The organism is Kocuria sp. UCD-OTCP, assembly GCF_000349605.1.
Taxonomy (GTDB): domain Bacteria; phylum Actinomycetota; class Actinomycetes; order Actinomycetales; family Micrococcaceae; genus Kocuria; species Kocuria rosea.
In genome coordinates, this window is the sequence record NZ_AOSQ01000018.1 from 112,960 (window position 1) to 202,732 (window position 89,773).

General features: G+C 73.7%; 83 protein-coding genes, 3 pseudogenes and 2 riboswitches (1 of these 88 cut by a window edge). Of the genes and pseudogenes, 46 read left to right on the top strand and 40 right to left on the bottom strand.

Features of this window, described 5'->3' with window-relative positions:
• The 11 genes and pseudogenes from modA to H488_RS37895 all read left to right on the top strand — a co-directional run.
• Positions 1 to 154, top strand: partial view of a molybdate ABC transporter substrate-binding protein gene (gene modA, locus H488_RS25820; RefSeq protein WP_017833045.1) — the end only. 605 nt of this gene lie to the left of the window's left edge; 154 of the gene's 759 nt are visible here — the last part of the coding sequence; the start codon falls outside the window, past its left edge; the stop codon is at positions 152 to 154.
• Positions 151 to 957 carry an ABC transporter permease gene (locus tag H488_RS25825; RefSeq protein WP_017833046.1) on the top strand — a complete coding sequence of 269 codons (807 nt, stop codon included), beginning with the start codon at positions 151 to 153 and terminating at the stop codon, positions 955 to 957. Before modA ends, H488_RS25825 begins: the two co-directional genes overlap by 4 nt.
• A 29-nt stretch (positions 958 to 986) precedes the next feature.
• On the top strand, positions 987 to 1,625 hold the full coding sequence (locus tag H488_RS25830; protein WP_237740430.1) for a sulfate/molybdate ABC transporter ATP-binding protein: 639 nt from the start codon (positions 987 to 989) through the stop codon (positions 1,623 to 1,625).
• Between the two features lie 124 nt (positions 1,626 to 1,749).
• On the top strand, positions 1,750 to 2,958 hold the full coding sequence (locus H488_RS25835; RefSeq protein WP_017833048.1) for an acyl-CoA dehydrogenase family protein: 1,209 nt from the start codon (positions 1,750 to 1,752) through the stop codon (positions 2,956 to 2,958).
• 65 nt (positions 2,959 to 3,023) lie between these two features.
• Positions 3,024 to 3,782 carry an SDR family NAD(P)-dependent oxidoreductase gene (locus H488_RS25840; RefSeq protein ID WP_017833049.1) on the top strand — a complete coding sequence of 253 codons (759 nt, stop codon included), beginning with the start codon at positions 3,024 to 3,026 and terminating at the stop codon, positions 3,780 to 3,782.
• A gap of 25 nt (positions 3,783 to 3,807) precedes the next feature.
• Positions 3,808 to 4,389 carry an orotate phosphoribosyltransferase gene (pyrE, locus tag H488_RS25845; protein WP_017833050.1) on the top strand — a complete coding sequence of 194 codons (582 nt, stop codon included), beginning with the start codon at positions 3,808 to 3,810 and terminating at the stop codon, positions 4,387 to 4,389.
• Entirely contained in the window at positions 4,382 to 5,035 is a 654-nt protein-coding gene (locus H488_RS25850; protein WP_017833051.1) for a TrmH family RNA methyltransferase, read from the top strand. The genes pyrE and H488_RS25850 overlap by 8 nt, the downstream gene beginning before the upstream one ends.
• A gap of 98 nt (positions 5,036 to 5,133) precedes the next feature.
• Positions 5,134 to 6,156 (top strand): class II fructose-bisphosphate aldolase, encoded by a 1,023-nt coding sequence (gene fbaA / locus H488_RS25855; protein WP_017833052.1) that lies wholly within the window; start codon positions 5,134 to 5,136, stop codon positions 6,154 to 6,156.
• A 120-nt stretch (positions 6,157 to 6,276) separates the two neighbouring features.
• Positions 6,277 to 6,696, top strand: a complete 420-nt coding sequence (locus H488_RS25860; RefSeq protein ID WP_017833053.1) for a DUF3151 domain-containing protein — start codon at positions 6,277 to 6,279, stop codon at positions 6,694 to 6,696.
• A gap of 278 nt (positions 6,697 to 6,974) precedes the next feature.
• Positions 6,975 to 7,385: pseudogene (locus tag H488_RS37890) on the top strand (Asp/Glu/hydantoin racemase); the annotation flags it as partial.
• Between the two features lie 25 nt (positions 7,386 to 7,410).
• Positions 7,411 to 7,569 carry a hypothetical protein gene (locus H488_RS37895; RefSeq protein WP_237740431.1) on the top strand — a complete coding sequence of 53 codons (159 nt, stop codon included), beginning with the start codon at positions 7,411 to 7,413 and terminating at the stop codon, positions 7,567 to 7,569.
• An 11-nt stretch (positions 7,570 to 7,580) separates the two neighbouring features.
• On the opposite strand, the gene H488_RS25865 is transcribed toward H488_RS37895, so the two are convergent.
• Complete coding sequence (locus tag H488_RS25865) at positions 7,581 to 8,291, bottom strand: maleate cis-trans isomerase family protein (RefSeq protein ID WP_017833056.1); 711 nt, start codon at positions 8,289 to 8,291, stop codon at positions 7,581 to 7,583.
• A gap of 91 nt (positions 8,292 to 8,382) precedes the next feature.
• Here H488_RS25865 and H488_RS25870 point away from each other — a divergent pair, with 91 nt between their 5' ends.
• From H488_RS25870 to H488_RS25880, 3 genes are all read left to right on the top strand, one after another.
• Positions 8,383 to 9,828, top strand: coding sequence for an amidase (locus H488_RS25870; protein WP_017833057.1), 1,446 nt, complete (start codon positions 8,383 to 8,385; stop codon positions 9,826 to 9,828).
• Positions 9,825 to 10,328, top strand: a complete 504-nt coding sequence (locus H488_RS25875; protein WP_017833058.1) for a DUF3830 family protein — start codon at positions 9,825 to 9,827, stop codon at positions 10,326 to 10,328. Before H488_RS25870 ends, H488_RS25875 begins: the two co-directional genes overlap by 4 nt.
• Positions 10,329 to 10,408: 80 nt before the next feature.
• Positions 10,409 to 11,071 (top strand): GntR family transcriptional regulator, encoded by a 663-nt coding sequence (locus H488_RS25880; protein WP_043738845.1) that lies wholly within the window; start codon positions 10,409 to 10,411, stop codon positions 11,069 to 11,071.
• A 31-nt stretch (positions 11,072 to 11,102) separates the two neighbouring features.
• On the opposite strand, the gene H488_RS25885 is transcribed toward H488_RS25880, so the two are convergent.
• Positions 11,103 to 11,840 carry a trimeric intracellular cation channel family protein gene (locus H488_RS25885; protein WP_017833060.1) on the bottom strand — a complete coding sequence of 246 codons (738 nt, stop codon included), beginning with the start codon at positions 11,838 to 11,840 and terminating at the stop codon, positions 11,103 to 11,105.
• Between the two features lie 340 nt (positions 11,841 to 12,180).
• Between H488_RS25885 and H488_RS38405 the strand changes: the two are divergent.
• A pseudogene (locus H488_RS38405) lies at positions 12,181 to 12,932 on the top strand (AI-2E family transporter).
• 22 nt (positions 12,933 to 12,954) lie between these two features.
• On the opposite strand, the gene H488_RS25895 reads toward H488_RS38405, so the two are convergent.
• The 3 genes from H488_RS25895 to H488_RS25905 are packed head-to-tail and all read right to left on the bottom strand — an operon-like array spanning position 12,955 to position 17,537.
• Positions 12,955 to 14,205, bottom strand: a complete 1,251-nt coding sequence (locus H488_RS25895; protein WP_051063743.1) for a phospholipase D-like domain-containing protein — start codon at positions 14,203 to 14,205, stop codon at positions 12,955 to 12,957.
• A 42-nt stretch (positions 14,206 to 14,247) separates the two neighbouring features.
• Positions 14,248 to 14,721: an SHOCT domain-containing protein gene (locus H488_RS38345; protein WP_017833062.1), complete on the bottom strand. Its 474-nt coding sequence runs from the start codon at positions 14,719 to 14,721 to the stop codon at positions 14,248 to 14,250.
• The gene (locus H488_RS25905) at positions 14,718 to 17,537 is read right to left on the bottom strand and encodes a LuxR C-terminal-related transcriptional regulator (protein ID WP_150110330.1); all 2,820 of its coding nucleotides are present in this window, start codon (positions 17,535 to 17,537) and stop codon (positions 14,718 to 14,720) included. Before H488_RS25905 ends, H488_RS38345 begins: the two co-directional genes overlap by 4 nt.
• Before the next feature lie 152 nt (positions 17,538 to 17,689).
• Here H488_RS25905 and H488_RS25910 point away from each other — a divergent pair, with 152 nt between their 5' ends.
• Entirely contained in the window at positions 17,690 to 18,088 is a 399-nt protein-coding gene (locus H488_RS25910) for a phage holin family protein (RefSeq protein WP_017833064.1), read from the top strand.
• A 44-nt stretch (positions 18,089 to 18,132) separates the two neighbouring features.
• A complete protein-coding gene (locus tag H488_RS25915) occupies positions 18,133 to 19,848 on the top strand; it encodes an alpha/beta-hydrolase family protein (protein WP_017833065.1) in 1,716 nt (571 codons plus the stop codon).
• 59 nt (positions 19,849 to 19,907) lie between these two features.
• Here the strand turns inward: H488_RS25915 and H488_RS25920 are convergent, their stop codons facing one another.
• From H488_RS25920 to H488_RS25935, 4 genes are all read right to left on the bottom strand, one after another.
• Positions 19,908 to 21,203 carry an aminotransferase-like domain-containing protein gene (locus tag H488_RS25920; RefSeq protein ID WP_017833066.1) on the bottom strand — a complete coding sequence of 432 codons (1,296 nt, stop codon included), beginning with the start codon at positions 21,201 to 21,203 and terminating at the stop codon, positions 19,908 to 19,910.
• 4 nt (positions 21,204 to 21,207) lie between these two features.
• Positions 21,208 to 22,422, bottom strand: a complete 1,215-nt coding sequence (locus tag H488_RS25925; RefSeq protein ID WP_017833067.1) for a M24 family metallopeptidase — start codon at positions 22,420 to 22,422, stop codon at positions 21,208 to 21,210.
• The gene (locus H488_RS25930; protein WP_285842286.1) at positions 22,412 to 23,875 is read right to left on the bottom strand and encodes an NAD-dependent succinate-semialdehyde dehydrogenase; all 1,464 of its coding nucleotides are present in this window, start codon (positions 23,873 to 23,875) and stop codon (positions 22,412 to 22,414) included. Before H488_RS25930 ends, H488_RS25925 begins: the two co-directional genes overlap by 11 nt.
• A gap of 148 nt (positions 23,876 to 24,023) precedes the next feature.
• On the bottom strand, positions 24,024 to 25,295 hold the full coding sequence (locus tag H488_RS25935) for an aspartate aminotransferase family protein (RefSeq protein ID WP_017833069.1): 1,272 nt from the start codon (positions 25,293 to 25,295) through the stop codon (positions 24,024 to 24,026).
• A 64-nt stretch (positions 25,296 to 25,359) separates the two neighbouring features.
• Between H488_RS25935 and H488_RS25940 the strand changes: the two genes are divergently transcribed.
• Positions 25,360 to 26,361: a D-2-hydroxyacid dehydrogenase gene (locus H488_RS25940; protein WP_017833070.1), complete on the top strand. Its 1,002-nt coding sequence runs from the start codon at positions 25,360 to 25,362 to the stop codon at positions 26,359 to 26,361.
• A 75-nt stretch (positions 26,362 to 26,436) separates the two neighbouring features.
• A complete protein-coding gene (gene ald, locus H488_RS25945) occupies positions 26,437 to 27,531 on the top strand; it encodes an alanine dehydrogenase (RefSeq protein WP_031282815.1) in 1,095 nt (364 codons plus the stop codon).
• 25 nt (positions 27,532 to 27,556) lie between these two features.
• Here the strand turns inward: ald and H488_RS25950 are convergent, their stop codons facing one another.
• Positions 27,557 to 28,057, bottom strand: a complete 501-nt coding sequence (locus tag H488_RS25950; RefSeq protein WP_017833072.1) for a MarR family winged helix-turn-helix transcriptional regulator — start codon at positions 28,055 to 28,057, stop codon at positions 27,557 to 27,559.
• Positions 28,058 to 28,130: 73 nt separating this feature from the next.
• Between H488_RS25950 and H488_RS25955 the strand changes: the two genes are divergently transcribed.
• Positions 28,131 to 30,065 carry an ABC transporter ATP-binding protein gene (locus H488_RS25955; RefSeq protein WP_017833073.1) on the top strand — a complete coding sequence of 645 codons (1,935 nt, stop codon included), beginning with the start codon at positions 28,131 to 28,133 and terminating at the stop codon, positions 30,063 to 30,065.
• Positions 30,066 to 30,220: 155 nt separating this feature from the next.
• On the opposite strand, the gene metE is transcribed toward H488_RS25955, so the two are convergent.
• Entirely contained in the window at positions 30,221 to 32,626 is a 2,406-nt protein-coding gene (gene metE, locus H488_RS25960) for a 5-methyltetrahydropteroyltriglutamate--homocysteine S-methyltransferase (RefSeq protein WP_017833074.1), read from the bottom strand.
• A 56-nt stretch (positions 32,627 to 32,682) separates the two neighbouring features.
• A complete protein-coding gene (locus tag H488_RS25965) occupies positions 32,683 to 33,609 on the bottom strand; it encodes a methylenetetrahydrofolate reductase (RefSeq protein ID WP_017833075.1) in 927 nt (308 codons plus the stop codon).
• Positions 33,610 to 33,679: 70 nt separating this feature from the next.
• A riboswitch (SAM riboswitch) is annotated at positions 33,680 to 33,786 on the bottom strand.
• A 265-nt stretch (positions 33,787 to 34,051) separates the two neighbouring features.
• On the opposite strand from H488_RS25965, the gene H488_RS25970 reads away from it, so the two are divergent.
• Genes H488_RS25970 through H488_RS25980 form a run of 3 tightly spaced genes read left to right on the top strand, consistent with a single transcriptional unit; the run spans position 34,052 to position 35,325 of the window.
• Positions 34,052 to 34,405, top strand: a complete 354-nt coding sequence (locus H488_RS25970) for an ArsR/SmtB family transcription factor (protein WP_017833076.1) — start codon at positions 34,052 to 34,054, stop codon at positions 34,403 to 34,405.
• Positions 34,406 to 34,408: 3 nt separating this feature from the next.
• Positions 34,409 to 34,906, top strand: a complete 498-nt coding sequence (locus H488_RS25975) for an SRPBCC family protein (protein ID WP_017833077.1) — start codon at positions 34,409 to 34,411, stop codon at positions 34,904 to 34,906.
• A gap of 2 nt (positions 34,907 to 34,908) precedes the next feature.
• Entirely contained in the window at positions 34,909 to 35,325 is a 417-nt protein-coding gene (locus H488_RS25980) for a VOC family protein (protein ID WP_017833078.1), read from the top strand.
• Between the two features lie 82 nt (positions 35,326 to 35,407).
• Here H488_RS25980 and H488_RS25985 read toward each other — a convergent pair whose 3' ends face one another.
• Positions 35,408 to 36,817, bottom strand: coding sequence for an amino acid permease (locus tag H488_RS25985; RefSeq protein WP_017833079.1), 1,410 nt, complete (start codon positions 36,815 to 36,817; stop codon positions 35,408 to 35,410).
• A 235-nt stretch (positions 36,818 to 37,052) separates the two neighbouring features.
• Here H488_RS25985 and H488_RS25990 point away from each other — a divergent pair, with 235 nt between their 5' ends.
• Positions 37,053 to 38,339, top strand: a complete 1,287-nt coding sequence (locus H488_RS25990) for an adenylosuccinate synthase (RefSeq protein WP_031282833.1) — start codon at positions 37,053 to 37,055, stop codon at positions 38,337 to 38,339.
• Between the two features lie 92 nt (positions 38,340 to 38,431).
• On the opposite strand, the gene H488_RS25995 is transcribed toward H488_RS25990, so the two are convergent.
• A complete protein-coding gene (locus H488_RS25995; RefSeq protein WP_017833081.1) occupies positions 38,432 to 38,800 on the bottom strand; it encodes a DUF202 domain-containing protein in 369 nt (122 codons plus the stop codon).
• A gap of 1 nt (position 38,801) precedes the next feature.
• Positions 38,802 to 39,188: a YidH family protein gene (locus tag H488_RS26000; RefSeq protein ID WP_017833082.1), complete on the bottom strand. Its 387-nt coding sequence runs from the start codon at positions 39,186 to 39,188 to the stop codon at positions 38,802 to 38,804.
• Positions 39,189 to 39,352: 164 nt separating this feature from the next.
• Between H488_RS26000 and H488_RS26005 the strand changes: the two genes are divergently transcribed.
• Complete coding sequence (locus H488_RS26005) at positions 39,353 to 40,159, top strand: carbon-nitrogen hydrolase family protein (protein ID WP_017833083.1); 807 nt, start codon at positions 39,353 to 39,355, stop codon at positions 40,157 to 40,159.
• A 73-nt stretch (positions 40,160 to 40,232) separates the two neighbouring features.
• Positions 40,233 to 40,589: a hypothetical protein gene (locus H488_RS0118295; protein WP_017833084.1), complete on the top strand. Its 357-nt coding sequence runs from the start codon at positions 40,233 to 40,235 to the stop codon at positions 40,587 to 40,589.
• Between the two features lie 31 nt (positions 40,590 to 40,620).
• On the opposite strand, the gene H488_RS26010 is transcribed toward H488_RS0118295, so the two are convergent.
• From H488_RS26010 to paaA, 7 genes are all read right to left on the bottom strand, one after another.
• Positions 40,621 to 42,603 (bottom strand): M13 family metallopeptidase, encoded by a 1,983-nt coding sequence (locus H488_RS26010; protein ID WP_109221907.1) that lies wholly within the window; start codon positions 42,601 to 42,603, stop codon positions 40,621 to 40,623.
• A 125-nt stretch (positions 42,604 to 42,728) separates the two neighbouring features.
• Positions 42,729 to 43,505 carry an enoyl-CoA hydratase/isomerase family protein gene (locus H488_RS26015; RefSeq protein ID WP_017833086.1) on the bottom strand — a complete coding sequence of 259 codons (777 nt, stop codon included), beginning with the start codon at positions 43,503 to 43,505 and terminating at the stop codon, positions 42,729 to 42,731.
• Between the two features lie 87 nt (positions 43,506 to 43,592).
• Entirely contained in the window at positions 43,593 to 44,753 is a 1,161-nt protein-coding gene (gene paaE, locus H488_RS26020; protein ID WP_017833087.1) for a 1,2-phenylacetyl-CoA epoxidase subunit PaaE, read from the bottom strand.
• Positions 44,753 to 45,298 carry a 1,2-phenylacetyl-CoA epoxidase subunit PaaD gene (paaD, locus tag H488_RS26025; protein ID WP_017833088.1) on the bottom strand — a complete coding sequence of 182 codons (546 nt, stop codon included), beginning with the start codon at positions 45,296 to 45,298 and terminating at the stop codon, positions 44,753 to 44,755. The genes paaE and paaD overlap by 1 nt, the downstream gene beginning before the upstream one ends.
• 7 nt (positions 45,299 to 45,305) lie before the next feature.
• Complete coding sequence (gene paaC, locus H488_RS26030) at positions 45,306 to 46,133, bottom strand: 1,2-phenylacetyl-CoA epoxidase subunit PaaC (RefSeq protein WP_017833089.1); 828 nt, start codon at positions 46,131 to 46,133, stop codon at positions 45,306 to 45,308.
• Positions 46,130 to 46,447 (bottom strand): 1,2-phenylacetyl-CoA epoxidase subunit PaaB, encoded by a 318-nt coding sequence (gene paaB / locus H488_RS26035; RefSeq protein ID WP_017833090.1) that lies wholly within the window; start codon positions 46,445 to 46,447, stop codon positions 46,130 to 46,132. The genes paaC and paaB overlap by 4 nt, the downstream gene beginning before the upstream one ends.
• Positions 46,448 to 46,449: 2 nt before the next feature.
• Positions 46,450 to 47,466 carry a 1,2-phenylacetyl-CoA epoxidase subunit PaaA gene (gene paaA, locus H488_RS26040; RefSeq protein ID WP_017833091.1) on the bottom strand — a complete coding sequence of 339 codons (1,017 nt, stop codon included), beginning with the start codon at positions 47,464 to 47,466 and terminating at the stop codon, positions 46,450 to 46,452.
• Positions 47,467 to 47,679: 213 nt separating this feature from the next.
• Here paaA and H488_RS26045 point away from each other — a divergent pair.
• The 3 genes and pseudogenes from H488_RS26045 to H488_RS26055 all read left to right on the top strand — a co-directional run.
• Positions 47,680 to 48,075, top strand: a pseudogene (locus tag H488_RS26045) (hotdog fold thioesterase); the annotation flags it as partial.
• A gap of 121 nt (positions 48,076 to 48,196) precedes the next feature.
• The gene (locus tag H488_RS26050; RefSeq protein ID WP_017833093.1) at positions 48,197 to 49,540 is read left to right on the top strand and encodes a phenylacetate--CoA ligase family protein; all 1,344 of its coding nucleotides are present in this window, start codon (positions 48,197 to 48,199) and stop codon (positions 49,538 to 49,540) included.
• A gap of 145 nt (positions 49,541 to 49,685) precedes the next feature.
• Positions 49,686 to 50,309 (top strand): TetR/AcrR family transcriptional regulator, encoded by a 624-nt coding sequence (locus H488_RS26055; protein ID WP_017833094.1) that lies wholly within the window; start codon positions 49,686 to 49,688, stop codon positions 50,307 to 50,309.
• A 145-nt stretch (positions 50,310 to 50,454) separates the two neighbouring features.
• Here H488_RS26055 and paaZ read toward each other — a convergent pair whose 3' ends face one another.
• Positions 50,455 to 52,599, bottom strand: coding sequence for a phenylacetic acid degradation bifunctional protein PaaZ (gene paaZ, locus H488_RS26060; protein WP_051063744.1), 2,145 nt, complete (start codon positions 52,597 to 52,599; stop codon positions 50,455 to 50,457).
• Between the two features lie 103 nt (positions 52,600 to 52,702).
• Here paaZ and H488_RS26065 point away from each other — a divergent pair, with 103 nt between their 5' ends.
• Positions 52,703 to 53,140, top strand: coding sequence for a PaaI family thioesterase (locus tag H488_RS26065; RefSeq protein WP_017833096.1), 438 nt, complete (start codon positions 52,703 to 52,705; stop codon positions 53,138 to 53,140).
• A gap of 59 nt (positions 53,141 to 53,199) precedes the next feature.
• Here the strand turns inward: H488_RS26065 and H488_RS26070 are convergent, their stop codons facing one another.
• The 4 genes from H488_RS26070 to H488_RS26085 all read right to left on the bottom strand — a co-directional run bounded on the left by H488_RS26070 (position 53,200) and on the right by H488_RS26085 (position 56,865).
• Positions 53,200 to 53,910, bottom strand: a complete 711-nt coding sequence (locus H488_RS26070; protein ID WP_017833097.1) for a tyrosine-protein phosphatase — start codon at positions 53,908 to 53,910, stop codon at positions 53,200 to 53,202.
• A gap of 78 nt (positions 53,911 to 53,988) precedes the next feature.
• Entirely contained in the window at positions 53,989 to 54,858 is an 870-nt protein-coding gene (locus tag H488_RS26075) for a 3-hydroxyacyl-CoA dehydrogenase family protein (RefSeq protein ID WP_017833098.1), read from the bottom strand.
• A gap of 13 nt (positions 54,859 to 54,871) precedes the next feature.
• The gene (locus H488_RS26080; RefSeq protein ID WP_017833099.1) at positions 54,872 to 55,657 is read right to left on the bottom strand and encodes an enoyl-CoA hydratase/isomerase family protein; all 786 of its coding nucleotides are present in this window, start codon (positions 55,655 to 55,657) and stop codon (positions 54,872 to 54,874) included.
• Positions 55,657 to 56,865 (bottom strand): thiolase family protein, encoded by a 1,209-nt coding sequence (locus H488_RS26085; protein ID WP_017833100.1) that lies wholly within the window; start codon positions 56,863 to 56,865, stop codon positions 55,657 to 55,659. The genes H488_RS26080 and H488_RS26085 overlap by 1 nt, the downstream gene beginning before the upstream one ends.
• Positions 56,866 to 57,094: 229 nt before the next feature.
• Here H488_RS26085 and H488_RS26090 point away from each other — a divergent pair, with 229 nt between their 5' ends.
• The 3 genes from H488_RS26090 to H488_RS26100 all read left to right on the top strand — a co-directional run bounded on the left by H488_RS26090 (position 57,095) and on the right by H488_RS26100 (position 60,275).
• On the top strand, positions 57,095 to 58,063 hold the full coding sequence (locus H488_RS26090) for an MBL fold metallo-hydrolase (protein ID WP_017833101.1): 969 nt from the start codon (positions 57,095 to 57,097) through the stop codon (positions 58,061 to 58,063).
• A gap of 43 nt (positions 58,064 to 58,106) precedes the next feature.
• Positions 58,107 to 59,816 (top strand): FAD-dependent monooxygenase, encoded by a 1,710-nt coding sequence (locus H488_RS26095; RefSeq protein WP_017833102.1) that lies wholly within the window; start codon positions 58,107 to 58,109, stop codon positions 59,814 to 59,816.
• A gap of 78 nt (positions 59,817 to 59,894) precedes the next feature.
• Positions 59,895 to 60,275 (top strand): DUF1622 domain-containing protein, encoded by a 381-nt coding sequence (locus H488_RS26100; RefSeq protein WP_017833103.1) that lies wholly within the window; start codon positions 59,895 to 59,897, stop codon positions 60,273 to 60,275.
• 24 nt (positions 60,276 to 60,299) lie between these two features.
• Here the strand turns inward: H488_RS26100 and H488_RS26105 are convergent, their stop codons facing one another.
• Together H488_RS26105 and H488_RS26110 are read right to left on the bottom strand one after the other, a co-directional pair.
• Positions 60,300 to 60,572 carry a hypothetical protein gene (locus H488_RS26105; RefSeq protein WP_052132991.1) on the bottom strand — a complete coding sequence of 91 codons (273 nt, stop codon included), beginning with the start codon at positions 60,570 to 60,572 and terminating at the stop codon, positions 60,300 to 60,302.
• A gap of 103 nt (positions 60,573 to 60,675) precedes the next feature.
• Positions 60,676 to 61,989: a condensation domain-containing protein gene (locus H488_RS26110; protein ID WP_017833105.1), complete on the bottom strand. Its 1,314-nt coding sequence runs from the start codon at positions 61,987 to 61,989 to the stop codon at positions 60,676 to 60,678.
• An 86-nt stretch (positions 61,990 to 62,075) separates the two neighbouring features.
• On the opposite strand from H488_RS26110, the gene H488_RS26115 reads away from it, so the two are divergent.
• Positions 62,076 to 62,879 carry an alpha/beta fold hydrolase gene (locus tag H488_RS26115; protein WP_031282842.1) on the top strand — a complete coding sequence of 268 codons (804 nt, stop codon included), beginning with the start codon at positions 62,076 to 62,078 and terminating at the stop codon, positions 62,877 to 62,879.
• A 60-nt stretch (positions 62,880 to 62,939) separates the two neighbouring features.
• On the opposite strand, the gene H488_RS26120 is transcribed toward H488_RS26115, so the two are convergent.
• The 4 genes from H488_RS26120 to H488_RS26135 form a co-directional block, all read right to left on the bottom strand.
• A complete protein-coding gene (locus H488_RS26120) occupies positions 62,940 to 64,604 on the bottom strand; it encodes a thiamine pyrophosphate-binding protein (RefSeq protein ID WP_017833107.1) in 1,665 nt (554 codons plus the stop codon).
• A gap of 171 nt (positions 64,605 to 64,775) precedes the next feature.
• Positions 64,776 to 66,185, bottom strand: a complete 1,410-nt coding sequence (locus tag H488_RS26125; protein ID WP_017833108.1) for an MFS transporter — start codon at positions 66,183 to 66,185, stop codon at positions 64,776 to 64,778.
• A 246-nt stretch (positions 66,186 to 66,431) separates the two neighbouring features.
• Positions 66,432 to 67,649: a cobalamin-independent methionine synthase II family protein gene (locus H488_RS26130; RefSeq protein WP_017833109.1), complete on the bottom strand. Its 1,218-nt coding sequence runs from the start codon at positions 67,647 to 67,649 to the stop codon at positions 66,432 to 66,434.
• A 40-nt stretch (positions 67,650 to 67,689) separates the two neighbouring features.
• A complete protein-coding gene (locus H488_RS26135) occupies positions 67,690 to 68,892 on the bottom strand; it encodes a cobalamin-independent methionine synthase II family protein (protein WP_017833110.1) in 1,203 nt (400 codons plus the stop codon).
• 13 nt (positions 68,893 to 68,905) lie between these two features.
• Positions 68,906 to 69,009, bottom strand: a riboswitch (SAM riboswitch).
• A 192-nt stretch (positions 69,010 to 69,201) separates the two neighbouring features.
• Here H488_RS26135 and H488_RS26140 point away from each other — a divergent pair.
• Positions 69,202 to 69,966, top strand: a complete 765-nt coding sequence (locus H488_RS26140) for a 3-hydroxybutyrate dehydrogenase (RefSeq protein WP_017833111.1) — start codon at positions 69,202 to 69,204, stop codon at positions 69,964 to 69,966.
• Positions 69,967 to 69,982: 16 nt separating this feature from the next.
• Here the strand turns inward: H488_RS26140 and H488_RS26145 are convergent, their stop codons facing one another.
• A complete protein-coding gene (locus tag H488_RS26145) occupies positions 69,983 to 70,762 on the bottom strand; it encodes an IclR family transcriptional regulator (protein WP_017833112.1) in 780 nt (259 codons plus the stop codon).
• Positions 70,763 to 70,904: 142 nt separating this feature from the next.
• On the opposite strand from H488_RS26145, the gene H488_RS26150 reads away from it, so the two are divergent.
• Genes H488_RS26150 through H488_RS26160 form a run of 3 tightly spaced genes read left to right on the top strand, consistent with a single transcriptional unit; the run spans position 70,905 to position 73,527 of the window.
• Complete coding sequence (locus H488_RS26150) at positions 70,905 to 71,642, top strand: CoA transferase subunit A (protein WP_017833113.1); 738 nt, start codon at positions 70,905 to 70,907, stop codon at positions 71,640 to 71,642.
• On the top strand, positions 71,639 to 72,340 hold the full coding sequence (locus tag H488_RS26155) for a CoA transferase subunit B (RefSeq protein ID WP_017833114.1): 702 nt from the start codon (positions 71,639 to 71,641) through the stop codon (positions 72,338 to 72,340). The genes H488_RS26150 and H488_RS26155 overlap by 4 nt, the downstream gene beginning before the upstream one ends.
• Positions 72,337 to 73,527, top strand: coding sequence for an acetyl-CoA C-acetyltransferase (locus H488_RS26160; RefSeq protein WP_017833115.1), 1,191 nt, complete (start codon positions 72,337 to 72,339; stop codon positions 73,525 to 73,527). Before H488_RS26155 ends, H488_RS26160 begins: the two co-directional genes overlap by 4 nt.
• A 124-nt stretch (positions 73,528 to 73,651) precedes the next feature.
• Here the strand turns inward: H488_RS26160 and H488_RS26165 are convergent, their stop codons facing one another.
• The gene (locus H488_RS26165) at positions 73,652 to 74,251 is read right to left on the bottom strand and encodes a MarR family winged helix-turn-helix transcriptional regulator (RefSeq protein WP_017833116.1); all 600 of its coding nucleotides are present in this window, start codon (positions 74,249 to 74,251) and stop codon (positions 73,652 to 73,654) included.
• A gap of 97 nt (positions 74,252 to 74,348) precedes the next feature.
• On the opposite strand from H488_RS26165, the gene H488_RS26170 reads away from it, so the two are divergent.
• The 4 genes from H488_RS26170 (at position 74,349) to H488_RS26185 (ending at position 79,233) form a co-directional block, all read left to right on the top strand.
• Positions 74,349 to 75,575, top strand: a complete 1,227-nt coding sequence (locus tag H488_RS26170) for a homogentisate 1,2-dioxygenase (protein WP_017833117.1) — start codon at positions 74,349 to 74,351, stop codon at positions 75,573 to 75,575.
• A complete protein-coding gene (locus H488_RS26175) occupies positions 75,572 to 76,444 on the top strand; it encodes a hypothetical protein (protein ID WP_109221905.1) in 873 nt (290 codons plus the stop codon). The genes H488_RS26170 and H488_RS26175 overlap by 4 nt, the downstream gene beginning before the upstream one ends.
• A gap of 85 nt (positions 76,445 to 76,529) precedes the next feature.
• On the top strand, positions 76,530 to 77,750 hold the full coding sequence (gene fahA, locus H488_RS26180; protein WP_017833119.1) for a fumarylacetoacetase: 1,221 nt from the start codon (positions 76,530 to 76,532) through the stop codon (positions 77,748 to 77,750).
• A 115-nt stretch (positions 77,751 to 77,865) separates the two neighbouring features.
• Positions 77,866 to 79,233, top strand: a complete 1,368-nt coding sequence (locus H488_RS26185; RefSeq protein ID WP_017833120.1) for a short-chain fatty acid transporter — start codon at positions 77,866 to 77,868, stop codon at positions 79,231 to 79,233.
• A gap of 69 nt (positions 79,234 to 79,302) precedes the next feature.
• On the opposite strand, the gene H488_RS26190 is transcribed toward H488_RS26185, so the two are convergent.
• Together H488_RS26190 and H488_RS26195 are read right to left on the bottom strand one after the other, a co-directional pair.
• Positions 79,303 to 79,596, bottom strand: coding sequence for a hypothetical protein (locus tag H488_RS26190; protein WP_017833121.1), 294 nt, complete (start codon positions 79,594 to 79,596; stop codon positions 79,303 to 79,305).
• 213 nt (positions 79,597 to 79,809) lie between these two features.
• Positions 79,810 to 81,336 carry a gluconokinase gene (locus H488_RS26195; protein WP_017833122.1) on the bottom strand — a complete coding sequence of 509 codons (1,527 nt, stop codon included), beginning with the start codon at positions 81,334 to 81,336 and terminating at the stop codon, positions 79,810 to 79,812.
• Between the two features lie 217 nt (positions 81,337 to 81,553).
• Between H488_RS26195 and ilvD the strand changes: the two genes are divergently transcribed.
• The 3 genes from ilvD to H488_RS26210 all read left to right on the top strand — a co-directional run bounded on the left by ilvD (position 81,554) and on the right by H488_RS26210 (position 85,621).
• Entirely contained in the window at positions 81,554 to 83,386 is a 1,833-nt protein-coding gene (gene ilvD / locus H488_RS26200) for a dihydroxy-acid dehydratase (protein ID WP_017833123.1), read from the top strand.
• A 157-nt stretch (positions 83,387 to 83,543) separates the two neighbouring features.
• Positions 83,544 to 85,028, top strand: a complete 1,485-nt coding sequence (locus H488_RS26205) for an alanine/glycine:cation symporter family protein (RefSeq protein WP_017833124.1) — start codon at positions 83,544 to 83,546, stop codon at positions 85,026 to 85,028.
• Positions 85,029 to 85,099: 71 nt separating this feature from the next.
• Entirely contained in the window at positions 85,100 to 85,621 is a 522-nt protein-coding gene (locus H488_RS26210) for an OsmC family protein (protein WP_017833125.1), read from the top strand.
• Positions 85,622 to 85,687: 66 nt separating this feature from the next.
• Here the strand turns inward: H488_RS26210 and H488_RS26215 are convergent, their stop codons facing one another.
• Both H488_RS26215 and H488_RS26220 read right to left on the bottom strand, forming a co-directional pair.
• Entirely contained in the window at positions 85,688 to 86,182 is a 495-nt protein-coding gene (locus H488_RS26215) for a CoA-binding protein (RefSeq protein ID WP_017833126.1), read from the bottom strand.
• The gene (locus tag H488_RS26220; protein WP_017833127.1) at positions 86,179 to 87,591 is read right to left on the bottom strand and encodes an O-acetylhomoserine aminocarboxypropyltransferase/cysteine synthase family protein; all 1,413 of its coding nucleotides are present in this window, start codon (positions 87,589 to 87,591) and stop codon (positions 86,179 to 86,181) included. The genes H488_RS26215 and H488_RS26220 overlap by 4 nt, the downstream gene beginning before the upstream one ends.
• 333 nt (positions 87,592 to 87,924) lie before the next feature.
• Here H488_RS26220 and H488_RS26225 point away from each other — a divergent pair, with 333 nt between their 5' ends.
• Positions 87,925 to 88,992, top strand: coding sequence for a tartrate dehydrogenase (locus H488_RS26225; protein ID WP_017833128.1), 1,068 nt, complete (start codon positions 87,925 to 87,927; stop codon positions 88,990 to 88,992).
• Between the two features lie 70 nt (positions 88,993 to 89,062).
• Here H488_RS26225 and H488_RS26230 read toward each other — a convergent pair.
• The coding region (locus H488_RS26230; protein WP_017833129.1) for an SLC13 family permease at positions 89,063 to 89,773 on the bottom strand (711 nt) is incomplete at its 5' end.

An 89,773-nucleotide genomic window follows, 5' to 3' on the forward strand; every position in this document is an offset into this window, starting at 1 on the left:
CGAGGTCCCGCAGGCGGCGCAGGCCGTCACCCGTTCCCCCGTCGCCGCGCTCGCGGACTCCGACGAGCCGGAGCTCGCCCGGCAGTTCACCGAGCTCGTCGCCGGCGACCGCGGCCGGGAGGTCCTGGCCGGGGCGGGGTTCGGGGCGCCGTGACCCGGCGTCTTCCCCGCGGGTTCAGCACCGTCCCCGGCTGGGTGTGGATCCCGGCGGCCCTGGGCGCCCTGGTGGTGGTCCTGCCGGTCCTCGGGATGCTCGCCCGGGTGGACGGGGGCGGCTTCCTCGGGCTGATCACCTCCGAGTCCTCCCGCACCGCGCTGTGGCTGAGCCTGCGCACCGCGACCGTCTCCACCGCGCTGTGCGTGCTCCTGGGCACCCCGCTGGCCCTGGTGCTGGCCCGCGCCCGGCTGCCCGGGGCGCGGCTGCTGCGGGCACTGGTGCTGCTGCCGCTCGTGCTGCCGCCCGTGGTCGGCGGGATCGCCCTGCTCCACACCTTCGGGCGCCACGGGCTCGTGGGGCGCCACCTCGAGCTGGCGGGGATCAGCATCGCCTTCACCACCGTGGCCGTGGTGCTCGCCCAGACGTTCGTGGCGCTGCCGTTCCTCGTGGTCAGCCTCGAGGGGGCGCTGCGCAGCGCGGCGGCGGGCTACGAGGAGGTCGCGGCCACGCTCGGCGCCCGGCCCACCACCGTGCTGCGCCGGGTCACCCTCCCGCTGGTGCTGCCGGGACTGGCCTCCGGCGCGGTGCTCTCCTTCGCCCGCTGCCTGGGCGAGTTCGGCGCCACCCTGACCTTCGCCGGCAGCCTGCAGGGGACCACCCGGACCCTGCCCCTGGAGATCTACCTGCTGCGGGAGACGGACCCGGACGCCGCCGTCGCCCTCTCGCTCGTGCTCGTGGTCGTGGCGGTCCTCGTCGTGGGGCTCTCCGCCCCCGTGCGCCGGACGGCGGGCCGGCGGTGACCGGGACGGCGACGACGGAGGGGCTGTCCGTGACCGCCCGGCTGGCCGCCCGGGACGTGGACCTCTCGCTGAGCGTCCCCCCGGGGGCCACCGTGGCGGTGACCGGCCACAACGGCGCGGGGAAGTCCACTCTCTTCGCCGTCCTCGCCGGGCTGCTCGTGCCGGACACCGGCCGGTGCACCCTCGAGGGGACCGTGCTCTTCGACCTCGACGCCACCGGGCGCGGGCGCTGGGTGCCCCCGCACGAGCGCGGCATCGCGCTCATGGCGCAGGAGCCGCTGCTGTTCCCGCACCTGAGCGTGCTCGAGAACGTGGCCTTCGGCCCGCGCAGCCGCGGGGCGGGCCGCGCCCGGTCGCGGGCCGCCGCCCGGCACTGGCTCGCCGAGGTGGGCGCCGAGCAGTTCGCCGACCGCCGCCCGGCCCAGCTCTCCGGCGGCCAGGCGCAGCGCGTGGCGATCGCCCGGGCCCTCGCGGCCGAGCCGCGGCTGCTGCTGCTGGACGAGCCGTTCTCCGCCCTGGACGCGGCCGCCCGGCCCCTCGTCCGCGAACTCCTCGTCCGGGTCCTGGCGGGGCGCACGGCCCTGGTCATCAGCCACGACCCCGGGGACGCCGCCGCCCTCGCCGAGCACGTCGTGGTGCTCGAGCACGGCCGGGTCGCGGCGGGCTGAGCACCGCGCCGGAGCGCTCCGGCGCCTCCCCGGTCCGCGCAGTACGATCGGGACCACCACCGTTTTCGTATGACCCGGCTCACACGACCCACCCCGTCGTGACGGGCCGACGAGAGGACCACCCATGACTCCCGTCCTGCGCGGCGAATCCCCGTCCGTGGAGCAGCACCCCGGCATCCCCTTCCCGGACGCCGACCTCTTCTGCTTCGCCGCCCTGCTCCCCCCGGAGGAGCGCGCCCGGCTGGCCGACCTGCACACCTTCCTCCAGGAGCAGGTCCGCCCCGTGGTCACGCCCTACTGGAACCGCGAGGAGTTCCCGTCCCACCTGCTCCCGGCGCTGGCCGCCCACGGGCTGGGGGAGCTCGAGCTCTCCGGGGCGAGCCGGCTGTTCCGGGGCCTGGCCTACGCCGAGGTCGCCCGGGCCGACGTGTCGCTGAGCGCCCTCGTGGGGATCCACAACGAGCTCATCGTCGACCTGATCGCCGCGCTGGGCTCGGAGGAGCAGAAGAACCGCTGGCTGCCCGACCTGCGCCGCTTCCGGGCTCTCGGCGCCTTCGCCCTCACCGAGCCCGAGCACGGCTCCGACATCGCCGGCGGCCTGGCCACCACCGCGACCCGGGACGGGGACGAGTGGGTGCTCACCGGGACCAAGCGCTGGATCGGCGCCGGCACGATCGCCGACGTCGCGATCGTCTGGGCCCGGGACACCGCCGACGGGAAGGTCAAGGGCTTCCTCGTGGAGACCGACCGGCCCGGCTGGTCCGCCACGAAGATCGAGCACAAGATCGGGCTGCGGATCATGCAGAACGCCGACATCGTCCTGGACGAGGTCCGGATCCCGGCGACCAACGCCCTGCCCGGGGCGCAGGACTTCGCCGCGGCCAACGTGATGCTGCGCAACTCCCGCGCCTGGGTGGGCTGGCAGAGCGCCGGGGTCCAGCTCGCGATCTTCGACGTCGCCCGCGACTACGCCCTGACCCGGCGGCAGTTCGGCCGCCCGCTCGCGAAGTTCCAGCTCGTCCAGGAGCCCCTCGCCCGGATCCTCGGCAACGCCACGGCCGCCCTGGGCCTCATGGCCCAGATCGCCCGGCTCCAGGAGGACGGGGGCTTCGACATGCCCCACGCCGCGCTGGCCAAGGCCACCACCACGTCCCTGGCCCGCGAGTCCGCGGCCCTGGGCCGGAACCTGCTCGGCGGCAACGGCGTGGTCACCGACCACGAGATGGCCAAGCTCTTCAACGACGTCGAGATCCTCTACACCTACGAGGGCACCTACGAGATCAACGCCCTCATCGTGGGCCGCGCCGTCACCGGCGTCTCCGCGTTCGTCTGAGCCGGGTCCCCGCACCACCGTCCGCCCCCCACCGCCCCGAGCAGCCCCTTCCGAAAGGACCCCGCATGGACGTCACCGACACCTCCGCCCTCGTCACCGGCGCCGCCTCGGGCCTCGGCGCGGCCACCGCCGCGATGCTCGCCGGGCGCGGCGTGCGGGTCTTCGGCGTGGACCTCCCGGCCGCGCTCGAGAACGCCCCCGACGTCCCCGGCGTCACCCGCGTGCCCGCCGACGTCACCGACCGGGAGCAGGTGCGCGGGGCCGTGGCGGCCGCGGCCGGCGCCGGGCCCCTGCGCACCGTGGTCAACTGCGCCGGCATCGGCCCCTCGGCCCGGGTGCTGGGGAAGAAGGGGGTGCACGACCTCGACCTGTTCGAGACCGTGCTGCGCGTGAACCTCCTCGGCACCTTCACGGTCCTCGCCCTGGCCGCGGAGCGGATCGCCGCCACCGACCCCGTCGACGACGACGGCCAGCGCGGGCTGGTCGTCAACACGGCCTCCGTCGCCGCGTTCGAGGGGCAGGTGGGGCAGGCCGCCTACGCGGCGTCGAAGGGCGGGGTGCACAGCCTGGGCATCACCGCGGCCCGGGACCTCGCGAGCGCCGGCATCCGGGTGAACACCATCGCCCCCGGCGTGATCGAGACGCCCATGCTCGCGGCGGTGGGCGAGGAGTTCCGGGCCGCGCTCGCGGCGGGTGTGCCGTTCCCGCGCCGGCTCGGCCGGCCCGGGGAGTTCGCCCAGCTCGTGGCGGCGTTCCTCGACAACGACTACCTCAACGGCACCACCGTCCGGATGGACGGGGCGCTGCGCATGGCGCCCCGCTGAGAGACCGCCCCATAGACTGGGGCCCATGACCACCGACTTCTCGCCCGTCGACCTCGCGACGGCCCGCGACCGCCTCCGCCAGCTGATCATCGACCTCGCCGTGGTGCGGGGCCGGGTCACGCTCGCCAGCGGCATCGAGGCCGACTACTACGTGGACCTGCGCCGCGTGACCCTCCACCACGAGGCGTCCCGCTACGTGGGCCAGGTGATGCTGGCGCTGCTCGACGAGGCCGGGATCTCCTGCGCCGCCGTGGGCGGGCTGACCATGGGGGCGGACCCCGTGGGCCACGCGATCATGCGCACGGCGGGGGACCAGGGCCGGGCCGTCGACACGTTCGTGGTCCGCAAGGCCCAGAAGAGCTACGGGATGGGCCGCCAGGTCGAGGGCCCCCCGGTGCAGGGCCGCGACGTCGTCGTCGTGGAGGACACCTCCACGACCGGTGGGTCCGCGCTCACCGCGGTGGAGGCCCTGCAGCGGGCCGGCGCCAACGTGGTGGCCGTGGCGATCATCGTGGACCGGCGGACCGGCGCCAAGGAGCGCATCGAGGAGACGGCGGGTGTGCCGTGCCTCTACGCCTTCACGAAGGACGAGCTCGGGCTTGACTGACCCCGCCGACGAGAACGGCACCGCGGGACCGGCGGCCGCGGTGGGCGTCGGCCCCTGGGCGGGCCCGTGGCCCGAGGGGGAACAGTGGGACCCGGAGCTGCTCGAGCACGGGGACCGGCGCAACGTCGTGGACGCCTACCGGTACTGGACGATGGACGCGATCGTGGCCGATCTGGACACCCGCCGGCACGGGTTCCACGTGGCGGTCGAGAACTGGCAGCACGACCTGAACATCGGCTCGGTGGTGCGCACCGCCAACGCGTTCCTCGCCCGGGAGGTGCACATCATCGGCAGACGGCGCTGGAACCGCAGGGGCGCGATGGTCACCGACCGGTACCAGCACCTGCGCCACCACGCGAGCGTCGAGGAGTTCGCCGCCTGGGCGGACGCCGAGGGCCTGCCCGTGATCGGGATCGACAACTTCCCCGACTCGCAGCGGCTCGAGACCTATGACCTGCCCGAGCGCTGCGTGCTGGTGCTCGGCCAGGAGGGGCCGGGGCTGAGCCCCGAGATGCACGCCGCGGCCGGGGCCACCCTGTCGATCGCCCAGTTCGGCTCGACCCGCTCCATCAACGCCTCCGCGGCGGCCGCGGTGGCGATGCACGCCTGGATCCGGCGCCACGTCTTCGGCCAGCCGGTCGCCTGACGGGCGACCCGCCGCGTCCACCCGCCGTCCCCCGTCGTCCCGCGGCGCGGCTTTGGCTAGAGTGGGAGCCAGGCCACACCCGAACCGAAGGAGCCAGCATGCCCATCGCAACCCCTGATGTCTACGCCGAGATGATCGACCGGGCCAAGGAGAAGGGTTTCGCCTACCCGGCGATCAACGTCACCTCCTCCCAGACCCTCAACGCCGCCATCCGCGGCTTCGCCGAGGCCGGCTCGGACGGCATCATCCAGGCCTCCACCGGCGGCGCCGCCTACTGGTCCGGGGCCTCCGTCAAGGACATGGTCAACGGCTCGCTCGCGATGGCCGCCTTCGCCCGCGAGGTCGCGAAGAACTACGACGTCAACATCGCCCTGCACACCGACCACTGCCCGCAGGACAAGCTCGAGGGCTTCGTGCTGCCGCTGCTGGAGGCCTCGGAGAAGGCCGTGGCCCGCGGCGAGGACCCGATCTTCCAGTCCCACATGTGGGACGGCTCCGCCATCGAGCTCGACGAGAACCTCCGGATCGCCCAGGACCTGCTGGCCCGCACGAACAAGGCCAAGATCATCCTGGAGGTCGAGATCGGCGCGGTCGGCGGCGAGGAGGACGGCGTCGAGAACGAGATCAACGAGAAGCTGTACTCCACCGTCGAGGACGGTCTCGCCACGGTCGAGGCCCTCGGCGCCGGCGAGAACGGCCGCTACCTCACCGCCCTGACCTTCGGCAACGTGCACGGCGTGTACAAGCCCGGCGGGGTCAAGCTGCGCCCCGAGCTGCTGCAGCAGATCCAGGCGGAGGTCGGCAAGAAGCTCGGCCAGGACCGCCCGTTCGACCTCGTCTTCCACGGCGGCTCCGGCTCCTCCGCGCGGGAGATCGCCGACGCCGTCTCCTACGGCGTGGTCAAGATGAACGTGGACACCGACACCCAGTACGCCTTCACCCGCCCCATCGCCGGGTTCATGTTCGCCAACTACGACGGCGTCCTGAAGATCGACGGCGAGGTCGGCAACAAGAAGAAGTACGACCCGCGCGTGTGGGGGGCCCTGGCCGAGGAGTCCATGGCCGCCCGCGTGGTCGAGGCCTGCCAGAACCTCGGCTCCGCCGGGACCTCCGTCAAGTAGCCGCCCCTCCGCGGCCGCGGAGCACGACGGCGGCGTCCTGCCCGAGCGGGGCGCCGCCGTCGTTCCCGCGCCCGTCCTGCACGCCCCGCAGTCCCGCGCATCGAAAGGACCCCGTCCCTCATGAGCCTCACCGGCAAGAACCTGCTCGGCGGCCCCGAGCCCACCTACCTCACCGAGGACCCGGGCCTGGTCGAGCGCATCGAGGCGGGCGACGAGGCGGAGGACCTCGCCGCGCGCTTCCCGAAGGCCTCCCTCGCGTGGGCCATGTGCGCCGAGGACGCCCTCGCCGAGGGCCGCGTCCTCGAGGGCTACGCCTTCGCCCGCGTGGGCTACCACCGCGGCCTCGATGCCCTGCGCGGCCACGGGTGGAAGGGCCACGGGCCCGTCCCGTTCTCCCACGAGCCCAACCGCGGCTTCCTGCGGGCGCTCGCGGCCCTGGGCCGGGCCGCCGCGGCCATCGGCGAGTTCGACGAGGCCGAGCGGATCCAGAAGTTCCTCAACGACTCGGATCCCACCGCCGCGGAGCAGCTGCAGCGCTGACCCGGCGGTCGCCAGGGCCCGGGGGACGTCGGAGGACGGCTCCCGGGCCCTCGTCGTGTCCGGTCACGACCGTTGTCGGCCGGCCGGAGCGGTGCCAGCATGGAGGCATGGCCGCCCCGCAGACGCCCGTCCCGGAGGGCCCCGGCGTCCAGCGCGTGCTCGGCGTGGTGAATCCCTACGACATGGCCCTCGACCGGGAGATGTGGCGGTGGATGCCCGCGACGACGTCCCTCGCGGTGGCGCGCACGCCGTACCACCCCCTGGTCGTGGACGAGCTCATGGCCGCGCGGATCGGCGACGACGCCGAGATCAGGGCGGCGGCCCGCTCCCTGGCGGCCGTGGGCCCGGAGGCCGTGGTCTACGCCTGCACGTCCGGCAGCTTCGTGCACGGCCGGCGGGGGGCCCGGCGGATCTCCCGGACGATCGCCGAGGAGACCGGTGTCCCGGCCCTCACCACCTCCGAGGCGCTGCTCGAGGCGCTCGACGCCCTGGGCACGACCGCCCTCGCGATCGCCACCCCCTACGTCGAGCGGCTCACGCAGCGGCTGGAGGACTTCCTCGCGGAGGACGGCAGGGACGTCGTCGCCTGCGCGGGCCTGGGGCTGGACCGGCTCATCTGGCACGTCCCCTACGCCGTGACGGCGGACCTCGTCCGCCGGGCGGACCGGCAGGAGGCCCGGGCCGTCTTCGTGGCCTGCACCAACCTGCCCACCTATGACCTCATCGCGCCCCTCGAGCAAGGAGCTGGGCAAGCCGGTGCTGACCGCCAACCAGGTCACGCTGTGGGCGGGCCTGCGCCGGCTGGGTCTGACCCCGGAGGGCCCGGGGCAGCGCCTGTGCGCCCTGCCGTCCCGCGAGGCCGAGCTGCGCTGAGCCGGCCGGGGTCACGCCCGGAAGAGGGCGCCGAGCCGGTCGGTGCGGGCGGGGTGCCCGGCCAGCCGCAGCCCGTGCCACGCCGTCACCTGGTTCGCGGTCAGCACGGGCAGCCCGAGCGCCCGCTCGAGCTCCGGCAGGGCGGCCACCGTGTGCAGGGCCGTGTCCGGGACGAGCAGGCACTCGGCGCCCCGGACGTCCGCGGCACGCGCGGCCCTGAGCAGCCACTCGGCGTCGAGGCGCCCGGCGTCCTCGCCGCTGGGGACGCCGTGGGCGGACAGCGCCGTGACCGTGATGCCGTCCCCCGCCAGGAAGGCCGTGAAGCGGGCCGCGACGTCCGCCGGGTAGGTCGCCGCCACCGCCACCCGGCGGGCCCCCAGGTGCCGGACCGCCGCCGAGAACGCCCAGGACGTCGAGGAGGCGGGAGCGCCGCCGGCCTCGGCCACCCAGCGGGCCTGGACGAGCGCGCCCTCCCGGCCGTGCACGAAGCTGCCCGACGTGCAGGCCCACAGCACGGCGTCCGGGGCGTGGGTGCGCGCCCGCCGGGCGGCGGGCTCCAGGTGCCGGCGGGCGCCGAGGTCGAGCAGCGCCCCGACGTCGTGCGCGGTGCCGCCCTCCCAGGTGTGCACCACGGGGAAGGCGGCGTCCGGCACGAGGCGCTCCAGCACCGCGTAGTCGTCCTCCGCGCTGTGCCCGGGATAGAGCATGACCACGGTGTGCACGTCGGGGCGCCTCCTCCTGGGAGGGTTGGACGAGATCGGTGAAAAGCTTACAGTTTGATTGTCGACAATCGTAGCGCCCGGAGGGAGTCCCGTGCAGGACGTGCTGGAGCTGTCCGCGCTGCAGCTGTCGGCGGCCTACGCCGTGGGCGAGCTGTCGCCGGTCGAGGTCGTCGAGGCGACGCTGCGCGCCATCGAGGCCGTGGACCCGGTCCTCAACGCCTTCTGCCTCGTGGAGGGCGACGAGGCGCTGCGCGGCGCCCGGGACTCGCAGGAGCGCTGGGCCCGCGGGGAGGGGCGCGGGCCGCTGGACGGGGTGCCCACCACGGTCAAGGACCTGCTCCTGGCCCGCGGCCGGCCCACCCTGCGCGGCTCCCTGCTCGTCGACGACGCCGGGCCGTGGGACGAGGACGCCCCGTCGGTGGCCCGGCTCAAGGAGGCCGGCGCGGTGCTCGTCGGCAGGACGACCACCCCGGAGTTCGGCTGGAAGGGCGTCACGGACAGCCCCCGCACCGGTGTCACGGTCAACCCCTGGGACACCGCCCGGACCCCCGGCGGCTCCTCGGGCGGCTCGGCCGCCGCGGTGGCGGCCCGGCTCGGCGCCCTGTCGGTGGGCACCGACGGCGGGGGGTCCGTCCGCATCCCGGCCTCCTTCTGCGGGATCGTGGGGCTCAAGCCCACCTACGGGCTGGTGCCCCTGTACCCGGCGAGCCCCTTCGGCACGCTGGCCCACGCCGGGCCGCTGACCCGCACCGTGGCCGACGCCGCCGCGATGCTCGACGCCCTGTCCGGGTACGACCCCCGGGACTGGTCCGCGCTGCCCACCCCCACCGGGAGCTTCCTCGGCCGGCTGGCCGGCCCGGAGCGGGCGGCCGGCCTGCGGGTGGCCTTCAGCCCGGACCTCGGCTACGGCGCCAACGACCCCGGGGTGGAACGCTCCGTGCGGGCGGCCGTCGGGGTGCTGGCCGAGCTCGGCGCGGTGGTCGAGGAGGTGGAGCTGGGCCAGGAGGACCCCGTGTGGGCCTACCACGTGCTCTGGTTCAGCGGCGCGGCGGCCGTGGTGGCCGGATGCGGGGCGGGCGCGCTCGAACGGATCGACCCCTCCCTGCGTGCCGCACTCGAGCGGCACCACGGCTTCACCGCCCAGGACTACCTCGACGCCACGGCCTGCCGCATGGCCTGGGGCCGCCGGATGGGACTGCTGCACGAGCGCTACGACGTCCTCGTGACGCCCACCCTGCCCCGGACGGCCTTCGAGGCCGGCACGGACGTCCCGGCCGGGTCCCCGAGCCAGGACTGGACCAGCTGGACGCCCTACTCCTACCCCTTCAACCTCACCCAGCAGCCCGCGGTCACCGTCCCGTGCGGACTCTCCGCGGAGGGGCTGCCCGTCGGCCTGCAGATCGTGGGCCCGCGCCACGGCGACCAGCGGGTGCTCGACGCCGCGGCCGCCTATGAGGCCGCGGCCGGCCACGGCGCCCTCCGCCCACCGGCCGCGGCCCGGTCCTCCGCCGCGGTGCCGGTGCGGAGCACCCCGTGACCCGCTACCTCACCGTCGGCCTGGAGCGGCGCGCCGTCACCGCCCGCGCCCGGCTCCTGGACCGCGAGGCGCCCCGGACCGCCGAAGCCGTCTGGCGGGCGCTGCCCCTCGCCGGCCAGGTCTTCCACGGGAAGTTCGCCCGCAACGAGATCTACGCCCTGGTCCCGGCGTTCGCGCCCGAGGAACCGGGGCCCGAGAACCAGACCGTGACGCCCATCCCGGGGGACCTCTGCTACTTCAGCTTCGACGGGGTGCTCGAGAACCCCGCCTACGGCTACGACGCCTCCTCCGGGACCTCCGAGCACCGCCTGCTCATCGACCTCGCCGTCTTCTACGGCCGGAACAACCTGCTGCTCAATGGAGACGTTGGGTGGGTGCCGGGCAACGTCTTCGCCACGATCGAGGACGGCCTCGACGAGCTGGCCGCCGCGTGCCAGGACGTGTGGATGGGCGGGGCCCGGGGCGAGACCCTGCGGTTCGCCCGCGCGGAGGAGCCCTGAGCCGGCCGGCACGGCGCGAACTAGGATGGATCCTCGGCCCGGGCGCCCCGCCCCGGGCCGGACGAGAGATGGAGAGCAGCATGGCAGCCCGGTCGGCCCTTCCCCCCGTGGTCCAGGAGTCGACCCCTGCGCTCATCGCCAGGATCCTGCGGGAGGCCATCGCCGACGGCCGCTTCCCGCCCGGGAGCCAGCTCGTGGAGCAGGAGCTGGCCAGGGAGCTCAACGTGAGCCGGGGACCCCTGCGCGAGGCCATGCAGCGGCTCACGCAGGAGGGCCTGCTCGTGGGCCACCGCAACCGCGGGCTGTTCGTGATGGAGCTGACCGAGGACGCGGTCCGGGACATGTACCTCGCCCGGGAGGCCGTGGAGTGCGCGGCCGTGCGCCGGATCGTGGCCACGGGCACCGGGCCCTGGGCCGCCGAGGCGCTGGCCGTGCCGCTGGCCGAGATGCGGGCCGCCGCCCCGGAGCCGAACGGGCGCGCGATGTCGGAGGCGGACCTGCACTTCCACGAGCTGCTCGTGGAGCTCGCCGGCAGCCCCCGGCTGCTCGGCATGCACCGGACGCTGCTCACCCAGATCCGGATGTCCCTGACCGGCATGCAGGGGACCTACGGGTCCGCCGACGCCCGCCTCCGGGAGCACACCGAGATCGCGGAGGCGCTCGACGCGCAGGACGCGGACCGTGCGGACACGCTGCTGCGGGCCCACATGCAGGACGGACTCGAGCGGGTCCTGGGCGCCTGACCGGGCCGCGCCCCTGCCCGCGCGCGGGGCGTCAGGACGCGCCGGGCTCCTCGCCGCGGCCGGGGCCGCCGGGCCGGCGCGGACGCCACATCGGGCGGGGCCAGTCCCTGCGGGGCAGGCGCACGTTCCACTCGCCCGCCCCGGGCAGCCGCCACCCCCGGCGCCGGGCCACCACGGTGACCGTGGCGGCGGTGAGGATCGCCGCGGCCATGCCCCAGTTGGGGTAGCCCAGGCCGTGCAGCACCGCCATCTCGGCGCTGCCGATCACTGCCCCGGTCGCGTAGAGGGTGTTGCCGCCGAAGATCATCGGCACCCGCCCCACCGCGATGTCGCGGATCATCCCGCCGCCCACGGCGGTGATCACCCCGATCATGACGGCCGGCAGCCAGGTCAGTCCCACGTCGAGGGCCTTGCCCGTGCCCGTCGCCGCCCAGCAGCCCAGGGCCAGGGCGTCGGCCACCACCAGCACGCGGTTGGTCCACTTCCCCCGGAACTGCAGGAAGAACGCGATGGTGGCGCCGGCGATCGCCGTGATCAGGTACGCGGGGTTGGTCAGGGCCACGGGGAAACCGACCTGCAGGAGGGTGTCGCGCAGCAGTCCCCCGCCGAGCGCGGAGACGACGGCCAGGAACGCGAAGCCGACGGGGTCCATCTTCAGCTGGCGCGCCACCACCCCGCCCAGGACGCCGTTGGTCAGCACGCCGAGCAGGTCGACGGCGTCGAAGGCCGCGCTCGGGTCGAGATCCTCCACGGCCACCACGACCACCACCGCCTCTCCCGCGTCACGCCGACGCCCGAGGGTAGCACCGTCTCCCGCGCCCCTGCTGGCCACCGCGGCGGCGTTCCTGGGCATCCTCGCTCTGGTGGGCGGGGTGGTGACGGGCATCGTGCTCGCGGTCCGCAGCGAGTGGGACAACCTCTCGGCCTCGGCCGTGGAGGGGTGGGAGGAGCTGCAGTGCGTGATCATGTCCGGGCCCCTGCCCGTGGACACCGCCTCCCTGGACGCGCTGCTCCAGCGGGCCACCGACTTCCTCACGTCCAGCGCGTTCGCCGGGGGAGCCATCAGCGGGCTCACGGCCGCCACCGAGTTCCTCGCCGGCGTGGTGCTCATGACCGTCGTCCTGTTCTTCTTCCTGAAGGACGGCGCGAAGATGTGGAACTTCACGCTGCGCTGGTTCCACGGCGGGACCCGGGCGCGGCTCGCCGAGTCCGGGGACCGGGCGGTCCAGGTGCTCGGCGGCTACGTGCGCGGCACCGCGGTCGCCGCCGTCGACGCGGTGTTCATCGGGGTGCCCCTGGCCCTGCTCGGGTGCCCTTGGCGCTGCCGCTGGCCGTCATCGTGTTCATCGGCGGGTTCGTCCCGATCGTCGGCGCCACGGCCGCGGGGATCCTGGCCGCCCTGGTCGCGCTCGTGACCAACGGCCCGTGGACCGCCCTGATCGTGGCCGGCGTCGTCGTCGTCGTCAACCAGATCGAGGGCGACCTCCTCCAACCCGTGGTGATGGGCCGGACCCTGAGCCTGCACGCGATCGTCGTGCTGCTGGTCCTCACGGTGGGCACCATCGTCGGCGGGATCTTCGGGGCCATCCTCGCCGTGCCGATCACCGCGGTGGCCTGGGCCGTGATCCAGGTGTGGAGCGACCGGTACCAGGCGGGGGAGGACCCGGTGCTGGGACCGGACCCGCTCGACCCCCAGGACACCGCCCGGTCCAAGGCGAGCATGGCGGAGCGGTGGAAGTACCAGCGGATGCGCTACCAGCACCGCCCCGGCGGCCGGCTCGGGGCCACGGGGCACGACGCCCGCGGGCGGCCGCACGACGGGCCCGCCCCGGCCGGGGACGAGCCGGACGCGCAGGCCTGAGCGGCCCCGGAGGGCCACGGCGTCACAGGAAGGGGCGCAGCGGCACCAGGACGGTCTCGGCGAACCAGGCCGCGGGGGACCGCTCGTCCCACCGGCCCGCGGTCAGCTCCCGGCAGTTCTCGCTGTCGGCGGCGAAGACCGCCTCCATGTCCGCGGCGACGTCCCGGTCGTGGATCTCGAGGTTCGTCTCGTAGTTGAAGCCCAGGCTCAGCCGGTCGATGTTGGCGGTGCCGACGATCGACCACTGCCCGTCGATCGTCGCGGTCTTGGCGTGGATCATGGCGTGGCGGTAGAGCAGCACGGTGATGTCCGCGGCCAGCAGGGTCGAGTAGAAGCCGCGGGAGAGCCAGTCGGCGAGCACGTGGTTGGAGTCCTCGGGCAGGATGACGCGCACGTCCACGCCCCGCCGGGACGCCTCGATCAGGGCGGAGAGGATCTGCTGGTCGGGGATGAAGTAGGCGGTGGTCAGGTAGATGTGGTCCGTGGCCCGGTGGATCGCGTCGAGGTAGACGCTGCGGATCGGGTACACGAGGCTGGCCGGGATGTTGTTGATCGCGCGCACCCGCGAGTCCCAGGAGCCGGGGTTCACGTGCGGGAGCTTCGGCCGCCGCGCCGAGGGGTGGTTCCACACCGCGGCGAAGGAGTGGCCCAGCTCGAAGGCGGCGGGGCCGGTGAGCCGCACGTGGGTGTCCCGCCACTGCGTGGCGTAGAGCGAGCCGAGGTTGTAGCCGCCCACGAACCCGACCTCGTCGTCGACCACCAGCAGCTTGCGGTGGGTCAGCCCGGTCGCCTGCAGGGGGCTCAGCAGCAGGCGCGGGCGCAGGACGGGGAACCGGAAGACGTGCACGTCCGGGTGGAAGCGGTAGAAGCCGCGGGGCACCACGAGGTTGCCGAAGCCGTCGTACATGACGTGCACCTCGACACCGCGGGCGGCGGCGTCGTTGACGGCGTCCAGGAACTCGCGCCCGACCTCGTCGTCCTTCCAGATGAAGGTCTCCAGCAGCACCCGGTGCCGGGCGCCGCGGATCGCGGCGAGCATGTCCCGGTAGAGGTCCTCGCCGTAGGTGTAGATCGTGGTGCCGGTCTCCGCGACCGTGTGCTCGAACGTGCCCGGGCGGGGGAACCCGGAGCGCCTCGAGCGGCTCCGGCGCTTGATCGCGTCGGTGGCCACCAGGGTGGCCACCACCGCCGCCTGCACGGCCACCATGCCCAGGGCGGAGCGGACGGCGAACGAACGGAGCAGGCGGGGCCCGGAGGAACGAGGAATTCTCATCCGCGAAGCCTACCCGGGCGCCGCCGGCGGTGCGGGGCGGCCTCAGACCGTCCGCGCCGCCGCCCGGCCCGCGGCGTCGTCCTCCGCACCGTCCTCCGCGCCGCCACCCGTCGACGACGACGGTGCTGCGGTCGTGCCGCCGGCGGTCGGCCCGTCCGCGCCCGGGGAGCCGTCGCCCAGGAGCCGGGCCTTCTCGGCCTCGAACTCCCCGGCGGTCAGCGCGCCGCGGTCCCGGAGGTCCGCCAGGAGCGTCAGCTGGTGGGCACGGCCCCCGTCACCCGGCCCCGGACGCGACCGGGCCGCCGCGAGGCGCTGCTCCTCGGCGGCGCCGACGGACCGGGTGAGGAGATAGACCAGCGGTCCCACGAACGGCAGTAGGACGATCACGAGCGCCCACAGCACCTTCGTCCCGCCCCTGATGTCCTCACGGCGGGTGATGTCGACCAGCGCCACGCCCCAGAGCAGGGCCAGCGGCGTCCAGATCACCAGCAGCCACAGAAACTCCCAGAAGTTCATGAGGTCCTCCCCGGTCCGGCGGGGCTCTCGGCGTCCCCGGGTTCACCTCCAGGGTCCCGCTTCGCCGCGGGCCGGGCCTCACCCGGCGCGGGTGATCCGGGGGACCCGTCGAGGGTCGTGTGCTCCAGGAGGCCGAGCGTCCGGGCGCGGAGCACGGCCTCCCGCCGGGTGCTGACGCCGAGCTTGCGGTACAGGGACTTCAGGTGCGCCTTGACGGTGTTCACCGACAGGTACAGCTCGGCGCCGACCTCCGTGTTGCTCATCATCGTCGGCAGCAGCAGGAGCACGCTGCGCTCGCGGCTGGTCAGCGACTCCAGCACGGCCGGTGCGCGGGTGGGGGTGCTGCCGCCGAGGAGGTCCAGGACGGTCCCGACGAACTCTCGGTGCGTGCCCACGGCCCGCCGGTGCAGCTCCAGCAGTCTCCTGACCCGCTGCCCGTCCACGAGCAGGAAGGGGCGCACGATGTGCTCGGGGGCCGCCACGGCCAGACAACGCCCGAGGCAGGCGTGGGCCTGCACCTCGTCGCGGAGCCGGTCGTGGGCGAGGGCCGCCAGCAACCAGGCCTCGACGGCGGGTCCTCCGTCCACCTCGGTCTCCCGGAACAGGTGCTGCAGCTGCCGCAGGCACTGCGCGGGGTCGTTGGTCTCCAGCAGGGCCCGGGCCCGCAGGACGATCCGGTGCCCGTGGGGCCGCCCCCGGGACGGGGCGGTGACGGGCGGGTCGCCGAGCAGCGCCGGGACGGCGGCGGGCCGTCCCTCCGCCAGGAGGATCTCGGCCCGGACCAGCTCGCACCACTGGGCGAGGAAGTCCGGCATCGCCCAGTCCTGCGTGCTCCCGCGCAGTCGCCCCAGGAGGTGCCGGGCCGCGGTCACGTCCCCCTTCGAGAGCTCGAGCCGCACGCCCACCAGGGCCAGGCCGGTCTCCGCGTAGCGGTCCGGCACCCGGCCCACGCACGCCCTCCCGCGGTCGAGGGCGGCGGCGCAGGCCCCGACGTCGTGCTCCAGGAGCCGGATCACCGCCTCCGCCAGGAACGCCGTGGCCGTCAGCGGGAGGAAGGTCCAGCCGGACTCCTCCGCGACGGCCAGTGCGACGTCCACCTCGCGGCGAGCCTCCCGCAGCCGGCCGCGCATCGCCTTCAGGGCGGCGAGGTTCCCGTGCAGGTGCAGCGCGAGCACCGGGGTCATGGCGGAGCGGTCCGCGAGAGCTGCCACCGTCCGGGTGAGGGTGGTCTCGGCGGCGCCGAGCTCACCGGTCCACAGGAGGCCCATGGCCAGCACCGTGGCGGTGGCGATGCGGTACACGGGGGCGGCCGGGAGCTCCTCGGGGAGCACCTCGTCCAGCTGCCGGATCGCGGTCCTGGAACGGCGGACCTGCTCGGTGGCGTCCGCGTGCATCCACGCCAGAACGGCGTCGAGCGTGGAGAGCACCACCGTGGTCAGCCGGGCGTCCTGCGCGGACAGCCGGAGCAGCAGCTCGCGGGCGCGCGCGGCGTGGGAGGCGACCCCCACCGGGTCGTAGGCGGCGTAGCGCACGGCGGCGACCGCGGCGGCCACCTCGCAGTCCCGGGCGACCAGCTCGTCCGGCACGCCGCTGAGCAGCGCGACGACGGCCGCGCGGTCCGTGCCCAGGACCTCCGCGCCGGCGCTGCGCAGGACGAACCGGGCCAGCGCCGGCCAGTCCTGCGCCGCGCGCAGGTGCCGGGCCGCTTCGAGCAGCTCCCTGTGGGCCGCGAACCAGCCCGCGGCGCGCCGGTGCAGGACGGCCTGCCGCGCGGGGTCCTCCGCCCTGAGCCGGTGGCGCAGCAGGTCGGCGAAGAGGTGGTGGTAGCGGTACCACTTCCGCCGGTCGTCGAGGGCGACCACGAAGAGGTTCTCGTGCTCGAGCCTGGCCAGCAGCCGCTGGCCGTCGCTGCGGCCCGTCAGGGTGTCGGCGAGCTCGCCCGAGACGCGCCGGACCACGCAGGTGTCGAGCAGGAACCGGGTCAGCGCGGGCTCCTGCTGCGCGAGGACCTCCTCGGTGAAGTAGTCGGCGGGACCGCGCTGGTCCCCGGCCAGTCCGCGGACGGCCGCGCCCACGTCCTCGGCGCCCTCGAGGGCCAGCGCGGCGAGACGGAGCCCTGCCGCCCAGCCCTCCGTCCTCGTCAGCAGCACGGCCAGCTGCGGCGGTGTGGGGGCGACCTCTTGGGCGGCGAGGAGCTCCAGGGCCTCCGCGGGGTCGAAGCGGAGGTCGTCGGCGCGGAGCTCCGTCAGCCGGCCGCTCAGCCGCAGCCGCTGCAGCGGCAGGTCCGGGTCGCTGCGGGTGGCGATCACCGGGCGGAGGGCGCCGAGGTCCTTCCGGGCCGCCGCGGCCAGGGTCTCCTCGGCGGGCGAGCCCGCGATGCGGTGCAGGTCGTCGAGCACGAGCACCCGCGGCGCCGGGAGCAGCCCGCAGGCCTCCACCAGGAGGTCGACGAAGCGGGGGTCGTGGGTCGGCGGGGCGCGCAGACCGGCCAGGGCGCTCCCGGGGCCGACGTCGGACGCGGCCTGCAGGGACGCCAGGACGCGGGCCCAGAGCTGCTGGGGGTCCCGGTCCTCGGGCTCCACCGACAGCCAGGCCACGGGCGGGCGGCGCGGTGCGGCCCACCCCGACAGGAGCAGCGTCTTGCCCGCCCCCGCCGGGGCGGAGACGACCACGGTGCCGGCGGCCACCCCGGCGTCGAGCATCCGCTCGAGACGCGGGCGGCGCACCGTCCTGGCGGGCACCCGGGGGATCGAGGAGCGCGTGGCGGACAGCGGTTCCGGCGGCGGTGGACGAGCCCCGCTCCGTTCGCCCGTCATGCTTGGAGGCTACTCCAGGAGCCCGGATGCCGGAATTGTGTCCGGCCGGCCCGCCGCATCACCCGTCGCGGGTGATGCGGGGCCCGGCCGTGGGCGCGACAGTGGGAGCACCGTCCGGCAGGCAGCGGGGCGCAGCAGGACAGGAGACAGCCATGGTCGTGTCGCTTCTCGTGCGGTGGGCGGTGCTGGCGGGGGCGGTCGAGCTCACCGCGTGGTTGCTCCCGGGGTTCTCCATCGAGGGCGGTCTGCTCTCCCACCTGGTGGTGGCGCTGTTCATCGGCCTCTGCAACGTGCTCGTGCCGCTCGTCACCGCCCGGCTGCCCCAGCCGGGGTCGGTGGTGCTGCTGGCGCTGCTCACCCTGGCGGTGAACGCGGTGCTCATCTGGGTCTTCTCCGCCCTGACGAGCCTGCTGGCCGTCTCCGGGCTGCTCGTCGCCGCGCTGGCGGCGCTGCTCATCTCGGTCTTCGCCGCCGTGCTGTCCCTGGTGGCCGATCGGCTCCTGGCCGCGCGCGCCCAGCGCACCGGTCCGGCCCCCGCCACTCGCGGGTGAGGCGCCCCGCAGGCGCCGGGAGGGGCGGCGACTACGCTCGTGCCATGGACCCCGGTTCCAGCGCCCCCGCCGTGGCGCGCTCGATCGGCCTCGTGCTCGGGCTCGGCCTCTCCGTGGCGGCGGTGACGCCCTCCCTGCTGCCGCGGCCGCCCGTCTTCCAGGGCTTTCTCGCCGGGGTCGGTTTCACGCTCGGCCACGGCCTGGGGGTCCTGCTCGTGGGGCTCGTGCTCCGGGCCGCTGCCGCCCGCCGCACCGGCGGACTCCCACCGGCCCGGGGCTCCGGGCGCGACTCCCGCCGGACCGCCGTGCGGGAGTGGGCGGCGGCCGCCGCCCTCGTGGTCCTGGGCTCGCTGGCCCTGTCCGCCCTGGTGGTCGAGTGGCAGAACGACGTCCGCGCGAACGTGGACATGCCCCCTCGGGCCGCCGCCGGGCTGGGCCCGTTCCTGCTGTCCTGGGCGCTGACCTCCGCGGCGGGACTGGGGCTCCTGGGCGCGCTGGGCGCCGTGCGGCGGCGCGCCCGCGACCTCGCCCGCCGTCGCGGCGCCGGCGCGGGCGCGGCCTCGGCCGTCTCCGTGGCCGCCGCGGGCACGGCCGTCCTCCTGGCCGTCCTGCTCGTGGTGCTCGGCGTGCTGGCCGCGGCGGACCGGGTCTACGCGGCACGGGACGCGACGACCCCCGAGGGCGTCGTCGAGCCCGGCTCCCGGTGGCGCTCGGCGGGCGGGGACTCGCCGGTGCGCTGGGAGGCGCTCGGCATGCAGGGCCGCGCCTTCGTCGGCGGCGGGCCCACCCCGGCGCAGATCGAGGAGGTGACGGGCCGTCCCGCGGCGGAGCCGGTGCGGGTCTACGTGGGTCTGGACCAGGCCGAGACGGCCGAGGAGCGCGCCGCCCTGGCCGTGGACGAGCTGCGCCGCACCGGCGGCTTCGAGCGGGAGGTGCTGGTGGTGGCCGCGCCCACCGGGTCGGGCTGGCTCGAGCGCCAGTCCGTGGACACCGTGGAGTACCTCAACGCGGGGCGCACGGCGATCGTGGCCACGCAGTACTCCTACCAGCCCAGCTGGGTCTCCTTCCTCTTCGCCCCGGAGCTGCCCCGCGCCTCGAGCCGGGCGCTGTTCGACGCCGTGCACGCCGAGTGGGCGCGGATGCCGGCGGGGGACCGCCCCCGGCTGGTGGTGTACGGGCTGAGCCTCGGCGCCTCCGGGATGCAGTCCGTGTTCGCCGACGTCCCGGAGATGACCCGCCGCACGGACGGCGCCGTGTTCACCGGCCCGCCGAACAACGCCCAGCCCTGGCGGAGCCTGCAGGAGGGCCGCGACCCCGGCAGCCCCGTGTGGCAGCCGGTCCTGGACCAGGGCCGGACCGTGCGCTGGCTCTCCGTCCCGGGGGACTTCGACGCCGTGCCCGGGCCGTGGGAGCGCCCGCGGATCGCCTACCTCCAGCACGCCACGGACCCCATCACCTGGCTGGACCCCGCCGTGATCTGGCAGCGGCCGGAGTGGCTGGCGGGATCGCAGGCCGAGGGCGGGCGCGCCGCGGACGTGAGCGACGCGATGGTGTGGATCCCGCTCCTGACCTACCTCCAGCTGGCCGTGGACATGGTCCTGGGCGAGGCCGTCCCGGCCGGCCACGGGCACAACTACGGGGACGTCGCCGTGGACGCGTGGGCCGCCGTCCTGCCGGACCACGGCCTGGACGGGCCGGCCCTGGACCGCGTCCGGGAGGTCATCGCCGCCTACCCCTACGAGGACGCCGGGGCGGACTGAGGCCGGCGGCCGGGCGGGGCGCGGTCGTCCCTGCCGCCGGGTCCCGGGCCGGCCCGGTGCTACCGCCCCGTCAGCTCCGCCCGGGCGAGGTCCAGGGCCCGGGCCAGGCGCTGCACGCCCACCTCCGTGCGCTCCGGGCTCGTGGAGGCGAAGCACAGCCGGAAGGCGTCCTGGAACCGGCCCGAGGGGGACAGCGCGGGACCGGGGATGAAGGCGACCCCCTCGGCGAGGGCGATCTCGAACAGCCGGGGCGTGGCCACGGCCGCGTCGTCGCCCTGCAGGGTCACCCACAGGAAGAAGCCGCCCTCGGGGTCGGTCGTGACCACCCGGGAGCCCAGGTGACGGGCGATCGAGGCGTCCATGGCCTGTTTGCGCCGCCGGTACTCCGTGCGCAGGCCGGCCAGGTGGTCGTCGTAGCCGCCCTGGCGCACGAACCGCTCCACGATGTGCTGACCGGGGACGTTCGTGCAGGTGTCCATGGCCTGCTTGCCTGCGATCAGCAGCCTCCGCAGCCGAGGGTCGGCGTCCACCCACCCCACGCGCAGCCCCGGGGCGAGGACCTTGGAGAAGGTCCGCACCGAGAACACGAGCGGGTCGTCCGGGCTGATCTCCCGGAACCCGGGGACGTCCTCGCCGGCGAAGCGCAGGCCCCCGTACGGGTCGTCGTCGATGATCATGGAGCCCCACCGGTGCGCGAGGTCCAGGAGGCGCCGCCGGCGCGGCTCGCTCAGCGTGGTGCCGGAGGGGTTCTGGAAGTTCGGGATCGTGTAGACCGCCCGCGGGGTGCGCCCGGTCTCGGCGACCAGCGTCTCCAGCGCGTCCACGTCCATGCCGTCCTCGTCGACGGGGACCTCGAGCAGGTCCGCGCCGTAGCTGAGGGCGGTGCCGGAGCCGTTCGTGTAGGTGGGGGACTCGACCACCACGAGGTCGCCAGGGTCCACGAAGAGCTTGAACGCGAGGTCGAGGCCCTGCATGCCGCCGGAGGTGATGACGAGCCGTTCGGGCCGGGTCGGCTCCGGGGTCGTGGAGTGGTGGGCCACGACGGTCTCGAGCAGACCGGGCTCGCCCTCCGTGGCCCCGTACGTGAACGAGCCGGCGCCGAGGACCTCGGCGGCGATCCGCCGGAACTGCTCCGTGGGGATCACCTCGGCGGCCGGGGCGCCCATCGCGAAGCGGACGATGTCGTGGGTCTGGGCGGCGAGCAGGGACGTCGAGGAGTCGATGACCGACCCCACGAGCCCGTCCGCCCGGCGGGCCAGGGGCAGCAGGCCCCGGGCGGGGTCGCCGCCCACCCCCGCGGTGGGGGTGGTGCGCAGGCCGGCCACGGTGGTGAGGGAGGCGGCGGTGGTGGTCATGGGATCACTTCCTGATGAGGGCTCGGGGGAAGGAGGTCAGGGCCTCCGTCCCGGTGGCGGTGATGCGGATCGACTCGGAGACCTCGTAGCCGTACCCGGTCATCCACATGCCGCAGATGAGGTGGAACGTCATGTTCTCGGCGAGCACGCTCTCGTCCTCCGAGCGGATGCTGATGGTGCGCTCGCCCCAGTCGGGGGGATAGCCGATGCCCACGGAGTAGCCGAGCCGGCTGGGCTTCTCGAGCCCGAACTCCGCGAGCGCCCAGTTCCAGGTGCTCGCGAGCTCGCGCACCGGGACGCCCGCGGCGGTGACGTCGAGCACGGCCTCGAGCCCCGAGGCCACGGCCTCCTCGAGCAGGCCCAGCTCGGCCGTGGGCGGGCCGAGCATCACCGTGCGGGCCAGCGGCACGTGGTAGCGCCGGTGCACCCCGGCGAGCTCCACCACCACGGCGTCGCCCTCCCGCAGCACCCGGTCCGACCACGTGAGGTGCGGGGTGTCGGCGGAGGCCCCGGTGGGGAGCATCGGGACCATGGCCGGGAAGTCCCCCCACGCGTCGTCGACCCCCTCGACCTGGGCCCGGGCCACCTGCGCCGCGACGAGGTGCTGCGGGACCCCGGGCTCGATCGTGTCGATCGCGGCCTGCATCGCGGCCGTCGTGACGCGGGCGGCCGTGCGCAGGTACTGGATCTCCGCCGGGGACTTCACGGCGCGCACCCAGTTCACGAGGTCGAAGGCGTCCACGAGGGTCCACTCCGGGAGGGCGTTGACGAGCGAGCGGTAGCCCTTGGGGGAGAAGAAGTGGGAGTCCATCTCCAGGCCCACGCACCCCCGGGCGGCCGGGGCGACCCGGCCGCGGCGGCGCAGGGCGAAGGCCACCCAGTCGAAGGGGTGCAGGTGCGGGCGGTGCACGTAGCGCTCGGGGTAGCCGACGATCTGCCCGGGGTCCAGTCGGGCCGTGCGGAACGCGCCGTTGGCGTCCATCTCCCGCAGGAACAGCAGCAGCTCGCCCTCCGCCGGCACGAACAGCAGCTGCGGGGTGTAGAAGGACCAGGCGTCGTAGCCCGTCAGGTAGAACAGGTTCGCGGGGTCGGTCACCAGCAGCGCGCCCAGGCCCTGCTCCGCCATCCGCCCCCGCACCGCGCGCAGCCGGGCGGCGTACTCCGCGTCGGGGAACAGCGCGGGGCGGACGTCCGGACCGGCCACGGTGTCATCGGCCACGGGGCACCGCCGTGTACTTCGTCTCGAGGAACTCCTCGATCCCCGTGCGGCCGCCCTCGCGCCCGAGGCCCGAGGCCTTGACCCCGCCGAAGGGCGCCGCCGGGTTGGAGACCAGCCCCGTGTTGATCCCGACCATGCCGACCTCGAGGGCCTCGCTGACGCGGAAGCTGCGGTCCACGTCGCGGGTGAAGAGGTAGCCCACGAGCCCCCACGGGGTGTCGTTGGCCCACCCGAGCACCTGCTCCTCCGAGTCGAACGCCACCACGGGCGCCACCGGCCCGAAGATCTCCTGGGACATGAGCGCGGCCTCGGGGCTGACCCCGGACAGCACGGTGGGGGCGTAGAACCAGCCCCGGCCCCCGGCCCGGCGTCCCCCGCACAGCACGGACGCCCCCCGGGCCAGGGCGTCGTCCACGAGCTCCTCCACCTTGGCCAGAGCCTTCTCCTCGACGAGGGGGCCCACCTGGGTGCCCTGGGCCACGCCGTGGCCCACGGTGAGGGAGCCCATGCGCTCCGCGAGGCGTGCGGAGAACTCCCCGGCCACGGAGCGGTGGACGAACAGGCGGTTGGCCGCGGTGCAGGCCTCGCCCATGTTGCGCATCTTCGCGGTCATCGCGGCCTCGACCGCCACGTCGAGGTCGGCGTCCTCGAACACGATGAAGGGGGCGTTGCCGCCCAGCTCCATGGACGAGCGCATGACGTGCTGGGCCGCCTGCTCGAGCAGCCGCACCCCCACCTCGGTGGAGCCGGTGAAGGAGATCTTGCGGGCGATCCCCGAGGACATCCAGGGCCCGACCACCGAGGAGGCCCTCGAGGTGCACACGACGTTGAGCACCCCCGCCGGCAGTCCGGCCTCCACCAGGACGTCCACGAGGGCCAGGGAGGACAGCGGCGTGAGGTTCGCGGGCTTGAAGACCATCGTGCAGCCGGCCGCGACGGCCGGGCCGATCTTGCGGGTGCCCATGGCCAGCGGGAAGTTCCACGGGGTGACCAGCACGCAGGGTCCCACCGGCTCCTTGGAGACCAGGATCCGGGTCCTCCCGTCCCCCGAGAGGGTCATGTCCCCGCCGATCCGCACGGCCTCTTCGGAGAACCAGCGGAAGAACTCGGCGGCGTAGGCGACCTCCCCGCGGGCCTCGGCGAGGGGCTTGCCCATCTCCGTGGACATCACCAGCGCGAGCTCGTCCCGGCGGGCCATGATGAGGTCGTGGGAGCGGCGCAGGATCTCGCCGCGCTCGCGGGGCGCGGTCCGCGCCCAGTCCTTCTGGGCCCGCCCCGCGGCCTCGATCGCCCGGACGGCGTCCTCCGGGCCGCCGTCCGCCACCGTGGCGACGACCTCCTCGGTGGCCGGGTCCACCACGTCGAAGCGGCGCCCGGAGGCGGCCTCGGTCCACTCGCCTTCGACGAAGACCCCGGTGCTGACCCCGGCGACGGCCTCCCGGGACCGGCGCAGGACGTCCTCGGAGGCGGTGATGGGGGCGGTGGTGGGGGCGGCGGAGTCGGTCACGGGGTGTCCTTCCGGTCGGGATCTGCGCGGGGTGCGGCGCGGGGTCCGAGGCGGGATCCGGTGCGTCCGGGCGCGGTGCGGGACGGGGCGGGGCTCATGCGGTCGCCGCCGCCCCGGCGAGGACCTCGGCCAGGGCGGCCTCGAAGCGCTCGAGGCCCGTGCGGATCTCCTGCTCGGAGACCACCAGCGCGGGGATCAGCCGGACCACGTTGCCGGCCGGCCCGCAGGTCAGGGTGAGCAGCCCGTGGCCGGTGGTGGCCTGCTGCACGGCGAGCGCGGCGGCGGCGTCCGGGGAGCCGTCCTCCTGTGCGAACTCGACGCCCTGCATCAGCCCGCGGCCGCGGACGTCGCTGATCCCGGGGTAGCGCTGCTGCAGGGGCCGCAGCCCCGCCTGCAGCTGGTCCCCGCCGACCCGCGCGTTCTCCACCAGGTGCTCGTCGCGGACCACGTCCAGGGTGGCGCAGGCCGCCGCGGCGGCCACGGCGTTGCCGCCGTAGGTCCCGCCCTGCGAGCCGGGCCAGCCCCGCTCCATCAGCGCGGTCGGCGCCGCGATCGCGGAGATCGGGAAGCCCGAGGCGAGGCCCTTCGCGGTGATCAGCACGTCCGGTACCACGTCCGCGAACTGGTGGCCCCAGAACCGCCCGGTCCGCCCCACCCCGGCCTGCACCTCGTCCAGCACCAGCAGGATCCCGTGCCGGTCCGCCCGCTCCCGCAGCCCCTCGAGGAAGGCCGGCGGGGTGGGCAGGTAGCCGCCGTCGCCGAGCACGGGCTCGATCAGGAGGGCCGCGGTGTCCTCGGGCGCCGTCCTGGTCACCAGGAGGTAGTCCAGCTCCCGCAGGGCGAAGTCGACCGCCGTCCGCTCGTCCCACCCGTAGCGGTGGGCGTAGGGGAACGGGGCCATGTGCACCCCGCCCATGAGCGGGGAGAAGCCGGCGGAGAACCGGGTGCCCGCTGTGGTGAGGGTCGCCGCGGCCACCGTGCGGCCGTGGAAGCCGCCCTGGAAGACCACCACGTTGGGCCGGCCCGTGGCCATCCGGGCCAGCCGCACCGCGGCCTCGACCGCCTCGGAGCCGGAGTTGGCGTAGAACACGGAGTCCAGGCCCGGCGGCAGGACCTCGCCCAGCTTCTCGGTGAGCTCGAGCAGCGGGGGGTGCAGCACGGTCGTGTACTGGGCGTGGATGACCCGGCCGACCTGCTCGCGGGCCGCCTCGACCACCCGGGGGTGGCAGTGGCCCGTGCTGGTCACCCCGATCCCGGTGGTGAAGTCCAGGTACTCGCGCCCGTCCGTGCCGGAGATCCAGCAGCCCCGGGCGGAGTCGACGACGACCGGGGTCGCCTGCTTCAGGAGCGGACTCAGTGAGGTCATGGCCCATCATGGGAACAGCCCGTGCAGATTGTCAACAATCGGACCGCCCCCGTAGGGTGGCCCCATGAGCACCGTGCGCGAGCCGCCCCGAGTCGTCGTGCTGACCGCCGAGGGCACGCCACCGCCCGGCAACGAGGACGCCCTCCGGGCCCTCGCCGACGTCACGGTGGTGACGCGCGAAGGCCTCGCCGACGCCCTCGCGGGGACCGGCGGGCGGCGCCCGGCGGAGGTGCTGCTGCTGTGGGACTTCTTCTCGGACGCGCTCGCCGGCGCGTGGGACGCCGCGACGGGGCTGCGCTGGGTGCACGTCGCGGCCGCCGGGGTGGACGCCGTGCTGTTCCCGGCGCTGCGCTCCTCGGCGGTGCTGGTGACCAACGCGCACGGCGTCTTCGACCGGCCCATCGCCGAGTTCGTCCTCGCCGCGGTCCTGGCCCAGGACAAGCAGCTGCACCGGAGCGCGCGGCTGCAGCGCGAGCACCGGTGGGTGCACCGCGAGCTGCGGCGCACCCAGGGCTCCACGGCCCTCGTCGTGGGCACCGGGGGGATCGGCCGCGCCACCGCCCGCCTGCTGCGGGCGGTGGGGGTGGAGGTCCGCGGCGCCGGGCGCACGGCGCGGGCGGAGGACCCGGACTTCGGGACCGTCGTCCCCGCCGCCGAGCTGGCCGAGCACGCCGGGTGGGCGGACCACGTGGTGCTGGCCGCCCCGCTGACCGGGCGGACGCACGGGATCGTGGGCCCCCGGGTGCTCGCGGCGATGTCCCCGCACGCCCACCTCGTGAACGTGGGCCGGGGCGCGCTGGTGGACGAGGACGCGCTGCTGGAGGCCCTCCGGGCGGGGCGTCCGGCCGCCGCGACCCTGGACGTCTTCGACACGGAGCCCCTTCCGCGGGACCACCCCTTCTGGGCGATGGACAATGTGCACGTGTCCGCGCACATGTGCGGGGACGTGGAGGGGTGGCGGGACGAGCTCGCCGCCCAGTTCGAGGACAACCTCCGGCGCTGGACGGCCGGGGAGCGGCTGGTCGACCAGGTGGACAAGGACGCCGGCTACGTCCGCTCCCGGTGAGGGGGCGGCGGGACCGCCGGTGACGGCGCCGCGGGTCCCGTGCCGGCGGGCCACGACGAGAGGAGAGCACGGACCATGCGCGTAGCAGTTCCCAGAGAGATCAAGCCGGCCGAGCGGCGGGTGGGCCTCGTGCCCGCCGGGGTGACCCAGCTCGTGCGGGACGGCCACGAGGTGCTCGTGGAGACCGGCGCGGGGGAGGGCTCCGGGTTCGACGACGACGCCTACACCGCCGCGGGGGCCGAGGTGGTCGACCGGTCCGCCGTGTGGGAGCGGGCGGAGCTGCTGGTCAAGGTGAAGGAGCCGGTGGCCGAGGAGTACGGGTTCCTGCGCCCCGACCTCACGCTCTTCGCGTACCTGCACCTGGCCGCCGACCGCCCGCTCACCGAGGCGCTGCTGGAGGCCGGCACCACCGCCGTGGCCTTCGAGACCGTCCGCGCCGGCCGGACCCTGCCCCTGCTCCAGCCGATGTCCGAGATCGCGGGCCGGCTCGCCGCGCAGTCCGCCGCCCACCACCTGCAGTCCAACGCCGGCGGCCCCGGGCTCCTGATGGGCGGGGTCCCCGGCGTCGCCGCGGCCAAGGTCGTGGTGGTCGGCGGCGGGGTCGTGGGCACGCAGGCCGCCCTGATGGCCTCGGGGCTGATGGCCGACGTCACGGTCCTCGACGCCAACGGCGTGCGGATCCGCGAGCTCACCGACCTGCTCGGGCACCGGGCCCGCGTGCTGATGAGCGACGAGCACGTGCTCGAGGAGGAGATCTCCGGGGCGGACGTGGTGATCGGGGCGGTGCTCGTCCCGGGGGCGGCGGCGCCCAAGCTCGTGCGCCGCGAGCACCTCGCGGTGCTGCACGACCACGCCCTGCTCGTGGACGTCGCCATCGACCAGGGCGGGTGCTTCGAGACCTCCCACCCGACCACCTACGACGACCCGACGTTCGAGGTGGACGGCATCACCCACTACTGCGTGGCGAACATGCCCGGCGCGGTGCCGCGCACCGCGACCCGGGCCCTCGGCAACGCCACCACGCCCTATCTGCGGCGCCTGGCCCGCGGCCCGGAGCAGGCCCTGGCCGCCGATCCGGAGTTCGCGGCCGGGCTCAACACGGCCGCCGGCAGGATCCGGCACGCCGGGGTGGCGGAGGCCTTCGCGGACCTGCCCGCGCAGCTGGACTGAGTCCCGGCGGACGTCCCGCCGGGGCTCACTCCGGCGCCGGGCCGTCCGCCGTGAGCAGGCGGAGCAGCCGCTCCAGCTCGACCCGGTCCTCCGGGGCCAGCCGCGAGAAGTACTCCTCGGACTCCCGGCGCCGGTCCTCCCGGACCCGCTCGCGCAGGCCGGTGCCCCGGGGCGTCAGCGCCACCAGTGTGGCCCGCCGGTCGGACGGGTCCGGGACCCGTTCCACGAGCCCCTTCTGCTCGAGCAGGTCCACCACCTCCGTGGCGGACCGCGGGGCGATGCGCAGGGCCTCGGCGAGGTCCTTCACCCGCAGGCTGGCGGACCCGCCGCCGTGGCGGCAGGTCCCGCCCGGACCGTGCCGGTGCCCCGGCTCACCGGCACATCCGGCGAGGGCGTCGAGCGCCCGGAACTGGTGCGGGGTCAGTCCGAAGGGGGCCAGCTGCTCGGCCCACCGGCGGCGCAGCCGGCGGAAGACGGCGTGCAGCAGGTCCCCCAGGCGGGCCGGATCCGGAGCGTCGTAGGGCATGGCGTCATCCTATCCCCATTGCGGGTTACCTCATAGAGAGGTAACCTCCTTGATAGTTCCCGAGGAGGATCCCATGGCGACGACCCAGCACCCCGCGCGCGTCCGCACCCCGGCGCACGACGGCGGAGGCACCCCGGCCGACAGCCCGGGCGTCCTGCCCGGCGCCGGCCCCGGAGGCGGCGGGGGCGGAGGTCGGCCTGCGCGCCGGAACCCCGCGGACCGGACGCAGCTCGCCCGGCACCCCGTCAGCCCGCGCCGGATCGCGGCGCTGTTCGCCCCGCACCGGGGCACGATCGCGCTCGTCGTCGTGCTCATCACCGCGTCCTCGGTCGTCAACCTCGCCCAGCCGTTCCTGGTCCGCGGCGTGATCGACGACGCCCTGCCGAGCGGCGACACCCGCCTGCTGGTGGTGCTGACCGCCTCGATGGTCGGGGTCGCGGCGCTCACCTCCGTGATCGGCGTGGTCCAGACCTGGATGGCCACCGCCATGGGCCAGCAGGTGATGCACGCGCTGCGCGTGCAGCTCTTCACCCACCTGCAGGCCCAGTCCCTGGGGTTCTTCACCCGGACCCGGGGCGGGGAGGTGCAGTCGCGGCTCACGCACGACATCGCGGGGATGCAGTCCGTGGTCACCAGCTCCGCCACGGGCGTGGCGTCCAACCTCACCACCGCCGTGGCGACGGCCGTGGCCATGGTGGCGCTGTCCCCGGCGATGAGCCTCGTCTCCCTGGTGGTGCTGCCGCCGGCGATCTGGCTCTCCCGCCGCGTGGCCCTGATCCGCCGGGACGTCACCGACGAGCGCCAGCGGGAGCTCGCCGCGCTCCACACCCAGGTGGAGGAGGGGCTGTCCGTCTCGGGGGTCCGCCTGGCCAAGACCCTGGGCACCACCGCGCGGGACGCGGAGCGCTTCACCGAGCGCTCCGACCGGCTCGTGGGCCTGGAGCTGCGCAGCCAGCTGGCCGGGCGCTGGCGGATGGCCACCATGCAGATCGTCTTCGCCGCCATCCCCGCCGTGATCTACCTGGCCGCCGGCTTCCCGGCCACCAGCGGCGGCATGACCATCGGCACCCTCGTGGCGTTCACCGCTCTGCAGGGGACCATCTTCCGGCCCGTCATGGGTCTGCTGAACATCGGCGTGCAGTGGGTGTCCGCGCTGGCCTTCTTCAGCAGGATCTTCGAGTACCTCGACCTCGAGCCGCAGATCGTCCCGCCCGCCGCGCCCGTCCGGCTGGACCCGGCCGCCGTGCGCGGCGAGGTCCGGTTCGAGGGCGTGCGCCACGCCTACGACGACGGGGCCGACGTCCTGCACGAGCTCGACCTGGTGCTGCCGGCGGGCACCACCACGGCGGTGGTCGGACCCACCGGCTCGGGCAAGAGCACCCTCGGCTCCCTGCTGCCGCGGCTCAACGACGTCGCCCGCGGCAGGGTGACGATCGACGGCGTCGACGTGCGGGAGATCGATCCGGCGGACCTCGCCCGGATTGTGGGCGTCGTCTCCCAGGAGACCTACCTGGTGCACGCCACGGTGCGCGCGAACCTGCTGCTGGCCGATCCGGACGCCTCCGACGCCGAGCTGTGGGCCGCCCTGGGCGCCGCGCGCGTCGCCGACACCGTCGCCGGGCTGCCGGATGGGCTGGACACCGTGGTCGGTGCGCGCGGCCACCGCTTCTCCGGCGGGGAGCAGCAGCGCCTGGCCATCGCCCGGACCGTGCTGCGCAACCCGCCCGTGCTGGTCCTCGACGAGGCCACCAGCGCGCTGGACAACACCACCGAGGCGCAGGTCCAGGAGGCCCTCGACCGGCTGGCCGCCGGCCGCACGACCCTGACCATCGCGCACCGGCTCTCCACGGTCGAGAACGCCGACCAGGTCGTGGTGCTCGAGGGCGGACGCATCGTCGAGCGGGGCGCGCCGCGGGAGCTGCGCGCGGCCGGCGGCCCGTTCGCCCGGCTGGCCGCCCGGACCGGCCCGGCCGGCGGCGCCGGCCCGCGCCCCGGCGCCGCCTCCTGACCCGCGGGAGCCCGCGTGACCACGGACGTCCGTGGTCACGCGGGCTCCCGCGGGTCGGCCGGTGCGCCCGGGGTCAGCCGCGCGTGCCGTGCTGGNCGTGACCACGGACGTCCGTGGTCACGCGGGCTCCCGCGGGTCGGCCGGTGCGCCCGGGGTCAGCCGCGCGTGCCGTGCTGGACGATCAGCGGCCGGCCGGCGGGCTGCGCCACCCGCTCGCGCGCCGTCCGGGCCGCGGCCACGAGGTGCTCCAGCGACGCCCTCGTCTCCTCGTAGCCGCGGGTCTTCAGGCCGCAGTCCGGGTTGACCCACAGGGTCCGCGCCGGGACGTGCTCGAGGGCCCGCTCGAGCAGCTGCTCGATCTCCTCCCGGGAGGGCACGCGCGGGGAGTGGATGTCCCACACGCCCGGCCCGATGCCCCGGGAGAAGCCGGCGGCCTCGAGGTCGGTCAGCACCTCCATCCGGGACCGGGCCGCCTCGATGCTCGTGACGTCGGCGTCCAGGCCGTCGATCGCCCCCACCACCTCGCCGAACTCCGAGTAGCACAGGTGGGTGTGGATCTGGGTCTCGTCCCGCACCCCCGAGGTGGCCAGGCGGAACGCGTCCACCGACCAGCCGAGGTAGACGGGCTGGTCCGCGCGGCGCAGCGGCAGCAGCTCCCGCAGCGCCGGCTCGTCCACCTGGATGATCCCGATCCCGGCGGCCTCGAGGTCCGCGACCTCGTCCCGCAGCGCGAGCGCCACCTGGTTCGCCGTCTCGCCGAGCGGCTGGTCGTCGCGCACGAAGGACCACGCGAGGATCGTCACCGGGCCCGTCAGCATGCCCTTGATCGGCTTGTCGGTGAGGGACTGGGCGTGGCCGATCCACGGCACCGTGAACGCCTCGCCGCGCAGGCCCGGACCCTCCCGGCTGACGTCGCCCCACAGGATCGACGGGCGGGTGCAGCGGGAGCCATAGGACTGGACCCAGCCGTGGACGGTGGTCGCGAAGCCGTCGAGGTGCTCGGCGAAGTACTGGACCATGTCGTTGCGCTCCGGCTCGCCGTGCACCAGCACGTCCAGGCCCAGCTCCTCCTGCAGCCGCACGACCCGCTCGATCTCCTCCCGCAGGAAGGCGTCGTACTGCGCGTCTGTCAGGGCGCCGGCGCGGTGCCGGGCGCGGGTGGCGCGGACCTCCGCGGTCTGGGGGAAGGATCCGATCGTGGTGGTGGGCAGCGGGGGCAGGGGCCCGGACGCCGTGAAGGACCGGCCGTCCTGGGCGCTCCGGCGGACCTCCGCGGCCGACCGTCCGATGTCCGCGGCGGTCAGCGACCCGGCGCGCTCGCGCACGGCCGCGTCCCGGACCCCCGCGGCGTCCTGCCGGGTGCGGCGGGCCTCGGCGGCCTCGGCCAGCTCCGGCGCGACCGCCTCCGTCCCGGCGGCGAGACCGCGGGCCAGGGTGACGATCTCGCCGACCTTCTGGTCGGCGAAGGCGAGCCAGCTCCGCAGCTGCGGGTCCAGCCGGGTCTCCTCGGCCACGTCGTGCGGGACGTGGAACAGGGACGTGGAGGAGGCCACGGACACCTGGGCGCCCCCGCGGGCCAGCTCCGCGAGCTGGTCGAGCCGGCCGGCCAGGTCGGCCCGCCACACGTTGTGCCCGTCCACGGCGCCGGCCACGAGCACGGCGGAGTCCTCGCCCCGGAAGAACTCCAGCTCCTCGGCGGTGGGGGCGGCGCCCTTGACGAGGTCCAGGTGCAGGGCCTCCACCCCGGAGCAGGCCAGCGGGTGCAGCAGCGGCCCGGGGGAGCCGTAGGACGTGGTGACGAACAGCTGCGGGCGCCCGGTCACGGCGGTCAGGCCCGTGTAGGCGTCCCACACGGACGCGGCGAGCTGCTCGCCGGTGACGTCCTGGTCCGCCACGAGGGCCGGCTCCTCCAGCTGCACCCAGTCCGCGCCGGCGGCGGCGAGCTCCTGGAGCAGCCGCGCGTACACGGGCAGCAGCTCGGGGAGCCGCTGCAGCGGGTCGAAGCCCGCGGGGGCGTCGTCGTCGGCCTTGGCGAGGAGGAGGAAGGACACCGGGCCCACGAGGACCGGGCGGACGGTGAAGCCGTGCGCGGCGGCGCGGCGGACGTCGGCCACGAGCCGGTCGGCGGTGGCGCGGAGCGGGGTCTCCGGGCCGATCTCGGGCACGAGGTAGTGGTAGTTGGTGTCGAACCACTTGGTCAGCTCGAGGGGAGCGCGCCCGGCGTCGCCGCGGGCCAGCACGAAGCTCGCGTCGAGGCCGAGCCGGCCCTCGGCGTCGGCGAGATCGGCGAAGCGGGCCGGCACCGCCCCGAGGGCCACGGTGGTGTCCAGGACCTGGTCGTAGAGGGGGAACGCCGCGGGCAGGGACGAGTCCCGGGCGCCGAGGCCCAGCTCCACGAGCCGGCGGTGGGTCGCCAGCTGCAGGTCGGCGGCCGCAGACTCGAGCTCCTCGCGGGTCGAGCGCCCGGCCCAGTAGGCCTCCAGGGCCTTCTTCAGCTCGCGGCGGCGGCCGATCCGGGGGTAGCCGGTGATGGTGGCGGCGGGGAACGGGACAGTGGTCATGGTGGTCTCCTGAAGGGGTGTCGAGGGGTCGTGCGGAACGGTGGGTGGGCGCGTGCTCAGGCGGGGAGCAGAAGGTCCTCGAGCGCGACGGGCACGTGCGGGACGCGCGGGAGGTCCACGTGCTCCAGCAGGTCGAGCGCGGCCCCGTGCTCGTTGAAGGTGTAGAGGTGCAGCCCGGGGGCGCCGGCGTCCAGGGCGGCGCGGGCCAGCCGCGCCGCGAAGGCCACGCCGGCGCGGTGCCGCTCGGCAGGACCGGGCGCGTCCTCCAGCGCGGCGGCCAGGCCCGGGTGGGGCGCCAGGCCCGCCAGCCGGCACAGCGTCCGGAGCCGCCGCGGGTCGGTGACCGGCATGATCCCCGGGACGATCGGGATCGTCACCCCGGCCGCCCGCGCCGCCGCGACCAGGCGCTCGTAGCGCTGCGGGCGGAAGTAGACCTGCGTGATCGCGAAGTCCGCCCCGGAGCGCTGCTTGGCCAGCAGCACCTCGACGTCGTGCCGGAAGGACGGCGACTCCGGGTGCCGGGTCGGGTAGGCGGCCACGCCCACGGCGAGCCGGCCGGCCGCCAGGGCCGCGGTGTGGCGCTGCTCGACCTCGCGCACGAGCTCCACGAGCTCGCCGGCGTGCCGCAGCTCGCCCGGCTCGGCCCCCGGGTCGAGGTCGCCGCGCAGGGCCAGGACGCCCCGGACGCCGCGGCGGACCAGTGCGGCCACGGTCTGCTCCAGCTCGGCCCGAGTGCTGCCGACGCACGTCAGGTGGGCCAGGGGCCGCAGGCTCGTGCGCGCCAGGAGGTGGTCGAGCAGGGCGAGCGAGCTGTCCCGGCGCTGCTCGTCCCCGCTGTACGTCACCGAGACGTGGTCGGGACGGGTGGGCTCGAGCTCCTCGATGGTCCGCAGCAGCGTGTCGGCGCTCGCCGCGCTGCGCGGCGGATAGAGCTCGTAGGACAGGGACGGCGGCGCCGGCCGGGCGGTCGGGCGTGGTGTCACGTTCTTCCTCCAAGGGTCACCCCGAGGGAGGGCAGCAGCCGTCCCGGAGTGGACCCGGGAGGCTGCGACAGCTCCATCGGTCCTGGCGGGAGCACCGTTCCGTGCACCCCGTGGCGGGGGCGCGGATGGTTGCTGCGGCGTCGACGAGCCAGGTCTCTCGGCCGCTCTGGATAGATGCAGGACCCATTCCAACGGCTGCCCCGCTGCGCTGCCAAGTGCGGGCGCCCAGAAGACGCCGGTGCGCCGACTGTGACGACCGCGGCGTCACAGGACGCAACACCGACGCGCGACGACGCACCGGCGACGACGCACCGGCGGCGAGGCCCATGAGGAGCGCAGGTCCGGGGTCGTCACGATCCGGTCTCGGGTCTTGCCGGGCCGGGGCGGGCGGCCTAGTCTTTGACAACCAACAGGTTGATCAAGGAATCAGTTGACAAACACCGTGGATCCCGGCGACGACGAGCTCGACAGGGCCTTCCTGGCCCTGGCCGACCCGGTCCGCCGCCGCATCGTCGCCCGGCTCAGCCGCGGCCCGGCCACGGTCACCGAACTGGCGGAACCCTTCGCGATCTCCCTCCAGGCGGTCTCGAAGCACATCCAGGTCCTCGAGCAGGCGCAGCTCGTCACGCGCACCCGTGACGCCCAGCGCCGGCCCGTCCACCTGGACCCCGCACGGCTCGAGGCGCTCACCGCGTGGATCGACCGGTACCGGCTGGTCCGGGAGGAGCAGTTCCGCCGCCTCGACGCCGTGCTCGACACCCGAGCCGCGGACCGCGGCGAGCACACCCAGGACTGAACCATGGGACACGCCCTGCACCTGACCGTCCCCGACGGCCTGCCCTTCATCGACTTCGAGCGCGAGTTCGACCACCCCGTGGCCGACGTCTTCCGCGCCCACGCCGACCCCGAGCTGTTCCGGCAGTGGATCGGGCCGCGCGGGCTGCGGACCCGGATCGACGGCTTCGAGTTCCGCCCCGGCGGCGCCTACCGGTTCGTCCAGCGCGGCGAGGACAGCACCGAGGAGTACGCCTTCCGCGGCGTCTTCCACACGGTGCGCGAGAACGAGCTCGTGGTCCAGACCTTCGAGTACGAGGGCTGGCCCGACGCCGTGGACCTGGAGTACCTGCATTTCGAGGACCTGGGCGACGGCCGGTGCCGGCTGCGCGGGCACACCGTCCACGCGTCCCAGGAGGCCCGCGACGGGATGGTCGGATCCGGCATGGAGAAGGGCGTGGCCGAGGGCTACGAGCGGCTCGAGGAGCTGCTGGGCGGGCGGACCGCGCAGGGCGGGGCCTGACCGTGGACTGGACGCTCGAGGTGGTGCTGGTGCCGGTGCGCGACGTCGACCGGGCCGTGGAGTTCTACCGGGACCAGGTCGGCTTCCACCTCGACCACCACACCACCACCGAGCAGATGGACATCGCCCAGCTGACCCCGCCCGGGTCCGGCTGCTCGATCGTGGTGGGCAACCTCCCCGCCCACCGGGAGATGGCCCCCGGGTCCCTGCGCGGGCTCCAGCTGGTGGTCGCGGACGCCCGGGCGGCCCGCGAGGAGCTGCTGTCCCGGGGTGTGGAGGTGAGCGGGATCACGGTGCTCGACGAGCGGGACGGCGGCACCGTCTTCGGCTTCAGCGACCCCGACGGCAACTCGTGGGCGGTCCAGGAGCTGCGGGTCCGCGCCGAGCGCCCGCTGATCCCGCCGGAGCACCGCCTCTGACACCGTCACCGGCGCCGGCGACGGCCGCGCACCGCGGCATGTCCTGTGCCCGTGGCCCCGGCGGGGCCGCGGCTCCGCCGGATCAGTCCTGCGGGGCGTGCTCGGCCCGGCGGCCGAGCACCTTCGAGGCCAGGGCGATGAGCGCCACCAGCCCGGCCGTGAGCAGGAGCTGGCCCCGCACGGCGCCGTCGAGCAGCCCGAGCAGGACGATCCCGGCGAGGAGCGCCAGCGCCAGGTACGACAGCCACGGGAAGGCCCACATCCGCAGGGGCAGCTCGGTGCCGTCCCGGTCCGCGCGGCGGCGCAGGACGATCTGCGAGACCAGCGCGAGCCCCCAGACGACCAGGCAGGTCGCGCCCACGGTGTTGAGCATCCACAGCAGCACGGTCTCGGGCCACAGGTAGTTGAGCACCACGGCGGCGAAGCCGAAGAGCACGGAGACGACCACCGCGCTCCGGGGGACCCCGCGGTCGGAGACGTCGGCGAAGGCCCGCGGCGCCGAGCCGCGGCGGGCCAGCGACCAGAGCATCCGGGACGCGCCGTAGATGTTCGCGTTGAGGGCCGAGAGCAGCGCCAGGATGATGACCACGGCCATCAGCACGTCCGCGCCGGGCACCCCGGCGGTCTCCAGCACGGCCACGAACGGGCTGACCGAGAGCTGCTCGTCGTTCCACGGCAGCACCAGGACCATGACGGTCACGGCGCCCACGTAGAAGACGAGGATCCGGACCAGGATGGTGCGCACGGCGCGGGCCACGTTGCGCTGCGGGTCCTCGGTCTCCGCGGCGGCGATGGTCACGAGCTCCGTGCCGCCGAACGCGAAGACCACCACGAGCAGCGCGGCGGCCACCCCGGTCGGGCCGTGGGGCAGGAAGCCGCCGTGGGCGGTGAGGTTCGCGAGCCCCGGGGAGGGCTCCTCGGTCAGGCCCAGGAGCACGGCGATCCCGACCGCGAGGAAGGCCAGCACCGCGAGCACCTTCATCAGCGCGAACCAGAACTCGGTCTCCCCGAGCGTGCGCACCCGCACCAGGTTGATCGCCGTGAACACCACCATGAACAGCAGCGCCAGCACCCACTGCTCGGCCACCGGCCACAGCTCCGCGAGCAGCTGGGCCGCGGCCGTGGCCTCCGCCGCGACCACCACCACGATCTGCGCCCACCACAGCCAGCCGAGGGTGCGTCCCACGGTGCGGCCCATGGCCTTCTCGGCGTAGGTGGAGAACGCGCCGGGGGACGGATCCGCGGCGGCCATCTCGCCCAGCGCCCGCATCACGAGCACGAGCAGCACGCACGCCACCAGGAAGGACAGCAGCACCGCCGGCCCGGCGGTGCGGATCGCGGCGCCCGTGCCGATGAACAGGCCGGTGCCGATCGCGCTGCCCAGGGCCATCATCACGAGGTGCCGGGCCTTGAGGTGGGTGCCCGGGGCGGCCGCGGGCGCGGAGGACGGGGACCCGCCCGGGGTCCACGTGGAAGGGGAACTCATGAGCATCGAGGGTATCGGACCGCGGTGGCCGCCGGACGGGGCGGCGGATGCCGGTCCCGGGTCACGGCCCGCTAGACTTGCACGGTACGAGCCCCTGGGTCTCTTCCTGCCGGCGTCGCGCCGTCCCGGTCGCGCGGGTGGGAGCGGGCCGACGCAGGGGCGTTGTCGTGCCCGGCCGGTGCGCGCCTCCGCCGGGGCCCGCGGGAGAAGTCCCGTTCCATCCAGGCAGGAGAGTCGTTCAATGCCAGCAATCGTGATCGTCGGCGCCCAGTGGGGCGACGAGGGCAAGGGCAAGGCCACCGACCTGCTGGGAGGCCGCGTGGACTACGTGGTCAAGCCCAACGGCGGCAACAACGCGGGGCACACCGTGGTGGTGGGCGGCGACAAGTTCGAGCTCAAGCTCCTGCCGGCGGGCATCCTGAGCCCCAACGCCGTCCCCGTGATCGGCAACGGCGTCGTCGTCAATCCCCAGGCCCTCTTCGAGGAGATCGACGGCCTCGAGGCGCGCGGGGCGGACACCTCCCGGCTGCGCGTCTCCGCGAACGCCCACCTGGTGGCCCCGTACCACCAGACGATGGACCAGGTCTCGGAGCGCTTCCTCGGCAAGCGGGCGATCGGCACCACGGGCCGCGGCATCGGACCCGCCTACATGGACAAGGTCGGCCGGCTCGGCATCCGCGTCCAGGACGTCCTGGACGAGTCGATCCTGCGGCAGAAGATCGAGGGCGCGCTGCGGCAGAAGAACGAGCTGCTGGTGAAGCTCTACAACCGCCGGGACATCGACGTCGAGGAGGTCGTGCAGTACTTCCTGGGCTACGCCGACCGGCTCGCCCCGATGATCGTGGACTCGACCTACCTGCTCAACCAGGCCCTCGACGAGGACAAGGTGGTGCTCATGGAGGGCGGCCAGGCGACCTTCCTCGACGTCGACCACGGCACCTACCCGTTCGTGACGTCCTCCAACCCCACCGCGGGCGGCGCGTCCGTGGGCTCGGGCATCGGGCCGACCCGCATCACCCGGGCGATCGGCATCATCAAGGCCTACACCACCCGCGTGGGCGCCGGGCCGTTCCCCACCGAGCTCTTCGACGAGATGGGCGAGCAGCTGCGCACCACCGGCGGCGAGTTCGGCGTCAACACGGGCCGTCCCCGCCGCACCGGCTGGTACGACGCCGTGATGGCCCGCCACGCCTCCCGGATCAACGGCTTCACCGACTACTTCCTCACCAAGCTCGACGTCCTCACCGGCATCGAGCAGATCCCGGTGTGCGTGGCCTACGACGTCGACGGCGTCCGGCACGACGAGATGCCGATGACCCAGACCGAGTTCCACCACGCGAAGCCGATCTTCGAGCACTTCGCCGGGTGGGAGGAGAACATCACCGGCTGCCGCACCCTGGAGGACCTGCCGGCGAACGCCCGGGCCTACGTCGAGGCGCTCGAGTCGATGAGCGGCACCCGGATGTCCGCGATCGGCGTGGGCCCGGACCGCGACGACACCATCGTGGTGCGCGACCTCATCAACTGATCCCTCCTCTCCTCCGCGAGGTTGCACGCGTCGGCGACCTCGAGCGCCCGGTCGCCGGCACGTGCGACCTCGCGGGCAGGGCAGGGAAACGCTCAGACGAGGACCAGGACCACCCAGATGCCGAGGGCGCCGAGGGCGAGCATCGCGGCCGAGGTCGCCAGCACGGCCCCGACCTCCGGCTCCGTGCCCTCCTCGACGATGCCGCGGGCGCTGCGGACGTAGCGGGGGCGCTGCGTGACGTAGATCGCCGCCGCCGTGAGGACCGCCAGGCCGAACAGCACCAGCACGAACGGCCCGTGGTGCGGCAGCCAGCGCAGGAAGATCGCGGAGACCACCACGAAGGACATCAGGGTCCGGCCCCAGGCCATCGTGGTGCGCTCCGGCTGCAGCCCGGGGTCCCCGTGCGGCGGCCGCGGGGGGGCCGGGGGCCCCGGAGGGCGGCGGAGCTGCGGGCGGGGCATCTCAGCCCTGCAGGACGACGACGACGAGCACTCCCGCCGCGATCGCCCCGCCCGCCGCGAGCACCGGTGCGATCAGGGGCAGGGGCAGCGGGGCCTGGCGCCGCATGCTCCGCTCCACCCCGATCCAGCGGAACGTGGCGCCCGCGCTGAGGAGCATGCTCAGCACCAGCAGCACGATCGCGAGGAACTTCCGCACGCCGTCGTCGAACAGGTCCGCGGTGAACGCCTCGATGGCGATCCCGCCGGCCAGGAACGCGAGCGCGGTGCGGATCCAGGCGAGGAACGTGCGCTCGTTGGCCAGCGTGAACCGGGGGTCGGGGGCGGTCCCGCCGCCGAGCACGCGCTCGGACAGCCGGCGTCGCCCCGGGGTCTCGGACTGCTCGCCCATCGCCTGCCCTTCGCTCGCACGGTCGTGTCGGCCCCATCCTGCCACGGGCCGTGCCGCGAGCTGTGCCACGGGCGGGGGCACAGGCCGGGGCACGGGCCGGTCGCGGATGCACCGGTCGCGGATACAGTGGGAGCTCCAGCCGCGACCCGCCGAGGAGGACACCCGTGAAGATCGCCGTCGGACAGTTCGCACCCACCGCCGACACGGCCGAGAACCTGCGGACCATGCGCCGGCTCACCGAGCAGGCCGCGGCCGGCGGGGCGCAGCTGGTGGTGTTCCCGGAGGAGGCCATGTTCTCCGAGCGGCTCCTCGGGGAGGACTTCGAGGAGCTGGTGCTGCGCGGCTGGTCCGGGTTCGTCCAGCAGCTGTCCTTCCTGGCCGCGCAGACCGGCGTCGCCGTGATCGCGGGCGGCTACGAGGGCTCCGCCGACGGGCGCCCCTACAACACGCTCGTGGCCGTGGACGCGCAGGGCGTGATCCTCGGCACGTACCGCAAGCTCCACCTCTACGACGCCTTCAGCCACCGGGAGTCCGACCGGATCCGCCCGGGGGACAAGGGCGTCACGGTGGTGCGGATCGGGGAGCTCGCGGTCGGCATGATCACCTGCTACGACCTGCGCTTCCCCGAGATCTGCCGCGCCGTGGTCGACGCCGGGGCGGAGCTGCTCACCGTGCCCGCGGCCTGGTTCGCCGGCGAGCACAAGGTGGACCACTGGCAGGCACTGCTCAAGGCCCGCGCGATCGAGAACACCGTCTGGGTCGCGGCCGCGGACACCTGCTCCGAGCACACGGTGGGCCGCTCCGCGGTGCTCGACCCGCTCGGCGTGGTGGTCGCCGAGGCGGGGGAGGACGAGACCGTGCTGACCGCCGACGTCATGCGCGAGCGCATCGCCGAGGTGCGCGAGACCGTGCCCGTGCTCGCGAACCGCCGGTTCGGCCCGGCGGAGCTGCTGCCCTCCGACGAGGGCTGAGGCGACCGCCGACCGACCGATTGAACCGACCGACCGGTCTGACCGACTGCACCGACGACCCCTGGAGGACCCCGTGGACGACGACCGCTCCGATGCCCCGCCGCGCCCGGACGGCCCCGGCGGGTCCGGGCACGCCGGCGGCGGCCCGACGACCCCGTGGGGCCCACCGCCGCCGTGGCAGGCGGAGCGCTTCGCCGTGGGCCGCAGCCACGCCGACACCGCGCTGATCCTCGGCATCCTGAGCGTGGTGGTGCTGCCCCTGCTGGGCCCCTTCGCGATCTGGCAGGCGCGGGAGGCCGAGAAGCTCGGCACCCCCGCCGTTCCCGGGCGGGTGCTCGGCTGGGTCGGCACCGTCCTGCTCGGCGTCCTGGTGCTGTTCCTCGTCCTGTGGCTGGTCGCCGTCGTGTTCCTGGTCAGCTCCGGCGGCTGAGCCGGGGGCTGGGACGGATCCCGGCCCCCGGTCACCAGATGCGCACGCGCTCCACCTCGGGCAGCCACAGCGCGTCCGTCTCCCGCACCCCGAACGCCTCGTAGAAGGCGGGGACGTTGCGGACCGTCTGGTTCGCCCGGAACTCGTTGGGGGAGTGCGGGTCGGTGGCGATGCGGTGGCGCAGCGCCTCGTCGCGGGACTTCTGCTGCCACACGTAGGCCCAGGACAGGAAGAGGCGCTGCTCGGGGCTGTAGCCGTCGATCAGCTCCCCGGGGCCGAAGGCGCTGCCGGTCTCCCGGGACATCCGCCACGCCTGGTGGGCGATCGTGAGCCCGCCCAGGTCCCCGATGTTCTCCCCGAGGGTGAGCTCGCCGTTGACGTGCGTGCCCTCCTCCGCGAGCTGCTCCGGGACCAGGCGGTCGTACTGGCGCACCAGCTCCGCCGTGCGCTCCTCGAAGGCCTGCCGGTCGGCGTCGGTCCACCAGTTGCGCAGCCGGCCGTCGCCGTCGCAGGTCGAGCCCTTGTCGTCGAAGCCGTGGCCGATCTCGTGGCCGATCACGGAGCCGATCGCGCCGTAGTTCACGGCGTCGTCGGCGTCCTCGTCGAAGAACGGGGGCTGCAGGATCGCGGCCGGGAAGACGATCTCGTTGCGCAGCGGGTGGTAGTAGGCGTTGACCGTCTGCGGGGTCATGAGCCACTCGTGCTTCTCCACCGGCTGGCCCGCCTTGCGGACGAGCTCGGCGAGCCGGAACTCCGTGGTGCGGATCCGGTTGCCCACCAGGTCCTCGGGGTCGATCCGCAGGGAGGAGTAGTCCTTCCACTTCTCGGGGTAGCCGATCTTCGGGGTGAACTGGGAGAGCTTCTTCAGCGCCTCCTGGCGGGTCTCCTCGGTCATCCAGTCCAGGCCCGTGATCGAGACGCGGTAGGCCTCCAGGAGGTTGGCCACGAGTTCGTCCATCCGCTCCTTGGCGGTGGGGGAGAAGTGCGCGGCGACGTAGAGCTCGCCCACGGCCTCGCCGAGGACCCCGTTGACGAGCTCGACCCCGCGCTTCCAGCGGTCCTTGAGCCGCGGGGTCCCCGAGAGCACGGTGCCGTAGAAGGCGAAGTCCTCCTCGACGAACGCGGACGACAGGTAGGAGGCGCGCGCGGAGACCAGGTGCCAGCGGGCCCAGGACCGCCAGGCCGGCAGCAGCTCGTCGACGAGCAGCTCCTCGACCCCGGTGAAGAAGCTCGGCTGGGCGTTGACCACGGTGCGCAGCGCCGTCCCGGGCAGCTCCGCGCCCTCGGCCAGGAGCCGCCAGTCGAGGACCGCGGTGGAGGCCGCGAGCTCCTCGAAGCCCATGGGGTTGTACATCTTGGTGAGGTCGCGGACCGTGACCTTGTCCCAGTGGTGGGCGGCGATCCGCGTCTCGAGGTCCACCACGGCGCGGGCCTGCTCCTCGGCGTCCTCCACCCCGGCCAGGGACAGCATGGTCCGCACGTGCTCCAGGTACTTCCCGCGGATCGCGGCGTGCTGGTCGTCCCGGTAGTACTCCTCGTCGGGCAGGCCCAGCCCCGACTGCCCCACGAACACGAGCTGGCGCTCGGGGTCGCCCGGGTCGGCGTCGACGTCCACGCCGACCAGGCCGCCCGCACCGCGGCGGATCATCCGGCCCAGGTGGCGCACCAGGCCGGGGACGTCCGCCACGGCGTCCACCTCCGCGAGGTCCGGGGCGAGGGGGGAGGCGCCGAGCGCCTCGATCCGCTCCTCGTCCATGAAGGACGCGTAGAGGTTCGCGATCTTGGACTCCACGGCCTCCGGGTCCCCGGCGCGGGCCCGGGTGATGAGCTCGCGCACGGCGGCCTCCGCCTGGTCCCGCAGCTCGATGAACGCGCCCACGGACGGCTTGTCGTCGGGGATCTCGGTCCGGCGCTGCCAGGTGCCGTTGACGTGGCGGTAGAGGTCGTCCTGGGGGCGGACGGAGCGGTCGAAGCCGGAGAGGTCGAACACCGAAGAGGTCACCGTGGATGTCATGCCCACCACGTTAACCGGCTCCCGGCGGAGCGGGCGGGCTGTTCCCCGACCGCTTAACCCGGTTCGTCCCGGGTCCGGCCCGCGTGCGCCCCGGGGCCCGGACCCGGCGGGACCGTCCTCCCGGGTCAGGACCGGCCGCCGGTGAACCGCGGCGGGCGCTTCTGCTGGAACGCGGCGAAGCCCTCGGCGTAGTCGGCGCTGCGGCACAGCTCGCCCTGCACCCGGTTCTCGTTCTCGACGGACTCCCACAGCCCCAGGCGCTCGTCGCGGATCTGGGCCACGAGCTCGCGGGAGGCGAGGAACGCGCCGGTCGCGCCCTCGGCCACGGCCGCCGCCTTGGCCCGGGTGAGCTCGAGCAGCTCGTCGGCGGGCACCGAACGGCTGAACAGCCCGGAGCGCACGGCCTCCTGGCCGCTCATCAGCTCGGCCGTGTAGATGAGGTCCAGGGTCCGGTGGGCGCCGAGCCGCTCGGTGAACAGGGCGTGCCCGCCCGAGTCGAGGGTCGCGCCCAGGTTCGCGAAGGGGGAGCCGATCTTGGCGCTGTCCGCGACGTAGACCACGTCCGTGGCGATCGCCAGGCCGAGCCCCACGCCCAGGCACGCGCCCTGCACGGCGGCGAACGTCGGGGCGGGGAACCGGGTCATGGCGCGCAGCAGCGGGGTGACCTTCCCGGCCAGGAAGCCGTGGGCGTCGTCGCTCGCGGGGTCCACCGCGGAGATGTCGCGGCCGGCGCAGAAGCCGCGGCCCTCGCCGCGCAGCACGAGGGCCCGGACGCCGGCCCTCGCCGCCTCGGCGTAGGCGTCGCCGAGCTCGGCGAGTGCCGCCTCGTCCAGGGCGTTCATCCTGCCGGGGGCGTTCAGCACCACTTCGGCCACGGATCCGTCGATGGTCAGGTCGATCACTGCTGCTCCTCGGTGAGGTCGGGACTGGGGGCGGGACGGCCCGGGGGCCCGGCACCCGCACGGTGCCGGGCCCCCGGAGCGAGCGGCTCAGGCGTCGAAGTCGACGACGAGCTCCTTGGAGGTGGGACGGGTCTGGCAGGTGAGCACGTAGCCCTTCTCGATCTCATCCTTCTCGAGGGCGTAGTTCTCCTCCATCACGAACTCCCCGGAGACGACCTTCGCGCGGCACGTCCCGCACACCCCGCCGGCGCACGCGAACGGGACGTCGGGGCGGACCCGGAGCGCGGCGTTGAGGACCGTCTCCTGCGCGTTCTTCGGGGACTCGATCGAGCTGGACAGGCCGTCCAGGTTGAACGTGATGTCGTAGCTCTCGCCCGAGGGGTCGGCCTGGACCACGCGGCCCTGCTGGCCCTGGGGGTTCTCGGGGCGGCCGGTGCTGAAGAGCTCGAAGCGGATCTTGTCCTCGGCCACGCCGCGCTCGGCGAGGGTGTCCCGGCACAGCTGGACGAGCTCGAACGGCCCGCACAGGAACCACTCGTCCGTCCGGTCCACCTGGAGCACCTCGTCCAGGATGTCCTGGAGCTTGTCGGCGTCGATCCGCCCGGACATCAGCGGGCTGATCCGCTGCTCGCGGGAGAGCACGTGATGGACGGCCAGGCGGGACGGGTACTTGTCCTTGAGGTCCCCGAGCTCCTCGGCGAACATGACCTCCATCGCGGAGCGGTTCGCGTAGACGAGGTCGAACGTGGAGGACTCCGAGGCGCGCAGCACGGCCTTGGCGATCGCCATGATCGGGGTGATCCCCGAGCCCGCGGCGAAGGCCACGAGGTGCACCGAGGCGTTCTTCGCGACCTCCTCGGCGGCGAGCCGCTCGGGGTCGTTCATGCTGGTGAGCCCGAGCTTGGAGATGAACGCGCCCTGGGGGTTCATGACGTCGAGCGTGTCGCCGGCCTTCAGGGAGCTGTTGGCCCAGGTGGAGAAGACCCCGCCGATGTCCTGCTTGATCGCCACCCGGATCTCGCCCGGCCGCGGCTCCGCGCAGATCGAGTAGGACCGGCGGACCTCCTGCCCGTCGATGTGGGCGCGCAGCGCCACGTACTGCCCGGGCAGGTAGTCGTAGTCGTCCACGAGCTCCGGGGGCACCGTGAAGGCCACCTCGACGGAGTCCGCGGTGAGCTTGCGGACCTGGGAGACCTCGAGGGTGTTGAACGTGGCCCGGCGCCGGGCGGGGGCGGTGATCTCGGTCATCAGTGCACCTTGAAGTAGTCGAAGGGTTCCAGGCACTCGTTGCAGACGTGGAGCGCCTTGCAGGCGGTGGACCCGAAGCGGGTCAGCTCGCGGGTGTTCAGGGAGTGGCAGCGCGGGCACTTGACGGTGAGCCCCAGCCGGACGGGGCCGGCGGCGGCCCGGCCGCTGGGCGGGGCGATGCCGTACTCGTCCAGCTTGCGCCTGCCCTCGTCGCTCATCCAGTCCGTGGTCCACGCCGGCTGCAGCACGAGGTCGACCCGCACGTCGTCGTAGCCCTCGGCGTTGAGCGCCCGGGTGACGTCCGTGGTGATGGTCTCCATCGCGGGGCACCCGGAGTAGGTCGGGGTGATGACGACGACGGCGCGCGCGCCCTCCAGCCGGGCGTCCCGCAGGATGCCGAGGTCGGCGATGGAGAGCACGGGGACCTCGGGGTCGTTCACCGTGGCGGCGATGTCCCAGACGCGGCCGGCGGCCTCGTCCCGGGGGCGCAGCTCGCGGCCGGTCACCTGCGTGGCGCCCGTCTGCTCGGAGCCGGTCATCGTCATCGCCTCCTCACCAGGTGGCGCCGGGATGCCGGCGGGCCAGCACCTGCATCTCGGCGAGGATGTGGCCGCGCTGCTCGCTGAACTGCCCCGAGCGGTCGCCGCCCCAGGCACCCAGGACCTCGGGGACGGACAGCCCCGCCTCGTCGAGGATCGCGGTGATCCGGCGGTCGAAGTCGGCGCGCAGGGAGGACGGGAGCACGGCGACGTCCCCGAGGGACTCGACGAGCTCGTCGTCGTGGAACAGCTCGTCCACGTAGGGCCACATGTAGGTGAGGCCGGCCTGGACGCGGCGCTTGGACTCCTCCGTGCCGAGGCCCAGGCGCAGGATCCACTGGCTCGCGTGGTCCTGGTGGTACTCGACCTCCTTGAGCGCCTTGTCCGCGATGGCCGCGAGCGTCGGGTCGGTGGAGCGGACGAGGCGGCGGTAGAGCTCGTACTGGTAGTAGGAGAAGATCAGCTGCCGGGCGATGGTCTGCCCGAAGTCGCCGTTCTCCTGCTCCACGAGGCGGCAGGAGCGGAACTCCTCCTCGTCGCGGAAGTAGGCGAGGTCGTCCTCGGTCTTCCCCCACGCGGTGCCCGCGTAGGTGAGCAGGAAGCGGGCGTGCCCGAGCAGGTCCAGGGCGATGTTGGCCAGCGCGATGTCCTCCTCGAGCTCCGGGGCCCGGGCGATCCACCAGCCGAGGCGCTGGGCGAGCATCAGGGCGTCGTCGCCCAGGTACAGGGCGTAGCGGGCCACGTCCTCGGGGGCCTTCGCGCCGCCGGCCCGGATGTCCTCCGCGGTGATGGCGTCGCCCGCGCTCTGCCGGGTCGCGGACTCGTGGGATGCGAAGCTCACAGGTGCTTCACCCCTTCGCTCTTGGTGTAGTACGTGGCGTGGCGGTAGCTCTTGCCCTGGGCGGACTCGAAGAACCCGCCCTTGGAGTCGGGGTCCGAGGCGGTGATGGCCGCGGAGGGCACCACCCACACGGAGGTCCCCTCGTTGCGGCGGGTGTAGAGGTCCCGGGCGTTGCGCACGGCCATCGTGGCGTCCGGGGCGTGCAGGGATCCGGCGTGGACGTGGGAGAGCCCGCGCGAGGACCGCACGAACACCTCCCACAGGGGCCACTCGTCCGAGGGCGCGCCGATCGGGCTCACGGTGTTCTCGCTCATGCTCAGGCTCCGATGAGTTCGGCGGAGGCGCGCTCCGCGGCGGTCTTGCGGGCGTAGGCGGCGGCGGCCTCGCGGACCCAGGCGCCGTCCTCGTGCGCCGTGCGGCGGCGCTGCATGCGCTGGAGGTTGCACGGGCCCCGGCCGCCGACGACGGCCTTGAACTCGTCCCAGTCCAGCGGTCCGTAGTCGTAGTGGCCGCGCTCCTCGTTCCACTTGAGGTCCGGGTCCGGCAGGGTCAGGTCCAGTGCCGCGGCCTGCTCCACGATCATGTCCACGAAGCGCTGGCGCAGCTCGTCGTTGGAGAAGCGCTTGATGTTCCACGCCATGGACTGCTTCGAGTTGGGCGAGTCGTCGTCCGGGGGGCCGAACATCTGCAGCGAGGGGCCGTAGAAGCGGTTCACGGCGTCCTGGGCCATCTGCTTCTGGGCGGGCGTGCCGTGGGAGAGCTCGTAGAGGATCTCCCAGCCCTGGCGCTGGTGGAAGGACTCCTCCTTGCAGATGCGGACCATGGCCCGGCCGTAGGGGCCGTAGGAGGCCCGGCACAGCGGAACCTGGTTGGCGATCGCCGCGCCGTCCACGAGCCAGCCGATGGCGCCCATGTCGGCCCAGGTACGCGCGGGGTAGTTGAAGATCGAGGAGTACTTGGCCCGGCCGTCCAGCAGCTGCTGGTTGAGCTCGGAGCGGGGGGTGCCCAGGGTCTCGGCGGCGGAGTAGAGGTACAGCCCGTGGCCGGCCTCGTCCTGCACCTTGGCCATGAGGATGGCCTTGCGCTTGAGGGACGGCGCCCGGGAGATCCAGTTGCCCTCCGGCTGCATGCCGATGATCTCGGAGTGGGCGTGCTGCGAGACCTGGCGGACCAGGGTCTTGCGGTAGGCGGCGGGCATCCAGTCGCGCGGCTCGATCCGGGAGTCCTCGGCGATGATGCGGTCGAAGTGCTCCTCGCCCGCGCGGTCCAGCTCCGCCTGCTCGGCCGCGTCCGCGGCGGGCACGGCGTGGAGCCCCGTGTTCTGCGTAGTCATGGTGTCCCTCTTCCGACGAGATGGCGCCGCGGGGCGGGAGGGCCGCACGCGACTAACTGACCGTTCGTTCAGAATATAAGCCCCCCGGGGGTGGCGTCAACAGGTTGCGCCGATGGAGTGCTCCCGCGCTCCTCCGGGGCGGTGCGGGTTGACACGGGCGGCGGAGTGGGATTGTCTACTGAACATTCGGTCGTGAACTGTGAGGAGAGTTACATGTCCCAGGGCCATCCGATCCTCGCGGGGGACCACACCTCGCGCTGGATGGGCATCACCGTGGACCGTGCCGAGTACGGCCACGCCCAGATCCGCATGACCCTGCGGGAGGAGATGCTCAACGGGTTCGGCATCGCCCACGGCGGCATGGTCTTCGCCTTCGCGGACACCTGCTTCGCCCTCGCCTGCAACGACCCCGCCGGGGACGGCACCACCATCACGGTGGCCGCGGGAGTGGACATCAACTTCCTCGCCTCGGCCTACCGCGGGCAGGAGCTCACCGCCGTGGGGACCGTGCGCGCCCAGGCGGGGCGCAGCGGCGTCTACGACATCCAGGTCCTGGCCGACGGCCGGCTCATCGCCGAGTTCCGGGGCCGCAGCCGCACCATCCCCAACCCCGCCCTCCGCGCGGCGACGCCCGCGGAGCGCCCTGCCGAGGACCCTGCCGGGGACCCGGCCGCGCAGCCCGTCCTGCAGTCCGCCCAGCCGTCCGCCCCGCAGCCCGAGGAAGTCTGACATGACCGAGTGCTCCGTCCCGAACCCCTACACCCCCGCCCCCGCCCCGGCGGACCGGTCGCAGCCGGACCCCGAGGAGACGATGAGCCGGGACCAGGTCGAGTCCCTGCAGGTCGAGCGGCTGCGCTGGACCCTGCACCACGCCTACGAGAACGTCGCCGCCTACACGGAGCTCTTCGACGGGCACGGCGTGCACCCCGGCGACTTCAAGGAGCTCGAGGACCTCCGGCTCTTCCCGTACACGGACAAGGAGTTCCTGCGGAAGGCGTATCCGTTCAAGTCCCTCGCGGTGCCGATGTCCGAGGTCCGGCGGATCCACGCCTCCTCCGGCACCACCGGGCAGCCCACCGTGGTGGCCTACACGCAGAACGACATCGACACCTGGGCGGGCCTCGTGGCCCGCTGCTTCCGGCTCTCGGGCGTGCGCCCCGGGGACAAGGTGCACAACGCCTACGGCTACGGTCTGTTCACGGGCGGGCTCGGTGCCCACTACGGCGCCGAGCGCCTGGGCTGCGCCGTCATCCCGATGTCCGGCGGGCAGACCGAGAAGCAGGTCCAGATGATCCGGGACTTCCAGCCCGAGGCCATCCTCTCGACCCCCACCTACCTGCTGACCATCGCCGACGGCTTCAGGAAGCTCGGCCTGGACCCGCGGGAGACGTCGCTGCGCACCGCGGTGCTCGGGGCGGAGCCCTGGACCGAGGAGATGCGCCGGGAGATCGAGACGGCCTTCGACGTCGACGCGTGCGACATCTACGGCCTCTCCGAGGTCATGGGCCCCGGCGTGGCCGGCGAGTCCGCCGCGTCCAAGGACGGCTCGCACATCTGGGAGGACCACTTCCGCCCCGAGATCATCGACCCGTTCACGGACGAGGTCCAGGACACCGGCCGGCCCGGCGAGCTCGTGTTCACGGCGCTCACCAAGGAGGCCCTGCCGATCATCCGCTACCGCACCCACGACCTGACCCGCCTGCTGCCCGGCACGGACCGGCCCGGGCACCGGCGGATGGGCCGGATCACGGGCCGCTCAGACGACATGATCATCCTGCGGGGGGTCAACCTGTTCCCCTCCCAGATCGAGGAGCTCGCCCTGCAGGTGCCGGAGCTGAGCCCGCACTTCACGCTCGAGATCACCCGCCCGCACCGGATGGACCAGATGACCATCAACATCGAGCGGCGCGAGCAGGTGACCGTCGAGGCCGCCGAGGCGGGCGGCCAGAAGCTCCTGCACGCCATCAAGACGAAGATCGGCTCCTCGGCCTCGATCCGGATCGCCGAGCCGGGGACCCTCGCCCGGTCCTCCGGCAAGCTGCGCCGCGTCTACGACCACCGCAAGGACGCGTGACGCCCCGGCGCCGACCCGTGCCGCGGCGGGCCCCCGGGACGGCCCGGGGGCCCTTTTCGAAGGCCTTTTGCGGTGGTGGCGNGAAAAACCGTTCGAAAAGCATAAGATCGTTGTCCTGCCCGTCCCCACCGAGATCGAGGTCCCCATGACGCACGCACCGGCGCCCGCCCCTCCGGACGGCGCGGCCCCGCGCCGGGGCCGGCCCGGCTACGACCGCGAGACGCTGCTCGCCGTGTGCGTGGAGGTCTTCAACGTGCACGGCTACGACGCCACGTCGATGGGGACGCTGTCCAAGCACCTGGGGATCTCCAAGTCCGCGATCTACCACCACGTGGAGTCCAAGGAGGAGATCCTCGAGCAGGCGCTGGGCCGGGCCCTCGACGCGCTCGAGGAGGTCCTGGCCGCCGCCGAGCGGACGCAGGCCCCGGCGGTCGAGCGGCTCGAGCAGGTGATCCGCGGGACCGTGCACGTGCTCGTGGAGCAGATGCCGTACGTGACCCTGCTGCTGCGGCTGCGGGGCAACTCGGAGGTCGAGACGAGGGCGCTCGAGCGCCGCCGCGCGGTCACCCGCCGGGTCGGCGCGCTCATCGAGCAGGCGCAGGCGGAGGGCGACCTGCGCCGCGACCTCAGCGGCCGGTCCGCCTCGCGGCTGCTCCTGGGCATGATCAACTCGATCGTCGACTGGTACCGGCCGGACCCGGACAGGGCCGACGACGGGCTGGCCGACACCGTGGTCGCGCTCGCCTTCTCGGGGCTGCGGGCCTCCTGAGCCCTCGCCCGGTCGCTCCGCCGAGCCCCGACCGCGGAGGCCGCTCGCCGCCGGGTCCCCCCGAAGCACGCGATCCCCCACGCCCGGTGCGTGAGGGATCGCGTGCTTCGTGGGGACCCGACAGTCCGGGCGGGTCTCGCCCGGGTCAGGCGGTGGGCCAGGTCTTCGCGACCAGGGTCAGCACGTCGTAGGTCGCCACGATCTCGTCGTGCTGGTTGTGCAGGATCGCGTCCCAGCAGACCTCGCCGTACTCGTCGGTGACCCGCGGGGTGATCTGCTTGGCGGTGAGGGTCACCCGGATGTGGTCGTCGTAGGTCACCGGCGTGATGAAGCGCAGGTTCTCCAGGCCGTAGTTCGCCAGGACGGGACCGGGGGCGGGCTCCACGAACAGCCCGGCGGCCCAGGAGACCAGCAGGTAGCCGTGGGCCACCCGGCGCGGGAAGAACGGGTTGGCCGTGGCGGCCTCCTCGTCGGTGTGCGCGTAGAAGGTGTCGCCGGTCTTCTCGGCGAACTCGGTGATGTCCTCGAGGGTCACGGTGCGCAGCTCGGAGGCGAACTGGTCGCCGATCCGCAGCGTCTCCAGGGACTTGCGGAACGGGTGCTCGCCGGTGCCGTTCTCGACCGCCTCGCGGGTCACGGTGTTCGCCGCGGCGCCCCGGTGCCAGACCCCGGTCACCGCCGTGAGGATGTCCGGGGGTCCCTGGATCGCGGTGCGCTGCATGTAGTGCTTGACGCCGCGCACGCCGCCCAGCTCCTCGCCGCCGCCGGCGCGGCCGGGGCCGCCGTGGACCAGGTGCGGCATGGGGGAGCCGTGGCCGGTGGAGGTCTTCGCGTCCTGCCGGTTGAGGAAGTGCACGCGCCCGTGGTGCGAGCCGATGCCCGCGGTGAACCGGGCGGCGGTCGCGCCGTCGTTCGTGCACACGGTCGCCACGAGCGAGCCGCCGCCGAGCGCGGCGAGCCGCACGGCGTCGTCGACGTCGGTGTAGCCGAGCACGGAGGTGACGGGGCCGAAGGCCTCGACGAAGTGCACCTCCGGGGTGTCCGGGTCGTCGAAGGACAGCACCGTGACGGGGAAGAAGGCGCCCGCCCCGGTGTCGGCGTCGCCGACGGAGGCATCCGGGCCGCCCAGGCGGACGGTGCCGCCGGCGGCGACCAGGCGCTCCACGGCCTTGCGGACCTCGCCCTGCTGCTCCTTGGAGGCCAGGGCGCCCATGGTGACGCCCTCGGTGCGCGGGTCGCCGATGACCACGCGCTGCTGCACGCGCTCGGCGACGGCGGCCACGACGTCCTCCACGCGGTCCTGCGGGACGATGACGCGCCGGATGGCCGTGCACTTCTGCCCGGCCTTGGAGGTGATCTCGACGAACACCGCCTTCACGAAGGCGTCGAACTCCGGGGTCTCCGGGGTGGCGTCGGGGCCGAGGATCGCGGCGTTGAGGGAGTCCGTCTCGGCGGTGAAGCGCACTCCGCCGTCGATGACGTTCTCGTGGTGGCGCAGCGACTGCGCGGTGCCGGCGGAGCCGGTGAAGGCCACGTGGTCGCGGTAGTCCAGGTGGTCGAGCAGGTCCCGGGCGGAGCCGGAGACCAGCTGCAGGGAGCCCTCCGGCAGGATGCCGGAGTCGATCATCAGGCGCACGCAGGCGGCCGTGACGTAGCCGGTCGGCGTGGCCGGCTTCACCAGGGTCGGCATGCCGGCGATGAAGGCGGGGGCGAACTTCTCGAGCATGCCCCACACCGGGAAATTGAACGCGTTGATCTGCACGGCGACGCCGGGCATGCGGGTGTAGATGTGCTCGCCCAGGAAGGACCCGTCCTTGGAGAGCTGCTCCACCGCCCCGTCCACGACGACGTTGGCGTTGGGCAGCTCGCGCCGGCCCTTGGAGGAGAACGTGAAGAGGGTGCCGATGCCGCCGTCCACGTCGAAGAAGTGGTCCTTCAGCGTGGCCCCGGTCGAGTAGGAGACGTCGTAGAGCTCCTGCTTGTGCTCGGTGAGGTACTGGGCGAGCTCCTTGAGCTTGAGCGCCCGCTCGTGGATGGTGAGCTCCCCGAGGGAGCGCTGCCCCACGGTCCGGCCGTAGTCCACGGCGGAGGCGATGTCGATGCCGTCCGTGGACACGCGCGCCACGACCTCGCCGGTCGAGGCGTCGGCCACCTCCGTCACCTTCTGCGGGTTCTCCGGCGACCACCACCGGCCCCTCAGGTAGCTGGGGAGGATGGTCTGGGTCTGTGCTGCCACGGTGCGTGGTCCTTTCGCTCGGGTGCGCGCGGGCGGCCGGTCCGTCGCCCGCATCCTGACCGATCGTTCGGTATTATGACCACGATAACCTACGTCACACCCCGGGACCACTGCCCCACGGTGGTCCTGCCCCGTCGCCGAGCGCCCGAGGAGTGCCATGACCACGACCGAGACCCACGAGCCCTGGCGCATCGTCCTGGGCGAGCTCGACGAGAAGATGGGCGTCACCGTCCTCGAGGAGTCGGCGGAGCGCGTGGTCGCCTCCATGCCCGTCGAGGGCAACCGCCAGTCGCTGGGCCTGCTCCACGGCGGCGCCATGGTGGCCCTCGGCGAGGCCGTCGGTTCCTGGGCCGCGGTGATCCACGCCTCCACGATGGGCAAGGTCGCCGTGGGCGTGGACGTCAACGCCACCCACCACCGGTCGTCCCGCACGGGCACCGTGACCGCCACGGCCACCGCCCTGCAGCTCGGACGCTCCCTCACGTGCCACGAGGTGGTCCTCGAGCACGAGGACGGCGCCCGGCTGTGCACCGTGCGGATCACGAACTTCCTCAAGGACAAGCCGCAGCAGGCCACGAACCCCGCCGAGGGCTAGACCGGGAACCAGGCCCGGGGTCCGCCCGCCGGCGGGTCAGGACGCCGGACGGGGGCGGATCAGGACGGGCTGTGGAGCCGCCGGCGCAGGGCGGCCAGCTCCTCGGGCGACAGCCCGGCGTCGACGAGCCAGCGCTCGGCGTCGAACCCGTCCAGCAGCTCCTCGAGGGCCGCGCGGCGCCCCGCGAGCAGCGGGGCGAGCTCGTGCTCGGGGTGGTGGCGCTCGACCGGGTGGGGGACGGGCGAGACGCGGTGCCACTCGTTGATCCCGCGCGCGGCGGCCTCGTCCTCCGCGACGAGGCGCTCCGGGGGCGCTCCGGCCAGCCCCAGGAGCAGCAGCGCGAGCACCCCCGTGCGGTCGCGGCCGGCCGAGCAGTGCACCACCACGGCGCCCTCGGCGGTCGCCACCGCCCGCACCGCCTCGGCCAGGAAGGCCGGGAACAGCCGCAGGTAGTCGCGGTAGCCGCGCGGGTGGTGCAGATAGGGCGTGCCCACCAGCGGGAACTGCGGATGGGCGGGGTCCTCGGTGGGGCGGTGCAGCACCGTGATGCCGGCGCGGGCGGCCGGGTCGTCCGCGGGGTCCGTGGGCCGGCGCCGCCGCTCGTCCGCGTTGCGCAGGTCCACGACCGTGCGCACCCCGTCCGCCGCGGCGGCGCGCCACCCCGAGGGGCTCAGCCGCTCGGAGCGGCCCATCCGCCACACGTCGCCGGCCAGGCGCCGGGCGTTGAGCGCGCCGTCCCACGCGGCGGGGGTCCCGGGCTGTGCGTGCATGCCCCCACCCTAGGACCCGCGTCCGACGGCGCGTCCCGCCGCCCGCGGCCGGGAGGGCGGGACGGCAGGGGGCGGGTGCTACTGGTCGTAGTCGAAGAAGCCCTTGCCGGTCTTGCGGCCGAGCTCGCCGCGGGCCACCATGTCCCGCATCAGCTGCGGGGGGGCGAAGCGCGGGCCGAGCTGCGACTCGAGGTACTCGGCGATGCCCAGGCGCACGTCCAGGCCCACGATGTCCGTCAGGGCCAGGGGGCCGACCGGGAACCTGTAGCCCAGGACCATGGCGTTGTCGATGTCGGCGGGAGAGGCCACGCCCTCCTCGACCATCCGGATGGCCTCGAGGGCGATCGCCACGCCCAGCCGCGACGAGGCGAAGCCGGGGGCGTCGTTGACGACCACCGGGGTCTTGCCGAGGCCCTCGACCCACTGCACCGAGAGCCGCCTGAGCTCCTCGCCGGTGTGCTTCGAGTTCACGACCTCCACGAGCTTCGAGGCCGGCACGGGGTTGAAGAAGTGCAGCCCGCAGAACCGCTCGGGGCGTCCCAGCTGCTCGGCCAGCCCGTCCACGGACAGCGAGGAGGTGTTGGTGGCCAGCCACGCGGTCTCGGCGAGGTGGCGCTCGACCTCCTGCAGGGCCGTGACCTTCAGATCCCACGCCTCGGGGACGGCCTCGACGACGAGCTCGCAGTCCGCGAAGTCGGCGTGGTCGAGGGAGACGGTCAGGTTCTCGGCCCACTCGTCCAGGTTGCCGTCCACGCCCCCGCGCTCCAGGGACTTGGCGAGGTCCCGCTCGATCCGCTCGCGGGCGGCCTCCGCTGCCTGCCCGTCCCGCTCCACCACGGTCACCCTCGCCCCGGCGAGCAGGAAGGCGTGGGCGATGCCCGCGCCCATGCGGCCTCCCCCCAGGACGCCGACGACGGCGGGAACGGCCAGTGCGTGCTTCTCGGTCATGGTCGGGATGCTCCTACTTCTTGTTCTTCTTGCGGTCCAGGAAGGCCTGCATGCGGTCGAACTTCGCCTCCGACTCGAAGAGCACGGCCTGGGCCAGCTCGTCGATGTGCGGGTGGGCGGACGGGGGCGCCGCGAAGACCCGCTTGGAGATCCGCACGGCGAGGGGGTCCTGGGCGCCGATCCGGTCGGCGAGCGCGTGCGCGGCGCCGACGAGCTCTGCGGGCTCGTGCAGCTCGGTGACGAGGTGCAGGGCCAGGGCCTCGTCCGCGCCGAGGAGCCGGCCGGCGAGCAGGATGTCCAGGGCGATCGCCTCGCCGACCAGCTCCTTGAGCCGCCACAGCCCGCCGGCGGCGGCGATGATGCCCAGGTTCGTCTCCGGCTGGCCGATCGTGAGGTGCGGGGTGGCGATGCGGAAGTCCGCGGCGTAGGCCAGCTCCGCGCCGCCGCCCAGGGCGTAGCCGTCGATCGCGGCGATCACCGGCATGGGCAGCCTGTGGATCCGGTCGAAGATCCGGGAGTTGATCCCGGCCAGGGCGTCGTCGCGGCGGCGCTCGCGCAGCTGCGCGATGTCGGCGCCGGAGGCGAAGACCCCCCGGCCGTTCACCTCGGTGCCGGAGAGGATCAGGATCTTCGGGTGCCGCTCGAGGTGGCTGCACACGGTGTGCAGCTCCTCGACCATGGTCGCGTCGATGGCGTTGCGCACGGCGGGGCGGTCCAGGACCACGTGCAGGCGGTCCTCGCGCTCCTCGAGCCGCAGGGCGGTGAACTCCGCGCCGAGGATCTCGCTGGGCCCGACCATCAGAGCTTCTCCACGAGCATCGCGGTGCCCTGGCCCACGCCCACGCACATGGTGGCCAGGCCGCGGTCGGCGCCCTCGCGCTCCATCCGGCCCAGCAGCGTCACCACGAGCCGGGAGCCGGAGGAGCCCAGGGGGTGGCCGAGCGCGATCGCCCCGCCGTCGTTGTTGACGGTGCCGGCGTCGAGGCCGAGGCGGCGGATGCAGGCCAGGGACTGGGAGGCGAAGGCCTCGTTGAGCTCGACCGCCCCGAGGTCGCCGATGCCCCACCCGGTGCGCCCGAGCACCTTCTGGGTGGCGGGGACGGGGCCGATGCCCATGATCTCCGGGGCCACGCCGGCGGAGGCGCCGTCGACGATCCGGGCCCGGGCGGCCAGCCCGTACTTCTCGGCCGCGCGCTCGGAGACCACGAGGATCGCCGAGGCGCCGTCGTTGAGGGAGGAGGCGTTGCCGGCGGTGACGACCGTCCCGTGGTCCACCACGGGGCGCAGCTTCGCGAGGGCGTCCATCGTGGTGCCCGGGCGGGGGCCCTCGTCCGTGTCGACGACGGTCGTCGCACCCTTGCGGCCCGTGACGGTCACCGGGACGATCTCGGGGGCGAAGCGCCCGGCGTCGATCGCGGCGATCGCCTTCTCGTGGGAGGCCACGGCGAAGGCGTCGGCGTCCTCGCGCGAGATCCCGTCGACGATCGCGACCTCCTCGGCCGTCTCCGGCATCGAGTAGGTCATCTTGTCCTGCTTCTTGAACTCGGGGTTGGTGAAGCGCCAGCCGATGGAGGTGTCGAAGACGTCGCCGGGCTTCGCGAACGCCTTGGCCGGCTTCTCCATCACCCAGGGGGCGCGGGACATGGACTCCACGCCGCCGGCGACGACGATGTCGGCGGCGCCGGCCTTGATCATGTGGGAGGCCATGATGATGGCCGAGAGCCCGGAGGCGCAGAGCCGGTTGACGGTGATGCCGGGGACGGTGTCGGGGAAGCCGGCGAGCAGCCAGGCCATGCGGGCGACGTTGCGGTTCTCCTCGCCGGCGCCGTTGGCGTTGCCGAGGATCACCTCGTCGACGTCGTGCGGGTCGATCCCGGCGTCGGTCACCGCGTGCCTGACCACGAGGGCGGCGAGGTCGTCGGGGCGCACGCTCGCCAGCGCGCCGCCGTAGCGGCCCACCGGGGTGCGGGCCCCGCCGACGAGGAGGGCCTGAGGGGTTGCGGGCATGGGTGGGCTCCTGTCGCGACGGGGTGCGGCCGGCATCCGGGCATCGTCGCCCGAATTTACCGACCGATCGTTCATCAAACCTTCCCACGCGTGCGCCCGCGGGGTCAACAGCGCCGCGGCCGCGATCGGCTGTGGCCTGCTTCACAAATCAAGGTCCGGGGGCTACCGTGGAACTAATACAGCATTTGACTATCCCGGGCCCTGCGCGGCCCCACGAAGGAGACGGCACATGGGCACCACCAAGTCGTTCGCGTCCTCGGCGGACCTCGGCGAGAAGCAGAAGACCCTCGAGATCCTGGCCGAGGGCGTCTACGCCCTCACGGCCGAGGGGGACCCGAACATCGGGGCGATCGAGGGGGAGGACTTCCTGGTCTGCTTCGAGGCCCTGGCCACCCCCGTGGTGGCCGCCGAGTGGCTGGCGGAGCTGCGGAAGCACACCGACAAGCCGATCCGCTACCTGGTGCTCTCCCACTACCACGCGGTGCGCGTGCTCGGCGCCTCGGCCTTCCACGCCGAGACGATCGTCGCCCACGAGAACACCTACGACCTCATCGTGGAGCGCGGCAAGGAGGACTGGGCCTCCGAGTTCGGCCGCATGCCGCGCCTGGCCAAGGGCGCGGACACCGTCCCGGGCCTGACCTGGCCCACGGTGACCTTCCGGGACAAGCTGACCATCGACCTCGGCGGGGACCGCGGGGACCTCGTGCTCCAGCACTTCGGCCGCGGCCACACCGAGGGCGACATCGTCGCCTGGCTGCCCCAGCAGAAGATCCTCTTCGCCGGGGACCTGGTCGAGGCCGAGGCCGCCCTCTACACCGGGGACGCCTTCCACCGCGACTGGGCGAGCCACACCCTCGACGCCGTCAAGGCGCTGGGTGCGGAGCAGCTCGTGGGCGGGCGCGGGGCGGTCTCGAGGGGCCGGGAGGCCGTGGACGCGGCGATCGAGCAGACCCGCCGCTTCCTGGACGTCATGATCGAGGAGGTCGGCACCGTCCAGAAGAACGGCGGGACGCTCAAGGACGCCTTCGAGGCCGTGCACACCGCCCTCTACGACGACTTCGGCCACTGGCCGATCTTCGAGCACTGCCTGCCCTTCGACGTCTCCCGGCTGTGGGACGAGCTCTCGGGCATCGAGCGGCCCGTCATCTGGACCGCCGAGCGCGACCGCGAGGTCTGGGACCAGCTCCAGAACGGCTGACCCGGTCCCCACGAGCAGCGACACGAGAACGAGGAGGGCGACAGTGAGACGATTCGACTCCGGCAAGGTGCTGGTGCTCGGCAACGGGCCCGTGGGCCAGACCGCGGCGCTGCTGCTGGCGCGGTGGGGCATCCCCGTCACGGTCCTGGACGCCCGCGCCGAGCGGGACCCCATCGGGTCCAAGGCGATCTGCCAGCAGCGCGACGTCCTGGAGGTCTGGGAGGCCGTGGGCGTGGGCCGGCAGGTGGCCGCCGAGGGCGTCACGTGGGACACCGCGCGCACCTTCTACCGGGAGAAGGAGCTGTTCGCCCAGCCCTTCCGGGACAGGGGGCAGTCCCCGTTCCCGCCGTTCGTGAACATCTCCCAGACCCGCACCGAGGAGCTGCTCGCGCAGAAGATCGCCGCCGAGCCGCTGATCGAGGAGGTCTGGGGCCACGAGATCGTCTCGATCACCCAGGACGAGCGCTCCGTGACCGTGGTGTGCTCCTGCCGCGACGGGGGCCGGGCCGAGATCGTGGCCGACTACGCGATCGCCGCGCTCGGCTCGAAGGCGCGGTGGCTGCGCGACCAGCTCGGGGTGAGCTTCGACGGCCGCTCGTTCGAGGACAAGTTCCTGATCTGCGACATCCGGGCCGACATCCCCGGCTGGGCCACCGAGCGCCGCTTCTACTTCGACCCCGAGTGGAACCCCGGCCGGCAGGTGCTCATCCACCCGTGCCCGGACTCGACCTTCCGGATCGACTGGCAGGTGCCCGGCGACTACGACCTCGACGCCGAGGAGGCCTCCGGGGCCCTCGACGCGAGGATCCGCCAGATCATCGGGGACACGGACTACGAGATCGTCTGGAAGTCCGTCTACCGCTTCCACGCCCGGCTGGCCTCCCGGATGCGGGTGGGCCGGGTGCTGCTGGCCGGGGACTGCGCGCACATCGTCTCCCCGTTCGGCGCCCGCGGGCTCAACTCGGGCGTGGGCGACGCCGAGAACGCCGCCTGGAAGCTGACCTCGGTGCTGCGCGGCAACGCCGATCCGGCGCTGCTGGAGTCCTACGACGTCGAGCGCCGCGCCGCCGCCGTCGAGAACCTCGAGGTCACCGAGGCCACCATGGACTTCCTCGTGCCCCGCACCGAGGAGCAGCTGGCCGAGCGGCTCGCCAAGCTCGAGCGGGCGATCGGCGACCCGGCCGCGTCCACCTACGTGGACTCCGGGCGCCTGGCCGAGCCCTTCTGGTACGTCGACTCCCCGCTCACCACCCCGCACCCCACCCGGACCTTCGCCGGGCGCCCGCCCAAGGGGGAGGTCCCCGACCCCGTCCCCGGCGTGCTGCTGCCGGACGTCCCGGTCGCCGTCCCGGGCATCGCCGCCGACCGCGTCCGCGAGCTCGCCCGCTTCGGGATCCTGCTCCTCACCGGCCCGGCGGTCGACCAGGAGCTCGTGCGCGGGACCGCGCTCGCCGCCATCCGGTCCCCGCTGCGCCTGCACGCCATCGCGGACATCGACACCACCGGCAAGCTCGCCGAGGCGCTGAAGCCGGAGCCGACCGACGTGTGGGTGATCCGCCCCGACTCGCACATCGCGGCCGTGGTGGACGGCACGGACCCCCGTGCGCTGAGCCGGGCCCTGCAGAACACCGTCGCCGCCCCCGGTTCGGAGGCGGCCCGGGTCCTCGCCGAGCGCGAGCGGCTGCCGGGGCCCCCCAGGCGGCGGGGCTCCGTGCCGGAGACCGTGCCCCAGGAGGTCGCCGCCGCCGGCTGACGGCGGACCCGTGAGATCCTGGCGTCCTCATCGCAGACTCGAGCCGGCGCGTCCCGCCGGGGTCACCGGAGGTGCAGGATGTCGTTCCAGGAGTCCATGGAGCTGGTCGGGGAGGCCGTCGACGTCGCCGGCGTGGTCGCCATCGTCGTCGGGACGGTGGTGGCGACCCTCCTGGCCGGGCGGGACCTGCTGGGGCGGGGGAGCGGGGAGCGCGACACCTACGAGAGCTACCGGCAGCGGCTCGGCCGTTCGATCCTGCTGGGCCTGGAGCTGCTCGTGGCCGCGGACATCATCAAGACCGTCGCCATCACCCCCACGTTCGAGTCGGTGGGGGTGCTGGCGCTCATCGTGGTCGTGCGGACCTTCCTCAGCTGGTCCCTCGAGCTCGAGATCAGCGGGCGGTGGCCGTGGCAGAAGAAGCAGGGCGAGGCGGCGCCCCTGCCCGAGCGCGCCGCGTAGGCCCGCCGGGCCCCGGCCGGGCGCTCAGGCCTCGGGCGGGTACTCCTCCGGGCGCAGGTCCCGGCTGCACGGGACCCGGTGGCCGGGCACCAGCTGGTTGGCGGCCCGCGCCAGGCTGTCCCGGTGCCGGGGCGGCAGGTACAGGGCGTGGTGCAGGTAGGCGTCGAGCTCCAGCTCCCCGACCTCTCCGCCCAGGTGGACGTACCGCAGCCACAGGTCGCGCGCACCCAGCCCGGTGCTCGTCAGCGCGGTGCGGATCAACCTGGCCTGCGTCCTGGCGATCGTCCGGTCGTCCATCTGACCCCTTCTGCCCGCTGCCACCAGGATAGTCGGCGGACCGGGGCGGGGGCAGGGCGCACGGGTACCCGGACCGGGCCCTCGGGGGCGTCCGGGCCCGCGGCTATCCGCGGTCCGGTTCCGGGCGCGCCTGCGTGCGCAGCCCCGCGCCGACGGCGCCCAGCCACGCCTCCACCGACGAGCGGGCCTGCCCGGTGCCCGGGTAGCGCGCCCGCAGGTGCAGGCCGCGCTCGCCCACCACGAACCACACCTGCACCCCGGTGGTCGGCGCCGACGCGGAGATGTGCTGCGCCCGCAGCTCCGGCGCCAGGGTGGCGGGCAGCCGCCGGTAGTCGAGGTAGGACAGCATGAACATCCCCGGCGGGACGGGCATGCCGCCGTGGGGCCGCAGGATCGGCTCCAGGGCGTGCGAGCCCAGCTCCAGCGTCTCGCGCACGGCAGCGCGGCAGGCCTGCGGATCGGGGTCCGAGCACTCGAGCACCGAGTTGGTGATGAACCAGCCCACGGCGTCGCGCCAGTGCGGCTCGGTGCGGCTGTGCACGGGCAGGACCGCGCGCAGGGGCCGGCCGGCCAGCTCGGCGGTCGCCCGGGTCAGCACCGAGACCACCAGGACCAGCAGCCGGACGTGCAGCCCGTCGGCGCGCGCCTCCAGGCGGGCCAGGCCCTCGGCGTCGAGGACGTCGTGCGTGGTCACCGTCTCGGGTGCCGGGGCGCCGGGCTCCCCCAGCGGCAGGGGGAAGACGGGCAGGGCGCCGTCGCCGTCCGCGAGGATCCGCGCCCAGCGCCGCACCACGTGCGGCGGTGCCGGGGGACGGGCGGCGAGCTCCCGCGTGTGCTCGGCGAAGGACGCCGCGGGCGCCCGGCCCGCGCCGGCCGGGCGGCCGGCGCGGAGATCGTCCAGCCCGTCGAGCAGGTCCCGGGCGAGCAGGGGCAGGGACCAGGCGTCCACGTGCGCGTGGTCGGCGGCGAGCACGACGACGGCGGGCCCGGCCGCGGGCTCGATCAGGCACAGCCGGTGCGAGGGCCGGGCCAGCGGGGAGCAGGCGGCGTCGGCCACCGCCTGCAGGGCCGCCCGCGTCCCGGCGGCGCCGACCTCGTGCCGGGTCCACACGGGGCGCACGGCGTCGGCGATCTCGTGCAGCCGGACGCGGCCGTCGTCGTCGGCGGAGAAGACGGTGTGCAGCGTGTGGTGCCGCCGCACGACACCCGCCCAGGCCTCGCCCAGGTGCGCGGCGTCCACCGGCGCGGGAAGCTCCACGGCCACGGCCATCCAGGACCCCGGGCGGGGACCGGCTCCCACGTGCATGCCCTGGTCGAAGGACACCGGCAGCGGCCGGCCGGCGCCCTCGGCGGGGACGGTGCAGCTGGACAGGCGGCCCTCGGGCAGCCGGGCGTGCGTGATGCTGGTCAGCCGCATGCGCACCTCCTGGTCGGGCCGGGGGGCCGGCCGCCGAGGACGCGTCCGGTCCACGGGTGGTCACAATCTACGCGTACCGTGGCGGCATGCCGACGCTCGAGCTCCCCCGCTGCCGCCTGACCTACGACGTGACCGGCTCCGGCCCGCCTGCCGTCCAGCTGCACGGGCTGCTGTCCGACCGGGCCGCCAACACCGCGGGCGGTCTGGACCTGGCGGCCGAGCTGAGCGGGCACCGGACGGTGCGCTACGACGCCCGGGGCCACGGCGGCTCCGCCGCGGAGCCCGTGGCCGCGGACTGGACCTGGCCCCGGCTGGCCGAGGACCTGCTGCGCCTGCTGGACGCCGTGGCGCCCGGTGAGCCGGTCCACGGGATCGGCCCGTCCATGGGGGCGGCCACGCTGCTGCACGCCGCCCTCGCCGAGCCCGGGCGGTTCCGCTCGCTGACGCTCTGCGTGCCCTCCACGGCCTGGGCCTCGCGCCGCGGCCAGGCGGGGACCTACCGGCAGGGCGCGGACCTGGTGGAGCGCCACGGCCTCGAGGCCTACCTCCGGGCCGGCCAGGCCGCGACCCGGCCGCCCGCCGTGGCGGACCGGCCGGTGCACCCGCCGCGCGTCGGCCCCGGCCTGCTGCCCGCCGTGCTGCGCGGCGCGGCCGGCACCGACCTCCCGCCGGTCGAGGAGCTGTCGCGGATCGGCGTGCCGACCCTGGTGCTGGCCTGGTCCGAGGACGCCACCCACCCGCTGTCCACGGCCGAGGCGCTGCGCGCGGCCCTGCCCGGCGACGCCCTGCACGTGGCCGGCACGCCCGCCGAGCTGGCCGAGTGGCCGCGCCGGTGCGCGGACTTCGTCCGGGCGGTGGAGGCGGACCGGGGGGCCGGTTCGCCCGGCTGATCCGCGAAGGTCCGCAGGGGTCCGCCGGGGCCTCGCCGGGGCCTCGCCGGGGCCGGCGGGTCAGAGCCGGCGGCCGGCGGTGAGGGAGGCGGACATGAACTCGGCGACGACCTGCTGGGAGATGGCCACGTCCAGGACGAAGACGCCCTCGTCGTGGGTCGCCAGCCAGTCGGTGAGCGCGGTGAGGTCGGCCAGGGTGTGCGCCTTGGCCCCGGCCGCGCCCATCGCCCGGCCCACGGCGGCGAAGTCGACCTCGTCGATGAGCATCGCGGTGGGGTCCAGGCCCTTGGACGCGTACTGGTGCAGCTCGGCGCCGTAGGCGGAGTCGTTGAGCACCACGATCACCCCGCGCTTCGTGGCGCGCAGGAACGTCTCGAGGTCGGCCAGGCCCATCAGCCCGCCGCCGTCGCCGGTGACGAACACTGTGGTGCGGTCGGGGCGGGCCACCGAGACCCCGGCGGCGGAGCCGAAGCCGAGGCCGATGGACTGGAAGGCGGTGCCGACCAGGACCATGGCCTGCGGGTCCGGCACGGTCAGGTACATCGGGGCCCAGCCGATGAAGTGGCCGCCGTCCATCACCACGGAGCGCTCGGCGGGGAGGACGTGCTCGAGGGCGGCGACGACGGCGCGGGGGTTGAGCCGGCCGTCCGGGCCGAACTCGGCCGGGTCCTCGACCGGGGCGGAGCCGCGGAAGGCGTCGGTGGCGACCTCCGGGGCGGCCGCCCGCCAGGTGTTCTCCGGGGCGGCGGCGGAGATCCGGCCGGTGAGTCCCTGGAGGAACGGTCCCAGGTCCGCGCGCACGTAGTCGGTGACCGGGGGCGTGCGGTCCTCGGGCTCGTTGTCGATGCGGATCACCCGGGTGCCCTCGGCGAAGAGCGTGCCGTAGCGCAGCTGGAAGGCGTTCAGCGATGCCCCGGCGACCAGCACGACGTCGGCCTGCCGGGCGAGCTCCAGACGGTGGGCGCGGGTGAAGCCCCCGGCGATGCCCAGGTCCCACGGGGAGCCGAAGACCCCGGTGGCCATGGCGGAGGTCATGAACAGCGCCCCGAGCCGGTCCCCGATCTCGGTGAGCGGGGTGGTGGCCCCGGCCAGGAGCACTCCGCGCCCGGCGAGGATCAGGGGCCTGCTCGCGGCGCGCAGCAGCCCGGCGATGCGGTCGAGGTCCTCGGTGGAGGCGGTGAAGGTGGGCTTGACCGGCAGCGGCTCCAGGACGGTCTGCTCGGTGAGGGGGGCGGTGGCGTGGTCGTAGGGGAGGGCCAGCACCACCGGCTGCACGGTCTGGGCGGCGAGGTCGAAGGCCCGGTGGGTGATCGCGGTCGCGTTGTCCGGGGCCGCGACCAGGGTGGTGACCCCGGCGGCGGCGGCCGCGGTGGTCTGGTCGACGTCGAAGGCCCGCCGCCCGGTGGTCGGGGCGTCGCCGACGACCAGGACCAGGGGGATCCGGGCCAGCCGCGCCTCGGCCAGGGCGGTGTAGGTGTTGGTGAACCCGGCACCGTAGGTGGTCGTGGCGGCCCCGGTCCGCCCGGTGGCCCGGTGGTAGGCGTCGGCCATGGCAACGGTGGCGGACTCGTGCCGGGCGGAGGTGAAGCCGAAGCCGCGGGAGGTCAGCGAGCTGATCAGGTGCGCGTTGCCGTTGCCCATCAGGCCGAACAGGTGGTCGGTGCGCTCGGCGAGCACGTCGGCCACGGCCGTCGAGACCGTGGGGAGCAGGAGGTCGGTGGTCATGGAGGAGTCCTTTCGGCGGGGCTCCGGTGGGAGCCCGGGGTGGGAGCGGGGTGTGCTCGGGGTGCCCGCACGAGCGGAGCCGCCCGCTTTTCGAACCAGTTTTGCGTGCCGGACNGCTTCGAGGCGGTGCGCTCCGGCATCTGGCTCTACCACTTTTCGGAGGGGTTTTGCTCAGTCGCGCTGCTTCTCGGCGGCCTGGGCGGCCGCGAGGATCTCGGCGGCCTCGGGGTGCTCGGCGACGTAGTCCTCGTGCACCTCCTCGACGTGCAGGTCGATCTCCTGGATGTCCTTCGGCACCATCGAGACGGCGATGAAGGAGACGATCGCGATGCCGGCGATGTAGAGGCCGATCGTCCAGGACATCCCGGTCTCGTTGAGCAGCAGCTGCGCGATCATCGGGGCGAACGCGCCGCCGATGATGGAGCCGAACGCGTAGCCGATCGAGACGCCCGAGTAGCGCACGCGGGCCGGGAACATCTCGGCGTAGAGCGCCGACTGCGGTCCGTAGGACGGGCCGAGTCCCACGGTGAGGATCACGATCGCCAGGGCGAACAGCGGCAGGGACGCGGTGTCCAGCAGGAACCACATCGGCACGGCCCACAGGATGATGATGGCGTAGCCGATCTGGAAGGTGCGCACGCGCCCGATCCGGTCCGAGATCCAGCCGCCGAACATCGTGAAGACGAGCCAGCCCACGCCACCGATCAGGGAGGCGATGAGGGTCTGCGAGCGCGGCATGCCCAGCACGTTGGAGCCGTAGGAGGCGAAGAACGCGATCACCAGGTAGCCGGCGGCGTTGTTGGCGGCGAAGATCAGGGCCGCGAGGGTGACCGGCTTCTTGTGGTGCTTGAACAGCTGGCCCAGGGGAGCGGAGGACTCCTTCTTGCGCAGCTGCATCTCCTTGAAGACCGGGGACTCGTCGACGGTCTTGCGGATCAGGTAGCCGACCACGATCAGCACCACGGAGGACAGGAACGGGATGCGCCAGCCCCAGGCCTGGAAGTCCTCGGGGGACATCATCGAGGTGAGGGCGAACATGAAGGACGTGGCGAGCAGCATGCCCAGCGGCACGCCGATCTGCGGGTAGGCGCCGAAGAGCCCGCGCTTGTTCCGCGGGGCGTGCTCGACGGACATCAGGGCCGCGCCGCCCCACTCGCCGCCGGCCGAGAAGCCCTGCATGATGCGCAGGAGCACCAGGAAGATCGGGGCCCAGATGCCGATCGTCGCGTAGGTGGGGAGCATGCCGATCAGCATCGTCGCGGCACCCATGCCCACCAGGGTGAGGACCAGGACGATCTTGCGGCCGTACTTGTCGCCGAGGTGGCCGGCGACCACCGCGCCCAGCGGGCGGAAGAGGAAGCTGATGCCCAGGGAGGCCCACGCGACCACCTGGGCGAGGCCGGCGTTCTCCTCGGACAGCGGCGCGAAGTACAGCGGCGCCAGGACGAAGGCCGCGGCCTGGGCGTAGATGAAGAAGTCGTACCACTCGATGGTGGTGCCCACGAGGGTGCCGGCGAGGACCTTGCGCTCCTCGCGCGACATCTCGTGCCGCCCGGCCGGGGCGGAGGATGGGTGCGCCATGGGATCTCCAGGGAATCGGGGACGGCGACGTCCGCGGCGGAACCGAACGCATCATGACCGAACGTTCGGTATTGCATTGCGATACTACGGGCGGAAGTGACGCCTGTCACCCTCCGGACGGAATAATCAAACCATGTATCACTAATGTGACACAGACCACCGGGGATGGAAACCGCCGGGCCCGGCCCTCGCAGGAGGACCGGGCCCGGCGGCGCGGCAGGGGCGTCGGGGACGCCGGGATGCGGCTCAGCGGTAGAGCCGCTCCGTGGCCAGGCGCGCTCCCTCGACGAGGGACTCGAGCTTGGCCCAGGCGATCTGCGGGTGCAGGCGCCCGCCCAGACCGCAGTCGGTCGACGCGACGACGTTCTCGCGGCCCACGACCGAGGCGAACTGCTCGATCCGGTCGGCCACCAGCTCCGGGTGCTCCACCACGTTCGTCGAGTGGGAGACCACGCCCGGGATGATCACGCGGCCCTCGGGCAGCGCGTGGTCCTTCCAGACCTTCCACTCGTGGGCGTGCCGGGCGGAGGCGCCCTCGAAGGTGTAGCCGCCGGCGCTGATGGTCAGCATCAGGTCCACGAGGTGCTTCAGCTCGAGGTCCGTGGTGTGCGGGCCGTGCCAGGAGCCCCAGCACAGGTGGAAGCGGACCTGCTCCTCGGGGATCCCCCGCAGCGCGTGGTTGAGCGCCTCGACGCGCAGCCGCGTGAACGCCAGGTAGTCCTCGACCGTGGGCTCGGGGTTGATCTGGTCCCAGGACTCCGCGATGGACGGGTCGTCGATCTGCACGGTCAGCCCGGCGTCCGTGATCGCCAGGTACTCCTCGCGCATCGCGTCGGCGCACGCGTAGACGAGCTCCTCGTCGGTCCTGTAGTACTCGTTCGTCACGCGCGCGGCGGAGCCGGGGGAGAGGGCGGCCACGAACCCGGTCTGCGCCCCGGTGGCCGCCATGGCCGCCCGGAGGTTGCGGACGTCCGAGGCCACGGCCTCCTGTCCCGTGTAGGTCAGCGGCCCGGTGATCTTGGGCTGCGTGGTCGAGGAGCGCCCGGTGAGGATGCCCGACGCCGGGTCCTCGTACGCCTCCCGGAAGCGCTCGCGGTCCCGGCGGTCCGGGAAGCTCGTGAGCACGATGTGGCCGGGCGAGGAGCGCCTCTTCTCCGTGGACGCCCACCGGTCCTCGTCGGTCGGGGTGAGCCCGCCGAGGCGGGAGAAGGAGTAGTTCCACCACGCGCCGTAGTCGACCGCGCTGGACATCGTGTGCCCGTACTCGCCGTCGTTGACCACGTCCACGCCGATCTCGCGCTGCCGGCGCACCACGTCCTCGACGCCCACGGCGAGCTCGTCGGTGAGCTGCTCGAACGTGATGGCGCCCTCGGCGTGCCGCTGGTTGGCCTCGAGCAGCCGCGGGGTCCGCGGCAGGGAGCCCACGTGGGTGGTCTGCACGTGGTCGGTGTTCTGCATGGTCATGCGTGTCCTCCTGAGGGTCTGCGGGAAGGTCGGGGGCCGGTCAGGACCAGAGCCGGCGGGAGGCGAGCTCGGCCCCGCGGGCGAGGGTCTCGAGCTTCGCCGCGGCGATCTGCGGGTGGATCCGCCCGCCCAGGCCGCAGTCGGTCGAGGCGATCACGTTCTCGCGGCCCACCTGGCGGGCGAAGCGCTCGATCCGGTCGGCCACCAGCTCCGGGTGCTCCACCACGTTGGTGGCGTGGGAGACGATCCCCGGGATGATGATCTTGCCCTCGGGCAGCTCGTGGTCCTGCCAGACCTTCCACTCGTGCTCGTGCCGGGCGTTGGCGGCCTCGAAGCTGTAGCCGCCGGCCCTGATGGAGAGCATGAGCTCCACCAGGTGCTCGAACCCGAGGTCCGTGGTGTGCGGGCCGTGCCAGGAGCCCCAGCACAGGTGGAAGCGCACCTGCTCCTCCGGGATGCCCTCGAGGGCGTAGTTGAGGGCCTCGACCCGCTTGCGGGTGAACGCGAGGTAGTCCTCCACGCCGGGCTCGGGATTGACCTGGTCCCAGTTCTCCGCGATGGACGGGTCGTCGATCTGCACGATCAGCCCGGCGTCGGTGATCGCCCGGTACTCCTCGCGCATCACCTCGGCGCAGGCGGTCAGCACCTCGTCCTCGTCCGCGTAGTGGGTGTTCTCCAGCCGCGCGCACGAGCCCGGGGACAGCGCGGCGAGGTAGCCCTCGCTCGCGCCCGTGGCCTGCAGCCCGGCCTTGAGGTTGCGGATGTCCGCCTCCAGCGCCGCGTGGCCCGTGTACTCCAGCTTCCCGGTGATCTTCGGGAACGGCGCCTGCTTGCCCGTGGTGATGCCCGAGGAGGGGTCCGTGTACGCCTCGTGGAAGAGCCGGCGGTCCCGGCGGTCCCCGAAGCTCGTCAGGACCACCCTGCCGGGCGAGGAGCGCTGCGGCTCCTGCTCCCACAGGTCCACGTCGCCGGGGGTGAGGCCCGAGATCCGGGCGAAGACGTAGTGCCACCACGCGCCGTAGTCGACCTCCGCGGCCATGACGTGGCCGTACTCGCCGTCGTTGACCACGTCGATCCCGAGCTCGCGCTGTCGGCGGACCACGTCGACCACCGAGTCCTGCAGGAGCCGGTCGTACTCCGCCTCCGGGACGGCCCCCTTCGCCCGGTTGGCCTCGAGCAGCGCCGGGGTGCGCGGGAGGGACCCGGCGTGGGTCGTGCGGATGCGGTCGGCGCTTCGCAGCATGGGTCGTGCGTCCTTTCCATCGGTCCTGGCGGTAGCACCGGAGGCGGGACGGGGATGCCGTCGCCCGGGTTGCTGCGGCGTCGTCGAGCCAGATCTCTCGGCCGCTCTGGATGGTGACCCTGTCATCCAAGCGCACCCGTGCGCGCTGCGCCATTCGGCGCCCGGATGACGGACATGACGCCGTGTGACGCGACCCGGCGCGCACTCCCGGGAGGAGCTGTCCTTCGCGAACATGGCCTGGATCACATACCGTGGCGGTGATCCGTGCCCCTCACCCCGCGGGCACGACGGACCAGAGGAAGGACCCCCATGTCCCAGACGCCCCAGCAGCAGGACCTCGAGGGCCGCACGGCGCTCGTCACCGGTGGCGCGAGCGGCATCGGCCTGGCCGCCGCCTGGGCCCTCGCCGGCTCCGGCGCGCACGTGGTCGTGGCCGACGTCGACGAGGCCGGGGCGCAGCGCGTCGCGGACGAGCTCGGCGGCCGCGCGTGGGCCGTCGACCTGCTCGACACCGCGGCGCTCGCCGAGCTGAGCCTCGAGGTCGACGTGCTGGTCAACAACGCCGGCATCCAGAAGGTCGCCCCCCTCCAGGAGTTCGACCCCGCGGACTTCCACCGGATCCTGGTGCTGATGCTGGAGTCCCCGTTCCTGCTGGTGCGCGCCGCGCTGCCGCACATGTACGAGCGGGGCTGGGGGCGCGTCATCAACGTCTCCTCCGTGCACGGGCTGCGGGCGTCCCCCTACAAGAGCGCCTACGTCTCGGCGAAGCACGGCCTGGAGGGGCTGTCCAAGACCGTCGCGGTGGAGGGCGCGGCCCACGGGGTGACGAGCAACTGCATCAACCCCGGCTACGTGCGCACCCCGCTCGTCGAGAAGCAGATCGCCGACCAGGCGAGGGTGCACGGGATCCCCGAGTCCGAGGTGGTGGAGCGGATCATGCTCGGCGAGACGCCGATCAAGAAGCTCGTGGACCCGGAGGACGTCGGCAGCCTGGTCGCGTGGCTGGCCGGACCGCACGCGTCCATGGTCACCGGGGCCTCCTACACGATGGACGGCGGCTGGACGGCGCGCTGAGCCCGCCCCGGGCCGCTCAGCGGTGACCCAGCTCCCGGGAGAGCCGGTGGGCCTCCGTGAGCAGGGCCCGGCCCAGGAGCTGCCGGCGCTCGCCGCTGAACCGGGGCTCGATGCCCGTGAGGCTCAGCGCGTAGACCGGCGTGCCCGTCGCGTCGAAGACCGCGGCGGCCATGCCCCAGCTGCCCTCGACGATCAGCCCCGGGTTCACGGCGAAGCCCTCCCGCCGGACGTCCGCGAGCAGCTCCCGGATCCGCTCGGGCGTGTGCAGCGGGCCCCACTCGGTGCGGGCCCCGGCCGTGGCCGCGAGGACCCGGTCCACCTCCGCGTCCGGGAGGTGGGCCAGGACCGCCAGCCCTGCCGAGGCCACGCCGAGCGGCAGCCGCAGCCCCTCGTAGAGGACGTGGGAGCGGATGGGGAAGGCGCCCTCCACGCGCGCCAGGCAGACCGTCTCCAGCCCCCGGCGGACCGAGAGGAACGCGCTCTCGCCGGTGGCCTCCGCGAGCCGGCGCAGCGAGGGCCCGGCCAGCTCCCGGATCGGATAGCGGTGGGCCGCCACTGCGCCCAGCACGTACAGCTCGGGGCCCAGCTGCCAGGCCCCGGTCCCGGCGTCGCGGTCCACGAGGCCCTCCTCGGCCAGTCCCGTGAGCAGCCGGTGCACGGTGGGGCGGGTCAGCCCGGTCTCGGCGGCGAGCTCCGCCACCGTGCTGCCCCGTTCCCGCCCCGCGACGGCCCGCAGCAGCTGCCCCACCCGGTGGACCACCTGGGTCCCCTGGCCCGTCGTCCGCTCCTGTCCCATGACTCCACTATATGGACAGTCAGGGGACGAATGGCCGGATGCTGAGGAGAAGCGCCGTCGTGCCGCCGGATCTGTTGACCGGCATGTGGAGGCTCCCTAGATTGAGTGCTGGGTCACAGTCCGACGAGAGGAAGGGACAAGGGTGTCCAAGGTCAGAGACAACGCCGCCGAGCTGCTGGCGGAGAGCCTGCGGGACGGCATGACGCTCGCCGTGGGCGGGTTCGGGCTGAGCGGGATCCCCCGGGATCTCATCGACGCGGTGCGGGACTCCGGGGTCACGGACCTCACGGTGGTCTCCAACAACATGGGCGTGGACGGCAAGGGCCTCGGGGTCCTGCTCGAGAACCGCCAGGTGAAGAAGGTCCTCGCCTCCTACGTGGGCGAGAACAAGCTGTTCGCCCAGCAGTACCTGGACGGCGAGCTCGAGGTCGAGTTCAACCCCCAGGGCACCCTCGCCGAGCGGCTCCGGGCCGGCGGCGCGGGCATCCCCGCCTTCTACACGAAGACCGGGGTCGGCACCCTCGTGGCCGAGGGCAAGCCGCACGCCGAGTTCGACGGCGAGACCTACGTGCAGGAGCGCGGCATCGTCGCCGACATCGCCCTGGTCCACGCCCACACTGGGGACGCCGACGGCAACCTCGTCTACCGCTACACCGCGCGCAACTTCAACCCGATCGTCGCGACCGCCGGGAAGGTCACCTTCGCCGAGGTCGAGCACGTCGTGGCGGTCGGCGAGATCCACCCCGACCACATCGTGACCCCGGGCGTCTACGTCCAGCACGTCGCGCAGTACAGCGGCGCGCCCAAGGACATCGAGCAGCGCACCGTCCGCCCCCGCCCCGCCGGGCGGGCCGCCCAGCAGAACGGAGACCAGGCATGAGCTGGACCCGCGACGAGATGGCGGCGATCGCCGCCGTCGAGCTCTCCGACGGCGACTACGTCAACCTCGGCATCGGCATCCCCACCCTCGTGGCCAACAACCTGCCCGAGGGCGTCGACGTGGTGCTGCAGTCCGAGAACGGCGTGCTCGGCATGGGCCCGTTCCCCTACGAGGGCGACGAGGACCCGGACCTCATCAACGCCGGCAAGCAGACCATCACACTGCTGCCCGGGGCCTCCATCTTCGACTCCGCCACGTCCTTCGGGATGATCCGCGGCGGCCACGTCAAGATCGCGATCCTCGGCGCCATGCAGGTCTCCGGCACCGGCGATCTCGCCAACTGGATGATCCCCGGCAAGATGGTCAAGGGGATGGGCGGCGCCATGGACCTGGTGGCCGGCACCCCGCGCGTCGTCGTGCTGACCGAGCACGTCACCAAGGACGGCTCCGCCAAGATCAAGACCGAGTGCGATCTCCCGCTCACCGGGGTGCGCGTGGTCGACCGCATCGTCACGGACCTGTGCGTGTTCGACGTCGAGGACGGCGAGCTCGTGCTGCGCAGCCTCGCCCCCGGGGTCACCGAGGACGAGATCCGCGAGAAGACCGAGGCGTCCTTCCGCACGGACCTGCAGGACGTCACCCCCGACACCGTCCCCACCGAGACCGCCGCCGCCGGCGGCGCTGAGGAGAACCGATGAGCACCGCCACCGACGTCGTCGTCCTGTCCGGCGCCCGCACGCCCCAGGGCAAGATCCTGGGCCACCTGGCGTCCTTCACCGCGGCCGAGCTGGGCGCCCACGCCATCCGGGCCGCGCTCGAGCGCGGCGGGATCGCCCCCGAGCAGGTGGACTACGTGCTCATGGGCCACGTCCTGCAGGCCGGCGCCGGGCAGAACCCGGCCCGCCAGGCGGCCGTCACCGCGGGCATCCCGCTGAGCGTGCCCGCCGAGACCGTCAACAAGGTCTGCCTCTCCGGGCTCGTGGCCATCACCAACGCCGCCCGGATGATCCGCGCGGGCGAGGCCGAGATCGTCGTGGCCGGCGGCCAGGAGTCCATGACCAACGCCCCGCACCTCGCGATGGGCGTGCGGCAGGGCAAGAGCTACGGCGACTTCAAGCTCGAGGACGCGGTGGCCAAGGACGGGCTCGTCGACGTCGCCGCGTGCGTGTCCATGGGCTCGCTCACCGAGTCCGGCAACAGCGATCGCTCGATCTCCCGCGAGGAGCAGGACCAGGTCGCTGCCCTGAGCCACCAGCGCGCGGCCCGCGCCGCGGAGGAGGGCGTCTTCCGCGACGAGATCGCCCCCGTGTCCGTCCCGCAGCGCAAGGGCGACCCGCTCGTCGTCGACACCGACCAGGGCGTGCGCCCCGACTCCAGCGCGGAGTCCATGGCGAGGCTGCGCCCCGCGTTCGCGAAGGACGGCACGATCACCGCCGGCAACTCCTCGCCGCTCTCGGACGGCGCGGCCGCCGTGGTCCTGACCAGCCGGGAGTACGCCGAGCGCCACGGCCTCGAGTACCTGGCCGTGGTCGGTGCCCCGGGCCAGGTGGCCGGCCCCGACACCTCGCTGCACTCCCAGCCGTCCCGGGCGATCGAGGCCGCGCTCGAGCGGGCCGGCTGGTCCGTGCAGGACCTGGACTTCATCGAGATCAACGAGGCGTTCGCGTCCGTGCTGATCCAGTCCCTGCGCGACCTCGACTACTCGGTGGAGAAGGCCAACATCCACGGCGGCGCTGTGGCCGTCGGGCACCCGATCGGCGCCTCCGGGGCCCGGTTGGCGCTGCACGCGGCGTTCGAGCTCTCTCGCCGGGGCTCCGGCCGGGCCGCGGTCTCGCTGTGCGGCGGCGGCGGCCAGGGCGAGGCGCTGCTGCTCTACCGCGACTGACCCCCGCCCCCTCCGCTGACCCGCGGGGGCCCGGGTGACCACGATTTTTCGTGGTCACCCGGGCCCCAGCGGGTCATCCGGCGAGGGGGTGATCTGCGGTCCCGGCGGTGCTCCGCCCGCGGGGCTACTTGCGGGCGCGGGCGCCGATCCGCTCGCGCTGCTCCATGAGCTTCTCCAGCAGCGTCACGAGCGTGTGCTGCTCCTCCTCGGTGAGGGCCTCGGCCCACTGGCTCTCCCGGTCGTTCTGGGCCCGGAACGCCGTGCGGATCTTCTCCTGCCCGGCCTCGGTGAGGTGCAGGGTCACGGACCGGCCGTCGGCGGCAGAGGCCTCGCGCCGGAGCAGGTCCTTGCCGACCAGCGTGCCCGTCAGGTTGGAGACCGCCGCGCGGCTCATCCCCGTGAGGCGGGCGGCCTCGTGGGGGTTGAGGGGACCGGCCACCCAGAGGGCCAGGAGCAGCCGGAAGCTCGACCAGGTTCCGCCGGCGGGGCGGTGGATCGACGACTCGAAGTCGTAGACCGCGGTGGACGAGGACCGGTTGAGCGAGAGGAACACCCGGTTGGCCGCGAGGTCGGCGTCGGGGAACTCCTCGGAGATCCGGCGCTGGGCGGCCTGGACGAAGGACCAGTAGTCGGGCAGCGCGGCGGCGGAGGGCGTCGCGGTGGACGCCTCGGTGGACGCCCGGGTGGGCGTCGCTGGGGGCTCGGTGCGGTCGGCGAGGGGCATGGCGTCGATTCTAGGGGAGGGGTTGCCCCATATAGTACAACGCTTTACTATCTGGGGGAGAGCTGGATCACAGACCGCCACACGCAAGGAGACGGCCATGGCCTACTACCGGCAGCTGGGCCCGGTGCCCCGGCAGCGTCACACCCTGTTCAAGGACGACGAGGGCAGGATCCTCTACGAGGAGCTCATGGGCGAGGAGGGCTTCTCCTCCGACTCGTCGCTGCTCTACCACCGGCACATCCCCTCGGCGATCGTCGGGACCCGCGGCTGGGAGCTGCCCGACCAGACCCTGACCCCCAACGACCCCCTGCTGCCGCGGCACCTGAAGCTGCACGAGCTGTTCACCGAGGAGCAGGCCGCCGGGACCGACGCGGTGACCGGCCGCCGGCTGGTGATGGGCAACGCGGACGTGCGGCTCTCCTACGCCTGGGTGGGGAAGACCTCCCCGCTGTACAAGAACGCCGTGGGCGACGAGTGCGTCTACGTGGAGCGCGGCTCCGCCCTGGTGGAGACCCAGTTCGGCCCGCTCGAGGCCGTCGAGGGCGACTACGTCATGATCCCGCGCGCCACGATCCACCGCTGGGTGCTGCGGGAGGGCGAGACGGCCCGGCTCTACTTCGTGGAGGCGAACTCCCACATCACCCCGCCGCACCGCTACCTCTCCAAGTACGGGCAGCTGCTCGAGCACGCCCCCTACTGCGAGCGCGACCTGCACGGTCCCTCCGGTGTGCTCCTGCGGGACGAGACCGACGTGGACGTCTACGTCAAGCACCGCGGCCGCGGCCCCTCCGGCCTGGACGGGACGGTCCACGTCCTGCCGCAGCACCCCTTCGACGTGGTGGGCTGGGACGGGTGCCTCTACCCGTACACCTTCAACATCAAGGACTACATGCCGATCACCGGCAAGGTGCACCAGCCGCCGCCCGTGCACCAGGTCTTCGAGGGGCGCAACTTCGTGATCTGCAACTTCGTGCCGCGGAAGGTCGACTACCACGAGCTGGCCGTCCCGGTGCCCTACTACCACTCGAACGTGGACTCGGACGAGGTCATGTTCTACGTGGACGGGGACTACGAGGCGCGCAAGGGCTCGGGCATCGGCAGGGGCTCGATCTCCCTGCACCCGGGCGGGCACCCGCACGGCCCGCAGCCCGGGGCGATCGAGAAGTCCCTGGGCGTGGAGTACTTCGACGAGACCGCCGTCATGGTCGACACCTTCGCCCCGCTGGAGCTGGGCGAGGCAGGCCTGGCCGGCGACGACGGCAAGTACGTCACGTCCTGGACCCCCGGCCGGGAGTGGACCGGCGGGCTCTGGTCGAACTCGTGAGCGCCGCCCCGACCACGGAGACCGCCGAGCGGCGCGTCCCGGCCCAGTTCGTTGCGTTCTTCGACGACGCCGCGACCTTCCCACCGGGACTCGCCCCGCTGGAGAAGGCGGTCACGGACCACGTGGCGCGGTGGGCGGACCCGCTCGTCGCCGCCGTGGGTCCGGCCGTGCTGAAGCTCGACGACCTGCCGGAGGCCCGGCGCATCGCCGCCGGCCAGGACGGCGGCGGCCGGGCGGTCGAGGTCTCCGTCGTGACGCCAACCGGGCAGCTGCAGGCCGCGCTGGACGCCGTCGAGCAGACCGGGCCCGAGCTGCGGGTCGTCTCGGTCGAGCTCAGGACCGACCCCTCGGACACCGACGCCTGGCAGGCGCAGATCACCGAGGCGACCCGGGTGCAGGGCGTCCCGGTCTACGTCGAACTGACCGCGGACCAGGTCCGCGGCGGGGCGCTGGAGCTGCTGCAGGGCACCGGGCTGCGCCTCAAGCACCGCACCGGCGGGATCGAGGCGCACCTGTTCCCCAGCCCCGAGCAGCTGGCCGCGGTGCTCACCGAGGCCGTGGCCGCCCGGATCCCGTTCAAGCTCACCGCCGGGCTGCACGAGGCCGTGCGGTACACGAACCCCGCCACGGGGTTCACCCACCACGGCTTCCTCAACATCGCGATGGCCACCGAGGCCGCCCGCGCCCACGAGCCCGCCGAGCGGGTGGCCCGGCTGCTCACCGAGACCGACCCGGCACCGCTCGTCGAGCTCGCCCGGTCCTCCGACGGGTCCTGGCGCGGGTCCTTCACGTCCTTCGGGACATGCAGCGTGGGCGAGCCCGCCGCGAGCCTCGAGCGCCTCGGCCTCTTCCCGCACGGCCTCACCTGACACGGCGCCCTCCCGCCCCGGGACCACCGGGGCGGAAGGGCGCCGCCGTCGCCACCGTCCCCCCACGTCCAAGGAGATCCACCCCGTGAGCACCGCCGCCGACCGTTTCGCCGCCGAGGGCTTCGGCCCCGAGAACCTGCCCTACGCCTCCTTCTCGCCCACCGGCGGGGACCCGCGCCTGGGGGTGCGCCTGGGGGACCGGGCGATCGACGTCGCCGCCCTGGCCGCCACGGTGGAGGGGCTCGACGACGCCGCGCGCACGGCGGTGTCGGCCCCGAACCTGGACGCGCTGCTCGCGGCCGGCCACGGGACCTGGACCGCGCTGCGGGCCTGGCTGGTGGAGGTCGTGACCGCCGACGGGCTCGCGGACACGGTGGAGCAGGCCTCCCACCCGGTGGACGGGATCACCCTGCACATGCCGTTCACGGTGGCCGACTACGTCGACTACTACGCCTCCGAGCACCACGCCTCCAACGTGGGGAAGATGTTCCGTCCGGACCAGGCCCCGCTGCTGCCCAACTGGAAGCACCTGCCCGTGGGCTACCACGGCCGCGCCGGCACCGTGATCCCCTCCGGCAAGGACTTCCCCCGGCCCAAGGGCCTGCGCCCCGAGCAGGACGGGCCGCCCAGCTTCGGCCCTTCCCGCCGCCTGGACATCGAGGCGGAGCTCGGCTTCGTCCTCGGCGGGGCGGCCCCGGCCGGGGAGGTCTCCCTCGAGCAGGCGGCCGCCGAGCACCTCTTCGGCGTGGTGCTGTTCAACGACTGGTCCGCCCGCGACATCCAGGCCTACGAGTACGTCCCCCTGGGCCCCTACCTGGGCAAGTCCTTCGCGTCCTCGATCTCGCTGTGGGTCGTGCCCTGGCAGGCCCTGTCCGCGGCCCGCGTGGCGCCCCCGGCGCGCGAGCACGAGCTCGCCCCCTACCTCGACGACGAGGGCAAGGAGCCGTGGGGGCTGGACATCACCCTGGGCGTGAGCGTGGACGGCCGGACCGTCTCGCACCCCCCGGCGTCCACCCTGTACTGGACCGCACCCCAGATGGTCGCGCACATGAGCGTCAACGGCGCGTCCCTGCGCCCGGGGGACTTCTTCGGCTCCGGCACCGTCTCCGGGCCGGAGAAGGACCAGCGCGGGTCCTTCCTGGAGCTCTCCTGGGGCGGCAAGGAGCCGTTCGCCCTGCCCGGGGGCACCGAGATGACGTTCCTGGCCGACGGCCAGAGCGTGACCCTCACCGGCACCGCGCCCGGCCCCGGCGGCTCCGTCATCGACCTCGGCGAGTGCACCGCCACGATCCTGCCCGCCACCTGAATACTGGTCCCGTCCCCGCCGATGACCACGATCACCCCCGCCGAGCCCGCCGCGCCGCGGCCGGCGGGGGAGGGCGTGGCCGCCCGCGCGCCCGCCGACAGCAGGAGTCCCCGCCATGAGCACCGGCACCCGTGAACCCGCGATCGCCCGGGCGATGCGGCCCGTCAACTCGGTCGTCGAGAAGTACATCCCGTCCGCGCTGAACTTCGCCATCCTGCTGAGCGTCGCCGTCGGGCTCATGGCCCTGCTGCTCACCGACGCCGGACCCGCCGACGTGCTGCGCGGCTGGGGCGAGGGGCTCGCCGGGCTGCTCGCGTTCATGACGCAGATGGCGCTGATCCTGCTGCTGGGGCACGCCCTCGCCAACACCCGTCCCGTGCGCCGGCTGCTCGGCGCCCTGGCTCAGGTGCCCCGGACGCCCCTCCAGGCGTACGTGTTCGTGTTCCTGGTGGCGGCGGCCGCCTCCCTCATCACGTGGGGGCTCGGCCTCGTCGTCGGCGCCCTGCTCGCCCGCGACGTCGCCGCCGCGGGGGACCGCCGCGGCCTGGAGCTGAGCTTCCCGATGCTCGTGGCCTCCGGGTTCTCCGGGTTCGTGGTCTGGCACATGGGCTACTCCGGGTCCGGGCCGCTCACCGCGGCCACCCCCGGCTCCTTCATCGAGGAGCAGCTCGGACGCACCGTGCCCATCACCGAGACCACGTTCTCCGCCTGGAACCTCACCGCCGTCGTCGCCACCGTGGTCCTCGTCGCGCTGGCCCTGTGGCTCATCGCGCCCCGGGTCGTGGACCCCGCCCACCGGATGACCGCCGCCGCCCTCGCCGCCTCGGAGCAGACGGTCACCGAGGAGGAGGTCGTCACCCCCGCCGACCGGCTCGACGCCAGCCGGGTCCCCACCCTGGTCGTGGGACTGGCGCTCGCCGGCTACCTGGTGCTGCACTTCGCCGAGGGCGGGACGGTGACGCTCGACGTCGTGAACTGGATGTTCCTGGGCCTGATCTTCCTGCTCGCGCGCAATGCCTTCGAGGTCATGGCGCTGATCAAGAACGCCGCCGCGAACGTGGGCGACATCCTCCTGCAGTTCCCGCTCTACGCCGGGATCATGGGGATGATGGCGGCGACCGGCCTGATCCAGGTGCTCTCCGACTCGGTCGTGGCCGTCGCCACGCCCCAGACGCTGGGGCTGCTCGCGTTCCTCTCGGCGGGGCTCGTGAACTTCTTCGTCCCCTCCGGCGGCGGGCAGGTGGCCGTGCAGGCCCCGATCCTGCTGGACGCCGGCGCCCGCCTCGACGTGGACCCGGCCGTGGTGATCATGGCGATCTCCTACGGCGACCAGTGGACCAACATGATCCAGCCGTTCTGGGCGCTGCCGCTGCTGGCCATCGCCGGGCTCAAGATCCGCGACATCCTGGGCTACACCACCGTGGTGCTCGTGGTCTCGGGCCTGGTGTTCGGGGCGACCCTGCTGCTCGTCGGCGCGGGCTGAGCGGGCCTCGGCCCGCGCCGCCGGCTCCGTGCCGCTGGCTCCGTGCCGCGGCGGCCGGGGAGCGTGTGCTCAGGCGGTGCGCTCCGGGGTGCCGCGGCCGGTGCCGTGACGCAGGAGGTCGGCGCTCGAGGGCACGCGCTGGTGGTACCGGCGGTCGAGGAGGGTGTTGGCCGCCCAGCTCAGCAGGTCCCGCTCGCGGGCCGGCAGGTCCAGGCACTGGTGCAGGTACGCGCTGACCTCGAGCTCGTCGGCCGTCCCGCCCAGGTACAGGTAGCGGACCCAGAGCCGGCGGTGCCCGATCGACGCCCGCTCGAGCGCCTGGTGCAGTCCGACGGCCTGTTCCCGGCCCAGGGAGTCCTCCATCGTGGTTCCTTCCGTGCGGTGCGGGGGTGCGGGGGTAGGGGGTGCGGAAGCAGGGTGCTCGAGCTCCGGAGGGAGCACACACCCGCACCCACAGGCTCCACGGTAGGAAGGCGGCAGGGCCGGGGCCACGGTATTAGCGGAGGTACACCATTGTGTCCGAGTGTGAGGGAACACCCGGCCGGCACCCAGGCGACGCCGAGCCGCCCGGCCGGGTCAGGAGCCGACGACCGCCCCGTAGAGCTCCTCGAAGCGGGCGCGCGCGGTGCGGTAGTGCTCCGCGCGTCCGGGCACCGGCCGGTGCTCCGGCCCGTAGGGCGGGGAGGCCCGCTCCACGTCCGGGGCGAGGCTCTCGAGGGCGAGCAGGGCGGTGCCGCGCAGGGTCGCCCGCTTGAACTCAGCCCGCGCCACCGGCTTGCCGAGGGCGTCGGCGAGCAGCTGCAGCAGCTCCGGCACGTCCTGCGACGCGCTGCCGGAGGCCACCACGCGCTCCACGCCGCCGGCGGCGTCCTCGAGCTGCTCGGCCACCCGGGCGTAGGAGACCGCGACGCCCTCGAGCACCCCGCGGGCCAGGTCGGCCCCGGTGCTCGAGGCCGAGACGCCGGCGAACACCGCCCGGGCGCCGCCGGCCCAGCCCGTCGAGCGCTCGCCCGTGAAGAACGGCAGGACCACGGGGGTGGATCCGGACACGTCCGCGGCGGCGACGTCCGCGAGCGTGGTGCTCTCCGGCAGGGCCACCGTGCGCTCGAGCCAGGCGAGCGCCCGGCCGACGTCGTTGAGGGCGCCGCCCAGCAGGCACCGTGCCCCGTCCACGCGGTAGCACCACAGTCCGGTCGGCACCCGCTCGGGGATCCGGTGCAGCAGCACGCGCGCGGCCCCCGAGGTGGCGGTGGAGACGACCATCGTCGAGGCGTCGGAGCCGCCCGTGCCGAGGTTCGCGCTCAGCCCGTCGGCCACCGGCGCGAACCACGCCGCGCCCTCGAGGACCGGCCAGCGCTCGGCCACGGACGCGGCGACGTCCGGGATCGGCTCGTGCGGGTCGGCGAGCGGGTTGAACTGCTCCGCGTCCAGCCCGCAGGCCAGGAGCAGGGGCTCGTCCCACCGGCCCGTGCGGCGGTCCAGCATCCCGGTCCACGCGGCCGTGGCGGTCCCGGCGCGCGCGGTGCCCAGCAGTCGCAGGTGCACGTACTCGCCCAGGGACATCCACCGCCGGGCCCGCCCCCACGCCTCCGGGTCCGTCTCCCGGAGCCACCGCAGCCGCGGGGCCAGGTACGAGGTGTGCAGGCGGGCGCCCGTGCGCTGCAGGGCGGCGGGCTCGTCGAGCTCGCCGCGCAGCCCGGCCAGCTGCTCGGCGCACCGGGAGTCGGCGTAGGTGAAGCACGTGGTGACCGCGGCGCCGTCGGTCCCGACGCCGACCAGTGAGGACGCGAAGGTGTCCAGGGCGACGCCCGCGACCCGGCCGGCCAGTGCGGGGTCGGCCAGGACGAGGTCGAGGACCGCCGCGAGCTCCTCCGTCACCTGGTCGGGGTCGATCACGGAGGTCCCGTCCGCCGCGGTGGTGAACTCGTGCTCGATCTTGTGCCGGTAGCCCCGCACGGGGGTCCCCGTGGCGTCGTGCAGACCGCCCCGGCTGCCCGTGGAGCCGACGTCCAGGGCCATCACCAGCGGATCGAGGGCCTCGCGCAGGTCCACGCTGAACGCGGCGCCGTCGTCCGGCCGTGGGGGCGTCGGGTGGTGGCTCATGGTCGGCTCCTCCTGGGGGCTGCGCGGCTGGCCCCAGTGTAGGAGGCGGCGCGGCGCGACGGTCACATCGTGAGACGCGAGTCCGCCCACCAGGACGTTGCGGTCGAAAAGCGTATTCTGGACGGCGGACCGCCGGCGGCCGGCCCGGGTGCCCCACGGCCCGTGCGCCGCCCGCCCCGCCACCGGACATCCCCGACCGAGGAGACCCAGCTCCGCCATGCCCCACCTCCGCTCCCGCACCTCGACCCACGGCCGCAACATGGCCGGCGCCCGCGCCCTGTGGCGCGCCACCGGCATGGGCGACGACGACTTCGGGAAGCCGATCGTCGCGATCGCGAACTCCTACACGCAGTTCGTGCCGGGCCACGTGCACCTCAAGGACATGGGCGACCTCGTGGCCTCCGCGATCCGGGAGGCGGGGGGCGTGGCCAAGGAGTTCAACACCATCGCGGTCGACGACGGCATCGCGATGGGCCACGACGGGATGCTCTACTCCCTGCCCTCCCGCGACATCATCGCAGACTCCGTGGAGTACATGGTCAACGCCCACCGGGCCGACGCCCTGGTCTGCATCTCCAACTGCGACAAGATCACGCCGGGCATGCTGCTGGCCGCGCTGCGGCTGAACATCCCGGTGGTCTTCGTCTCCGGCGGGCCCATGGAGTCCGGCGAGGCCGTCGAGGGCGTCGTGGAGCACCGTCTGGACCTCGTGGACGCGATGTCCATGGCCGTCGACGAGTCCGTCACCGACGAGCAGCTGGGCCAGATCGAGCGCAACGCCTGCCCCACCTGCGGGTCCTGCTCGGGCATGTTCACCGCCAACTCCATGAACTGCCTCACCGAGGCCCTCGGCCTGTCCCTGCCCGGCAACGGCACCACGCTGGCCACCCAGGTGGCCCGCAAGGAGCTCTTCCTCGAGGCCGGCCGCCGGGTGGTGGACCTGTGCTGCCGGTACTACGAGCAGGACGACGAGTCCGTGCTCCCGCGCAACATCGCCACCAAGGCCGCGTTCGAGAACGCCATGGCCCTGGACATTGCCATGGGCGGGTCCACCAACACGATCCTGCACATCCTCGCCGCGGCCCAGGAGGGCGAGGTCGACTTCACCCTCCCGGACATCGACGCCCTGTCCCGCCGGGTGCCCTGCCTGTGCAAGGTCGCGCCGAACTCCACGCGGTTCCACATCGAGCACGTGCACCGCGCCGGCGGGATCCCCGCGCTCCTCGGCGAGCTGCGCCGCGCAGGCCTGCTCAACGAGGACGTGCACTCGGTGCACGCCCCGGACCTGGCCACCTGGCTGGACGAGTGGGACGTCCGCAGCGGGCGGTCCTCGGAGCGCGCCCGGGCGCTCTTCCACGCCGCGCCCGGCGGCGTGCGCACCACGCAGGCGTTCTCCACGGCCAACACGTTCGAGTCCCTGGACCTCGACGGCGAGGACGGCTGCATCCGCTCAGTGGAGCACGCCTACACGCGGGACGGCGGCCTGGCGATCCTCTACGGCAACATCGCCGAGGACGGGGCGGTCATCAAGACCGCCGGCATCGACGAGGAGCTGTTCCACTTCGTGGGGAGGGCCTTCGTGGTCGAGTCCCAGGACGAGGCCGTCTTCGAGATCCTGTCCAAGAACGTGGAGCCCGGCGACATCGTGGTCATCACCCACGAGGGCCCCAAGGGCGGTCCGGGCATGCAGGAGATGCTCTACCCGACCTCCTACCTCAAGGGCCTCGGCCTCGGCCGGGAGTGCGCGCTCATCACCGACGGCCGCTTCTCCGGCGGCACCTCCGGCCTCTCGATCGGGCACATCTCCCCGGAGGCCGCCGCCGGCGGCGCCGTGGGCCTCATCGAGACCGGCGACGAGATCGAGATCGACGTCGCCCGGCGCGTGCTGCGCGTGAACGTGGACGACGCGACGCTGGCCGCCCGGCGGCAGGCCAGGGGGCCGGCCCCGTGGTACCCCACGAAGCCGCGCGAGCGCCAGGTCTCCAAGGCCCTGCGCGCCTACGCCTCGATGGTCACCTCCGCGGACAAGGGCGCCGTGCGCGTGATCTGACCCCCTCCGGCCGTGATTCCGGCGCCCGCAGGGCACCGAGACGCGGGTCACTTCCACTAGAGTTCCGTCGGGGCGCGCAACCGCTGCGCCCGGTCTTTCACGCGGGCCCCGCAGACCCCACGCCGGGGACCCGCGTCCGTCACAGTTCGGAGCTGCAATGGAACTCGTCACCGATCTCGTGGGCACCCTCGGCGGCTGGGTGTGGAACGTGGTCTTCGCCATCCTCATCGGGGTGGGCCTCTACCTGACCGTCCGCACCGGCGTCGTGCAGCTGCGGCTGGTCCCGGAGATGTTCCGGGTGCTCAACGACAAGCCCGGTCTGGCCGAGGACGGCCAGAAGGGCATCTCCGCGTTCCGGGCCTTCACCGTCTCCGCCGCGTCCCGGGTGGGCACCGGCAACATCGCCGGCGTCGCGATCGCCATCAGCCTGGGCGGGCCGGGCGCCGTGTTCTGGATGTGGGTGATCGCCGGCATCGGCGCGGCCAGCGCGTTCACGGAGTCCCTGCTGGGCCAGCTCTACAAGATCAAGGCGCCCACCGGCTACGTGGGCGGGCCCGCCTACTACATGGAGCGCGGCCTCGGCGCCCGCTGGATGGGGCTGCTCTTCGCGGTCGTCATCACCTTTACCTACGGGTTCGTGTTCAACTCCGTGCAGTCCAACTCGATCGTGGACGCGCTCGGCGGCTCCCTCGGCGTGGACATCGCGGCGGCGGAGGCCCTGTGGTTCCGGATCCTGGTCGGCGCCGTGCTCGTGGGGCTGACCGCCGCGATCATCTTCGGCGGCATCCGCCGGATCTCCGCGGTCTCCGAGATCGTCGTCCCGATCATGGCGGTGCTCTACCTCCTGCTGGGCCTGCTCGTGGTCTTCCTGAACCTCGGCGAGGTCCCCGCCGTGCTCGGCCAGATCCTCGAGGGGGCCTTCGGCATCCGCGAGTTCGTCACCGGCGGGCTGATCGGCGTCATCATCCAGGGCATGAAGCGCGGCCTGTTCTCCAACGAGGCCGGCATGGGGTCGGCCCCCAACGCCGGCGCCACCGCGTCCGTGTCCCACCCGGCGAAGCAGGGCTTCCTGCAGGCGCTCGGCGTGTACTTCGACACCTGGCTGATCTGCTCGATCACCGCGTTCATCGTGCTCCTCTCCAACCCCGAGTTCGGCGGCCGGGAGGGCGCGTCCCTGACCCAGTCCGCGCTGGCCCTGCAGCTGGGCAACTGGGCGGTGCACTTCCTGACCGTGGCGATCTTCCTGTTCGCGTTCACCTCCGTGATCGGAAACTACTACTACGGCGAGTCCAATGTCCGCTTCCTCACGGGCTCGCCCGCGGCGATGACCGCCTACCGCGTGCTCGTGCTGGTGTTCGTCTTCGGCGGCGCCGTGCTGGCCCTGGACCTCGTCTGGTCCCTGGCCGACCTGTTCATGGCGGTCATGGCCACCATCAACCTGGTGGCCCTGGTGCTGCTCGCCGGCGTGGCCGTCCGGGTGCTCCGGAACTACGAGGCCCAGCGCAAGCAGGGCCTCGAGCCGATCTTCCACAGCGGCGACGTCCCGGGCCTGTCCGGGCTCGGCGCGTGGGACGGCACCGACGTGGTGACCACCCGCGGCTACTGGGACGAGCTGGCGCAGAAGCCCACGAGGACCCGCTGACGGTCACGGAGCAGCAGGCCGGGGCCGGGACCGCGTGGCGGCCCCGGCCCCGGCCCCTCTACAGTGAAGTCATGGAATCTCGTACGGACATCGACGCCTCGGCCCTGCGGCAGCTGCAGGCCCCCCTCAAGGAACGCTACCGGGAGCACCCCGAGGAGGCCCGCACGCCCCTGCACGCCCGCGGCGACTTCCGCGACACCGGGCTCACGACCACCGTCGACTCGTGGGCCGGGCCGGTGCGGGCCGGCCTGCACGCCGCCACCGGCGGTGACGGCAGCGACGCCTGCTCCGGGGACATGCTCCTCGACGCGCTCGCGGCCTGCGCGGGCGTGACCCTGCGCAGCGTGGCGACGGCCATGGGCGTGCCGATCCGGTCGGCCGAGCTCCGCGCGGAGGGCATGTTCGACGCCCGCGGGACGCTGGGCCTGGACCGGTCCGTGGCCGTGGGGGTCCAGGACGTCGTCCTCACCGTCCGCCTCGACACCGACGCCGACGACGCCACTCTCCAGCGGCTGGCCAAGTCGACCGAGCGGTACTGCGTGGTCAGCCAGAGCCTGAACACGGACGTGGCGTTCGTCGTCGAGCGCGTGTAGCGGCCGCACCCTCGCCGGACGCGGAGCGGCTCCGTGCGCCCCAGGGCGCACGGAGCCGTTCCGCGTTCAGGACAGGACCTGGCGCTTCGACGAGATGACCCCGGTGTTGAAGCCGGCCAGGTGGAGCCCGCCGTGGAAGCGGGCGTGCTCGATCTTCAGGCAGCGGTCCATGACCACGGAGAGCCCGCCCTCCTCGGCGATCCGGGCGGCCTCCTCGTGCCAGGACCCCAGCTGCAGCCACAGGGTCCGCGCCCCGACGGCCACGGCCTCGTGGGCCACTCCGGGGAGGTCGTCGTGGCGCCGGAACGCGTCGACGACGTCGGGCGTCTCCGGCAGGTCCGCGAGGGACGGGTAGACGGGCCGGCCCATGATCTCCCGCAGCGCCGGGTTGACGAAGTACACCCGGTACGGCGAGGAGGACAGCAGGTAGGTCGAGACGAAGTAGGAGGCGCGGGACGGCTTGTCGGACGCGCCCACGACGGCGATCGACTCGGTGCCGTGCAGGATGCTCAGCCGCTCGGGCGCGCTCGGCCCCGTCCACGTGCGGGTCTCGGCGGTCATCGGAGCGCTCCTTCGGTCGTGACGTCGGCGTCGGCGTCGGCAGCAGCGGTGTCGTCGGCGGTGGCGCCGGCCGGGGCGCCGGCCGCGCGGCCGGGGGTCTCCCGGGGCAGGCCGGTGGCCGCCGTGAGGGCCTGGTCGAGGTCCCAGAGGATGTCCTCGACGTCCTCGAGGCCCACCGACAGGCGGATGAGGTCCTCCCGCACCCCCGCGCCGACCAGCTGCTCGGCGCTCAGCTGCTGGTGCGTGGTGGAGGCGGGGTGCAGGACGAGGGTGCGGGCGTCCCCGATGTTGGCGAGGTGGCTGGCCAGCTGCAGGTTCTCGATGAAGCGAGCGCCGACCTCCCGCCCTCCGAGCCGGTCCGTGGGGGAGACCCCGAACGCGAACACGGAGCCCGGGCCGAGGGGCAGGTACCGCCGGGCCCGCTCGTGATGGGGGTGGCTCTGCAACCCGGCCCAGTTGACGTAGGAGACCCGGGGGTCCTCCTCCAGCCACCGCGCGACGGCCCGCGCGTTGGCCAGGTGCGCGTCCATGCGCTGCGGCAGCGTCTCCACGCCCTGGAGCAGGTTCCAGGCGGACTGGGGCGCCAGGGCGGGGCCGATGTCCCGCAGCTGCTCGGTGCGCAGCCGGGTCAGGAATCCGTACTCCCCGAAGTTCCCCCACCAGGTGACGTCGTTGTACGTGGGCACCGGCTCCGTCATGGACGGGAAGTTGCCGTTCGCCCAGTCGAAGCGGCCGGACTCGACGACGACGCCGCCCAGCGTGGTGCCGTGCCCGCCCAGGAACTTGGTGGCCGAGTGGATGACGATGTCCGCCCCGTGCTCGATCGGGCGGACCAGGTACGGCGGGGTCATGGTCGAGTCGACGACCAGCGGCACGCCGGCCTCGTGCGCGACCGCCGCCAGGCCCTCCAGGTCCGCGACGTCGCCGGAGGGGTTGGCCACGACCTCCGTGTAGACGGCCTTGGTGCCCGGGCGCACCGCCGCCCGGTAGTCGGCGGGGTCGGTGCCGGGGACGAACGTGGTCTCGATCCCGAAGCGGCGCAGGGTGACGTCCAGCTGGGTGACCGTGCCCCCGTAGAGCTGGGCGGAGGCCACGATGTGGTCCCCGGCCTGGGCGAGCGCGGCGAACACGAGGAACTCGGCGGACATGCCGGAGGCGGTGGCCACGGCGCCGATGCCGCCCTCGAGGGACGCGACGCGCTCCTCGAACGCCGCGACGGTCGGGTTGCCGATGCGGGAGTAGATGTTGCCGTACTTCTGCAGGGCGAACAGGTTGGCGGCGTCGTCGGCGTCCTTGAAGACGAACGAGGTGGTCTGGTAGATCGGGACCGCACGGGCGCCGTGCTCGGCGTCGGGGGTGCCCCCGGCGTGCAGGGCGCGGGTGCGGAACCCGAACTGGTGGTCGGCCATGGGGAAGCTCCTCGTGCGAGTGGTGCCGCTGGACGGTCCCGGGCGTCAGGAGGGTCCCGGCGGGGGTGCCGGGGGTGCGGTGCCCCATCGGTCCTGGCGGTAGCACCGTGCGGTCTGCGACGTCGACCACGGTTGCTGCGGCGTCGTCGGTCCAGGTCCCTCGGCCGCTCGGGATGGCTGCCTCCCATTGTGCTGCCCGGGGCCGCCCCGCGCCAACCGCCGGCCCGGGGCGGCGCCGCCCGCACCCCGGGCGGGCCGGCCGGGGCGCTATGATCTGCGCCATGCGCGGAAGGCGCCCGCCTTTCCCGCGCCGACGACGCTGCGGAGGACCTGGTGACGAGGACACGGCACTACACCATCGACGTGATCGCCGGTGACGGCATCGGCCAGGAGGTCATGCCGTCCGCGCTGCGCTGCGTCGACGCGCTGGCGCAGGCGCACGGCTTCACCGTCGACTGGCGCGAGCGGGGGTGGGGCTCCGACCACTACCGGGCCCACTCCCGGATGATGCCCGTCGACGGCATCGAGCAGCTCGCCTCCGGCGACGGCGTCCTGCTCGGGGCGGTGGGCGCCCCGGACATCCCCGACGACGTCACCCTGTGGGGCCTGCTGATCCCCATCCGCCGCGAGTTCCACCAGTACGTCAACCTCCGGCCGATCCGGATCCTCCCGGGCGTGACCTCGCCCCTGCGCGGGCTCGACGAGCTGGACCTCGTCGTCGTCCGCGAGAACATCGAGGGCGAGTACTCCGAGGTCGGCGGCCGGCTCTACCGCGGCCGGCCCGAGGAGATGGCCGTCCAGGAGTCCGTGTTCACCCGCGCCGGCGTCACCCGGATCGCCCGCTACGCCGCCGAGCTGGCCCAGCGCCGCACGGGCCGGCTGGTCTCGGCCACGAAGTCCAACGGCATCATCCACACCATGCCGTTCTGGGACGAGGTCGTGGAGGCCACGGTCGCCGAGTACCCGGGCGTGACGGTCGAGAAGGTCCTCATCGACGCGCTGGCCGCCCGGATGGTCCTCAAGCCGCGGAGCGTCGACGTGATCGTCGCCTCCAACCTCTTCGGCGACATCCTCTCCGACCTCGCCGCCGGGGCCGCCGGCTCGATCGGTGTCGCCCCCAGCGCGAACCTGAACCCGGAGAAGACCCACCCGTCCATGTTCGAGCCGGTGCACGGCTCCGCCCCCGACATCGCCGGACAGGGCATCGCCAACCCCGTGGGCACGATGTGGGCGGCCGCCATGATGCTGGACCACCTCGGGGAGACCGGGGCGGCCCGGCACCTGGAGTCCGCCTTCGAGCAGACCATGGCCGGCGGCACCCTGACCGGGGACCTCGGCGGGACGGCGAGCACGGAGCAGTTCACGCAGGCCGTGCTGGCCCGGTGCACCGACGCCCCCTGACGCAGGAGGCGGCACGACCAGGGGGGCCCGTGGACACCCACGGGCCCCCCTGCGCCGGGACGAGGACGGGCTAGATCACCAGGCCCAGGGCGAAGGGCCCGATGAGCACGGTGAAGATCGTGATCAGGATGACGCCCACGATGTTGAGGACGATGCCGCCGCGCACCATCTCGGCGATCTTGACCTGGCCGGTGGCGAAGACGATGGCGTTGGGCGGGGTGCCCACGGGGAGCATGAACGCGCACGTGGCCGCCAGCGCCGCCGGGATGAGCAGCGTCATGGGGTCCACCCCGATGCCGACGGCGACGCCGCCCAGGATCGGGATGAAGGTGGCCGCCGTGGCGGTGTTGGACGTGATCTCGGTCAGGAGCAGGACGATCGTGACCACCGCCGCGAGCAGCAGGACGATCGGCAGCGCGCCGAGCCCGGAGACCTGCGCGCCGAACCAGGCGTCCAGGCCCGTGCCGGCCACGGCGGCGGCCAGCGACAGACCGCCGCCGAAGAGCAGGAGCACGCCCCACGGGAGGCCCTCCTCGGCGTCCTTCCACTCCAGGGTCATGTTGCCCTGCTTGTCCCCGGGGAGCAGGAAGAGCAGCACGCCGGCGCCGATGGCGACCACCGTGTCGTCGAAGAGGTCCAGCCAGGGCAGCTGCTCGCCGATGGTGCCGATGCCGGACAGCAGCCCCGGGACGATCCAGAAGAACGCGGCGATGACGAACACGGCCAGGACGGTCCTCTCGCCCTTGCTCATGGGCCCCAGGGCGGCGATCTCCTCGTTGAT

Bases quoted from the DNA above. Each gene is read 5' to 3' on its own strand.
- H488_RS25835 (WP_017833048.1), top strand. From the start codon at position 1,750: ATGACTCCCGTCCTGCGCGGCGAATCCCCGTCCGTGGAGCAGCACCCC.
- H488_RS25840 (WP_017833049.1), top strand. From the start codon at position 3,024: ATGGACGTCACCGACACCTCCGCCCTCGTCACCGGCGCCGCCTCGGGC.
- pyrE (WP_017833050.1), top strand. From the start codon at position 3,808: ATGACCACCGACTTCTCGCCCGTCGACCTCGCGACGGCCCGCGACCGC.
- fbaA (WP_017833052.1), top strand. From the start codon at position 5,134: ATGCCCATCGCAACCCCTGATGTCTACGCCGAGATGATCGACCGGGCC.
- H488_RS25860 (WP_017833053.1), top strand. From the start codon at position 6,277: ATGAGCCTCACCGGCAAGAACCTGCTCGGCGGCCCCGAGCCCACCTAC.
- H488_RS37895 (WP_237740431.1), top strand. From the start codon at position 7,411: ATGACCTCATCGCGCCCCTCGAGCAAGGAGCTGGGCAAGCCGGTGCTG.
- H488_RS25880 (WP_043738845.1), top strand. From the start codon at position 10,409: ATGGCAGCCCGGTCGGCCCTTCCCCCCGTGGTCCAGGAGTCGACCCCT.
- H488_RS25895 (WP_051063743.1), bottom strand. From the start codon at position 14,205: ATGAGAATTCCTCGTTCCTCCGGGCCCCGCCTGCTCCGTTCGTTCGCC.
- H488_RS38345 (WP_017833062.1), bottom strand. From the start codon at position 14,721: ATGAACTTCTGGGAGTTTCTGTGGCTGCTGGTGATCTGGACGCCGCTG.
- H488_RS25905 (WP_150110330.1), bottom strand. From the start codon at position 17,537: ATGACGGGCGAACGGAGCGGGGCTCGTCCACCGCCGCCGGAACCGCTG.
- H488_RS25910 (WP_017833064.1), top strand. From the start codon at position 17,690: ATGGTCGTGTCGCTTCTCGTGCGGTGGGCGGTGCTGGCGGGGGCGGTC.
- H488_RS25915 (WP_017833065.1), top strand. From the start codon at position 18,133: ATGGACCCCGGTTCCAGCGCCCCCGCCGTGGCGCGCTCGATCGGCCTC.
- H488_RS25920 (WP_017833066.1), bottom strand. From the start codon at position 21,203: ATGACCACCACCGCCGCCTCCCTCACCACCGTGGCCGGCCTGCGCACC.
- H488_RS25935 (WP_017833069.1), bottom strand. From the start codon at position 25,295: ATGACCTCACTGAGTCCGCTCCTGAAGCAGGCGACCCCGGTCGTCGTC.
- H488_RS25940 (WP_017833070.1), top strand. From the start codon at position 25,360: ATGAGCACCGTGCGCGAGCCGCCCCGAGTCGTCGTGCTGACCGCCGAG.
- ald (WP_031282815.1), top strand. From the start codon at position 26,437: ATGCGCGTAGCAGTTCCCAGAGAGATCAAGCCGGCCGAGCGGCGGGTG.
- H488_RS25950 (WP_017833072.1), bottom strand. From the start codon at position 28,057: ATGCCCTACGACGCTCCGGATCCGGCCCGCCTGGGGGACCTGCTGCAC.
- H488_RS25955 (WP_017833073.1), top strand. From the start codon at position 28,131: ATGGCGACGACCCAGCACCCCGCGCGCGTCCGCACCCCGGCGCACGAC.
- metE (WP_017833074.1), bottom strand. From the start codon at position 32,626: ATGACCACTGTCCCGTTCCCCGCCGCCACCATCACCGGCTACCCCCGG.
- H488_RS25975 (WP_017833077.1), top strand. From the start codon at position 34,409: ATGGGACACGCCCTGCACCTGACCGTCCCCGACGGCCTGCCCTTCATC.
- H488_RS25985 (WP_017833079.1), bottom strand. From the start codon at position 36,817: ATGCTCATGAGTTCCCCTTCCACGTGGACCCCGGGCGGGTCCCCGTCC.
- H488_RS25990 (WP_031282833.1), top strand. From the start codon at position 37,053: ATGCCAGCAATCGTGATCGTCGGCGCCCAGTGGGGCGACGAGGGCAAG.
- H488_RS25995 (WP_017833081.1), bottom strand. From the start codon at position 38,800: ATGCCCCGCCCGCAGCTCCGCCGCCCTCCGGGGCCCCCGGCCCCCCCG.
- H488_RS26000 (WP_017833082.1), bottom strand. From the start codon at position 39,188: ATGGGCGAGCAGTCCGAGACCCCGGGGCGACGCCGGCTGTCCGAGCGC.
- H488_RS26010 (WP_109221907.1), bottom strand. From the start codon at position 42,603: ATGACATCCACGGTGACCTCTTCGGTGTTCGACCTCTCCGGCTTCGAC.
- paaE (WP_017833087.1), bottom strand. From the start codon at position 44,753: ATGACCGAGATCACCGCCCCCGCCCGGCGCCGGGCCACGTTCAACACC.
- paaD (WP_017833088.1), bottom strand. From the start codon at position 45,298: ATGACGATGACCGGCTCCGAGCAGACGGGCGCCACGCAGGTGACCGGC.
- paaB (WP_017833090.1), bottom strand. From the start codon at position 46,447: ATGAGCGAGAACACCGTGAGCCCGATCGGCGCGCCCTCGGACGAGTGG.
- paaA (WP_017833091.1), bottom strand. From the start codon at position 47,466: ATGACTACGCAGAACACGGGGCTCCACGCCGTGCCCGCCGCGGACGCG.
- H488_RS26050 (WP_017833093.1), top strand. From the start codon at position 48,197: ATGACCGAGTGCTCCGTCCCGAACCCCTACACCCCCGCCCCCGCCCCG.
- H488_RS26055 (WP_017833094.1), top strand. From the start codon at position 49,686: ATGACGCACGCACCGGCGCCCGCCCCTCCGGACGGCGCGGCCCCGCGC.
- paaZ (WP_051063744.1), bottom strand. From the start codon at position 52,599: ATGCGGGCGACGGACCGGCCGCCCGCGCGCACCCGAGCGAAAGGACCA.
- H488_RS26065 (WP_017833096.1), top strand. From the start codon at position 52,703: ATGACCACGACCGAGACCCACGAGCCCTGGCGCATCGTCCTGGGCGAG.
- H488_RS26070 (WP_017833097.1), bottom strand. From the start codon at position 53,910: ATGCACGCACAGCCCGGGACCCCCGCCGCGTGGGACGGCGCGCTCAAC.
- H488_RS26075 (WP_017833098.1), bottom strand. From the start codon at position 54,858: ATGACCGAGAAGCACGCACTGGCCGTTCCCGCCGTCGTCGGCGTCCTG.
- H488_RS26080 (WP_017833099.1), bottom strand. From the start codon at position 55,657: ATGGTCGGGCCCAGCGAGATCCTCGGCGCGGAGTTCACCGCCCTGCGG.
- H488_RS26085 (WP_017833100.1), bottom strand. From the start codon at position 56,865: ATGCCCGCAACCCCTCAGGCCCTCCTCGTCGGCGGGGCCCGCACCCCG.
- H488_RS26090 (WP_017833101.1), top strand. From the start codon at position 57,095: ATGGGCACCACCAAGTCGTTCGCGTCCTCGGCGGACCTCGGCGAGAAG.
- H488_RS26100 (WP_017833103.1), top strand. From the start codon at position 59,895: ATGTCGTTCCAGGAGTCCATGGAGCTGGTCGGGGAGGCCGTCGACGTC.
- H488_RS26105 (WP_052132991.1), bottom strand. From the start codon at position 60,572: ATGGACGACCGGACGATCGCCAGGACGCAGGCCAGGTTGATCCGCACC.
- H488_RS26110 (WP_017833105.1), bottom strand. From the start codon at position 61,989: ATGCGGCTGACCAGCATCACGCACGCCCGGCTGCCCGAGGGCCGCCTG.
- H488_RS26115 (WP_031282842.1), top strand. From the start codon at position 62,076: ATGCCGACGCTCGAGCTCCCCCGCTGCCGCCTGACCTACGACGTGACC.
- H488_RS26120 (WP_017833107.1), bottom strand. From the start codon at position 64,604: ATGACCACCGACCTCCTGCTCCCCACGGTCTCGACGGCCGTGGCCGAC.
- H488_RS26125 (WP_017833108.1), bottom strand. From the start codon at position 66,185: ATGGCGCACCCATCCTCCGCCCCGGCCGGGCGGCACGAGATGTCGCGC.
- H488_RS26130 (WP_017833109.1), bottom strand. From the start codon at position 67,649: ATGACCATGCAGAACACCGACCACGTGCAGACCACCCACGTGGGCTCC.
- H488_RS26135 (WP_017833110.1), bottom strand. From the start codon at position 68,892: ATGCTGCGAAGCGCCGACCGCATCCGCACGACCCACGCCGGGTCCCTC.
- H488_RS26140 (WP_017833111.1), top strand. From the start codon at position 69,202: ATGTCCCAGACGCCCCAGCAGCAGGACCTCGAGGGCCGCACGGCGCTC.
- H488_RS26145 (WP_017833112.1), bottom strand. From the start codon at position 70,762: ATGGGACAGGAGCGGACGACGGGCCAGGGGACCCAGGTGGTCCACCGG.
- H488_RS26155 (WP_017833114.1), top strand. From the start codon at position 71,639: ATGAGCTGGACCCGCGACGAGATGGCGGCGATCGCCGCCGTCGAGCTC.
- H488_RS26160 (WP_017833115.1), top strand. From the start codon at position 72,337: ATGAGCACCGCCACCGACGTCGTCGTCCTGTCCGGCGCCCGCACGCCC.
- H488_RS26165 (WP_017833116.1), bottom strand. From the start codon at position 74,251: ATGCCCCTCGCCGACCGCACCGAGCCCCCAGCGACGCCCACCCGGGCG.
- H488_RS26170 (WP_017833117.1), top strand. From the start codon at position 74,349: ATGGCCTACTACCGGCAGCTGGGCCCGGTGCCCCGGCAGCGTCACACC.
- H488_RS26185 (WP_017833120.1), top strand. From the start codon at position 77,866: ATGAGCACCGGCACCCGTGAACCCGCGATCGCCCGGGCGATGCGGCCC.
- H488_RS26190 (WP_017833121.1), bottom strand. From the start codon at position 79,596: ATGGAGGACTCCCTGGGCCGGGAACAGGCCGTCGGACTGCACCAGGCG.
- H488_RS26195 (WP_017833122.1), bottom strand. From the start codon at position 81,336: ATGAGCCACCACCCGACGCCCCCACGGCCGGACGACGGCGCCGCGTTC.
- ilvD (WP_017833123.1), top strand. From the start codon at position 81,554: ATGCCCCACCTCCGCTCCCGCACCTCGACCCACGGCCGCAACATGGCC.
- H488_RS26205 (WP_017833124.1), top strand. From the start codon at position 83,544: ATGGAACTCGTCACCGATCTCGTGGGCACCCTCGGCGGCTGGGTGTGG.
- H488_RS26210 (WP_017833125.1), top strand. From the start codon at position 85,100: ATGGAATCTCGTACGGACATCGACGCCTCGGCCCTGCGGCAGCTGCAG.
- H488_RS26215 (WP_017833126.1), bottom strand. From the start codon at position 86,182: ATGACCGCCGAGACCCGCACGTGGACGGGGCCGAGCGCGCCCGAGCGG.
- H488_RS26220 (WP_017833127.1), bottom strand. From the start codon at position 87,591: ATGGCCGACCACCAGTTCGGGTTCCGCACCCGCGCCCTGCACGCCGGG.